Here is a 111,085-nt window from a genome sequence, read left to right as displayed (position 1 = left end):
CGACCCGCCGCTCGGGCGTGCCGGGCGCGGCCAGGACGAAGGAACGGAAGGCACGGGCGAGCCCGGTCAGACTGATCGCCATCAGCGGCGCCCCGCAGCCGTCCGTGCCGACGGCGGCCACCTGCTCACCGGCCGTCTCCTCCACCACCGTGCGGATGAGCCGCTGGAGCGGATGGTCGGCGTCGAGGTACGACTCCAGCGGCCAGTTCCGCAGTGCGGCTGCCGCCAGCATCGCCGTGTGCTTGCCGGAGCAGTTCATGGCCACCCGGTCGCGGGGTGCGCCCGCTGCCAGGTAGGTCTCCTGCTCCTCCTGGTCCAGGGGCAGGGACGGCGGGCACTGCAGGTGTTCAGGGCTCAGTCCGTGTTCGTCGAGCATCGTGCGCACCAGGTCGCGGTGGAAGCCCTCACCGGAGTGGCTCGCGGCCGCCAGCGCCAGCCGCTCGTCCGCGAGGTCCAGGCCGGCCCGCAGCACACCCGCCGCCTGCATCGGCTTGTTGGAGGAGCGTGGGAAGACGGGCGACGTCACGTCGCCCAGCGCCAGTTCCACCGAGCCGTCCGCGGCGAGCAGCACCAGGCTGCCCCGGTGCCGCCCCTCGACGAATCCCGAACGAACGACCTCGGCGAGCACCGGGGTGGCGACGGTGACGGCTGCAGTGGCCATTTCGGGCTGGGGCATCGGCGGCGACCTTCCGTACGAGGCTGGGGCCGACCTGCCCGACCGCCCCCGGGATCGCCGGAACCGCCGGTCATATGAGCAGGTGGTCCACCTGGGTTTGCGCGTCACAGTACCGCCGGGCGCACTCGGCGCCGGGGCCGCATCCTGCATGTCGACGCGTATCACCTCACCCGGCCGGAATGCGAAGAGCGGGACCCCCGTGGTGCACGAAGAGAATCCCGCTCAGGAGCGCGGCACGTCAGTGCTTGAAGATGTCCTTCGTCTTCTCCTTCGCCTGGCGCGCATCGCCCTTCGACTTCTCCAGCTGCCCCTCGGCCGCCAGCCCCTCATTGCCGACCGTGCGGCCGACCGCGGCCTTGGTCTTGCCCTTGGCCTGTTCCATCTTGGCCTTGGCCTTCTGGTTTCCGGCCATCGCTCTTCACTCCTAACCGAATGCGGCGTCGTTGTCCGCCCACTGCGGGTACCCGTGTGCGGCGGGAAAACGCCCCCGGACCGTAGCGCGGTGGCCGACCGCCCTGTCGGTTTCTCCGGCGCACGCGTGGGCAGTCGCCGGGTTGTCCTGCTGAGGTACCACCGCCACCTGCCCGCAGCGGCCACCGGGAGGAGCCGGCCGAGGGCGCTCTCGCTGTTCACCCGATGACGGTGTGTGACCAGCTACCGGAACAGGTGATGAGCGTGACCCGTGTTCGGCACCCCCATGACGACGCCCCCGACACCATGGCGGAGTTCCGCCTGCTGAGAACCCTTCCGCAGGGAGCCCGGCGGGACGGGCTGCGGGACGAGGTGGTGAGGGCCTGGCTGCCGATGGCCCACCGCATCGCCACGCGCTACCGCGACCGGGGCGAATCCCTCGAGGACCTGCGCCAGGTCGCCGCGCTCGCCCTGGTGAAGGCGGTGGACGGGTTCGACCCGGATCGGGGAGGGGCGTTCGCGAGCTGCGCGGTACCGACGATCACGGGTGAGTTGCGCAGGCATTTCAGGGACCACACGTGGGTACTGCGGGTACCGCGCCGCACCCAGGAGCTGCGCCGGCGGGTCAACCTGGTCTGTCAGGACCTCGCCCGGTCGGGCGGTGAGTTCTCGGCCGCCGACATCGCCGCGCGTACCCACCTGGGGACGGACGAGGTACGTGAGGGCACGCGTACGCCGTGCTGTCACTGGACGTCGAGCCGGCAGCGGGCGGAGCCGGCGGTGGAAGGACGCTCGCGGACACGCTCGGAGGACCGGACCCCGGCCTGCAGACCGTGGTAGACCGGGAGTCGGTACGTCCGTTGCTCGGAGCGCTGTCCGAGCGGGACCGGCGCATCCTGTATCTGCGGTTCTTCCGAGGGATGACGCAGCAACGCATCGCCGCGGAGTACGGGGTCTCGCAGATGCACATCTCCCGCGTCCTGAACCGCATCTGCTCACAGCTGCGGGAGCAGGCCATGGCCGACGCGGCCTGACCACCCAGGTGGGTCGACGTCTTGGGGACTACGGAGGGAACGTGGTGGAGCACCGCACGGAGTCCGTTGCACGGGGTCGCCATGAGACCGAGGAGGAGAGGGCGGACCGGCGCTGGAGCGAGCTGCTCCAGGAACTGCGAGTGGCTCAGACCGGCGTCCAGATTCTCTTCGGCTTCCTGCTCACCGTGGTCTTCCAAGTCCGCTTCACGACTCTCTCGGACGCCGACCGGACCATCTATCTGGTGACGGTGGTGTTCGGAGCGGCCGCGACCGGCGCTCTCATCGGGCCGGTCGCGGTGCATCGCAGCCTGGCCGGGCAGCATCTCAAGCCGCAGACCGTGGACTGGGCCGCACGGCTGGCCATGACGGGTCTGATCCTGCTGTTGTGCACGATGGCGAGTGCCCTGTTGCTGATCCTTCGGGTGGCACGCCTCGGCGAGGTGGCGGGCTGGATCGTCACGGCCATGTTGCTGTGGTTCGTGCTGTGCTGGTTCGGCATCCCCCTATGGGCCCGGATTCGGGCCACCGCCGCCAAGGACGCGGGAGAGCCGGCCGCCCACGACAGGGGCGGCGACAGCCGATGAGGGTGTGCCCTCGCCGGGGCCGGGCGCCTCGGTGATGTCCAGGAACACATGCTCGGCCTGGGGCCACTCGCCGCTGATCCGCCTCTTGATCCGGACACAGACCAGCTCGACCTCCTCGCTCTCGAGCCCCGGCGCGAGATCGACGCGCGCGGCGACGAGGACGGAGTCCAGCCCCAGTCGCATCGTCAGCAGTGCCGCGACCCTGTCGATCTCGTCCTGCGACCCGAGGAAGTCGGCGATCCCGTCACGCAGTTCCGTGTCGACCGCCTGGCCGATCAGCTGGTCCCGTGTCTCCCGGGCCAACCGATAGGCCACGCACACCAGGAGAAGGCCGATCCCCACGGATGCGCCCGCCTCCCAAGCCACCTGGCCGGTCGCCAGGTGGAGCGAGATACCGCCCGCCGCGAGAAGCACACCGGCCACGGCCGTCGCGTCCTCCGCGATCACCGTGCGCAGAGCCGGGTCGGCCGCGCCCTCCCGGTGCCGACGCGCCTGGTACAGGGCGCGGACCAGGGAACCACCGTCGGCGAGCAGTGCCACCCCGAGCACTGCGAGCCCCGCCAGGTAGCCCTGCAACGACTCCTGTCGGTCCATTCGCAGTGCCTGGACACCCTGGTACACCGAGAAGCAGCCACCCATGACGAAGATCCCCACCGCGGCCAGCAGCGCCCAGAAGTAGCGCTCCTTGCCGTAGCCGAACGGATGCCGGTCGTCGGCGGGGCGCCTGCTGCGGCGTACCGCGACGAGCAGGAACACCTCGTTCAGGCTGTCCGCGACCGAGTGCGCCGCCTCCGAGAGCAGCGCAGGGGATCCGGCGAAGAGCCCGGCCGCCGTTTTGGCCGCGGCGATCACCAGGTTGGCTGCGAGAGCGACCAGGACGGTGACCCGAGTGCGTACGTCCCGGGCCGTGGAGCCCCGATCGCGCTGCCCGTCCGTACGCGTCACCAGCGCTGCCCTCCAGCCTGCCGTGCGGTCTTCGCGTGCCGCGTCGCTCCGGGTACGCGACGGCGAGAGTGCGCAGGGCCCGCCCTGCGCACCGCCGAGGATCCGGCACCGGCAGCCGGAGCCCGGCGTCGGCCTCTCACCGGCGACTGCCCCGGTGACCGCCGTTCATGCGGGGCAGCGGAGGCCTCGATCGCAGGCCGGGCCGAGTAAAATTCGGAAAGGTACGAGCGCCTTGTCCGGGACGCCCGCCTGACGGCGGAACGGAGGTCGCCTTGACCCTTTCTGCGGGGTCGGCCGGAGCGTCCGCCGACTGGGCCGATTCCGGATTCACCGGCCTGGCCGCGGAGATCGAGCGGCTCCGGGCCGACCACGCGCGCCGCCATCTGACCGATCTGGCCACCGGCGTTCTCGCCGCCCAGCTCGGGGTCTCCATCGCGGACGCGGCCGCGCACCTCGACGCTCTGGCCCGGGCGACCGGACTCTCTCCGGGCGATCTCGCCGCGGACGTCGTGAACTCGGTCGCGGCGCCGGGCGACCAGCCGTACGCCCCGAATCCGGTCACGCCGCTCCAGGCCCGGGAGCAGCGCCGTACCGCCGCGGCCGCCGAGGCGACGGACAGCGTCGGGGACGCGGCCCGGACGCTGCTGGAGGGCGCCCTCGACCCGCTCGGGGCGGACAGCCTGTGGCTGTGGCGGTCGGCCGCCTCCGGCAGCCTGAGCCTCGCCGGACACGCCGGGGCCGGGGCCTCGGAGGCCGCGGCCTGGCGCTGGATCTCGCCGGCCTGTCCCGAGCCGTTTCGCACCGCCCTCGACGGCAGCGCTCCCCTGTGGCTGGAGAGCGGTCCGGCCGCAGGCTGCCCGCTGCCCGGAGTACGGGCGGACGCTGCCCGGGCGCTGCTGCCGCTGCGGCGTAAAGGGGAGATGATCGGCCTGGCGCTGGTCGGCTGGCCGGGTCCCACACCACTCGACACCTCGCTACGGCGCGCTGTCACGGACTTGATGGGCATGGCGATCACCGTCCTGGACCACCCGGACAGCCCCATGCCGGACGTGCCCGTACTGGTCGACATCCTCGACGCGCTCACCCGGCCGGCGGCCCTGCTGCAGACGAGCGACGTGACCGGGGCCGTGATCGTCGAACACCTCAACGGAGAGGCCGTCGCCGCCCTCGGGGGTGTGCTCTCGGCAGGCGACAGGCATCTGTCGCGTGTCTTCCCGATGACCCACCAGGCGCTCGGCCGACTGGTGCGGCGGACGCGGCGCAGCCGCCGTCCGCAGCGGGCCGTACGGCTGCCGGCGACCGCCCGCACGGCGCCGCACGGATCGCCCGCACCGCTGCTGGATGTCCGGGTCCTGCCCGCCGGGGACGCCCGGTACGTACTCCTGTGGAACACCGCGACCGACTCCCGCCTCGCGACCGGCCGCGCCGTATCCCGGCTGCAGAGCGTCGCCACCTTCCAGGACAGCCTGACCGGCGGCGAGACCGTGTGGTCCGAGCAGGCCTACGACATGTTCGGGATGGAACGGGAGGACGCCCCGGTGCCCCTGCTGGCGCTGCGGGGACGGATCCACCAGGAGGACGACGGCGTCCTCACGGAACTGCTGCGATCACTCATGGACGGCAGGACAGGCGCGCAGTCCGTGCTGCGCATCGTGCGTCCGGACGGATCCGTGCGGCATGTGCGGGTGGCGGCGGAGCCGCTGCTCGACGGGGAGACGGTCACCGGTTTCGTCGGTGTGTACCAGGACGAGTCGGTGATCCATCGCACGGAACTCGCTCTCAGCGCGACGTTCGACAGCCTGACCGTGGTCCGCGACCAGGCGGAGCTGCGGCACCGCCTGGCTCTCCAGCTCCAGCAGGCCATCGTCCCCGAGACCCCCGCCCTCCAGGAACTGCCTGGAGGCCTGGTGGTCGCCGCCCGATACCGTCCGGCGGCGGAGGAGTACCAGGTCGGCGGCGACTGGTACGACGTGCTGCCGCTGCCGGACGGCAAGCTGCTGGTGGCCGTCGGTGACATCGCCGGGCACGGAATCGACTCCGTCACCGGCATGGTCGCGCTGCGCAACGCCCAGCGGGCGCTCGCCTTCACCGGCGGGCCGCCCGGGCAGCTGATGAGATGGCTCAACGAGGTCACGCTGCGCACCGGCGACGGGACCACGGCGACAGCCGTGTGCGCCCTGTACGACCCGGACGAGCGGCACCTCGTCTGGTCGAGCGCCGGGCACCTCCCTCTCCTGCTGCTCCGGGACGGTCACGCGCGGCTGTTGGAGACCCCTGAGGACATCCTTCTCGGAGCGGTCACGTCGTTCCGCTATCAGGAGCGCCGCACCGCACTGCGGCCGGGAGACACGCTGCTGCTGTACACGGACGGGCTGATCGAGCGGCGGCACGACGGGCTGGGCCTGGGGCTCGCCCGCCTTGTCGCCGCGGTGGACGAACTCGCCACCGGCGGGCAGCTGGGGCCGCTGGTCGACGGACTTCTCGGTCTGGCCATGGGGGACACGGACGACGACACGTGCATCGTCGCCGTCGGGGTGCGGTGACTCACGAACCGGAGGGAGGACGTGCCCCGTCCCGCTGGTGAGCTGTGCGGGCCGGGGACCGGACGGGCCCGGGAACCCTCACTTCGCCAGTCGGTGATGGATCATGGTGAGCAGCTCCGTCTCGTCGATGGGCTTGGCCAGATAGCCGTCGGCGCCGGCCGCCAGGGCGCTGGCCCGATCACCGGGCATCGCCTTCGCGGTGACCACGATGATCGGGAGGTGCGCGCGGTCCGGGAGCCTGCGGATCTTCTCGATCGCCTCGTACCCGTCCATCCCGGCCATCATGACGTCCATCAGCACGAGCTCGAGGTCGCTGCGTTCGGTCAGAAGCTCTATGGCCCGGCGTCCGCCGTCGGCCGTCACCACCCGCAGCCCGTCGGACTTCAGGACCTCCGTGAGCGCGAAGACGTTGCGGTGGTCGTCGTCCACGACCAGCACGGCCGCACCGGACCCTGCCGCGGAGACGTCAGGAGCGGATGGCTCCGGGATCGTGTGCTCCCGGGGCTGAGCATCCTCGCCCGTGGCAGGCGCGGAAGGTGCGGGTGGCTCCGTGCGCACGGGGAGGTACAACGTGAAGCGGCTGCCTCGACCCGGTGTGCTCTCGACCTCGATGACGCCGCCGATGAGCGTGGCGACCTCCCGGCTGATGGAGAGGCCGAGTCCGGTACCGCCGTAGCGGCGCGCGGTGGTGCCGTCGCCCTGCTGGAAGGCCTCGAAGATGTGCCGGAGGCGTTCGGCCGGGATGCCGATCCCGGTGTCGGTGACGCGGAAGGCGAGTACTGGTGCGGCACCGCCCAGACCGGTCGGCGTCTCGGCGGCGTCGGCGGCTTCGACGCTCAGCGTGACGCTTCCTTCGTCGGTGAACTTCAGCGCGTTGGAGAGCAGGTTGCTCAGCACCTGACGGAGCCGCGCCTCGTCCGTGGTGAGGGACTCGGGCACCTCGCGCGCCACGGAGACGGTGAAATCGAGCCCACGTTCGTTCGCGACAGGACCGAACGCCGCCGTCAGGTGCTCCAGAAGATGCGACAGGAGGAAGGGCTCGTGCCGGACGTCCATCTTGCCCGCTTCCACCTTGGACAGATCCAGGATGTCGTTGATCAGCTGGAGCAGATCGGAACCGGCCGAGTGAATGACCTCCGCGTAGTTGACCTGTTTCTTCGTCAGGTTGCCCTCGGGGTTCTGGGCGAGGAGACGGGCCAGGGTGAGCAGACTGTTCAGCGGTGTCCGCAGCTCGTGACTCATGTTGGCCAGGAACTCGGACTTGTACATCGAGGTACGGGACAACTGCTGGGCGCGTTCCTCCAGTTCCTGCCGGGCCTGCTCGATGACCCGGTTCTTCGACTCGATGTCCTCGTTGCGTTCGGCGAGCAGGGCTGCCTGCTCCTGCAGTTCCGCGTTGGACTGTTGGAGCTCCTGCTGCCGGGCCTGCAACTCCTCTGTCTTGGAACGGAGTTCGTCGGCGAGATTCCTCGACTGGGCGAGCAGCGCGTCGGTGCGCAGATTGGCCACCAGCGAGCTGAGCACGGCTCCGGCGCTCACGACGAACCGGCCGAGGAAGTCGCGGTGCAGGTCGGTGAAGCTGTGCAGGGCGGCGAGTTCGACGGCGCCGAGCACCAGGTCCTCGACCACGATGGGCAGCACGACGAGCTCCGTGGGTTCCGCCGATCCGACGGCGGAGGAGATGGTCGCGTACCCCGGGGGCACCGTGGCGACGAAGAGGGCCCGCCGGTCGCGGGCGGCCTGGCCCACCAGGCCCTGGCCGACGCGGAAGCGGCGGGGCGTACCCGGCTCGGGCGGCTCGGCGAGCCCGTACGCGGCAGCCATGACCAGCTCGGGTCCGTGCTCGCCCTCGTCGACGACGAAGAGGGCACCGTACTGGGCCGAGACCAGCGGCGGCACTTCCGTCATGATCAGCTGGGCTATCTCGGGCACGCTGCGGGTGCCCTGGAGCAGCCCGGTGATCCGTGCCAGGTTCGTCTGCAGCCAGTCCTGCTCCTGGTTGGCCCGCGTCGTCGCGCGCAGCGACTCGACCATGGCGTTGATGTTGTCGCGCAGTTCGCCCACCTCGCCGGGGGCGTCGGCGGTGATGGAGCGGGTGAGATCCCCCTCGGCCACGGCACTCGTGACCTCCGCGATGGCCCGGACCTGACGGGTCAGGTTACCGGCGAGTTCGTTGACGTTGTCGGTGAGGTCCTTCCAGGTCCCGGACACCCCGTGGACCGTGGCCTGACCGCCGAGCTTCCCCTCCGTTCCCACTTCGCGTGCCACGCGTGTGACCTCGGCGGCGAACGACGACAGCCGGTCCACCATGGTGTTGATCGTGGTCTTGAGTTCGAGGATCTCGCCGCGTGCGGCGACGTCGATGCGGCTGGTCAGGTCGCCCTGTGCGACGGACGTGGTGACCTGGGCGATGTTACGAACCTGGTTGGTCAGGTTGTCGGCCATGAAGTTGACGTTGTCGGTGAGGTCCTTCCAGGTCCCGGACACCCCGCGGACCGTGGCCTGACCGCCCAGCTTGCCGTCCGTCCCGACCTCACGCGCCACGCGGGTGACCTCCTCCGCGAACGACGACAGCCGGTCGACCATGGTGTTGATCGTCTCCTTGAGCTCAAGGATCTCGCCGCGTGCGTCCACCCGGATCTTCTGGGTGAGATCGCCGCGGGCGACCGCGGTCGCCACATGCGCGATGGACCGCACCTGCAGAGTGAGGTTGTCCGCCATCGCGTTGACGCCGGTGGTGAGCTCGTGCCAGGCCCCGCTCGTCCGCGGTTCGTGCACGCGGCTGCCGAGCACCCCCTCGTCGCCCACTTGCCCGGCGACGCGAGTGACCTCGGAAGTGAGCAGGGAAAGCCGGTCGACCATGTCGTTGTAGACCACGGCGATGTCGCCGAGGGTTCCGGCGGCGTCCTCGGGGAGCTGGACGGAGAGATCTCCGTCCCGTACCGCGGTGAGACCGGCGAGCAGCCGACGCAGGCCGTCCTCGTCCGAGCCTGCGGCGGCCGGGGCCGCGCCGAGGCGTGCTGCTCTGCGCTTCGCCATGAGAGCACCTCGTACGAGCGGGCGTCGCGTGGACGGACTGGCCCAAGGCCTGGCTCTGCGGTGCCCACGCACCGCGTTTCCACTCTAGGACCGGTCCGGAGCTGCGGCTTCCGGGACGATGTCCACCTCGAACCACACGGTCTTGCCGCCGTGGGAGCCGGGCACGCAGCCCCAGTGCGCCGCGAGCCGCTGGACCAGATACAGCCCGTGCCCCGAGGTGCGGAAGGCGCTGTGCCGGCCATGCGGATGAGGAGCCACCGGGCTGGTGTCGCTGATCTGCACCCACAGTGCCCGATCGGTTGCCGTGAGCTGCAGCTCGGACGGGGCGCCCCCGTGTGTGCAGGCGTTCGTGACCACCTCCGACACCAGCAGCACGGCGTCGTCGGCGGCTTTGCGGCCGGGCCGGCCGGCGGATCCGAACCACTTGACCAGCGCCCGCTGGGTCAGGGCACGGCAATGGGCGACCACTCCGGGTTCCGCCGGGAGTTCGTAGCGCAACGAGCGGTCGCCGGTCCGCGGCTCCGTGGACCTGGCCATGCGCTGCGGCTTTCCGGTACATACCGCATCAAACCATCACATAGGGGAAGAATGACTGTAGGACGCTCGATCGACGGACCCCACCGCGGTCACCGCGGTGCAGGCCCGCCGCCACCGTCGAAGGAGCCTCATGTCCACCGTCCAGACTTCCGCAACCTCCGCCCATGACACTGGTGCTGTCATGCGTCGCGAAGCCCTTGCCGGACTGCCGGAGATCACGCGGCCCACCGAGGTCTCGACGGATGACGCGCGGTCCCTCTCCGTGGCCCTGTTCGTGCGCCTGCGTGCACTGGAGGAGGGCACGCCCGAGTACTCCTACGTGCGCAACACCCTCGTCGAACTGAACCTCAGTCTCGTCAAGTTCGCCGCCCGGCGGTTCAGGGACCACGTCGACTCGGCCGAGGACATCATCCAGGTCGGCACGATCGGCCTGATCAAGGCGATCAACCGTTTCGACGTCGACCGTGACGTCGAGTTCTCGGCGTTCGCGCTGCCGACGATCGTCGGCGAGATGAAGCGGTTCTTCCGTGACACGACCTGGGCCGTGCGGGTTCCCCGACGGCTCCAGGAAATGCGGATCGAGCTGGCGAAGTCCGCCGACCGACTGGAGCAGCGGCTCGGGCACCGGCCCAGCCGTGGCGAACTCGCCGCCCAGATGCAGGTGACCGAGGAGTGTGTGGCCGAGGGCGAACGCGCTGCCAACGGCTATGCCGCCCGCTCCCTGGACGCGCCGGTCGAGGAGGACGACGCCGACGCGCTGCGTCTCGTCACGCGCCATCTGGCCACGTCGGAGCCGTCGTACGAACTCGTCGAGGACTTCGAGTCGCTGAAGCCGCTGATCGCGCGCCTGGGTGAACGGGATCGCCTCGTGCTGTCGTTGCGCTTCGGCGAGGAGCTCACCCAGGCGGAGATCGGGGAGCGCCTCGGCCTGTCGCAGATGCACATCTCGCGCCTGCTCAAGCGGATCCTGGGCGAACTCAGAGCGGGCTTGATCGACGACGAGCCGACCGCGCCCGATGAGACTTCTGTTCAGGCGGGCGGGTGACCTCCACCCATACGACCTTTCCGTATGCGCGATCAGGCTTGGCCTCGGATCCCCACGAACGGGCCAGCCGGTCGAAGATCATCAGGCCGTGCCCGCCGGGAAGCGCGGGTGACCGCGGGGTCTGAGCGTGTGGATGCTCGGGGCTCGCGTCGGACACCTCGATGCGCAGCCGTTCGCCGCCGTGCCGGAGGACCAGTTCCTCCGGGCCTCCGGCGTGCAGGCACGCGTTGGTGACCACCTCCGACACCAGCAGCAGTACGTCCTCGACCTGTTCGCGTGCCTCCGGCGTGGCGGCCGGCAGCCAGCCCCAGTCGGCCAACGCCGCAGCGGTGAAGTCACGGCAGCGGGTCACCGCGCCGCTCGTGCCGCGCAGGGCGAGTCGTCTGACCTGCTCGTGGCCGGCGCCTGTCGTCGTCATGATCCCTCCGTCGGCTCCGACCGCGGCGGCGTCACGTGCCTGCCTGGCTGTCCGTGAGTGCCGTCTCGACATCCTGGAACACCCGGAAGACGTTGTGGGCGCCGGTGATCTCGAACATGCGGTCCACCGGCGGGCGCAGCCCCGCGATGTCCAGGCGTCCTCCGTGGTTCTGCATGCGCAGCCGGGCCTTGAGCAGGACGTTCAGCCCGGTCGAGTCGCAGAACAGCAGCCCGGAGCAGTCGGCGATGATCCGCCGTGCCCCGATTCCCTCTTCCAAGGCCTCCTTCAGGGGCCCTGCCGAGTCGTGGTCCACCTCCCCGGTCAGGACCAGTACAACCGTGTCCGTCCGGGCCTCGGGCCGTATCTCCACGACGAGCCGACGGTCCTGGCCTGTGCCCCTCGCGGGATGGTTCGTTGCCCGCTCTTCAGCGTCCACGGCAACGCACGCCTCCTCCCTGCACCCAGGAACGGGCAGGATTCCCTGCAGCAGGATGCCCCTGTATGGGGCCTATGCCCACATTGTCACGCGATATCCACCTTGCCTTACGCCCATCAGCCGTGCAGCGACGGCAGGACCTCGGTGCGGTCTCGGGCCTTCGCGGTGAGGCGCACGGTGTGGGGTACCCGGCATCCGAGCGCGCGGTGACCGCGCCCTGTCTCGACAGCGGTGCCGCATCCGCCCGATGACGGGAATCGACGACAACGGGGAAGGAGAGTCGACCGGTCATGCGTATCGCGTTTCTGACAGCGCCCGAGGGCGTCGAACAGGTGGAGCTCAACGAGCCCTGGCAGGCGGCATGGGAGGCCGGGCACGAACCGGTGCTGGTGTCGACCGAATCCGGTGAGGTCCAGGCCTTCCACCACCTCGACAGGGCGGACAGGTTCACGGTGGACGAGGTCGTCCGTGATGTGGTCGCGGATTCCTTCGGCGGCCTGGTCCTGCCCGGCGGGGTCGCCAATCCGGACTTCCTGCGGACGGACGACAAGGCCGTGGCTTTCGTGAGGGAGTTCTTCGAGCTGGGGCGCCCGGTCGCCGCGATCTGTCACGCGCCCTGGATCCTCGTCGAGGCGGACGTGGTGCGGGGGCGTGAACTGACCTCGTGGCCGAGCCTGCGCACGGACATCCGCAACGCGGGCGGCACCTGGGTGGACAAGCAGGTGAAAATCTGCGACCACGGGCCCAACAAGCTGGTCACCAGCCGCAAGCCGGACGATCTGAAGGCCTTCTGTGCAGCGATTCTGGACGTGTTCGCCGAGGAGATGACGGCGCGCTGAGCGCGCGCGATTACACCCACTGCCGTACCGACTTCACCCGATTGCCCTGGTGGGCTGCCTCGGCACCCGTGGCGACCGGACTCGCAGTCGTCGCCCTGTGTGCATGCCCGGCGGCACCGGCTTCAGCGGTTGGCGGCGTGGGCGGCGCGAAACCAGCCGTCGTGCTGGCGCACGGCGCCTTCGCCGACGGTTCGAGCTGGAACGGAGCGGTGAGCCGGCTGCAGCAGGCGGGGTATCCGGTCATCGCTCCCGCCAACCCGCTGCGCCCACTGGCCTGTGACGCCGAGTACATCCACAGCGTCCTGAAGCCACCGGCCGTACAGCGCTTCATGGCCCAGCGCGCCCACGCGCACACCGTCGAGGTCAATGCGTCCCACGCCGCCTCGGTCTCCCAGCCGGGCGCGGTCGCCCGCCTGACCGAACAGGCGGCCCAGGCCACCGTCACCACGGCGACGACCGCCACCGGACCTGCGGGCCCGACGCTCGCGCAGACCGGTTCCGGGCGGCCGATCGCACAGGCCGTCACCCTCGGAGGCACGGCCGCTGCGTCGGTGGCCGCCGGCTCTGCCGTCGCACTCCTCGTCCGCCGCCGGCGAGCGGCACCGGAGCAGGGTCGCTGAGCCTGGCCCCTGTCAGGCGGCAGCGGAGTCGCTCCGCACGGTGCCGCGAGCACCCCGCCGCGAGGGGTACTCGGTCGGAGAGTCCCTAGCCCCACCCGGTGACCGAGCGCGGGCGGGCGCGCCCCGAGAGGTGAGAGCCGATGACCTTTCCGCATCCCGCTGACCGGGGCGGCGACCGGCGCCGGTGGTTCGAACGGTTCGCGGAGGGCGCATCGCTGTTCACCAGCTCCCCGCTGTTCTTCCTGCTGTGCCTGGCACTGGTCGCATGGGTGGTGATCGTGCATGCCCTTGGGATGGGCACGGCGTGGCAGGTGCTCGCCGGGGACTCGATGACGGCCGTGACGCTGCTCCTGCTCGCCCTGCTGAAGAACTCGGAGCTACGGGCCGAGCGCCATCCAGCGCAAGCTGGACGCCATCGCCGCCGCCCTGCTCGAAGCGCAGGAGGGCTCGCCGGGCAAGGCGCACGAGGACCTCAGGGCTGCCATCCGTATGGAGGAGGGGATCTGACGAGAGGATCCGCAGGCAGGCATGTCGGAGCTGCCCGACGTCGAGGGCCTGGACGTACTGATCCTTTCGCCGAGCCGCTCAAGCCAGGGTGCGCTGTACGCACTCGGTGACGACGCCCTGAAGGCTGCCCGTCCGTTCCATGAGCACCCGCTGTTCGCGGGCGCCGGTGCCCCGGCTCAGCAATTCGCCGACGGTCCTTTCGACGCGGGCCGCGTCGCCGCTCTCGATCAGTGCATCCCCGGTGTGTTCCAGCAGCGAGCGCACCACGTCCGCGGCGGGCCGGGGCCGCATGGTCGCGGGATCGAGGAGATCCTGCCTCAGGCCCGTCCGGGCGGCTTGCCAGGCGGCCAGCCGCAGCAGGCTGACGCCGTGGTCGAGCGGTGGCCGGCCCGCCCGCCAGTCGCGCGCGGCGGTCTCCACCAAGGCCCGGACCAGTGTGGCGACAAGCACGGCGGTGTCCGCGCACAGGCACACATCCGCCACCCGGATCTCCACCGTCGGGAAGCGCGCGCTCAGACGGGCGTCGAAGTACGCCATCGCCTCGTCCAGGATGACGCCGGTGGCCACCATGTCCGCCACCAGCCGGTGGTACCGCTCGGCGGATCCGAACAGCTCGGCCGGCCCGGCCGACGGCCAGCGCCCCCAGACCCGGGAGCGATAGCTGTCGTAGCCGGTGTCGAGGCCCTGCCAGAACGGAGAGTTGGCGCTGACCGCGCAGAGCACGGGCAGCCAGGGCCGGATCCGGTCGAGAACGGCGACGCCCTCCTCGTCGGACTCCACCGACACATGCACATGACAGCCGCAGGCCAGTTGTCCACGGGTGCCGATCCCGTACCGGTCGGCCATCCACTGGTAGCGCTCGTTCACAGTGATCTTCGGGTTGAGCGGCAGCGGGGAGGTGGCGAGCGCGGCGACCGCGCACCCGATCTCGCCGGCGTGCCGTGCCGCCTCCTTGCGGCAGTGCACGATCTCGGCGGCGAGGTCCACCATCTCCGACTGGGGCCGCGTGGCGAACTCCAGCATCTGCCCGAACAGCTCCTTCTCGAAGACGGCCTGTGCGGGATCGTCCTCGGCGGCACGGGCAAGAACGGCGGCCGACACGGCCCTGGGCTCCCCGCTGTCGGGGTCGACCAGGAGGAGTTCCTCCTCCACTCCCACGGTACGCACCTGACGCCGCCCTCCTGCTGTGCGGGGCCGTCCGGTGACCGGAGCGGCCGCCGCAGCTGGTGTGCGTTGCTCACGCCACCTCAAGCTTGCCGCGTCGGGGGGCCGCGGGCGAGTCGTCGACCGCCGGGGTGCGCTCGGTTCCGTCGGGTTCCGCGTCTGTCAGTGCGCTGTCCAGTGCCTGACGGAGGTCGTCGGACAGCCGACCGGTCGCCACCCAGTCGACGAGGAGACCGGCGATCGTGGGCAGTCCGATGCCGGTACGCCGGGAGACCGCTGTGAGGACTTCGATGCCCTGGCCGGGGCGGAGCCCGCCGACGGCCATGACCACGCCGATCGCCTGGTCGATCACAGCGTGTGACACGACGGCTTCTTGCAGCTGGTGGATCTCCCAACGCAAACAGCTGATCTTGATGTGGAGATCTTTACAGGTCAGGAGGGTGCCGACTGCGGTGCGCTCCGTGTGGCCCTGATGCGAGTAGCCCATCGTGATCACGTCCTGGAACTGGCTCTCCGCCCCGGACTGCCGCCGCCGACGTGCCCGATGACGAGGAGGACAACCCGCTAGTACCCAGAAGAACGCGTGTACGTGCATCACGGGCCCGACTCCGAGGGTCGACGTCGGCGCGTGTTCGCACCGGGCTTCCCCCAGGTCACCGGCGTGGTCGTGCCCGCCCTTCACGCCCCCTTGCGCACGACCCGAGTCACCTCGCGCCCGATCTCCGGTGTGACGCGGCCGTCCGGGACGGGGATGCCGAGCGAGGTGGCGAGGCTCGCTCCATGGAGGTCGACCGCCGACTCCATCAGCTGAGCCAGGTTCGCGATGGCCGACCGGCCTCGGACAACGGCCGTGAAGAGCGTTCCGAGTCCAGCCAGCAACAGTGGCCACCAGACGGCTCCGGCGAGGATGTAGAGAACACCCCAACCAGCCACCGCAGCGGCCCTGTTGAACGCGTCCCTGCTCTCGTCCAGTACCGTACGGGCCTCCTCGGGCAGCACCAACCACAGCCGTGGCCAACCGTGTTCGAGATCGAGGCCGTACTCGATCCCGACGCGGGTGCTCAATGCCGCGACGCTGTCACCCATGCACGTAGGCCTCGTCGGAGGTGCCAGCGCGATGCGGTTGCGTCGGTACGCCAGTTGGGCCAGCACCTCGTCCGACTGCCCTTGGCGGTAAGCCTGTTCATACAGCTCCTGAGCGCGATCCCAGCGGCGACGGCGCCGGCCGGTCAGTGCCTGGCCGGTACGGCCGGGCACTGACCGAGCCACAGCCAGTGAACGGCCCTCCCCGCGCCCTGCGCCAGCAGCCCTGCCCATGCGGACAGCAGTACGGCGCCCACAGCGGCGGCTGCGAGCCGGCCGGCCGAGGCCCTGCCCTGCTGGACTGCCGTCACGAAGTGTTCGTCACCGGGCCACGAGCCGGAGTGCATCCGCCAGCCCACCACGACGGAGGCGACGAAGAGGGCCCCGGGCACGACGAGGAGGGAGACCCACTTGCCGGCCAACTGCTTGGCGAGCTCGTTGAGGAAGGAGTTCACCGAATGCGCCGCTCCGGCGCCGCCCGCGCCAACGGCTCCTCGAACAGGTGGCATTCGGGCGTCGCCACACCGGGCGCCCGTACCCAGTCCCGGTCGCAGCGCCCTGCGGGACAGACGAACAGCCCGTCGACCGGCACCCCCGGGTCCACCCCGGGCACCCCGACCACCGATCTGGCGCCGATCGCCGGAATTCCGAACTCTCGCCCCAGCTCGTTGAGTTGCGCCACCACGTCGCTCTCGGTCCGCATACGATGTGCCAGCTCCGTGACCTCGTCCGCGCGGCCCTGAGCCGAGGCGAGACGACGCAGGAGAGGGAGGGCCTCACACCATGCCGCGACATCCCCCCGACGTTCCATGCTGCCCCTTGTCACTCCTGGAGAAGACGCGTCAGCGTCGCCGCATGATGGTACGGGCGCAACACGCCGAACAGCCACCGCGGGGGAGCGATGGAGCAGATGGAGAACTCGCCACTCACCACAGTGCAGGCGCTGCTCGGACGCTTCGCGTCCACAGCCGATCCGCAGCAGGTGCTCGGACCCGAGGCCGACACGGCGGCCGGACTCCTCGCCGAGTCCCTCCACACGTCATGGAGCGACGAGGGTGCCCATGCCCTGGGCTGGTTCCACTGGTTCCGCTGTCTGGCCCGAGAGACCTACGACGGAGCGGATTTCCACCGCGCCCTGGAGCTCTTCCGGCCCCTGTGGGGGCGGATGCCGGAGGCGGTGCCGGACGCGATCGGCGCCGTACTCGCGCGGGAGTCGGCCACAGCGCGACGACTCGAAGAGGCCCTGCAGCTCGGCAACGAGGCAGCCGACCGCGCGGCCGCTTACCGAACCACCGGAGACCCGGCCGAGGCGGCCGAGGCGATCGGTTTGCTCCGACGCGGCATCGGCATCCTGCGGGAGACCGGAGCTCTGCCCGAGATGCTGCAGATCAACCTGGTGGAAGTCCTTCTGCAGCGGCATGCGAGAGGCGATGATCCAGGCTCGCTCGAAGAGGCCGTCGGCTGGGCCTCGCGCACGATCGAATCCCTCGCGTCGATCCCCGACGAACAGGCCGTAGCGCTGCTCGGACCGCTCGGGGGAAACCTGCTGCACGCCTACCGCGACGGCGCGGCCGGCCCCACGAGCCGCGATCCGCGGCTGCTCTCCCTGGCCGCGGCGGCATGGGACCGTGTCCAGGAGAAGGCCACGGACCAGGAGACACGGGTACAGGTCCGGATCCGACTGGCCTGGGCCCTCATCGAGGGCCACCTGCGCACCCCGTCCGCCGAATGGGCCCGACAGGCCGGAACCTGCATCGAGCGCGTGCCCGAGGAATACGGCCCGGCCGATCCCCGTGCGCGTCCCGTCCTCGACGCCCTCACCACCGTCGTACCGCTGCGCGTCGCGCAGGGAGAGCCCGCCCTGCTCCGCGCACGAGCCCTTGTGCTGCGCCGGCTCGTCGCGCACCCGGGGGTGAGCGACGATCAGCGGCGCGCGTACCAGGCGGACCTCGGTATGTGTCTGCGGATGACGCACTCCGCCACGGGCGAGGCCGCCGCGCTGGACGAGGCGGTGGTCGCTCTGGAGGCTGCGCTCTCCGGGGCGGACGGGTCCGGGCCGGACACCGTGAGCCGGATGGTCAGTCTCGCCAACGCCCTCAAGTCGCGCGCGCACGAAGGGCGGAGAGAGGACGCCGACCCCAGGACCGACCAGGGCGCGCGGCACGACATCGCGGCGGCAGAACAGTGGGCGCGCCGTGCCCGTGAGGCGGCACCGGAGGAAGCCGGAACGCTGTCCTGTCTCGGCAATGTGCTGCGGGTGAAGGCGCTCCGGCTGCGCGACGTGGAGGCCATGCGGGAGTCGGCGCGCCTGAACCACGCGGCCGCACGAGCGCTGGATCCGGCCGATCCGGCCTACGTGGCACAGCTGATGAACGCCGGGCTGTCCCACCAGGAGTCGGCCGCATCCACCGGAGACCTCTCCGACGCCGACAACGCGGTGACCGTGCTGCGGACGGCGGCCGAGCACCTCGGTGCCCGGCACCCCCAACGGGTCCCGGTGTACGTCGAGTTGGGCCACTCACTGACTCTGCTGGGCGAACTGGGCAAGGACAGGCAGGCCGTGGCGGAGGGCAGACGTCTGCTCGAATCGGTCGTCGGCGAACTCCCCGCCGACCATGCCGAGGTGCGCCGCGCGAACTCCGGCCTCATCGACTCCTACCGCGTGGAATTCCAGCTCACCCGGGAGGAAGCGGCGCTGGACAAGGCCCTCGAGCTGGCCCGGAGCCACCGGGAGGACCCCACGCTGAACGAAGACGAGCGCGGCCTCCTCCTCGGCAGATGTGCGAGTGCCCTCACCGCCGCCTACGACAGCACGCGGGACAGAAGGCTCCTCGACGAGCTGGTTCCCGTCTGCCGGGCCGCCGTACGGTTCGCCCGGCAGGGTTCCTTCGACCGGGCCCACTCCCTCCTGGAGCTGGGCGTCTCCCTGGTCTCGCTCTACGAGGTCTCACGGGACAGCTCCGCGCTGCTGGAGGCCATGGACGTACTCGAAGAGGCGGCGGCGGGCCCCGAAGCCTGGCGTACGACACCGGAGGCCATGGCGAGGCTGGCGGAAGCGAGACTGCTCCACACCCGGCAGTTCGCCCCCTTCATGGACATGGCCCGCAGGGCCCGGGAGAGCAGTCCCCGCATCTTCACGGACCTCTTCGCCCAGCCCTTCGCCGCGTACGAGCACGAACTCGACGCGGTCGTCGACCTCTGCCGGAAGTCCCTGGCACTGCGCGATCCGGGCCGTCCGGAGCGCTCGGTTTCACTGTCCTACCTGGCCGTGGTGCTTCTCGGCCGCGCACGAGACCGTACGTCGGCGCCGGACGTCCGGGAGGCCGTCGGCCTGCTGCGTGAGGCGATCCGGACAGGTCCCGCCGACCACCCGGACCGGCCGCTCTGGGGCACCAACCTGGCCAACGCTCTGCTCGACGTCCACCGCTACGAGGCGGATGCGTCGCTGCTGGACGAGGCCGAAGCCGTGACGCGCGAAGCCATGGCCGTCACGAGCCCGGACGACGTACAGCACGTACGAGCGCTGCTGGTGCTGTCCCATGTCCTGGCGCGACGCGACGGCGAGACAGGAGACTCGGCCGCGGACGTGCTCGAACTGAGGCGCCAGGTCTACCGAACCCCCCATTTCTCTCTTCCGGATCGCATCGAGGCCGCCAAGGCGGCCGGTGGCGTGGCCGCAGGTGTCGGCGACTGGGAAGGCGCGGTCGCACACTACGAATCCGCGGTGGACCTCCTGCCGCTTCTGGTCGGGCACCGGCTCGCACGCTCCGACCGTGAGCTGCTGCTCGCGGACGAGTTCCTGCTCGCTTCCCAGGCCGCGGCCTGCGCCCTGCAACTGGGCGATCCCGAGAAGGCACTGGACCTGCTCGAACGCGGGCGGGGCATCCTGCTCGGACAGCTCACCGAGACTCGCCGTGACCTGACGGACCTTCGTCGTCAAGCACCCGAACTGGCCGACGAGTTCAGCCGGCTCGGCGAGGCCATGACGTCCCTCGGCGCGAGCACCGCCCCTGCTTCGGACCATGCGCCCGGTACCACCAGGGACGAGCACCGGCTGACGGTCCGCGCCTGGGAGCGGGTCCGCGACAACATCCGTGGCCTGCCCGGATTCGAGAGCTTTCTGCGACCTGGAGCACCTGACCTCGGCGCACTGACCGAGTCCGGCCCGGTGGTGGTCGTGAACCTCGCAACTCTGCGCAGCGACGCGATCGTCCTTGCCGAGGGCACGGCGAGGTGTGTGCCGTTGCCCCGGGCCGACCTGAGGTCCGTGGCGGACCGGTTCATGGCCTTCAGCTCGGCGGTCCGCGCGCTGCACGACCCGCACGAGCCTGCCGAGCACCGCTGGGAGGCAGGCACCGTCGTCCTCGACACACTCGCCTGGCTGTGGGAGGCGATCGCCGAACCGGTCGTCGAGAACCTGGGTCTCGGAGGCGGCGGTGACCACCTTCCGCGGCTGTGGTGGTGCCCGACCGGCATCCTGAGCTTCCTGCCCCTGCACGCTGCCGGGCGGTACACCGGCGATGCGCCCCGGGGAATCGCCGACCACGTGATGTCGTCGTACACGACAACACTCAACGCGCTGCGCCCGAAGACCGCCGAGCACGACAGCTCCAGCCGCTCCCGCGTGGGCCGTGACCCCCGCCTGCTGGTGGTCGCCACTCCGGAAGCACCCGGAGCAGCACCTCTGCGGCACGCCGCAGCGGATGCGCAGGCACTGGCCGAGCTGTTTCCCCGGACCACGGTCCTGACCGGCGACGCCGCTGCGAAGCAGGCCGTGCTCCGCGAGCTCACGCAGCACTCCTGGGCCCACTTCGCCTGCCACACGCAGGCCGACATTCTCGGCCGGACCGCCAACAGGCTCGTGCTGCAGGACGGTTCACTGTCGCTGCCGGACATCACGGCGCTCTCCCTCGACGCAGAGCTGGTCTTCCTCGCCTCGTGCGGATCCGCTGCCGGTTCCTACCACCTCGCCGACGAAGCCCAGCATGTCGCCTCGTCCTTCCAGCTAGCGGGCTTCACCCATGTGATCGCCACCCTGTGGGAGGTCGCCGACGGCGATGCCACCGAGTTCACCACGCGCCTGTACTCCCTCCTGGCGGAGGGCGTCCCGCCGGCCGAGGCGATACACCGAGTGACCCGCGACCTGCGCGAGCGCTATCCACGCAGCCCATGGCTTTGGGCCCCCTATGTACACATGGGGCCCTGACCGGGCAAGAAGTTCACGCGCATACGCGACCCCTGACCGGAGCGACAAGCTCATGCGCAGATGAGCCCCCGTCCGGGCAATACGACAGCCGGCCGAACCGTCCGACCGGAGTCAGTCGGTCTCCCGATCCAGGACACGCCGGGCGGCCTCGGCTTCCGCAGCCGGCGGGGAGAGTTCGTCGAGCGTGTCGAGCTCGTCGTCCGACTCGAGTTCCCGCTCCCAGGCCCCCGCGAGCTGCTCCTGCTCCGCTCGCGGCTTGGCGCCGACGGCCTCCCGGTGCTCCGGGTCCAGGGCCGCCAGGAATCGTTCGACCGAGTCCGTCGGCATACCGTGCTCCTTGTCGCCGGGAAGGGGATACACACCCCGCTCAGCATGACCAACCGCACTCACCGCGGCCCCCCGACACGGCCTGGGACCACCCTGATGGCCCCGCACGCACTGATCGACGTTCCAGTGAAACGGCAGGGGCTCATCGCAGAAGACGCAGGCGAAGTCGTCCTCACGCACGATGTTGACCTGTCGACATGAGACGCATCGACGGAACACGACCCCGTGAGTGAACCCGCCGGAGTGAGGAAGACCGGCTCGGTCCAAGGCATCCGCAACGGCCGTCCACGAGCTGACGTCGGGGCAGTACCCGGTCGACTGGTTGCTGACCTCGTCGACCACCCACCGCCCGGACTCCTCGCGGAAGCTCATCTCACCGGCGCTCAGTACTGTCCCTCCGCCCGCGCAGACCACATGCTCGCTGCGGCGCGGAGCCAGTCGGAGCACGCCTTCGGCGTCGACCACGAAGGTGAACGGCTCAGTGAACTCCGCCGCGCCGCGGGCCGACACCCACAGCGCGAAGTCCGCTGCCGTGCGGATGCTCGCGCCCTCCCCGCCCGGCCGGACGAGACCCTTCAGATCGCTGGGCCCGAGATAGCGATATCCCCGTCCGCACGTTCGCATGCCGGCCAACCTGGACCGACACCACGACCGGGACATGGGAATTGCTTCCCGATGGGCTTCACGAGACGAACGCCGACGGAGCTTCGCTCTCCCGGGCGGCGTCCAGGTGCCAGTGGACCGGCAACGACTTCGGAATCGACAAGAACGTCTTCGGGATCGTGCTGGAGGTACCTGACGGCGAACTCGGCGACGGACCGATCGGCGTGTGGGCACGGGTCAGTCTGCGGCAGAACGGCCGGCTCGTCTCCGTCGACCGTGGGGCCCACCCCTCCCTGACCGCGTACTTCAACGCCGAGGAAGCCAAGGAGAAGTACAACGAGGGTGAGCCCGCCGACGACTGGGACACCTACCTGGAGCCGTGGAGCGCAGTCCTGGCCCACACCGGCGGCTACAGCGCGGAGGAGGCCGAGAAGACGCTGCGCACCGTCCTGCCGGACGTGCTCCGCTACGACCGCGGCAAGCCGGCCGCCTATCCCAACGGCCGCAAGCTCACCGACGACGTGACCTCAGCACGGCTGGCCATGGTCTCCGGCGGCAAGATCACGGACGATCACATCGGCCCGCACACCGACCTGCTGCCGGAGTTCCCCTACCTCGGCCACCCGCATCCGGTCTCCTGATCAGGTCGGTAGGGGAGGAGCGTGTCTGCAGGGGGCTCAACTCCCTTTCGACATTGGAGAAGCTGGTTCCCGCAGCGCGCGTTCGGCAGCGCTCGGAGCCGTCAGGGCGAGCCGGCGGTGGATGCGGCGGAGCATCATGCGGGCCATGAAGGGGTGGACGCGTCCGACCACCGCCCAGTACAGCCTGCCGCGCCAGTTGTGGATCCGCACGACCGTACTGAGCGTGACCTGACGGTCGTCGACGTGGATCGAGGCGCGGAAGTCGAGGTGCCCGGCATCCTCGCCCAGGAGCACTTCGCCACCTTCGCGGCCCACCACCGGGAAGGAGGCGCCGCGCAGCACGTCCCGCCAGGCCTCGGGGTCCAGCGGCATGCCGGGACGCATCGTCATGCGCCAGGCATCGGTGTAGTCGGTCCGCTCGAAGGCGGCACGGACCAGCCGGGCGCCGGCCGGCAGCGGGCCGCCGGTTGCCCTTTCCCACGTCAACCGGTGGAGCAGCCTGACCCACGGCGTCCAGCGGACAGGGTCCGGCACCGCCCCGGCGGCGGAGCGCTCGATGTTGTCGAGGAGTTCTTCGATCACCGTGTCGTGCATCCAGCGCACCGCCAGGGCCCAGCCCAGCACCATCGGGCCACGGCGTTGCAGCTCCAGGGTGTGCCGCACGCGGCAGCGGTCCCGCCCCATCGGCTCGATGACGAACTCGTGGTGGCCGCTCATGGGCGGGTTGAAGTCGAAGCGGGCGCGGCGGCCGGGCTCGTAGGCGCAGACGCGGTAGCGGACGAAGCCGTGGCCGCCGTCCGCGCCGACGCCCAAGGGGCGGTCGAAGCGCATCGGGGACCACGCCGGCGCGGGCCAGAGCGGATCGTGGGGCGAGGAGAGCCGTTCGAGGAGCGCCCCGACCGTCCGGGCGGGTGCCTCGATGGTGCGCTCATGGACATTGCGGATCGTGCGGAACCTGCGCATAACGCGCCTCCATACGCTGCCGTATGTTGCTGACCATACGGTAGCGTATGGACATGGTGCAGCAGCGTGCGGAGGGGCCCCGTGCGGGCGGACGGAAGCGACTGACCGCGCAGGCCTGGGCGGACGCGGCCCTTTCAGCGATGGGCGAAGGCGGTCTTGCGGCGGTCGCCGTCGAACCGCTCGCCGCGCGCCTCGGCACCACCAAGGGCAGTTTCTACTGGCACTTCGCCAACCGTGAGGCGCTGATCGAGGCCGCCCTCGACCGCTGGGAGCAGAAGTCCACCGAGGACGTCATCGCCGGGCTGGCGTCCGAGGCGGATCCGGCCGTGCGGCTGCGCAGACTGTTCGTGGAGGCGTCCGAACTCGCCGCCGAAGACCCGCTGGAGGTCTCGCTGCCGGCCTCGGCCGGGCATCCGCGAGTCGCCGCCGTACTGCGCCGGGTGACGGAGCGCCGGGTGGGCTACCTGGCCGGGCTCTTCACCGAGTTGGGCTTCGCTCCGGGCGATGCGCACCGTCGCGCACTGCTGGCGTACACCGGCTACCTCGGGCACACACAGCTGGCGCACGCCGTGCCGGAGACGCTTCCGGCCGGCGCGGAGGGCGAGCGCTACATGGACTCGGTGCTCGACACGCTGATGGCGGCTGCTCCGGAGTCCTGAAGCGTGTCGTAGGGATCAGGCGCCGGTGACGACCCGCATGAAGACGACCGGTTCGGCGCCGTCGTTGCGGTAGGCGTACTCCTGGTCGCTGGCGATGACGGCACTCTGCCCGGGCGCCACCACGTGGGGCCCGGTCTCCAGGGTCAGCGTGAGGCGGCCGGCGAGGACGTGGTGGATCTCCTGCGCCCCGCGCCGGTCGGGTTCGGCGTCGTAGTGGCCCCCGGGGGCCAGGGTCCAGCGCCACAGTTCGGCCCGTGGGTCCTGAGTCGCCGCGAGGAGCAGCGCGTGGCTGCCGTCGGGGTCCTGCCACACCAGCGTTCCCTCGACCTGCTCGTCCGCCGTGCCACCCTCCGGCAGGGCCAGGGCGGCGAAGTCCGTGTCCAGCGCGCGTGCGACGCGGTCGACGGTGGCGAGGCTCGGATTGGCCTGGCCCAGCTCGACATCGGTGAGCATCCTCCGGCTGAGCCCGCCGGCCTCGGCCAGCTGCTGCACACTCCAGCCGCGCTGCTTGCGCAGCGCCCGGATGCGCCCGCCGATACGGGCGGCGAACTCCTGCGTGGCACTGCTGCCGGCGGTGACCTCACTGCTCATGGTGAGCACTATAGTGCACAAAGAGCTTGCCCAGATCGCAGCATGAGCAATATATTGCTCAACATGCGAGTGATCACCACTCCCCATGTCTCCGAGCGGGCCGTGCTGGCCGCGCTGCGCGAGGCGTTCGGGGATCTTTCCCGGAGCGAGGCGGCCGGACCCGGCCAGTTCGTCGTCGACCTGCCCGACGGCGGCGACGTCATCCACTACCCGGCCGTGTTGCCCGGCGCCGGGGTGTACGCGGTCAAGGTCTCCCCGTACCTGCCGCAGGCGGCCGGCCCTGCCGTGGTAACCGCCTGGACGATGCTGGTGAGCCTGTCCTCCGGGCAGCCGGTCGCGCTGCTCGACGCCTCGGATCTGACCGTGGAGCGCACCGCGGCCACGACCGTGCTCGCCGCCGACCACCTGCTTCCGCCGGACGCCCGCACCGCGGCCGTCATCGGGTACGGCCGCGTCGGCCGGGCGCACGCCCGCTACCTGCGCCATGTCCGACCCGGCATGACCGTTCGCGCGTACTCACCGACGCGGCCCGAGCGCGTGGAGGACGGCGTCGAGGCCGTCGCCGGCATCAGGGAGGCACTGGCGGGCGCGGACCTCGTGATGCTGTGCACCTCGGCAGCCGACGCCGTGGTCGACCCCCGCACCCTGGCCCCGGGCGTCGTCGTCACCTCGATCTCGACCAACGCTCCCGGAGCGCGCGAGATCCCGCCCGAGGCGGTACCGGAGCTCGAGGTGTACGTGGACGCGCACACCACCCTCGATGTGGCCACCGAGCTGGTGCGGGCCGCCGCATCCGGCTGGGACCCCACCGAGGTGCGCGGTGACCTGGCCGACCTGGTCGCCGACAAGGCCCGGCTTCCCAGCGGACGGCGCCCGGTGTATTTCCGGTCCGTGGGGCTGGGCATCGAGGACGCGGCTGTCGCCCGGGCCGCCTACGAGTACGACAACGAGACGACCATCGAGGGACGGTCCTGATGAAGATCCGCGAGTTCGAAGTCGAGCGCTGGATGAACGACCACGAGGAGACCTGCCGGTACAACCTGGCCGAGACCTGCGTCCGTTCGCTCACCACCGGCGAGCTGCTGGCACTGTCCGGCCGGCGCGAGGACGTACTGGCCGAGCTGGACGCCACCCCGCTCACCTACGGCCCGATCCCGGGCAGCCCGCGGCTGCGCGGTCTGGTCGCCGGCCTGTACGCGGCCCAGGGACCGGACAACGTGCTGATCACCCACGGGGCGATCGGCGCCAACGCCCTCGTGCACGCCACGCTCGTCGAGCCGCGCGACCACGTCGTGGCCGTGGTCCCCACCTACCAGCAGCACTACTCCATCCCGGACAGCTACGGCGCCCGCGTCGACCACCTGCCGCTGCGCGAGGAGAACGGCTGGCTGCCCGATCTCGACGAACTCGACCGCCTGGTCACTTCGGAGACCAAGCTCATCGCCGTCAACAACCCCAACAACCCGACCGGCGCCCTCATCGACGAGGCCGGCCTGGCCCGCATCGCCGAAATCGCCGCCCGCGCCGGGGCGTGGGTGCTGTGCGACGAGGTCTACCGGGGCGTGGACCAGGCCGGCGACGGATTCACCGCCTCGATCGCCGACCTGTACGAACGCGGCATCTCCACCGGCAGCATGTCCAAGCCCTACTCCCTGGCCGGTCTGCGCCTCGGCTGGATCGTCGGCCCCGCCGGACTGCTCACCGGCGTCGCCACGCACCGGGACTACACCACGATCAGCGTCGGACGGATAGACGATCTGCTCGCCTGCGTCGCCCTCGAGAACAAGGACGCGATCCTGGCCCGCTCCCACCGGATCACCCGCACCAACCTCGCCGTCCTGGACGAGTGGATCACCGGCCGCGACGACATCGGCTATGTCCGGCCCGCCTCGGGCACCACCGCACTCCTGCGCTACGACGCCCCGATCGGCTCCTACGACTTCTGCACCCGCCTGCTGGAGCGGACCGGCGTCATGTTCACCCCCGGCGCCGCGTTCGGCATCGAACGAACCGTGCGCATCGGCTTCGCCGACGACACGCAGACCCTGCGCACGGGCCTGCACCTCGTCGGCGGGTTCCTGGACCAACTCGCCCAGGAATAGCCACTCCCGCTCCGAGGGGACGTCAGATGCCAGGCCGGCCGCGGCCGATCCGGTCGGCGAGCCGAGGCCGTCGACCGTCGTGACCTCACACCACCGCGACAGCGTTATGGCCGGGCAGGCACGGCCGCGCGCTCTGGCCCGCGAAATCCCGCTTCCGAACCCCGGCAGGAATTCGTCGGCCTCGCGGCTCTGATCGCGATGCCCTGGGGTGCTGCTGTCGGGGCTCGGCCAGGCAGCGTCGCCGCTGGCTGCGGGACGGTGCCGGAGCCGGACGGCGAACGCTGTGGGCCAACCCTCCGCCATATGAGCAAGCGCTTAGTAGTATGGCGAGGGGTAGAACGCTCGACACGAGGGGACCGATATGCCGACGTCGCAAGCCGAGGCCTTCTACGAGCGGGAGGCCGCCGACCGGTTCCTCCCCACCGCGTACACAAGGGGGCCCTGGGACGTCGACTCCCAGCACGCCGGTCCGCCGGCCGCGCTGCTCGGTCTGGCCGTCGAGCAACGACCGGATGGCCGGCCCGACATGCGGGTCGCCAGGCTCACGTACGAGATCACGCGGCCTGTCCCGATACGGCCGCTGACCGTGACCACGCGCGTGCTGCGCGCCGGGCGCAGCGTCGAGCTCGTGGAGGTCGGTCTCACACCCGACGGCGGCCAGGAAGTGATGAAGGCGACGGCCCTGCTGATGAAGACGGCACCGGACTCGGTCCCGGAGGTGTCGCCGGGACGGCAGGTGCCCGGGCCTGAGGCCGTACCCTCGAAGGCCTTCTTCCCCGTCCCCTGGGACCAGGGCTATCACACCGCCATGGAAGTGCGCTTCGCCGCCGGTTCGTTCCTCGAGTCCGGCCCGGCCACGGCGTGGATGCGTATGCGGGTCCCCCTGGTCGCGGGAGAGGAGATCGCCCCGCTCAGCCGGGTGCTGACGGCAGCCGACTCGGGCAACGGCGTCAGCTCCGAGCTGGACTTCCGCCGCTACGTCTTCATCAACGCCGACCTCACCGTCAGCCTGCACCGCCACCCTGAGGGCGAGTGGGTCTGCCTGGACGCCCGGACGATGGTGGACGGCGCGGGCATCGGCCTCGCCGAGTCCGCCCTGCACGACGAGAAGGGCCCGCTCGGCCGCAGCACCCAGACCCTGTACGTGGCCGCGCGCGGCTGAGGCACCCGCCCTGGAGCGGCACCGCGGCCGGTGATCTGGTCTCCGTGCGGTCATCCTGGGTCTCGTCGTGTGTACCTGATCGTGCCCCGAAAGGACGTCACCGACCGGGAGAAGGACCCCCGTTACGCGGCCTGACCTGCAATCTGCCCGCGTTCGGAGTGCGTTCAGGATGCGTTCAGGATCTCTGTGCCACGGTCGTTGATCACGGCCGCCGCCGGCGGCCGGCTGATCTCACAGGGCGCTCGTCCCGAATTCGGGGGCGAGCGCCCTGTCGTTAGACCTGGCAGGAGAAGCTCAGTTGGAAAACAGTGAGGTCCTCACCGACCTCGACGTGGCGAGCACGTCGAGCACGACCAAGTCGGTGATGAAGAAACTGCCCGAGGTCACGCTGGCCTTCTGGATCATGAAGACCGCAGCGACGACCCTGGGCGAGACGGCGGGCGACCTCTTCGCGCAGACCCTGAAGCTGGGCTACTTCCTCACCACGATCGCGCTGTTCGTGATCTTCGTGGTGACACTGGTGATCCAGCTGCGTTCCAGCCGCTACAACCCGTTCTTCTACTGGACCGTGATCCTGTCGACCAGCATGGCCGGCACCACGATGTCCGACTTCATGAACCGCGACGCCAGCGCCAAGTTCCTCTCGAACGGCGCGACCAAGCTGGGCTGGGGCCCGCAGGGCCTCGGCCTCGGCTACCCCACCGGAGCGGCGATCCTGATCTCGATCCTCCTCGCGATCTTCCTCGCCTGGAAGCTGAGCGGGATGACCTTCCAGATCCGCGACATCGTCACCTTCAAGGGCGAGGCCCTGTTCTGGTCGGCGATCCTGGTGTCGAACACCCTCGGCACCTCGATGGGCGACTTCCTGTCCGACAGCTCCGGGCTCGGTTACGCGGGCGGCGCGCTGCTGGTGACCGGGGTGCTCGCGGTACTCGTGGCGCTGATGAAGGTGCCGGCCGTGTCGAACGTCCTGCTGTTCTGGATCGCCTTCGTCCTGACCCGCCCGCTGGGCGCCACCGCGGGCGACTTCCTCACCAAGCCGGTTGCCAAGGGCGGCCTGGACCTCGGCACGGCTGGCTCGTCCGCCGTCCTGCTCATCGTGCTGTTCGGCCTGATGGCGTATGCCCAGGTGCAGGAGCGCCAGACCGCTGCCGCGGCGGCGGGCGAGGACCGGGAGCCGGTCACCCCGCGGGGAGACTGACCGTAAATCTGGCCCCGGGCGTGTGTCCGGGGTCGTAGGAGACATCACCCCCGACGGCGCGGGCCAGGCGCCGCGCGAGCGGCAGCCCGAGGCCCGCGCCGTCGTGTCCGTCGCCCGTGTCGGCGCGTCGGCCCGGCTGGAACAGGTCGTCCACGAACGTCTCAGGCACGCCGGGGCCGTCGTCGACGACATCGATCCGCACGGAACCGGGCAGGCGCTGCGCGGACACGATCACGCTGGAGCGGGCGTAGCGGACGGCGTTGGCGATCAGCGGGCTGAGGATCCGTTCGAGGAGAGCGGGTGCGACCCCCGCCTCCACCTTTTGCGCGCCTGTTTCCACCGTGGCCTTCAGCCGGTCCGGTGGGCCGACGTGCTGGAGCAGGCGGTCGAGGACGGGCCCGACGTCCGTCGTCGCGGGGGCCGTCGCCGGGTTCAGGGCGTTCTCGCGGGCGTCGTCGAGGAGCGTGTCGCAGATCGTGCGCATGGACTGCGCGGCCTCGGCGATCACCTCATGGGCGGCGCGGGTCTGGGCGTCCGTGCGCGGGCGGGTTCGCCACCAGTCGAGTTCCATGATGATGCGGGTGAGCGGCGTGCGCAGTTCGTGGGACAGCTCTCCCGTCAGCTGCTGTTCGTGGCGCAGTACGGTGCGTATGCGATCGAGGAGGGCATCCAACGAGCCACCCAGGCGGGCAAGTTCGGCCGGGTGATCGTCCGCTCCGAAGCGGTCGTCGGAGCCCACGGCGCTCCACTGCGTGGCCTGGTCGGTCATCGTCCGCACCGGGCGCAGTGCCCGGCCGACGGACAGGCGCGTGAGTGCGTACGTGCAGGCGAGCATCACGGTGTCCAGGACGAGCGAGCCCAGCAGCACGGTCTCGGCCGAGCCGCGATACGGAGTCAGGTCCAGCGCGGTGACGACAGTGGCTACGGCGTTGCGGCCGTGGACCGGCTGGGAGCACATCCGGACGGGCCGGTGACCGTCGACCGTCTCGCAGACGTGCTTCGGCTCTGCGGCCAGCCGGCCGGCGGCCCGGGTCAGCGGGCTCCCGGTGGTGGCCGACGGCGGTTTCTCCAGCAGACGCGTGCCGGCGTAGATCCACACGTTCGCGTCGAGAAGGCGATCGTTGACGGTTTCCAGGACGTGCACCCGATGTCCGCTGGTGTCGACCGTAGTGGTCACCGCTGCCGCTCTGGTGCGCAGTTCGTCGTCCGCCTGGTGTTGCAGGTGCTCGTCCATCACGGCGTTGAACGCCACGGTCAGGACCGTCATCAGCAGGGCGGCGGTGGCCAGTGCGACGAGGGAGAGCCGGCCTCGCAGAGTGCGCGGAACGAAGCGGCGAAAGCAGCGGGAGACACGGTTCATGACAGCCGGTGTCCGACCCCGCGCGCCGTGTCGATCGTCAGCCGGCTGTTCGCCTCGCGCAGTTTGCGGCGCAAGCGGCTCAGGTACTGGTCCAGGGTGTTGTCGCTGACCTGCGCGCCTTCGGGCCAGCCGGCCCGCACCAGGTCCCGACGGCGCACGAGGCTCCCGTCCGCGGCGACGAGCGTGGCCAGCAGCCGGAACTCCGTGGGGGAGAGGTCGACACGCGTACCGTGCACGATCGCACTGTGATCCACCGCGTCCAGGACCAGATCACCGGTTGCGGCGGAGGACCGCGGGGCGGCCCGCCGGACCCCCGCACGCAGCCTGGCGGCGAGCTCGGCGAGATGGAAGGGCTTGGGCAGGTAGTCGTCGCCCCCGGCGGAGAAGCCGGACAGGCGGTCGGTGAGCCGGTGGCGGGCGGTCAGGAAGATCACGGGAGCGAGGAAGCCGTTGGCGCGCATCGCCTGGCACACGTCACGCCCGTCCGAGTCGGGCAGGCCGACATCCAGTACGGCCGCCGCTATGTCCGAGGTCGCCAACCGCAGGGCGGTGGCGCCGTCGGCGGCGAGGACCGGCTCGAACTCCTCTTCCTGCAGGCCTCGCCGCAGCACGTCCCGCAGGGCGTGATCGTCCTCGACAACCAGGATCTTGGGTCGCGTGATCCTCATACGGGACGAGCCCTTTCCGAGCGGCCCAGCCGGCGTGAGCACATGGACGGTGGCAGGTGACTACAGCAGAGTAGACGGTCTACGTAACTGTAGACGAACCTCGGCCGGGGAAGGTTCCCGAGTGCCGGGAGCCACGTGGAGGCCATCCGCGGTCACGCAGTCGGCCGCCGCGGGAACGGTCGCCGTGACTTTCTTCGGTGATCTCATCCGGACCTTGCCCAGACCCCGACCGCACGGCCTTCCGAGCCCCCTCCCGTGCCTTGCCCGGTCAGGCGTGGAACGCCTCGAACTTCACGTCGGGCCCGCACACGTTGAACGTGGCTGCCGAGCCGTTGCCGCTGACGACCTCGACCGTGCGGCCGACATCCTTGGGCAGAGCGATCTCCACCTTCGAAGCCTGGACCCCGCACACCTCGCGGGCCGACTGGCTGCCCTCGAAGTTCAGGTCGGCGTAGAGCACGTCGGCGGTGGCCGTGGCACCCGGGGCCAGGTCGACTGCGTCGGTTCCGGCCGCGGAGTTGTCGGTCTCGATCGGGTCGCTCTTGCCCTGGTCGTCCTTGGCGACCAGGCTCGAGGCGCCGACGATCGTGCACGGCTTGCCGGACGTGTTGGTGATCTTCACCGTGGCGGCCGCGGGCTCGGACTCGGTCGCATGCTTGGTGGCCGCCACGAAGGTCACTTTGGTCGTCTTCGCGGTGCAGGCGACGATCGTGCCGCCCTTGCCGCCGGACGTGCCCTTGCCTGCAGAAGTGCTGGAACCGGCCGTGCCGCTCGACGTGCTCTTGCCGCCGCCGGTACCCGCGGTGTCGCCCTGGGGCTTGCCCGGCGTACTCGTGGCCGTGGTGGTGCCGGTGCCGGACGGGCTGTCGGCGGCCTTGCTGTCGTCTCCCTGGCAGGCTGTGAGGGCCAGCCCGACGACGAGCATGGTGGCGGCGGCGACTGCGGTACGAACTCGCATGGAGATCACTCCTGAATGACTGTTCAGTAGATGCATGCCAGGAGACGCGATCGACGTCGCACGCCGTTCCGTGCCGGTACATGACAAGGGTCACAGGCCTGGAGCGGTCGGCCCGGCAACCGGCCGGCAGGTCTTCCCGTCGGGCGCCGCCCGGCCCGCACCCACCGCCGAGGGGACACACGGCCGACTCCGTGCAGGTCAGGTGTGCGCGATGTGCTCAAGTCCCCGGTGCCGCCTTGCGTATGACCAGGTCACCGCGGTCATGAGGGCCGGGACGGCGAACAGCGGGGCGTAGACGAGGCCCCAGACGGTCTGTGCCGCACCGCCCGACATGTACGTCCGGCTCTCGACCGTACAGGCGACCACGAGTTGCCACAGCCCCACCAGGACCAGGACGGCCGAGGCGGTCCAGGCCAGTGCGGAGAGGGTCCGGGGCCGCAGCGGCCGCCACCGGTCGCTCACGAGGAGCAGCGGGAACAGGGCGACCAGTTCGGTGAGTAGGGAGAGGCCGACGACGTACGCGATACCCCAACCCGGGATGTCGAAGACCTCCCGCAGGACTTGGTCGCTGTATCCGACGTAGATGCCGGATGCCATGGCGATGCGCCACAGACCTGACGGGACGGCGCACAGGGCGACGGCGTGCGCGGCACGACGGGCCCATACAGGTGCGGGGGCGGGGAGAGGAGCGGACTCTGTCGTCATGACGAACATGCTGGCCGCGGACACGGCAGCCGCGCCTCGTCCGCTGTGGCAGACCGTCTCCCCCGCGCGGCGGAGGGCGAACCCGCTGGGAGAGGACCTGAGTACGGGTGCGCATGCGACCCTGCCCGTCCCGGCCTACGTCCGCCGCCACGCCACCACGCCCGACAGGTCGAGCATGGTCACGACCGTCTCCAGAGGACTCGCTCCGTAGCCGCTCACGATCAGCGGACCGGACGGATTGGACGCGGCCACGGACCAGAGCCGGCCCGGCACGGTGATCCGTGAGGAGAGGCTCATGCGGCCGCATCCTGCCGTACGCCTCCACGTGTGTCAGTCCGCCAAGTGGCGTGCTCCGGATCGGAGTTGGTGGGCTAGTGTCCTGGTTCTCAGCGATCCTTCGAAGGAGAGTCATGTCCTTTCCCGGGCTTCCCCGACCGGCGCCTGGTGAAGTGCTGTTGATCTCCACGTGCTACGAGGACGGCAAGGCCCTGTGGGGCGGATTGCTCAACGAGGTCGGGGGCCACCGGGAAGGCGACGTACTCGTCCTCGGGGCCAGTGGGGTCCGGCTCCGGCCGGCCGAAGACCGCGGATGGGACGACCTGCACGGCGGCAACGTACCGGCGCTCGTCCGCGGCGGCGGTCTCGTACCGCCGGTCGTGGTCCTGGCGGACATCCCGGTGGTGTACGGCGGGGGCGGGCCGTTGCTGGTGGACCTGGCAGCGATACCCGGGCGCGGTGTCCGGGTCCCGTCGGCCCGGCTCGGCGAGATCCTTGCCGCTCTGCTGGGTGGCGCCCTCGCGTTCGACGACCTGGTGCGCGACATGGACAAGTACGGTGTGTACCAAGGCGACGGTGGCCGGCCGGCTTTCCCCGCGCCTACGCTGCCGCCGGGCCGGTCCTTCCCCGCACTGCCCTCCACCGCCGCGGCCCTGCTGGTCCGAACCTCCTTCGACGACGAGCACGGCTGGCGGGCCCTGCTCGACGAGTTGGGCGGGGCCGACGAGGAGGGGTGGATCGGCACGGATCCGGACCCGGACGAGATCGACGTGGAGCACTACCCGTTGGGGGCGCTGGTCGTCGACGACCGCGCCTTCGCGGACCTCCTGCCGGGTCAGGTACCGGCGCTGATCCCGCCCGGGGAGCACACAACACTGGTCGCGCTCGCCGACGCCAGGACCTTTGCCGAGCCCGGCCGACCGCTGACCGTCGTCGATCTGTACGACACCCCGGGGCAGCCCGCCGTACTGCCATGCGGCATGGTCGGATCGATGGCTTGCAACCTGGAGATCGGCAACATGGACTTCCACGAGTTCGTCGCCGAGGAGCGCATGGAGCCGTGGTGGGAGGGGTGATCGCGGAGCGCGTGGCCGGATCATGTGACCACTAGGCTGCGACGATGGAACGGATGACCGACGTGCCGGACAGTCTCGCCCGCCCTGCGGATCCGGCCCAGGCGAACGACTACGACAGCTTTGCCGAGGCGTACTCGAAAGCGAGTACGCGTGCAGCACTCAGCTGTCACCGGGAATCGCTCTCAGGATGGTGCGCGTCCAGTCGGCAGGGGTCGGGGTGGTCAGGCAGGCGGCCAGGCGGTCGGTATGGAGGCGACGCTGCTCGGGGCTCATCGTGAGGGCCCGGTGCAGGGTGTCGACCAGGTTCTGCGGTGTGCCCGGGTCGGTGAGAAGGGCGGCCCTGCCCAGGTGTTCGGCGGCACCGGCGCGTCGGGACAGCACGAGGACGCCGGTGCGTCCTGCCGCCGCCTGGCATGCGATGTATTCCTGCGCGGTGAGGTTCATTCCGTCGGCCAGGGACGTCACCCAGAACACGTCCGCCGCAAGGTAGTTGTCCACGATGTGCGGGAAGGGCAGTGACCGGGGCACGTATTCAACGGGTTGCCAGACAGAGGAGCCCCAACGGGAGTTCAGACCGTTGATCGCCTCCTCCAGTTCGATACGGGTCCTCTCGTAGACCTGGATGCCCGGCTCGGGGGGTGGGCAGATCAGCCGGAAGCGCACGTGACCGTGCAGCGCCGGCACCTGATCCAGCAGAGCCGCCAAGGCGTGAATCTTGAGCACGGGTGCCTTCGCGTAGTCCAGCCGCTCGACGGAGAGGACCAGTTGCCCGCCGCTTCGCGGAGGACACCGCTCCGACCGTGTACGGGCTTGGGCTTCCACAGCCTGACGGTCGATGCCGAGCGGATGCACCCCGGTTCGTGGCGGGCACGGGGCGTCCTTCATCAGCTGCTCGAAGTTGTCGGCACAGGCGGCGGTGTGGAAGCCGGCCCAGTCCAGCTGCGCCAGCGAGGCGCGCAGTTGGTCGGCCGTGGGCAGCCGGTCGAAGGTGTCCGGCTCGGGAAAGGGGGTGTGGTGGAAGATGCCGATGTTCACGTCGGGGCGGCGGGGCTTGAGCAGGCCGGGGACGAGCCACAGGTTGTAGTCGTGCAGCCAGACGGTCGCCCCGCGCGCGGCGTGGGCGTCGATGTGCTCGGCGAAGGCGGCGTTGACCTCCTCGAAGTCGGTCCAGTGACGCGCATCGTGACGGATCAGCCGGGGTTCGGAGACCAGGGCCGGCCACAGCGTCTCCTTGCACGCGCCGTGGAAGTATCCCGCCCAGGTCTCGGACCTCACGGGAAGCAGAGCCAGTGGGAGCGGGGTCGGCGGGGCCGGACAGGCGCAGTGGGTGTTCGGGCCGGCGGCCGGGGCGGTGTCCTGTTCGGTGACCAGGGCGGCCGCCCACACGGCGTCCTGGTCGCAGCAACGGGGGTCCAGGGCGGAGGTGAGCGTGGGAAGGATCCCGTTGGGGCTGGCCGGGGCCTGCCACCTGCCGCCGCTCCAACGCATGGGCGGACGATGGTAGCCGACCACCACCCGCGAGGGCCGGTCGATCCAGCCGAGGCGTTCCATGGCCGACAGGATGGCCGCCGCACCGTCGAGTGCCGGGCGGTGCACGCGTGCGTCGAGTGGCACGCGGGCGCCCAGCCCGCGTTCGGCGTTCCCCATGATCACGCCGTGTGCGCCGAGGCCGAACAGCGAGAGGTCGTTCAGGGAGTCGCCGGCAACGAGCAGGGCGGAGGCGGGCCAGCCGAGCGTACGGCCGAGTTCCCGCACGGCTGCTCCCTTGCTCGCGTTCGCGGGCAGCACATCGAAGTAGCGCTCCGCGGAGTACGTCCACGAACAGCCCAGCTCCGCCACCGCCGCCTTGAGGTCTGCGGTGAGATGCTCAGGGGCCAGGTAGAAGGAGCATCGTCCCTCCTGGACGACTCCGTCCTGGTGGACCAGCCCGTCGAAGCCCCGTAACGCGGACAGCACCCGGTGCGCACCGGGCCATCCGGCGCGCAGCCGAGCCTCCAGAGCGTCGACATGGCTCAGGTCGGCGGCGTCGATGACGCTGGACCCGACATCGGCGACGATCCATCGTGGCGCCGGCACGAGCGGATCGCTCTCCAGCCTCGAGCGGACGGAATGCAACGAGCGGCCGGTGGCGAAGACCACGGTGATGCACGGGTGCAGCCCCAGGAGGTGACACAGTCTTCTGCGTGCGCGGTCATCACCTCCGAGGAGGGTTCCGTCGAGGTCGGTCACCAGCACACGGTCGGTGCGGCGGTGCGTGTTGTGCGGCCTGTGCGGGACGTTTTCCATCGCCTCTCCTGGCAATTCTCCTGGGTGGTGACGCAGAGTGCGTGATCAACAACACATAGTGTTACCTTCTGTCGGAAACCGCCCGCCGGTGACGCCCTGCCGAGGGCCGGATGACATGAGGTTCGCGCCTCCGGCACATCGATCCGGCGAAAGCCACCCGGCCGATCAGCCCCGGAGGCGCCATGGACGAAACCGATCCCGCAGTCGCCGAGCTGGTGTCCTCCGCACGCGACGTGCGCGCGGAACTGGTCACCCATCTGCTCCACAGCGACGATGCGCACGCGGCCCGGCTCGGACGAGCCATCCAGGAAATCCAGAGGGGCAGCCCCGGCTCCTCGCCGACGAATCCGTCCGACGCGGGCTGCGTCATCGACCCGATCACTCACGACCCGGGCTGGTGAGGACCGCCCGCTCGGGCGGAGGCCCCGGTCCAACAGGCCATAGGCGAGAGCCGAGAGCCGAGAGGTCAGAGGTCAGAGGTCAGAGGTCAGAGGTCAGAGCAGTATCTGCCGACGTGGCGGTCTCATGCGGAAGCCTTGACCTCAGCCACGCTGAACCACCCCGGCCGCACTTCGGCCAACAGGGGCTTCAGCGACTCCACCGCGGACCACAGATCATGCTCCGTGAGGTCAAGAGGCTCAGGCAGACTCCGCCCATAGCGGCGCAGCCGCCAAAGGTCGAAGACCGGTGCTCCGTCTGCCGTGAAGTCCACATCGATCTCGGAGCCTTCCCGGCTGATGAAGCGGCAGCCCGCTCCGTGGACCTTGTAGGAGCAGGTGCCGAGCTCACCGCTCCGGCTGATCTGGCGCGAACGGACCATGCCGAGGACGTCCGCAAGCCGCTCGAGCGAGGGGAATGCCGCCCTCATCGCCTCGTCGGCTGAGCTGAGGGCCTCGACGTAACCAATCACCAGGTCACGCGCCGTGGTCGCGTGTGCCCCTCCCATACCGCGCCCCCCTGCGTCCGTGTACCAGGGGATTGTTCCAGGTGGACTTCCGGCGTCGGAGTCGGCGGCATTCCGAGACGATCAGTCGCCGACGGCGCCGGGCGCCAGAGCCGGGGCGGGGAACGCGTGGCGGACTTCGCTGCCGGACCACCGCACGCCGACGGCGAAGACCGCCGCAGCCTCCAGCAGCGCTGCCCGCTCCAGCCCGCCGCACGGCAGCGGGGTGCAGCCCATCGACGTGATCAACTCCCACGTCAGAGCCGCGGCGGCCGGGGCGTCCGGGCAGAAGGGCACCGCCGGCGGAGCACCCTCGAAAGCCGGTTGCGGCAGGGTCCAGATGGTCATGCTCGACCTGGGCCCGGCCCCCGTCGGGCCTGGGCGACCCGCTGCGGCGCGAGGCCGCCCGCACCGAGCTGCAGGAGATCCACCTGCGGGCCGCCTTCACCCACCAGGGCAACCCCGCCGCACGCTGAGCCCGGCCCACGGCGCTGGTTCTCGTGACCGTCACGGACCTCAAGATCTGCGCTCATCGACAAGATCCCAAAAAAGATCCGGACCACGATGTCGAGAACCCGTGCCTGGCTCCGTCCCCGTGGTGAACGCGACCACAATGGGTCGTACGAGCACCGAGGAGAGACACACCATGGCCAAGTACCTGCTGCTCAAGCACTACCGAGGCGCCCCGACCGCGGTCAACGACGTGCCCATGGACCAGTGGACGCCGGACGAGATCTCGGCGCACATGCAGTACATGCAGGACTTCGCGGCCCGGCTGGAGAAGACCGGCGAGTTCGTCGACGGTCAGGCACTCGCCCCCGAGGGCACCTGGGTCCGGTACGACGGTGAAGGGCGCCCGCCGGTCACCGACGGCCCGTTCGCCGAGACCAAGGACCTCATCGCCGGCTGGATGGTGATCGACGTCGACTGCCACGAGCGCGCCGTCGAGCTGGCCGGGGAACTGTCGGCCGCCCCCGGGGCGGGCGGGAAGCCGATCCACGAGTGGCTCGAGGTACGCCCGTTCCTGGCCGCGCCCCCCACCATCACGGAGTGACCTCTCCGATGAACGAGGCCGCGCTCAGGAGCCTCACGCCGAGCGTGATCGGAATCCTCGTCCGCCGCGGAGCCGACTTCGCGGCGGCCGAGGACGCCGTACAGGATGCGCTGGTCGAGGCGCTCCGCGTCTGGCCGGCCGACCCGCCGCGGGACCCGAAGGGCTGGCTGGTCACCGCTGCCTGGCGCAAGTTTCTCGACGCGACCCGGTCGGACGCCGCCCGGCGCCGGCGTGAGGACCTCGTCGACGAGGAACCGACGCCAGGTCCCGCGCCCGCGGTGGACGACACGCTCCACCTCTACTTCCTGTGCGCACACCCGTCGCTGACTCCGGCGTCCGCGGTCGCGCTGACACTGCGCGCCGTCGGCGGGCTGACCACCCGCCAGATCGCCCAGGCCTACCTGGTGCCCGAGGCGACCATGGCACAGCGCATCAGCCGGGCCAAGCGCACCGTCTCCGGCGTCCGCTTCGACCAGCCCGGCGACGTCGCCACCGTGCTGCGCGTCCTCTACCTGGTCTTCAACGAGGGCTACTCCGGCGACGTCGACCTCGCCGCCGAGGCCATCCGGCTCACCCGGCAGCTCGCAGCCACGATCGACCACCCCGAGGTGGCCGGGCTGCTCGCCCTCATGCTGCTCCACCAGGCCAGGCGCGCCGCCCGCACCGCGCCCGACGGCAGCCTGGTACCGCTGGCCGAGCAGGACCGCGGCCGGTGGGACACCCAGCAGATCGCCGAAGGCATCCAGATCCTGCAGGCCGCCCTCGCCCGCGACCGGCTGGGCGAGTACCAGGCCCAGGCCGCCATCGCCGCCCTCCACGCCGACGCGCCCGCCGCCGTGGAGACCGACTGGGTGCAGATCGTCGAGTGGTACGACGAACTCGCCCGCCTGACCGACAGCCCCGTCGTCCGGCTCAACCGTGCCGTCGCCGTCGGCGAGGCCGACGGACCGCGGGCGGGCCTGGCCGCGCTCGCGGCGCTGGACGCATCACTGCCCCGCTACACGGCGGTGGCGGCCTACCTCCACGAGCGCGACGGCGACCTGACGGCGGCGGCACGCCTGTACGCCGAGGCGGCCCGGAAGGCCCCCAACCTCACCGAACGCGACCACCTGACGCGCCAGGCCGCCCGGCTCAACTCCCACCGCTCACACTGACAGCCGACGCCGGGACTCCCGGCACTCGGCGTGGCTTGCACGGTCAGAAGCCGGGCGCGGAGCCGACGAAGAACCACAGGGCGGATGTGTACCACAGCAGTGCGATGGCGATGACCAAGGCGCCGCCGACGGCCGGAAGTGCCCAACCGGGCAGTCGGCGGCTGCGCACCACGAGCACCTTGGCGACGAACATGCCATACAGGACGCAGCCCGCGATGGAATGAACGGCCACACGGCTGCTCGTGAAGTCAACTCCGTAGGCGGTGATGCACTGGTAGGCGATAGGCAGCGACAGCAGGAAGGCAAGGAGGCCGATGAGCCGGTGTGTGGGCTGCACCCGGTGCGGCGCGGCGCCCGCTCCCGGTAGGCGCCGGTACATCCACAGCCCGAGCAGCAGTTGGACGACCGCGAGTGCCATCAGAGCGGAACCCAGACGCGCCTTGAGATCGATGACGCCGACACCGTGCTGCCCGAACAGGCCCTTGGTGTAGTCGGGTGTGTGCGTGCGGCCGAACACATACACCCCCACCGCGACCGCGACCGGCAGCAAAGCAAGCAGAAAACCCCCCGCCGTTCGTGCGGGGCGCCGCTTCTGCGCGCCCGTGTGCCCGGTCATCAGTCCCCAATCGAATGGTGTCGGACAGCGCATCCGTGCAACCGCGGGAAACGACCCCGGCGGACCTCTTCTCCCAGTTGGCCCCGGGTCCTCGGGTCCTGTCCACTCCAATTGCTCTGCCCGGGCAGTCGCTGCTCCATCGGTGAGGTCCCCGTTCAGGTCAGTACATGCGGAAGGGGGTCACCGTCGCCCGCCGCACTCCCAGTCGTGGACTTCTACGGCCGCGTACCGGTCCGCGGTCAAGGCGGCACGCGCCGTGTCCGGGTCCGGGGACCGGACCAGCGCCGCCGTACCCAGCCAGACGGTGGCGTCGTCGGAGAGCAGCGGCCCGAATGCGATCAGGTCGTCCCGGTCGGGCGGCACGGCGAGCTCAACGGCTTGCTCCGGACCGAGGCCGAGCACCAGATACCGGTTGCCACCGGACCGGCCGCCGGGGAAATCCCACATGGTGCGGCCCAGCATGTTGCGCCAGCGACGCAGGAGCACGTCCCGGTACGCGCCCGCCTGGTAGTTGGGCTCGTCGAAGGCGAACGCGCGGGCAGCGGCGGGATCGGGCAGGTCGATGATGTGCACGCTACCGGTGGGCGTCTCGCCGCCGTCGGCGAAGGTCGGGCCGCGAGCGATCATCTCCGCCGCGTACCGGTCCATGTAGGACCAGTGCTCCTCCAGCAACTCGTCGCGCAACGCCGCGGAACCGGCCCGATCACGGTGGTAGCAGAAGAACTCCATGACCACAGACCCTTCCCCAACCCAGGGCAGCATCTCAACTGGCTTGCGGCCAACTGGTCACCGTCACGCGTCCTGGCACGGGGCCACCACTCCCCGGTTCGACCCGGTCTGCCCCTCGTCCCATGGGATAGTCGTGCGGGAGCTGGGGCTCGACCCTGAGTGTCGCGAAGCCGCGGAGGCTGACTGTGCATTCCTTGACCTTCGTCATCGGTACGGGTCGCAGCGGCTCGACCGCGCTGTCACGCATCCTCAACAGCCACCCGGACGTACTGAGCCTCAACGAGTTCATGGCCTCCGTAGGCGATGCCGCCTTCCCCGAAGGGAGGCTGACCGGTGAGGAGTTCTGGCAGTCGCTCTTCCGGCCCGCCCCGCACTTCGACCGGATGATCCGTAGCGGGCTGCCGCTCCCTGAATTCCTCTACACGCGCCGCCCCGGGAAGTACGCGGCCGAGACCACCGGTATCCCCGCGCTCTCGCTCATGGTGTTGCCGCACCTCACCGACGACCCGGACGGGCTCCTCGACGAGCTCAACGCAGCGGTGGTCCAGTGGCCCGAGGGCACCGCCGCCGACCATCATCGCGCTCTGTTCGGCCTGCTCTGCGCACGGTTCGGACGAACGGCCGTGGTGGAGCGCTCCGGCTACTCGACGGGCTGGGCAGCGGGGCTACGGGCCACGTTCCCGGACGCGAGGTTCGTGCACATGTTCAGAGACGGACCGGACTGCGCCCTGTCCATGAGCCGTCATCCCGGATTCCGCACGATCTCCCTGCTCCGCGAGATCAAGACACGAGCAGGCGTCGAGAGTCTCGCCGACCTGAGAGACGAGGACGTGCGCGCGCTGCCCGCGGACCTGTCGCCGCTGCTCGGCGAGCGCTTCGATCCTGCCCTCGTACGCGACCGGGACATCCCCCTGCGGACGTTCGGCACCCTGTGGTCCGAACTCGTCGCCGAGGGGACGGAGTTCCTCAGCCGCCTCCCTGCCGACCAGCGCACCACACTTGCCTACGAGCACCTCCTCGACGACCCCGCCGCAGAGCTGACCCGACTGGCCGAGTTCGTCGGTGTCGAACCCCTCCCGCAGTGGCTGCTCACCGGATCCGAACTCCTCGACCACAGCCGACGCGGCTCCGCCCGCAAACTGCCGGCCGTTGAACTCGACGAACTCAGGGAGGCTTGCGCCCCGGGTACCCGCGTTCTGGCGGGGTGACCGAGCCGGTGACAATCCGGGTCGGCGGCCTGCTCCGTTCGCCGGCGTCGGCAGCGTACGGGTGCGTTGCGCCTGTACCGCACCTGGCATGATCAACGGGTGATCAGTGAACCTGCGCAGTCCAGCCCCACGAAGTACGTCCTGTTCGATGTCGACGGCACGTTGATCGACGCGGTGAGCAACCAGCGCCGGGTGTGGGGAACTTGGGCGGAACGGTACGGGCTGGATGCGGACGAGGTGTACCAGGTGGCCCTGCGTACACGGCCGTTGGAGACGTTCGCCCAGGTCGCTGCGGACCGGGATCCGTACGAGTGCCTGGCCGCACTCCACGAGCTGGAGGACGAGGACGTCCGCTCCGGCGTCTATACGGCGTTCGACGGTGCGTCGGAGCTGCTGCACGGCCTGCCAGCGGGGTCCTGGGCGCTGGTGACCTCGAACTACGAGCACCGCGTGCGCGGCCGTTTCCTGCGGACGGGCCTGCCGCTGCCGGGCCTGATCGTGGACGCGGCCGCTGTCGAGGAGGGCAAGCCCTCTCCGGTGCCGTACCTGCGTGCCGCAGAGCAGCTCGGCGCCGAGCCGGGAGACTGCCTGGTCATCGAGGACGCCCCGTCCGGCGTGCGGTCCGGGCTGGGCGCAGGGATGACGGTGTGGGGCGTGAACGCCGCTGCCGCGGTGGAAGGCGTGCACCGCCACTTCGCCGTTCTGAGCGAGGCAGTCCCGCACATCCTGGCCTTCGTGTCCGGCGCGCACGGGAACGTCGCGGCCTGAGTCAGTCCCTCGATACCGAGCAGGTCACTTCACGGGTGCGCCCACGGGGCCGCCCGTGGACTCCCGCACCACAAGACGTGGCAGCAGCACCTCGGACTCGGTGTCCTCACCGGCGAGGCGGCGCACCAGCAGGTTCACCGCCCGGCGTCCCTGTTCGGCCATGGGGGAGTGCACGCTGGTCAGCGGTACGGGGAGTTCCCCGGCCAGAGGCGTGTCGTTGAAACCGGCCAGTGCAAGGTCCCGGCCGAGCTGCAGGCCCGGATCACGGGCTGCGCCTGCCGCTCCGATGTCGGCGAAGTCGTTCACGGCGAAGAGGGCGGTGGGCCGGTCCTCCGGCGTGGCGAGCAGAGCGAGTGCTGCCTGACGGCCGCCGGCCGTGTCGAAGGCCGAGTGCACGATGCGCCGGGCGGGCAACGGCAGCCCCGCTTCACGGTAGCGCTCGACGAATCCCTCGGTCCGGTCCGCTCCCGTGCTCGCGAAGGGCTGTCCGGCGATGACCCCGACGGACCGATGGGACGGCTGCCTGTTCCCGACCGGGCAGCACGGGCAGGCCGAGGGAGGCCGGCAGATGCTCGGCGACCAGCCTGCCGCCCAGTCGGTCGTCACAAGTCGCGGAGGTGTGCCCGGCGTTGGTGCGGCGGTCGACGAGTACGAAGGGCGTGCCGCGCAGGCCGGGCAGGCCGAGGGAGGCCCCGTTTCCGCTCGTGGAGGAGATGGCCACGTTCGTGGCGGCGCGGAGACATGCTCCCAGAGGCAACGACTCGCGGGGATGATGGCCGCGGACCACACCGTCGCCGGTCTCGAATCCTGGCCGCAGGCACGGGACCACCACTAACTGATCGTTTCAGAATGAGGTTCGCAGGCGGCGGAGGCATATGAAGCTGCAGGCCAGTTCGAGCAGGCCCTGGTGGAGATCGGCGCGTCGTTCGTATCGGGTACGGAGCCGTTTGAACTGGTGCAGCCAGGCGAAGGCACGCTCGACCACCCAGCGCACCTTGCCCAGTCCGGACCCGTGGGCGACGCCGCGTCGTGCGATCAGCGGCTTGATGCCGCGTTTCCGTAGTAGGCGGCGGTACTTGTCGAAGTCGTAGCCCCGGTCCGCGTACAGACGCCGGGGCTTGCGGCGGGGACGTCCCCGCCGATCCCGAATCGGCGGAACGGCGTCCAGCAGCGGCAGGAGCTGGGTGACGTCATGCCGGTTCCCACCGGTCAGCGTGACGGCGAGCGGGGTTCCGTGGCGGTCCACGATCGGTTGGTGCCTGGAGCCGGAACGGGCGCGGTCGACGGGCGAGGGACCGACGTGATCCCCCCTTTGAGGGCCCGGACGTGCGACCCGTCCACGGAGCAGTCGTCCAAGTCCAGCAGGTCGGCGCGCCGAAGCTCGGCCAGCAGGGCGGCGTGCAGGCGTGGCCAGACGCCGGCCTCGGTCCAGTCCCGCAGCCGACGCCAGGCCGTCACTCCGGAGCAGCCCACGGTCTCTGCGGGGACATCGCGCCACGCGACACCGGTCCGCAGCACGTACATGACGCCGGCGAGTGCTGCCCGGTCGGGAACAGGCAGCCGACCGGGGTAGCGGCGGCGCCGTGCGGGAGCGGGCGGCAGCAGCGGGGCCACTCGCTCCCACAGGTCGTCAGGAACAAGATCAGCACGCACTGCGGACACCCTGCCGACCAAGATCGCCGAGCACAATACCCGCGACTCAACTCACTGAAGCGATCAGTAAGGGGCCCAGGGCCTCGCACCCGGCTGCTTCCTGCCGCCCGCTTTGGATCACTCTCGGACGATGTGCCCATCTCGCAACCCGAGAGCGCATCAGGCTCGCACCAACCCCCTTGGCACCGGCGGCAGAACGCCGATTTCCTGGCCTTGGGGGATGGCCCGTCTGTAGTGCGGTAGACCTACAACACACGCAGGGCCTGGTCAACGTCACGCTCACGCCTGGCGAGCGCATGCAACACGGTTTGGTCGCCGTGCCGGTCCCGGGCGGCGGCAACGAGTACATCCACCGCGATGGCGAGCGCAGCATCGGGCACTCGGCATGGCGCATCGACGCTGAGCGCGAGGTCATCGAGGTGAACCGCCAGCTCGACACAGCGGGTCTGCAGGTATCCGTCGAGCAACATCTCCTCTCCCGGCCGGTGAAGGACAGCCACCCGCCGATCGGCCGACTCCATGCCCAGCCGCTGCGACAGCCGCACCCACGCTGCCCGGGCCTGCTCAGCCACAACAGCGGGGCCGGCTGCGGCAGTTTCTTCGCTGCGGGCACGGACCCCGACGTTCAGCGCAGAGTCCGGCAACGACGTATCTGCGAGCCGCGCGTAGTACCGAACCGGTGACACCGGCTCCGCGCCGACTACCTGACCGTCGAGGAACCACTCGACCTGGAGGACGCTCCGCGCAAGGTGGCCGGCCAACCCACCCACTGACATCCCGGGGAGCACGGACTCGGTTTCCCAGCATCGGGCTACCTGCTCTGTGGCCAGCAGGTGCACCGCCTTCTCGGCCGCCTGCAGGTATGTCTTCCGGATTTCATCAGTCATTCGGTCATCGTCGCAACATCCTCATCACAGCCGCTGACAGGTCCACGTTGTGGATCGACCCGCCGCCTCGGCCGCCTGGGGAGCTCGCCCACGTGTGGGGTGTGGTGGCGCGGGAGCGGGCGGGCCCCATCGGCTTGCATCGAAGTCCACCGGGTTCCCCCGGGGGCCACGGGCCCGTGTCAGGCCGCGGTCTCTTGGTGGGTCCTGGCGGCCGCCAGGACCGCCGCTCGCTCGACCGATTCGGCGGAGGCGGCCAGCAGCGGCAGCCGGACGGCCGGGCTGGGGATACGGCCCTGGGCGTGCAACACCCCCTTGATCACAGTCGGGTTCGGCTCGGCGAAGAGCGCGACGGACAGCCGGGCCAGCTCGGCTCCCAGCCTGCGGGCCGGTCCGGTGGCATCGCGTTGCCACAGCGAGATGAGCTCGGCGTAGTCAGCGGTGCGGACATTGGCCGACGCCAGGATGCCGCCGCGGGCGCCCGCCGCGAGCAGCGGCGAGATGACGGCGTCATCGCCGCCGAGCACCGCGAAGCCCGGGGTCGACGAACCGAGCAGTTCCATCGCGGCTGCGTCGATCACACCGGTTGCGTACTTGACCCCGACGACCTGCGGTAGGTGCCTGACCGCGTTCAGCGTGCTGGTGCTGAGGGGCTGACCGGTGCGGTACGGAATGTCGTAGACGACCAGCGGCAGACCCCCGTATTCGGCGAGTGCCGTGAAGTGCGCTAGCGTTCCCGCCTCGCCGGGCCGGGTGTAGGGCGGCGTGGGAACCAGCGCCGCGGCGACGTCACCGCTCTGAACGAGCTCCCGCAGTGTCGTAATGGCGGCGGCGGTGTCGTTCGTGCCGACGCCGACGATCAGCGGAGCTCCGTGTGCCCGGCAGGCGGCCGAGCAGATACGGACCACGGCCTGCTTCTCCTCGGTGGTCAGCGTGGCCGCCTCCGCAGTGGTGCCCAGGGCAACGAGTCCGTGAGCGCCGCCGGCCGACAGCGCCTCGTCGGCGAGGCGGGCGAGCGCGTCCGGGGCGAGGCGCAGGTCGTCGGTGAACGGGGTCACCAAGGGGACAAACAGGCCGGTGAGGTTCGCTTCGGGCTTCATACGCCCAGCCTGACCGACACAAACCCAATAGATCCAGTTCATGTTTCTTCGCTTATACGTAAGCTCACCTTATGCTCGACGTCCGACGTCTCCACCTGCTGCGCGAACTGGACCGACGCGGCACCATCGCGGCCGTCGCCGAGGCGCTGACCTTCACCGCCTCGGCCGTCTCCCAGCAGCTGAGCGTGCTTGAGCGCGAGGCGGGCGTACCCCTGCTGGAACGAAGTGGCAGACGGGTGGTGCTCACCCCTGCGGGCCGCACCCTCGTCACCCACGCCGACGCCGTCCTCGAACGCCTCGAACTGGCGGTCTCCGAGCTGGCCGGGGCACGCGAGGGCGTCGGCGGGCCGCTGCGGATCGGGACGTTTCCCTCTGGCGGCCCCGCGATCGTGCCCGCCACGCTGGCCGAACTGGCCCAGCGGCATCCCGCGCTGGAACCGATGGTGCAGGAGATCGACTCGGCGCGGGTCTCCGACGGCTTACGCGCCGGCGAACTCGACGTGGCCCTCGTCCACGACTACGACTTCGTGCCCGCGTCCCCGGACACCACGGTCGACCAGGTGCCCCTGTTGGAGGAGCCGATGTACCTGGCCACGGGCGCCGCCACCGACACGGATCCCGCAAGAGGTCCCGCCGCCCGCGGTGACACGCTGGCGGAGCTGCTCGGACCGTGGGCCATGACCCCATGGATCACGGCCCGGGACGGCACGACCGGCCACGCGATGGCTGTACGCGCCTGTCAGGCGGCCGGTTTCCAGCCGCGCATCCGGCATCAGGTCAACGATTTCCGTACGGTCCTGGCACTGGCCGCCATCGGGCAAGGCGCCGGATTCGTACCGGAGATGGCCACCGCACACGCCCCCGAGGACGTGGTCCTGACCCGGCTGCCCCTCTTCCGCCGCTCGAAGGTCGCCTTCCGCGCGGGCGGCGGCACCCACCCGGCGATCGCAGCATTCGTGGCGGCGGCGCGAACAGCGGTGGGCGCCACGGGCCGTGCCTCCTTACTGACCGCTTCAGTGAGTTGAGTCGCGGGTCTTGTGCTCGGCGATCTTGGTCGGCAGGGTGTCCGCAGTGCGTGCTGATCTTGTTCCTGACGACCTGTGGGAGCGAGTGGCCCCGCTGCTGCCGCCCGCTCCCGCACGGCGCCGCCGCTACCCCGGTCGGCTGCCTGTTCCCGACCGGGCAGCACTCGCCGGCGTCCTGTACGTGCTGTTCGAACGATGCGCCGATCTCCACCAGGGCCTGCTCGAACTGACTGCAGCCTCATACGCCTCCGCCGCCTGTGAATCTCATTCCGAAACGATCAGTAAGTTGACGTTGTGACAGAAGTGACGGGGGATCTGCAGGATGCCGATGCGGAGTTCGACGGTCCGGGGCTGTGGCGGCAGCGGGATTTCATGCTGCTGTGGAGTGGCCAGACGGTCAGTGAGATGGGATCGGCGGTCACCCAGGTCGCGTTGCCGCTGCTCGCGGTCGTCGCGCTCAGAGCGAGCACCTTCCAGGTCGGGCTGCTGACCGCCGCCACCACGGCAGCGTTCGCGCTGATCGCGCTGCCCGCGGGGGCGCTCGTGGACCGGCGCTCCAAACGATCCATCATGATCGTCTGCAATGTCCTTCGCCTGCTGATCATCGGCTCGGTACCGCTGGCGGCCGCCCTCGGCACCGTGACGATGGCGCAGCTCTACGTCGTCGCCGTGGCAGCCGGCGTGTGCACGGTGTTCTTCGACGTCTCGTACCAGAGTTATGTGCCGTCGCTGATCCGCGCAGATCTCCAGATGGACGCCAACGGCAAGCTGGGGACCACCCAGGCGTTCGCCGAGCTCGGGGGACCCAGCCTCGGCGGGGGGCTGGTCGCCGCCTTCGGCGCCGCGGGGGCGATGACGGCCGACGCGATCTCCTACACGGTCTCGGTCCTCTCGATATCCGCGATCAGGACGCGCGAGGAGCCGCCGCCCGCACGCCGCGAGGGCCAGACGCTGCGGAGCCAGATCGCCGAGGGACTCGGTTTCGTCGTCGGGCACAAGATATTGCGGAGGGTAGTGGCCTGCACGGGCACCGCGAACCTGTTCTCCGGCATGACGTCGGCGCTGGCGATGGTCTTCCTCATCCGGGTGCTGCACATGCGTCCCGCACTGACCGGGCTGATCATGGCGGGCTCGGCCATCGGCGGGATCGCCGGGGGAGTGTTCGCCGGCCGGCTCGCCAAGAAGATCGGCTCGGCGCGGATCATCTGGGTGTCGATGGTGGTGTTCAGCGCGCCGCAGGTCGTCGCGGCGGCTGCCTCGCGAGGCTTGGGGGTGCTGCTGTTCCCGCTGGGCTGGGGCATTTCGGGTTTCGCCGCGATGGTGTACAACGTCGCGCAGCTCAGCTACCGGCAATCGGTGACACCGCCGGAGCTGATGGGCCGGATGAACGCGGCCGTGCGCTGGGTCGTGTGGGGCACGCTGCCGTTCGGCAGCATTCTCGGCGGGGTGCTCGGCACGCTGATCGGCGTGCGGCCCGCACTCTGGCTGGCCCTCGTCGGTACGTGGGCGGCCGGCTGGTTCGTCTTCTTCTCCCCGCTCCGCCACATGCGCGACGTTCCCGCTCGCAGTGTTGCGCGTTGACGGTGAGCGCGGCGGCCGCCGCGGAGGTTTCGAACCGACCTCCAGGGCCACGCCCGGACACTCCAACGTGCTGGAATGTCCACAGTCGGTGCAGAGGTCGTGAGCCGGGAGGACATGCCATGCGGATCACCGTGCTGACCGTGCCGGACTGCCCCCACGCGCCGGTGGCCGCCGAACGCCTCAGCCAGGCACTCGGCGGCCGCGACGCGGAGGTGGAACGGATCGAGGTCGAGGACCTGGAGCAGGCCACGCTTGTGGGGATGACCGGATCACCGACCGTGCTGATCGACGGCGTGGACCCCTTCGCCGTGCCGGGTGCTCCCGCGTCGCTGTCCTGCCGCCTCTACCGTGGGCCCAACGGCCGCATCGATGGGGCTCCGAGCCTCGCTGACCTGCGTCGGGCACTCGGCGACACGGTGCCGTGGACGACCGCACCTTAGGCGTGAGCGCCGACCCGCCGGCCGCAGGCCTCTCACGCGGCGGCGCTCGATGCGGTCGGCCGGCTCTTGACCAGGCTCGATCGCGAGAGGAGCCGTCGCTGGCCCTCCAACGGGGTCACGGAGACGATCCGGATGTCCCAGCAGCCACCTTGCCGGGTGAGTGAGACCGCGGACAGGGGCGGCACAGCGAGATGCCAGAAGGACCTCGCCGGTGCGGCGAGAGCGTGAACGAGCGCGGCCCTGATCACGGCTGCTTCGGTGATGGCCACTGTGTGACCGGTGTCGGGGGCCATGGTGCTCAGCCAGTGCGCGGTCCGGCGGCAGAGCTGGCGTACGGACTCGCCCTCGTGCGGCACGGCATCCGGGTCGGTGAGCCAGGAGGTGAATCCGTCGGGCTCGGTCGCGGCGATGTCGTCGACGGTGCGACCGCACCACCTGCCGACGTCGAGGTCGCGCAGCGCAGGTTCGGACACCGCCACCACGCCGAGGGTGTCGGCGATCTGCGAGCAACGGATCGAGGGCGCCCGGACGGCCGGCCCGTGGGGAGGGAGAGCTGGTTCCGCTGCGGCTGCCATACGCAGGCTGCGCTCACTCAGGGGACCGTCGCCGAGGAGCGGATCCCTGGTGGCGTCGCCGCCGGGCGCGCACAGAAACGTCAGGCGGATCGTCATATGACCGACCTCCTTCAGGCCCGGCAACTCCGGATGCTGTGAGACCAGGCGGCGGTTGTTTGAACGGTTGGGCCGACAACCCGGCCGGCGGAGCCAACGGGGCGGCGAAGCGGCCCCGAGCCACCTCCATCACCCAGCCCCAAGGGGCACCCACCGGTGACTCGGGACCGACAGGGGCCTCCGACATGACCGGGATCGCCGGGCCGTGTGCCAGATCGACACGGTCCAGCCGCCCTGCCGAAGGCGAACACGAGGCGGAGCGACCGGCCCGGCAGTGGAGGACACCGCCGATGCCACGTCGTGCCTCATGTGCTCCAGAGTCGGCGAACGCCTCCCGCTGCACCATCCGCCAGGTGTCCGGAAGCACCCCGCCGATCGACCGGTGCCGCCCCGCCACCCGACCGGACTCGGCATGGACCCGGCATCGGTCACCCCGTGGCACGTTGTTCAACGCGGAGATCGTTCGAACGAATGTTCACTCAAGTGGCTCGACGGGAAGTTCGAGGCAGAGCTCGTAGCCCCCTTGGGCCGTGGGGCCGGATGTCACGGTGCCGCCGAGGAGCTCGGCTCGTTGGGCCAGGCCGACCAGGCCGTGGTGGGCACTCGGCAGGGCGAACGCGCGTCGGGTGGGGGCGGTGTTGGAGACGGTGGCGTGGAGGGTGCCGTCCTTGTGGCGGATGCGGACGGTTGCCGTTGCGCCAGGGGCGTGCTTGCGGACGTTGGTCAGCGCTTCCTGGACGGTGCGGTAGACGGCGCGCTGCACCGGGGGCGCAAGCTCCTGGGGCAGGTCGGTCTCCAGCTTCGCTTCGATGCCACTGGCGTCGACCAGGCGCTGCAGGTCGGCGAGGGAAGGCTGCGGGGTGAGCTCCGTGGGACGGCTGCCCGAGGCTCTCAGGACACTGACCATGTGGCGCAGCTCGTCCAGGGTCTGCACGCTGAGGCGGCGGATCGTGGCGGCGGCCTCTCTGGTTTCGGCGTCCTGGCTGCCCACCTGGAGCGCTCCGGCCTGTACGGCGATGAGGCTGACCTGGTGGGAGACCACGTCGTGCATCTCCCTGGCGAGCTGGGCCCGCTCCTTCGCCAGAACCGTCTGGGCGGTCAGCAGCCGTTCCTGTTCACGGGCCTCCGAGATGTCGGCGAGCCGCAGTGAGAGTTCGCGTCGGGCCTGGACGAGCTGGCCCAGGAAGACGGGAGCCGCAGCTGTGGCCAGCGTGTAGCTGAGGTGGAACAGGTTGTTCGTCTGGCCCAGCTCCGCCGCGTCCATGGACGACCACGGCCAGGGCAGGAAGTCGATGAACGCGTACGTCAGCGCACAGCCGGCCAGCAGGACACGGTGGCGGCTGAGCGATGACAGCGTGTACAGCGCGGCCATGGGGGCGACCACCGCGTCGGTGACCAGGGCGGAGGGGAGTGTGAGGACGAAGGTCGTCAGGGGCAGACGGCGACGCAGGGCGAGGGCGAGAGCGCCGACCAGTGCGCAGGCTGTCCCCGGTGGATCCCCGAAGCCGACGTTGACCCAGGCGTCCGCCAGCGCGAACCCGACGAGTGCGATGTCGAACAGCAGAGCCGGCGGCCGTACGGGGCTCACAGAGCGCCCTCGTCCCGCTCTGCGGTGAGCAGTCCGGCGCGCTCGGCGATCAGGGCCGCCTGGACGCGGCTGCTGACCTCCAGTTTGCCGAGCACGTTGGTGACATGGCCCTTGACGGTGCCCGTGCTCAGGTGCAGCCTCTCGCCGATGTCCGTGTTGGCGAGTCCTTCGGCCATCAGGACGAGCACGGCACGCTCGCGTTCGGTCAGCCGGCCGGTGAGGCGGACGGCGGCGGGCTCGCGCATGCCGCGGTCGAGGTAGCCGTCCACGACCCTCCGGGTGACCTGGGACGACAGAACGGTCCCGCCCCCCGCCAGTGTGCGCACAAAGCGCGGAAGCTCCTCCGGGTCGGTGTCCTTGAGCAGGAATCCGGCGGCGCCCGAGCGCAGCGCCGTGGCCACGTACTCGTCGGCGTCGAAGGTGGTGAGCATGGCGACCACCGGGGCGTGCGGCATGCGGCTGACCTCGGCCAGGATGGTGAGCCCGTCCACGTCCGGCATCCGGATGTCGAGCAGGACGACGTCGGGCTGCAGCTCCCGCACCGTGCGCACAGCCTCGCCGCCGGGTACCGCCGCGACGACCTCGATGTCGTTCGTGGTGTTGAGAATGTGCGTGAAACCCGTACGGATCAAGGCTTCGTCATCGACCACCAGTACCCGGATCACGTGCGCTCCGCTCGTCGCATGCCACCGTTCGATACGTACCCCCGCGGGAGCCCGGTCCAGCGACGGACACTGAATACCCGCCGGTTGGCGGCATGGCCCCAGCCGGTCGGCAGGTGGCGCCCGGGCCGGTCGGCAGGGGTGGTTCCGGCCGGGCAACAGGGTGCCTTCGGAAGGCTGCCGGGGTGGTTCGGGCGGCTCTCCGGGAACCCATCAGGCATGGCGCCGAAAGCACTCTCGGCCGAGCCCGCCGACGTGTCACCGCCGCTGGGGCTCGACCGGTTCCGCGTCCTCGCCGACAGGCCCTCGACGGGGCGGCTGATCGGTATCGACCTGGCTCGCGGACTCGCGGTCTTCGGCATGTACTCCGTCCACGTCGGACCCGATGTGACGGTCGGCGGCCCGGTGGGATTCCTGCTGGAGACAGCGCGTGGCCGCTCCTCGGCCCTCTTCGCGCTGCTCGCCGGCTTCTCGCTCGTCATCATCACCGGCCGCCCGGACCCCCGGACCGGGCGTGCGGGCCGTCAGGCAGTGGCCAGGGTCGTGATCCGTGCCGTGGTCCTGCTGGCGCTCGGCTACGCGCTGACCGCCCTGGACACCGACGTCGACGTGATCCTCAGCCTCTACGGGCTGCTCTTCCTGGCCGTCCTCCCGCTGCACCGGTTGCGGGCAGGAGCGCTCGCTCTCGTCGCTGCCGCGAGTGCGCTGATCATGCCCCAGGTCCTGTACGTGATCAGAACATCCATCGAGGACGGGAACTGGGCGGACACCGTCACGGCCCACGACCCCCTCGCCCGGATCACCGGCACGGACGGCATCGTCGAACTTCTGTTCACCGGTGCGTATCCGGTGCTCACCTGGATCCCTTTCCTGGTGGCGGGCATGGCAGCAGCCCGGCTGGACCTCGGTCGCCCCGGTATCAAGGCCCGGCTCGCAGTCGTCGGCGGGGTACTGGCCGTGCTGGGTTACGGCGGATCCTGGCTCGCCCTGCGCCTGGTCCCCGGCGCCCGGGCCGCCATCGCCTCCGCCACGGGCGGCGGCTCGGCTTCGTCCGCCTGGTGGTCCGACACCGTCGGCGAGCCCGAGGGGCACACCCCGCTCGCCTGGCTGCTGGTGGCCGCACCGCACAGCCAGACGACCTTCTCCGTCGTCGGCAACACCGGAGTCGCCCTCGCCGTGGTCGCCGTGTGCCTGACCGTCGCCGACCGGATGCCGCGCCTCACACGCCTGGCCGCACCCGTTGCCGCGGTCGGCATGACAGCGCTGACCCTGTACGTCCTGCACATCGTCGCGCTGTGGTTCTTCGACGACATCTGGTACGTGCCGGCGGTCGCCGGCGACACCCTGTCCGCCCTGCCCGTGCTGCTCGGCTTCATCGCAACCGCCATGCTCCTGGCGACCGTATGGACCCGACTGTTGCGGCGCGGCCCCCTGGAACAGCTCCTCCATGTCGCCACTCGGGCGGCACAAGCCGTCAGATAGAGCCGGTCGCGAGAGCGGGACTGTGGTGCTTCATGGCTGCTGGGAGCGGAGAGCGGCGGCTCGGCGCAGGGCGTCCCGGCATGCCCGGATGGCGGGGTGCTGGGTCCGGCCCCGGCGTACGACGGTGAAGACGCGGCGTGTGCGCTGGCCGCGGGGCAGGTGCCGGAGCGGGACGGTCGGGGCTTTGCCGCTCCAGACCAGGTCGGGGAGGAAGGCGGCGGCGTGGTGCTGCTCGACGAGGCGGACGTGCAGGAGAAGGTCGGTGGTCTCGAACCGCACGTCGGGTTCGAAGCCGGCATCGCGGCACAGGGACATGGCCCAGTGCCGCGCGGCCGTGCCTTCGGGTTCCATCACCCACGGGTGGTCCGCCAGGGAGCGCAGCGCCGCCATCGGGCCGTCGGTCTCCGTGCCGTCGGCCGGGCTCGGCAGCGCGAGGTGCAGGCTGTCGTCGAGCAGGTCTTCCTGCTGGAGTTCGGCAGGCCGCGGGCTGGGGTTGCCGGGGTACTCCTCGGCGATGATCAGGTCGAAGTCGCGGGCCCGCAGGGCGGGCAGGGCCTTCTCCGGCTCCATGTGGGTGACGTGGACGCGCAGGCGGGGGTGGCGTTCGCGCAGCAGGCCGAGTGCGGTCGGGACCAGGGTGAGTGCCGCGGTCTGGAACGAGGCGATGCGCAGGGTGCCGTTCAGATCGGTCAGGGAGGCGGCGATGTCCGCCTCCGCCCGCTCGAGGCGCTGGAGGAGCGCTTCGGTGTGGGCGACGAGGATCTCGGCCTGCTCGGTCAGCCGTACGCGCCGCCCGACCGGTTCCAGCAGCGGTACGCCGACTTCGGCTTCCAGCTGCGAGAGCTGCTGGGAGACGGAGGAGGGGGCGTACGAGAGGGCCTGCGCGACGGCTGCGAGGGTGCCGCGGTGCTTGAGTTCGCGCAGCAGGCGCAGCCGGTGCAGATCGAACATGAGCAGCCGCTCTCCTCGCCGACGCGGGCCCGACGGCTGAATGGTCGGTTTCTCCGACGAGTATAGGTCGAAAACATTCGCTGGACCGATCGTAGGAGGGCAGTGGACCCTGGTCGTGTGTTTGAGAACGATCTCCCCTCCCGTACGTTGCCGTGGTCTGTTCGGCCCGGTGCCCGAGCCTGGCGGTGTGCACCCGCGCCCGCCGAGGTCCGGAGCTTCCACCTCTCGCTGCCCGACTACACGCCCACCCCGTTGACCGAAATTCCATCGCTGGCGGTGGAGTTGGAAGTCGGCCGGGTCTTCGTCAAGGACGAGTCGGCCCGACTGGGGCTGCCCGCCTTCAAGGCGCTGGGCGCGTCCTGGGCGATCCACCGCGCCCTTGCCGAGCGGGTCGCGAGCGGGGAGCCGGGCCCGGTCACCCTGGTGACCGCCACCGACGGCAATCACGGCCGGGCCGTGGCCCGCATGGCACGCCGCCTGGGGCAGCACGCCCACGTCTTCGTACCGCAGGGTGTGCATCCGCAGGCCGTGGCGGCCATCGTCGCCGAGCAGGCGAAGGTCACCGAGGTCCCGGGGCCGTACGACGAAGCCGTACGCCTGGCGGCCGAGGAGGCTGCCGCCCCGGACGCGGTCCTGGTCCAGGACACCGCCTGGCCGGGCTACGAGCAGATCCCCGGGTGGATCGTCGAGGGCTACTCCACCCTCTGCGCCGAGACGGACGAGCAGCTGACGGCCCAAGGGGTCACCGAGGGGCCCGACCTCGTCTCCGTACCGGTGGGCGTGGGGTCTTTGGCCCAGGCCGTGATCGCGCACTACCGCAGCCGCCCGTCCGAGCGCGCCTCGGCGCTGCTGTCGGTGGAACCCGAGTCAGCGGCCTGCGTCCTGGAGAGCCTCACCCGCGGCGCACCCGTCAGCGTGACGACGGGGGACACCACCATGGCCGGGCTGAACTGCGGCACCCCGTCCAGCATCGCCTGGCCCTACCTGCGCGGCGGGCTGGACGCGGCCGTCGCCGTCGCCGATGCCGACAGCGCCCGCGCGGCCGGTGATCTCGCCGCTCTGGGCGTCTCCTCGGGGCCTTGCGGGGCCGCGTCGCTCGCCGGTCTGCGTGCGGTGCTCACCGGCGCGGACGCCGAGGAACGCCGTACGGCACTGGGGCTCGGGCCGTCCTCGGTGGTCGTGCTGCTGAGTACCGAGGGCGCCGCTGCCAACCCGCACTCCACCGCCGGCCACTGAACGCCCAGCGCCCGAAAGAGGACGTTCCGCGGCGCGCAGGCGCGACGGCAACGGTGCCACACCGCCGTCTCCCGGCTGGGCAGCTGCGTGCTCCTGCTGCCCAAGGCCGCCGTCCGGCCACCCCACCCCAGCTCACTGAACGCGACACCCTCCGGGAGACAGGCCATGACGAACCCCGCCCCCCACACGATCTCCGTCGACGCCGACCGGCTGTGGCAGTCCCTGATGGACCTCGCCGAGATCGGCGCCTACGACGACGAACGCACCGGCCTGCGCGGCGTCGACCGCCTTGCCCTCACCGACGCGGACGCGGACGGCCGCCGCCAGGTCATCGCCTGGATGGAACAGGCCGGACTGGCCGTACGTGTCGACCGGATGGGCAACATCTACGGCCGCCGCGAGGGCACCGACCCCACCGCGTCCCCGGTCCTGACGGGCTCGCACATCGACAGCGTCGCCACCGCCGGCGCCTTCGACGGCTGCCTCGGCGTCCTGGGTGGTATCGAGGTCGTCCGCACCCTGAACGAACGCGGCATCACCACCCGCCGCTCGATCGAGGTCGGCGTCTTCACCGAGGAGGAAGGCGTCCGCTTCGGCACCGACATGCTCGGCAGCGCGGTCGCTGCCGGCCGCCTCACCCTGGAGTACGCCCACGCCCTGACCGACCGGGACGGCCGCACCCTCGGTGGAGAACTCGCCCGCACCGGCTTCGACGGTCCCACCGACGTAGGCCTCGCCCCGCCGCACGCCTATGTCGAGTGCCACATCGAACAGGGCCCCGTCCTCGCCGAGAACGACGTCGAGATCGGCGTCGTCACCGGCGTACAGGGCATCTCCTGGCAGGAGATCACCATCCACGGCCGCGCCGCCCATGCCGGCACCACCCCCACCCACCTGCGCGCCGACGCCGGTCTCGCCGCGGCCCAGATCATCGTGCACCTGCGGTCCATGGTCGACTCCGGCTCCTACGGCGACCTGCGCGCCACCGTGGGCCACCTGGTCGTCCACCCCGACCTGACCAACATCGTCCCGGCCCGCGCCGAGCTGACCGTCGACCTGCGCAACCCCGACGACGCCCGGATGGGTCGTGCCGAGGAGGCCCTCGCTGCGTTCCTGCGCGAACTCGAGAACAGCCGGCCGGGCCTCACGCTGACCACCCGGCGGATGGCCAGGACCGCCCACGTCCCCTTCGACGAAGGTGTGCAGAAGGTCATTGCACAGGCCGCCGACGACCACGGCCTGGAGCACATCTCCCTGCTCTCCGGCGCCGGCCACGACGCTCAGGAGATCGCGGCGCTCTGCCCCACCGCCATGATCTTCGTGCGCGGAGAGTACGACGGCATCAGCCACAACCCCCGCGAGTACTCCACCCCGGAGGCGTGCGCCCACGGCGTCGACGTACTGGCGACCACCCTCCTGCGCCTGGCCGGCCAGGACTGACCCCCGACGGCAGCCCACAACAGCGATCGCCCGGCGATCACCGCCACCCCCGTCCGGTACTCACCACCCCGCCCTGGCTCCCAGGGCGCCGGCAGAACTTCGGGAGGCCTCCATGCTCACCGGGACACCCTCGGCCCCAGCACCTCGCGAACCCCTCGACCCGGACCCGGTCCGCCTCCTGGCCCGGCTGGTCTCCATCGACTCCGTCAACCCGGACCTCGTACCGGGCGGCGCGGGTGAGACCGTCATCGCCGGCTTCTGCAGCGAGTGGCTGGCCGCCCGAGGATTCGAGGTACACCGCCTGGAGAAGCGCCCGGGCCGCCCCTCGCTCGTCGCGATCGCCCGCGGTACCGGCGGCGGCCGCTCCCTCATGCTCAACGGCCACCTCGACACGGTCGGCCTCGCCGACCACGACGGCGACCCGCTCGACCCGCAGGTCCGCGACGGCAGGATGTACGGTCGCGGCACCTTCGACATGAAGGGCGGCATCGCGGCCATGATGGTCGCCGCCGCCCGCGCCACCGCCCACGGCCCCCTGCGCGGCGATGTCGTCCTCGCCTGTGTCGCCGACGAGGAACACGGCAGCTCGGGCACCGAGGAGGTGCTGGAGGCCTTCTCGGCCGACGCGGCGATCGTCACCGAACCGAGCCATCTCGAAGTCACCCTCGCCCACAAGGGCTTCGCCTGGTTCGAGGCGGAGATCGAAGGCCGCGCGGCCCACGGCTCGCGGCCCGAGCTCGGCATCGACGCCATCGCCAAGGCCGGGCACTTCCTCGTGGCCCTGGAGGAACTGGGCAGGCGCCTCGCCGAGGGTCCGGGCCACCCCCTCCTGGGTACCGGCACCGTGCACGCCTCCGTCATCCACGGCGGCGCGGAGCCCTCCACCTACCCGGCGCACTGCCGTATCACCCTGGAGCGCCGCACGGTTCCGGGCGAGAGCGCCGACACCGTCCAGGCGGAGCTGACCGCCGTGCTCGACCGTCTGGCCGCCACGGTCCCCGACTTCCGCTACCGGCTGACCCGCGGCCTGCACCGCGAACCCTTCGAGGCCGACCCCGGCGCCCCGATCGTGCGCACCCTCACCCACCACGCCGAGCACGTACTCGGCCACCGGCTCGCGGTGCGCGCCGAACCCTACTGGACAGACTGCGCTCTACTGGACCGGGCGGGCATCCCCTGCCTGCTCTTCGGTGTTGACGGCGCGGGCGCCCACGCGGCCACCGAATACGTCGACCTCGCCTCGCTGGACCGTCTCACCGACATCCTCGCCGCCACCATCGCCGACTTCTGCGCCTGAGGTTCAGGGCCGGGGGTGGGAGGAGCCGTACGCCCCCGCGTCGGCGTTCACGTCGACGCCGAGCGGGAGATCGGGAGCGCCACCGCGGATCCTGTAGTCAGACGTGTGTCACCGCGGGAATGAGCGCTCACGTAAGGCTGTTGTGGTCTCCCGACGGTAGATGATCAATGACGGGGGCAAGTCATGGCGCACGACGATGGCAGGGTGCACGGAACCGTGGCGGCGGGGTTCGAAGCCGTACGGGAGGAATTCGCCGCGGTGCTCGGCGAGATGCGCGACGCGCCCGAGGCGCAGCTCGTGGTGCACGTCGACGGCCGCCGGGTGGCCGACCTGTGGGCCGGTCCCGGTACGACGGCGGACACGCTGACCGGCCTCTACTCCATCACCAAGGGTGCCGCCCACCTCGTGGTCGCGCTCCTGGTCCAGGACGGCGTCCTCGACCTGGACCGCGAAGTGGCCTCGTACTGGCCGGAGTTCGGGGCGGAGGGCAAGGAACGGCTCACCTTGCGCGAGCTGCTCGCACACCGTGCCGGCGTCGTCGGCGTCGACGGCGGTTTCACCGTCGGTGAGTTGGCCGACGACCGGCAGATGGCCGCGCGACTCGCCGGCCAACGGCCGTTCTGGGAGCCCGGAACGGCGTACGGCTACCACGGTTTCGTGATCGGCGCCCTGACCGGCGAGGTGGTGCGGCGGGTGACCGGCCGCTCGATTCAGGAGATCTACGAGACGCGGATCCGGGCGCCGTACGGGCTCGACTTCCACCTCGGCCTGCCGGAAGCGCTCGAATCACGTTATGCCGAGGTGCTGCCGCTGCTGCCGACGCCGGAAGAGGCAGAGCGACTCGCGGCCAACGCCGCGGCCCCGGACAGCGTCAGGGGCATCGCGTTCAACCAGAACGGGAACGCGCCGACCGACCTGGTGGCCTTCGCGAACTCCCGAGAGGTGCGCGCGCTCGGGCCCACCTCGTCCGGCGGGGTCGGCACCGCACGGGGTGTGGCGGGGATGTACGCCGCGGCGATCACCGAGGTGGACGGCCGGGTGCCGCTGCTGAAGCCGGAGACCATCACCGAGTTCGCCCGGGTCCGCTATCGCGGAACCGATCTGGTCACGGGGAACGAGGACGTCTTCGGTCTGGGCTTCGAGGAGCTGAGTGGCCGCTATCGCGTCCTCGGCCCCGACGCGTTCGGACACAGCGGGGCGACAGGCTCACTCGCCCTCGCCGACCCGGACAGCGGCGTGGCCTACGCGTACACGCGCCGCCGCTTCGGTATGCCGTCGGGATTCGGCGCGGGCCCGGAGAACTACCGGCTCGTCGAGTCTGCGGTACGGGCCGCCGACGGGCTCTAGGTCCGCCGGCCACCCCACCGCCGCGCCCGCGCATCAGTCCGAGGCGCTACTCACCGGGTCCAGAACGGCGCGAGCGCTCCCTGCCGGAACGGCGCCGGACTCACGCTGAGGTCGCCGGCGAAGGGGCGGTCGAGGACGAAGACCAGGAGCAGACTGAACCCGATGAGAGCGGCGACGGAGGCGACGAAGAGGATCTGGATCCGCAGCTTGCGCATGCCGTACAGGAAGGTCAGCGGGAGCAGGACGACGGCGCCGCCGAACGCCAGGATCTGCAGCAGTGGGGGCAGTTGCTGTTCGGCCATGGTCAGCCGGGCACGGCGCTGGGAGGCGACGTCGTTGACGTGGTCCACGGCCTGCTCGTAGAAGACCTCTTCGCGAGTGGCTTTCGGTTCGTACGTCTGCAGCACGTCGTACACGGACTGGAGCTTGCCGGCGGTGGCCTCGTAGCTCGGTTTCCCCGCGCGCATCCGAGGCCACTGCTGCTCCACCACCGCGTGGACGTAGCCGCCCAGCGCGGCGTCGAGGCGGGTGCGGACCGGGGGCGGGAAAGCAGCGGCATCGCGGGCGACGAGCGAGACATCGGTGGCCTCGGTGGCGACGATGGTCTCCGTGCTCTCCAGCTGCGTCCAGAGGGTGACGATGACAAAGGCCAGGATGATCCCGTAGATCGCGCCGAACATCCCCAGCGTCACTCCGACCATGTCGTTGTGCTCGCCCTTGGCCAGCGACGGGTACCTGCGGCGGAGCAGCACACTGCCGGCGACGGCCAGGACCACGGTCCCGCCGACGGTCACCACAGCCAGGGTGAAGGTGCTGAAATGATTGAGCAGCCAGAGCAACATGTGCGCGGAGTCTAGGGACATGAGGCTCCCCCTCCTCCCTCCTGGCGCCTCCGGCCCACGGGCGCGAACACGGCCAGGGAACGGCACGTCCGCGCTCTGCCAAGCCCACGATCCGATTCAGGCCACGCGTCCTACGCCCCCCGGAATCCACACGATCGAGCGTAGGGGAGATCGTCCTGTCAACGTCCCGGGCGGCCCAACTGTTCGACGGTGATCGTCACTTCGCTGCCCGGGGCGGCCAGGATCCACGCCTTGCCCGTGGTCCTGCGCAGCGTGACCGCATCGCCGTCGGTGGTGACGCGCCAGGTGCCCGGGGGCAGGGACAGTTCTGTCAGCCGGGAGCCGTGGCGAGCCGCGGTGTAGGTCAGCCGGTACACGGCATCGGCAGAGTTGTACGACGCGGAGCGGATCGTGCCTGCCACCGCCTCCGCGTACGGTTCGGCGGTCAGCTCCTTGTTGGCGCGGAAGGCGCCCGACTCGTCGACGGCGCAGTACCCGCCGCCGTAGCACCAGACATAGCCCGCCCAGCCGGAACTGTAGCGGCGGAGCGAGTCCATCGCGTCTTGGTAGAAGCGCCTCATGTTCGGCAGGGAGCTGTTGAGCGGACCCCATTCCCCGACGACGATCGGGACCTTGTACTGCTTGGGGTACTCGGTGACGGCCTGCTCGTAGGACTCGATCCAGCCTGCGCCGGGATCGTAGTCGCCGCCCGCCTCCATGGCGGCGTTGTAGAAGTGCGGCGCATAGACCACCTTGGGATCGTCGATACGTCCGAGGCCGGTCGGTACGCCCTCGCCCACGATCGGGGTGGGTTCGACGAAGACCCAGGAATCCTTGTCGGCCGAACGCACCGAGTCGGCCAGGCGGTTGTACATGGGGGTGAGCTGATCGTGCTCGATCCGGCGGGCTGCCGTCGGCAGGTCTTCCCCCTGGCGCAGCTCTCCCATGGGTTCGTTGATGAGGTCGTAGCCGAGGAGCGCCGGGTGGTGGGCGAAGCGTTCTGCGAGGACCCGCCACGCCCGGGCCTGGGCGCGTTGGAGGTCCTGGTCCTGGTAGAGGTGGGTGAACGCGCGCTGGACGGCGGGCTCGAAGTACTCGGCGAACCAGTCGTCCGGGTGGGCGGTGAAGGGAAGTCCATCGGTCCTGGTGGCCCACTCGGGGATGCCGCGGTGGCCGAATGCGGGTCCGAAGACGTCCTGGTGGGCATCGATCAAGACCTTCATGTCATGCCGGGCGGCCCAGTCCAGGATGCGCTCGATCTTCCGCAGGTACGTCTCGCTGTAGTGGCCGCGCCGTGGTTCCAGGTCGTCCCAGAAGACCAGCAGCCGGGCGAAGTCGAAGCCCTTGGCCCGCATGTCGCGGAAGTGGTTCTCGGTGATGGCGGACAGGGCTCTTTCGCCCCGGTTCGTCTTGTCCTCGACGTTCCAGCCGCGCAGGCTGAGGACACGTCCGTGCCGGTCCGTGAGTGCGGGTATGCCGTCCGCGGCCTGCCGGGGGTGGGTGTTTGTGGGGGCGAGCAGCGTGGCGACAACCGCGCCCGCCGTCAGGGTCGTTCGCAGCACCACGGGAGACCTCCGGGCCGTCGGGTTCGAGGTGCCGCGCATCCCATCAGTGGGCGTGGGATGTTTCAAGTGGTCGTACGAGACACGTGACGAGCGTGCAGCGCGTTTCACGCAACGAATCGGCAGCGGGGCGGTGGCCCGTCCACTCCGACGTCCGCCGTTCTCACCTCTCGTCCGGAGCCTGCAGCGGGACCGGGCCCGTCGGCCGCGCCCCAGACCGGTGGGGATGCGACGGCGACCAGGCACTGCGAGTGGTGCAGCGGGGCGTATTGCGCGATGCTGGGGCGCGGTGATGCTGGAGGCATGCGGCTGAACCACTTCCTCCGGTACGCCCCCTGAAGGACCATGCCATGCCTGACCCTCCGCACATCGTGAGCGATGTGATGACCCGTCCCGTGGTGGCCGTCGGGCGCGATGTGCGGTTCAAGGAGATCGTGCGGGTCATGGAGCAGCGGCAGGTCAGTGCCGTGCCGGTCGTCGCAGGTCAGGGGCGTGTGGTCGGTGTCGTCTCGGAAGCCGACCTGCTACCCAAGGAGGAGTTCCGGGATGACGGACTCACCCGGAGTGATCGGATCCGCCGCCGGTCAGCCCTGGCCAAGGCCGAGGCGCTGACGGCTGAGCGGCTCATGAGTACGCCCGCTGTCACGGTCCGCCCCGACTTCACATTGGCCCAGGCGGCCCGGATCATGGCGAAGGAGCACGTCAAGCGGCTTCCCGTGGTCGATGACGAGGATCGGCTTTCGGGCATTGTCAGCCGAGGCGACCTGTTGAGGGTCTTCCTGCGGCCGGACGAGGACATCGAGGAGGAAGTCCGCCGCACCGTGGTGTCGTACCTGTTCCCCGCAGTGGGTCACGCGATCCACGTGTCCGTGCGGGACGGGGTCGTCACGCTCCGCGGGCGTGTTCCCGACACCTCGCTCATCTGGGTCGCCGAGCGCCTCGTCCGTGCTCTGGAGGGCGTGGTGGGCGTCGAGGCGCGGCTCGTCGGCGAGGGGTGTCGCCGAGGACAGGACACAGACCACAGGTAAGGAGCGGCAGGCACGCCGGGCCCCGTTTCTACTGGTCGGCCGGAGCGATCCGACGGCCCGTGAGGCTCGTAGGGCGGATCGACACCCACATCTCGCGTTCACCGCCCGCCCATGGCGTGGTCCGGGCACGCTGGACGAGCCTGTGCACGGCCTCCGGCTCGGTCACGGGGCTCGCACGGCCGACGGCGAGCACGCTCCAGCCCTGGCTCAGAGCCTCGTCCACGTGGTCGACCTCGAAGGCGACGTCCGTTTCCAAGGCTGCTGCGGCCACGGAGTCGGGCGCCGTCCGGAAGACGATGGCTTCATCGATGACGTCGTAGTTGACCGGCACGACCGCCGGGCGGCCGTCGGGCGCCGACACCGCGACGCGCCCGATGCCGTGCGTGGAGAGCAGAGTGCGGCATTCGTCCGGGCTGAGGTCCCGCAGCTGAGGGTCCAGGAGTGCGCGACCCCGGCCTGGCGGGAGATCCACGCCGCCGCCGAGCAGTGTGGTGGCCGAAGTACCCAGCGCGTCGGCCAGCCTGATGAGAGCCGGCATCGTGGGGTCGGCGGGTTGTTCCTCCAGGTATGACAGGTAGCGGGGCGACATTCTCGCGCGGCGGGCCGCTTCCTCCAGGCTGAGCCCCCGTCTGCGGCGTGTGGTGCCCACGCGCCGGCCGATGTCGCCTGGATTGGGTGTCCCGGTAGGAGAGGCGACCGCGGACACGGGCTCCGTCTCTGCCGTGGCCGGCAGTGCCTCATGCGCGGTCCCGGGCCCTCCGTGCTCGAGATGGCGGATGTGCGCGTCGGGTCCGGGGAACACGAGCGTCACGTCGTCCGTGTCCGACCAGCGCACGTCGTACGGAGGGGTTCCGTCCGAGTGGCGGAGTCCGACGATCTCGCCGTCGCGCTTGGCGCCGCCAGTCGTAGGACTTTCGATGACGAGTTGGTCGCCGAGGTGAGCTCGCATGATCGCCGCCCTCCGCTCGGAATGGTGCTGTATTCCAACCTGCCACGCGGTACACGCCGTCGCATGGCCGGCGCAGTCGCCGGAGGTTTCACATGGACCGTCCAGTCGGCCGACGAGTGCTCAGCCGACGCGCATCCATCCCTTGGATGTCGCGTTCCGCGGTCTCCAGCAGCTGGTGGGCGAGGTCGACCATGGCCCTGCCCGCCGCCAGTTCGTCGCCGATCTCCGGCACGTTCGTGTCCGCCGGATGACGGTGCGCGGTTCCGTTGCCGGTGAGTGCCGTGGTACCGGTGTCCAGCACCACGTGCGCCTTGGTCGTTCCGTCGTCGTCCTCGAACAGATGGAGGCGAACGTTCCACTCAGCCGTGTGCGGCATGGCCTTCCTCCTCGTCCCGGCCTGTCGGTCAGCGGTGGAAGCGCCCGGACCACAGCGGTTCCACCAGGTCCCACCGGGCCTCCCACTGTGCGTGTCTTCTCCGGTCCGGCGCCAGGCGCGTGGCCGACCGCGGTCATGGGCGGACTGGCGACGGTCCCGTCCCGGTCCACCCACACCCGCACGACGGCGTCTTTGCGCGTGCCCGGTTCCACGAGGACGGTTCCTGTCCGCACGATGTCGTTCCGCTCGGTCCAGCGGACAGGCGCCGGTCGTCTCGACGCGGGGCGGGGGACGCGGGGGGCGAACCGTGTGGGCTCATGATGCCGCCTCCAGCACGTTGCTGGTCCGGTTCCCCCGCCTCGTCCAGCATCGGACGGCGGTCGGCTTCGGTCACCGGCCCTGTCTCCCTCGTGCGGGATTCCACACCTCCACAGGTCCACATGCGTCTCGGAGGGGATCGGGGTGATCCTCGAATGAGAGAACACACCGCGATCGGCATCCAGGCAGGGTCCGGGTCAGCCACCGGATCGGACGTCTACCCGTCATTTCCAGTTTCTCGCGAGACGGAGGCTGCCGCCATGCAACAAGTTGTCACCGTGGGCCTCGACGGTTCACCCGAGAGCCTCGCCGCTGCCCGCTGGGCCGCCGACGAGGCCGAGAAGCGCAGACTCACCCTGCGCCTGCTGCACGCGTGGCCGCTGCTGGCGCCGGAACCGGCGAGCTTTCCCGCGGAGGTCGATCAGAACTACTGGGCGAAGCGCCTCGTCCACACCGCGCGAGCGGAGCTCCAGGCGCGCCACCCAGGCCTGTCCGTCGTCGGGAATCTGGTTGCCGACGACGCTCAGAGCGCCTTGCTCCAAGCCGCGTCGGAGTCGGAGATGACGGTGCTGGGCTCGCGTGGTCTGGAGCCCGTCGAGAGCTACTTCCTGGGTGACATCAGCATGCCCGTCGTGGCACGGGCGGAGCGGCCGGTGGTGCTGGTCCGTGCCGATTCCCGGGAGCAAGGAGTGCCCCCGGCACCCGCGAGCCGTGTGGTCGTGGCCCTGAAACTGCACGGATCCTCCGACCCCCTGCTCGACTTCGCCTTCCACACGGCTGCGGCCAGGGGCGTTCCCCTCCTGGCCGTCCACGGCCGCAGTGTGCCGCTCCATGCACGGGTGCCCTGGGGTGTGGACCACGAGGTCACCGAGGAGATCACTCGGGATGCGTACAGACACCTGAGCGAGGCCCTCCACCTGTGGCGGGGGAAGTACCCGCGGGTGGATGTGGCCGAGAGCGTCCGTCTGGCAAGCCCTGCCAAGGCCGTCGTTCAGGCCGCCGAGGGCGCAGCGCTGCTGGTCGTGGGTCGTCGCCTGCATCGACATGGTCTGGGGCCGCACCTGGGTGCCGTGGCGCAGGCCGCCGTTCATCACGGGCGCTGCCCCGTCGCCGTCGTCCCTCATGACTGAGCCCGGCCGCGCGCGTCCGGTGCCTCGGGCCACCGATACGGTCCCGCTCCGGTCCGGTGCCGGGCACGGTGGCGAGCCGCTGCCACGCGCTGGGGTGTTCGAGACCCACACCGCGATCGTGTTCTTCGCCTGCGACCGCGCCTACAAGATCAAGAAACCGGTCGATCTGGAGTTCTTGGACTACACCACGGTGGCGGCTCGCCGGGCCGCCTGCGAGCGCGAAGTCGCTCTCAACCGCCGCTTCGCCCCCGACGTCTACCTGGGGCTGGGCGAGTTCAGCAGCCCGGACGCGGAGGCGCCCGAACCCCTCGTGGTGATGCGCCGCATGCCGGCGGACCGTCGCCTCTCCCACCTGGTGCGTGAAGGAGCCGCCGTCGACGACGTCCTCCGGGCCGTCGCCCGACACCTTGCCGCCTGGCACGCTGACGCGCCCCGTGGCAGCGAAGTGAACGAACAGGGCACGCGGGATGCTCTCTCGTCCCGTTGGGAGGCCGGCTTCGCGCAGCTCCGCGCGCTGGCCGCCGAGGGTTTCGGCCCGGACCAGGTGACCGAGGTCGAGCGGCTGGTCCGCCGCTACCTCGCCGGCCGCAAGCGGCTCTTCGACTCCCGTATCGAGCAGGGTCGAGTGGTCGACGGCCATGGCGACCTGCTCGCCGAGGACATCTTCTGCCTCGACGACGGCCCCCGTGTCCTGGACTGCCTGGAGTTCGACGACCGTCTCCGCTACGTCGACGGCCTGGACGACGCCGCCTTCCTCGCCATGGACCTGGAACAGCTCGGCGCCCCGGAGGCAGCCGCGTACTTCCTGGCCCAGTACGGCGAGTACTCCGGCGATCCCGCGCCCTCTTCTCTGAGGCACCACTACGTCGCCTACAGGGCGTTCGTCCGCGCCAAGGTCTCCCTGATCCAGGCCCGGCAGGGCGCGCCCGGCGCGGAGGCGGCGTCGCGGCGGCTGACCTCGACGGCACTGCGCCACCTGCGCACCTCTGCCGTCTCGCTCACCCTGGTCGGTGGTCTGCCCGGCAGCGGGAAGTCAACCCTCTCCGGGGCGCTGGCCGATCGGCTGGGGGTCACCCTGCTCAGCAGCGACCGCCTCCGCAAGGAGCTGGCCGGCATCCCCGTGGAACAGTCCGCTGCGGCCGCCTACGGCGAGGGCCTCTACACGCCGGAGTGGACGGCCAAGACGTACGCCGCCCTTCTCGACCGCGCAGCCGCACTGATGTCCTCGGGCGAGTCCGTCGTCCTGGACGCCACGTGGTCCGATGCGGCGCAGCGCGAGGCGGCCCTGCGCCTGGCCGAACGCACCAGTGCCGACCTGGTGGCCCTGCACTGCCACGCGCCGGGTGATGTGCCGATCGCCCGCCTGACCACGCGCGCCGTCGGCCCGTCCGACGCCGGCCCCGACATCGCCGCCGCCATGGCGGCCAGTGAACCACCATGGCCCGAGGCGGTCGCGGTCGACACCAGCGGCCCCTTGGAGTCCGCCGTCGCCCAGGCACTCACTGCCGTACGCCCGTGGGGCGTCGGCCAGGCCCCGGTCTTTCGGCGCCCCTACATGGAGCCGGACTGAGGTTGCCGGGGGGCCTCGTCGCACCGCTCTGCTCACCTCGAAGGATCGTCGTGTCACCCGTCCGTCTCTCTGCTGGTCACTCACTCCGTCGGTGAGGTTTCACGACGCCGGGCCGGTCCGGTCCCGCGACCTGTCGACCAGGAGCCGTGCAGTGCCGGCCAGCGTGGTCAGTTCGGGGTAGTCCTCCTCGTCAATACGGATTCCCGTGTGTTCGCAGAGCAGTTCCACCAGACTGAGGAAGTCGAGCGAATCGAGTTCGAGCACGTCACGGAACTTGTCGTGCGGTTGGACCCGTGTGAAGTCCGCGTCGGGGATGATCCGCGTGATGGACTCCTTGACCACCGACATGGCTTCCGCCTCGTCCAGGGGCTTCATCTGACTCACCACTCCTCTGGTTTCTGCAGCAGTCGGTCGACCTTCGTCAGGTAGCGCGCCCCCACGGCACCGTCCGTGGCCCGGTGGTCGCCTGCCAGGGTCGCGGTCACCACCAGGCGTACACCGAGCATGCCGCCCGTGGCCCAGGGCCGCTGGACGACTGCGCCGAAGCCGACCAGGGCCACCTGGGGCGGATGGATGACACCGAACACGGTCTCCACACCCTGGTCGCCCAGGTTGGTGACGGTCAGGGTGGCTCCGGACATCTCACTGCCGCGCAGCCGGCCCCGTCGAGCGCGCTGGACGAGGTCCTTGAGCCTGGCCATGAGCGCTTCGGGTGACAGTGTGTCGGCACCGTGGACGACCGGCGCGAGCAGTCCGCCCTGCCGGAGCGACACCGCGATCCCCAGGTTGACCCCGGGCCCGGGGACGAACGCGTCGTCCTGCCAATAGCCGTTGAGGCCGGGCACCTCACGTGCTGCTACGGCGGCGGCCTTCAACAGGAGGGCTGCGGGAACGAGCCGGTCGGCGGGCGTACGGCCGTGATTGACCCGGCTCAGCCAGTCCTCGGCCGCCGTGAGGTCGATCGTGGTGGACAGGTAGTAGTGCGGGATCTCCCGCTTGGAGCGGGTCATGAGGTCGGCGATGACACGTCGCATGGTGTCCGTACGGTGTCCCGCTCCGCTGTCGGTCGGCACAGCCGTGCGCCCACGCTGCTCGGCGTCCCGTCCGCGCGTGGTCGCCCGCTCCGGCTCGTGCCGTCGTACACACATGGCGGTCTGTACGTCCGCCGCGCGCACGGCTCCGCCGTCCCCGGTGCCCCGGACCGTTGTCAGGTCGATGCCGAGATCCCGGGCGAGCCGCCGGGCGTACGGGGTGGCGCGCACTCTCGGCACCAGGGTGGGCGAAGCCACGAGGGCGGCCGACGCGTGCTCCACGTCGGCACGGGTGACCCGTCCGCCGAGTCCGGAGCCGTGCACGACGGTCAGGTCGATACCCCGCTGCAGCGCGAGGTGCCGTACCAGGGGTCCCGTTCCGACGGCTGACGTGGTTTCGGCAGGCGGTTTCGCCGCCAGTTGTTCGGGTCCGGCGGATGTGTCCACGGGCTGCCTGGCAGGCTTGTTCCTGGAGCCCGTGCCCCCAGGCGCGCCCGGCCGCATGCCGGGCGTGCCCTCACCCTGGATCACTGCGAGCGGCGCCCCGACCGGCACCCGGGTCCCCGGCTTCACGAGGAGTCGTCCCACGGTCCCGGACTCGAAGCACTCGATCTCGATGGCCGCTTTGTCGGTTTCCACGACGGCGACGACATCGCCCTTGTGCACCTGGTCCCCGGGATCCACGAGCCATTCCTGCAAGAGGCCCTCGTCCATGTCCGCGCCGAGCGAGGGCATGGTGAACTCGGCCATGTCAGCTCGACCTCCCGGTGTCCGAACCTGGTTCGTCCGAACCGCCCGGCACGGGCTCGCCGACCGCACGGCGTGCGGCGGCGACGATTCCGGCGGGCTGCGGCAGCGCGGCCTCCTCAAGCCGACGGGCGTAGGGCATGGGGACCTCGGCGCTGCACACCCGTTCGACGGGGGCGTCGAGGTCGTAGAAGTGCTGTTCGGTGAGGCGCGCGGAGATCTCCGCGGCGAGACTGCCGGTGCGCCACCCCTCGTCGACGACGACGGCCCGGTGCGTGCGGGCGACCGAGTCGCCGATGGTCGCGTCGTCCAGGGGACGCAGGGTACGCAGGTCCAGGACCTCCGCGCTGATGCCGATGCCCGCCAGGTCCTCGGCTGCGGCCAGCGCCTTGGGCAGTGAGCCGCCGTAGGTGATCACCGAGACGTCCGTCCCGGGTTGGCGAACGGCGGCGTGGTCGATGTCCACCGGGCCCGTCCCGGTGGGCAGTGTGCCTGAGGCGTTGTACAGGCTGCCGTGCTCGAAGATCAGCACCGGATCGGGGTCGGCCAGCGCAGGGGCGAGCATGTGGCGGGCGTCCGTGATGGTCGCGGGGGCGAGCACGCGCAGGCCCGGGATGTGCGCGTACCAGCCCTCCAGGCTGTGCGAGTGCTGGGCCGCCAGCTGCCGTCCGGCACCCGTGGTCATCCGGATGACGATCGGGACCGGTAGCTGACCGCCCGACATGTGCAGCAAGGTCGCCGCGTTGTTGAGGATCTGGTCCAGGGCCAGCAGGCTGAAGTTGACCGTCATGATCTCGACGACCGGCCGCATGCCCGCCAGGGCCGCGCCGATGCCGGCGCCGACGAAGGCGGACTCCGACAGCGGCGTGTCGCGGATTCGCTCGGGCCCGAACTCCTCCAGCAGGCCGAGGCTGACGCCGAAGCAGCCGCCGTAGCGGCCCACGTCCTCACCCATCAGGAACACTCGCTGATCCGTGCGCAGCGCCTCGCGCAGGGCCTCGCGCATCGCCTCCCGATAGGTCGTCTTCCGGGCGGAGGGCGGGGCGGGTCCGGCGGTACGGGAGTGGGTCGCGGTCATGGCCGGCTCACCCCCACCGGACTGGTGACGTAGTTCAGCAGATCCTCGACAGGCTCTTCGGGAGCTCGCTCGGCGGTTTCGACGGCCTGGTCGATCTCGGCAGAAAGACGGTCCTCCAGGGAGGCGCGGGCCTTGTCGGACAGCTCCTTCGCATCCCGCATCTGCCGGGCGAGGCCTTCGACGGGGTCGCGCTCCTTCCAGTGTTCGATCTCTGCCTTGTCCCGGTATCGGTCGGAGTCGTACATGGAATGGGCGCGGAAGCGGTAGGTGCGCATCTCCAGGAAGTGCGGCCCGGTGCCGCCACGAACCCCTTCGGCCGCCCGCCGGGCAGCATCCTCGACGGCGAAGACGTCCATGCCGTCGACGGCCCAGGAGACCATGCCGTAGCCGGCGGCACGCAGTGCCAGGTCGGTCTGGGCCTGGTGGCGGGCCAAGGCCGTGCCCATCGCGTAAAGGTTGTTCTCGCAGACCAGCAGCAGAGGCAGCTGCCAGAGGGCGGCGAGGTTGGCCGTCTCGTGGAACTCGCCCTCGGCGAAGGCGCCGTCACCGAAGAAGCAGCAGGTGACCCGGTTGCGGCCGGTCATGCGGTCGGCGAGGGCGAGGCCGGCCGCGAGAGGCAGCCCACCGCCGACGATCGCATTGCCGCCGTAGAAGCGGCGGCCGACGTCGAAGAGGTGCATGGAGCCACCCCGGCCACGGCTGCATCCGGTGGACTTGCCGAACATCTCCGCCATGATCGCCTCGGCCGGGACCCCACGCGCGAGCGCATGGCCGTGTTCGCGGTACGTCGACACGACCGCGTCCTCGTCCGTGAGAGCCTCGTTGACACCTACGGCCACGGCTTCCTCGCCGATGTAGAGGTGCATGAAACCGCGGATGCGGGCCGCGCTGTACAGCTCCACGCAGCGTTCCTCGAACCGGCGGACGCGCAGCATCGCCTCCAGCAGGGCCAGGCGGTGCGCCGCCTGATGGGCCGGCCGGGGACCGGACCGGGGTCTGCGTGGGGCACGGGTGGTGCTCATGTGGATGCCTCCGATGTGTCCTGGGAGGAGCCGACCCGTTCCAGGGTGGAGATGTCGCCCTCGGGCAGGCCGAGTTCACGCGCTCGCAGCAGCCGGCGCATGACCTTTCCGCTGCGGGTGTGGGGCAGGTGCTGGTCGAAGGCGATCTCACGTGGTGCCACGGCCGGGCCGAGCCGGCGCCTGGCGAAGGCCAGCAGCTCCTGCCGGGTCCGCGTGGTCGCCTCGAAGCCCGGCCGCAGCGTGACGAACGCCTTCACGATGCTCCCGGCGATGGGATCGGGCCGGCCGATCACCCCGGCCTCGGCGACCGCCGGGTGCTCCATCAGGGCGCTCTCGACCTCGAACGGCCCGATGAGGTGCCCCGCCGACTTGATCACGTCATCGGCGCGCCCGACGAACCAGTACCAGCCTTCCGCGTCGCGTCGTACGAGGTCGCCGGTGAGGTACCAGTCCTCCGCGAAAGCCGCCGCGGTGCGCGGCTCGTCGTGCAGATAGCCGCGGAACATGGACGGCCAGCCGATCCTGAGCGCCAGTTCGCCCTCCACACCCGGCTCCTCCAGGACGGTGACGCGGCCCTCGACCCGCTCCGCCCGGCCGTCCTCCCCGCGTCGCAACACCGCTGCCTCCACGCCGGGGAGCGGACGCCCCATCGACCCTGGGTGGATTTCACAGGCGGCGAAGTTCGCGATCATGATGGCCCCGGTCTCGGTCTGCCACCAGTTGTCGTGCACGGGCAGTCCGAGGACGTCCCTGCCCCAGAGCACGGCTTCCGGATTGAGCGGCTCACCGACGGACGCGATGAACCGCAGTGTGCTCAGGTCGAACGAGCGGGGCAGATCGTACGGCCCTGAGCGCGGCGTCGTCCGCATCAGCATCCGAAGTGCCGTCGGCGCCGTGTACCAGACACTGACCCGCTGGTCGGAGAGGATCCGGTACCACCGGCGGGCGTCGAAGTCGCCCTCGTCGACCACGACCGTGACCCCGTGCATCAGCGGCGCGACGACCCCGTAGGACATGCCGGTGACCCAGCCCGGATCAGCCGTGCACCAGAACACGTCGTCTTCGTGCAGATCGAGCGCGTACAGCGCGGTCGTGTAATGGGCCACGGCAGCCTCGTGCACGTGCACGGCGCCTTTGGGGGTACCTGTGGTGCCACTGGTGAAGTGCAGCAGGGCCATGTCGTGGGGAGAGGTCGGCGGAATGGTGAAGCTGTCGGCCGCCTCGTTCATCAGCGCGCCGAGGGAGACGGTGCCGGGCAGCTCCTCCGCGCCCTCGCCGACGATCAGCACGTGCTGCAGGGAGGCGAGTCTCTCGCGTTGCCCGGCGACCTTCCTGCGGTACAGCTCCGCCGTGGTGACCAGTACCTGCGTGTCGCTCAGCGTCAGGCGCATGGCGACCGGTTCCGGTCCGAACGCGGAAAACAGTGGGCACAGGACACTGGTGTTCTTGAGCGTGCCGAGAACCACGGTGTACAGCTCGGGACATCGGCCGAGCAGCGTCGCCACCCGGTCACCGTGACCGATGCCGAGGGTCCGGAGCACGTTGGCGAACCTTGCGGTCGATCGGGCCAGCTCCCCGTACGTCACGCAGGTCACGGAGTCGTCCCGCCCGACACAGCGCAGTGCGACGGCCGCGGCGTGGTCCGAAGCAGCGTGCCGGTCCACGGCCTCGTGCGCGATATTCAGTCCCCGTCCGCCGGGCAGCCCCTGCAGGTGGGCGCGCGCCTGAGACCAGGCGAAGCTCGCACACACCTTCTCGTAGTCGCCCAGATTCGGCTCGACGCGAGGCGGAGCGTCCTTCCGGACCGTTTCCCGGCGCATGGCGGCCACCTTTCTGCCGGCCCTCTTCGACCATCTGTCGGGGCCACTTCGCATGCACTGGGCCGAACGGCCCCCGCGGGCGGCCGTCGAGCCCTACGAGGCCCCGGACAGTGGGTGGACCTCGGCCCGACCGAGCGGGACCGAAAAACCCGGGACTGTGGCCCACATGGCCCTACTTGTGTGGTGCAGGGCCGGAAATGCTGCGTTCGTGGACCTTGTGGGGCATCGGCGATGCTCCACCTGTCCGAGGTGCCGAAGGAGTAGGGCCATGACTGCGGACCTCGACCTGAACGCCTCGCCGCCTCCCGCGTCCAGCGGGCTGGTGATGGGCAAGGACGGCATGGTCGCGCTGGTGGAGGTGTTGTCCCGGCGCGGCTTCACCGTGGCCGGCCCCACCGTGCGGGACGGTGCGATCGTCCTGGCGGAGCTGGAGTCGGCGGACGAGCTGCCGTACGGGTGGGGCGTGGAACTCGAGGCCGGGACGTATCGGCTGCGGGAGCGGACCGACGGTGCCGCATTCGCGAACGCGGCGGGCCCCCAGTCGTGGAAGCAGTTCCTGCACCCGGCGAAGGTGCGGCAGTGGCGTGCCGACCGCGTGGGCGAGGAGACGGTGTTCACGGCCGAGGAGACCTCGCCGCCGCGGTACGCCTTCCTCGGTGTCCGTCCCTGTGACGCGCGGGCCATCGCGGTCCAGGACCGGGTGCTCACCGGAGGTGCCCACCGAGACCCCGAATACCTGGGGCGACGTGCGGGAGCGCTGCTCATCGCAGTCGAGTGCACGGAGCCCGGCGGCACCTGTTTCTGCGTCTCGATGGGCACGGGACCCGCCGCGCCTCCCGGCTGCGACCTGGTGATCACCGAGGTGGTCGATGACGAAGGCCACCGCTTCTGGATCCGCGGCGGCAGCCGGGAAGGCGACGAGATCCTGGCCGAACTGCCCGTCCGCCGTGCCGACCCCGCCACCTGTGCGGCGGCTCGCGCAGGCGTCGCCGCCGCTGCGGACCGGATGGGCCGGTCCATGCCCGAGGCCGACCTGCGGGAGCTGATGGCCGGCACGCTCGACGCCCCCCGTTGGGACGATGTCGCCGGGCGCTGCCTGACGTGCGGTAACTGCACCATGGTGTGTCCCACCTGTTTCTGCACCACGACCGAGGACGTCACCGATCTCACCGGTGACCACGCGGAGCGCTGGCGGCTGTGGGACTCCTGCTTCGACCTGGACTTCTCCCAACTGCACGGTGGCCCCGTCCGTACCTCCCCGCGCAGTCGCTACCGGCAGTGGATGACCCACAAGCTCGGCACCTGGTACGACCAGTTCGGCTCGTCCGGCTGTGTGGGCTGCGGCCGCTGCATCGTGTGGTGCCCGGTCGGTATCGACATCACCGAGGAGGCCGCCGCCCTGCACGACTGGACGCGGTCCGGACCCTCGGGAGAAGCCTCATGACCGGGCTGCCACCACCTTTGGACCTCCTCCCGCCCGCTCGGCGCGAGCGGTTGCTGGCCGTCGGGTTCGACGTGACGTTCCCGCCCGGAACGCGCCTGTTCGACGAGGGCGGGCATGCCGACCGTTTCTGGCTGCTGCGCGGTGGCGAGGTCGCCCTCGACATCTGCATCCCCGGCAGACGGCCGGAGGCCCTCGTGGAGACGCTCGGAGCGGGTCAGCTGCTGGGCTGGTCCTGGATCTGCCCGCCGTATCGTTGGCACCTCGGTGCACGGACGGTGACCGCCGTGGAGGCCACGGAGTTCCCCGCATCCGACGTTCTCGCCCTCTGCGCTGCCGACCCGGAACTCGGATACGCCCTGATGCGCCGCTTCACCGAGGTGGTCGCCGAGCGGCTGCAGGCCACCCGTATCAGGCTGCTGGACCTCTACGCACCCCACGGGAGTGGCCCGCCGTGAGCACCGTGACCCCGCCGCTGCCGTACCGGGTGGCCGAGATCCTGGCGGAGACCTCCGACGTCCGTTCGCTGGAACTGGTTCCCGTCGGCAGGCAACTCCCGCCCTTCTCACCTGGCCAGTTCGCGATGATCTACGCGTTCGGCGTCGGTGAGGTGCCGATCTCGGTGAGCGCCCTGCGCGGCCCCCACGAGGGACTCGTGCACACCGTCCGTGCGGTGGGCGCGGTCTCCGCCGCTCTGTACGAGCTGCGCCCGGGGGACATCGTCGGGCTGCGCGGGCCGTTCGGCACCGGCTGGGATCTGGACGCGGCAGCCGGCCAGGACGTGCTGGTGATCGCCGGGGGCATCGGGCTCGCACCGCTGCGACCGGTGGTCCACGCGGTCCTGGACCAGGCGGCCGTGTACGGTCGGCTCGGGGTCCTGGTGGGCAGCCGTACCCCCGGCGACCTGATCTACCGCGAGGACATCGAGCGCTGGCGCGGCGGGGCCGCGGTGGGAGTGACCGTCGACCGCCCCGGGCCGGGCTGGCACGGCCCGGTCGGGGTCGTCACCGCCCTCCTCGACGCGTTCGCCCTCCGGCCGGACCGGACCCACGCACTGGTGTGCGGGCCCGAGGTGATGATGCGCCACACCGCGCGCGCTCTGATGGGCCGAGGCCTCGCCACGCACCGCGTTCAGGTGTCGCTGGAACGCAACATGCGCTGCGCCACCGGCCATTGCGGTCACTGCCAGCTCGGCCCGCTACTGCTGTGCAGGGACGGACCGGTGGTCCGCTACGACCGCGTGGAGCGCCTGCTGGCAGTACGGGAGCTGTGAGATGGAAACCGACCGAGGGCCGGCCGACGCCCACCCCCTGCCCACGCTCGCCGTCTGGAAGTTCGCCTCGTGCGACGGCTGCCAGCTGACCCTCCTCGACTGCGAGGACGAGCTGCTCGGCCTCACCGAGCAGGTACGGATCGAGCACTTCCTGGAGATGTCCGGCGCCGAGGGCCCCGGTGGGGAGCGCGCGGGTCCGGCCGGACGGGGTCCGTACGACCTCTCCCTGGTGGAGGGCTCGATCACCACGGCCGAGGACGCCGAGCGCATCCAGCACATCCGGCGCATCTCCCGGCGCCTGGTGACGATCGGTGCCTGCGCCACCGCGGGCGGAATCCAGGCGCTGCGCAACTTCGGGGACGTCGACAAGTTCCGAGCCGCGGTCTACGCCCGCCCGGACTACATCGCCACGCTGGAGACCTCGACTCCGATCTCGGCACACGTACCGGTCGACTTCGAACTCCGGGGATGCCCCATCGACCGCCGTCAGCTTCTCGAAGTCATCACCGCCCACCTGGCCGGACGCAGGCCACAGATCCCGGCCCACAGTGTCTGCTTCGAGTGCAAGAGGCGTGGCACCACCTGCGTCACCGTGGCCCACGGCACCCCCTGCCTGGGCCCCGTCACGCACGCCGGGTGCGGTGCCATCTGCCCCGCCTACGGCCGCGGCTGCTACGGCTGTTTCGGGCCTACCGACCGGCCCAACCTGCGGTCCATGGTCGCGCAGCTGTGCCGCGACGGGATGAGCGAGGAGGACATCCTGCGTGTCTTCCACACCTTCAACGCGGCCGCGCCGGAGTATGCCCCCGTGGCCGATCTCGCGGCCGAGGAGCAGGACGCCCCTCGGGCAGGGACGGAAGACAACCCGGAAAGGCCCGCATGAGCCATCGCGGAACCCGTGTCCTGCGGCTGGACGCACTGGCCCGGGTGGAAGGCGAAGCCGCCCTGCACCTGCGTGTCCAGGAGGAGACGGTCACCGAGGTACGGCTGCGTGTCTACGAACCACCCCGGTTCTTCGAAGCCTTCCTGATCGGGCGCGCCCACACCGAGCCGCCGGACATCACCGCCCGCATCTGCGGCATCTGCCCGGTCGCCTATCAGATGAGCGCCTGCCGGGCGATTGAGAGCGCCTGCGGTGTCACCGTGGACGGGCAGCTCGCGGAGCTGCGCCGCCTGCTGTACTGCGGCGAGTGGATCGAGAGCCACACCCTGCACATTTACCTGCTGCACGCTCCCGACTTCCTCGGCCGGGCCGATGCCGTCGAACTCGCGCGCGACCAACGAGCCGCCGTCGAGCGCGGTCTGCGGGTCAAACAGACCGGCAACGCCATCCTCGAACTGCTCGGCGGACGCCCCATCCACCCGGTCAACGTCCGCGTCGGCGGCTTCTACCGCACACCGGCTCCCGAAGAACTGCGGCCATTGGCCGAACGGCTGCGGCAGGCCCGGGACGACGCGCTGGAGACCGTCCGCTGGGTGGCGGCGTTCGACTTCCCCGACGCGGCGAGCGACCATGACCTGCTCGCGCTGCGAGACCCGGGCCGCTACGCCGTGGACTCCGGCACACCGACGGTCATCGCCACCGCCGGCGGGACGCGGGCGCCGCGCGAGTTCCCCGTGTCCGGCCTCGAACGGCACGTCCACGAGGAGCAGGTGCCGCACAGCACCGCTCTGACCGCCGCGCTCGACGGCCGTCGCTACCTGACCGGCCCGCTGGCCCGCTACGCGGTCAACGGCCGGTGGCTCCACCCGGTGGCGGCCGAGGCCGCCAGGGACGCCGGGCTGGGCGATCCCGTGGCGGGGGACATCTGCCACAACCCCTTCCGAAGCATCGTGGTCCGCGCGGTGGAAGTGGTGCAGGCCGTCGAGGAAGCACTGAACATCATCCAGGAGTACGAACGACCGCCACGGCCGGCACTGGACGTCGCCCCGCGCAAGGCAGTGGGCACCGGAGCGACCGAAGCACCGCGCGGACTGCTGTACCACCGCTACGCCCTCGCCGAGAACGGCACGCTCACCGCGGCCCGCATCATCCCGCCCACAGCCCAGAACCAGACGGCCATCGAGGAGGACGTGCGCCGGGCCGTCCAGGCACGCCTGGACCGGCGCGGACCAGCCGCCGACGACGAGGAGCTCACCCGCTTGTGCGAGCGGGCCATCCGCAATCACGACCCCTGCATCTCCTGCGCCGCCCACTTCCTCGCCCTGACCGTGGAACGCGCATGAGCGGCCGGATCGTGGTGATCGGAGTGGGTAACCCGCTCCGCGGTGACGACGGAGCGGGGCCGGCGGTGGTGGAGGCCCTGCGAGGCCGTGTTCCCGACGACACCGTGCTGACGGTCAGCGACGGCGAGCCCGGCCGGATGCTCGAACTGTGGCGCGGCGCGGACACCGCGGTCGTGGTGGAAGCCCTACGCCCGAATGAGCCCAGGCCGGGCGAGCTGCACACCCTGACAGCGGCGGAGGCGGCCGGCCGGGCGCGTGGTACGGCGAGCACGCACGCCCTGGGCCTGGGGGAGTGTCTCGCCCTGGCGGAAGCCCTCGACCTGCTTCCGCGGAAGGTCGTCGTGCATGCCGTGGAGGTGGCCGACGTCGAACTCGGCACGGGACTGAGCGAACAGGTGCGGTCGGCCCTCCCCGAACTGGTCGAGCGCACCCGCATCTCCGTGCGACAGGCCCACGAAGGCAACGACCGGCGTCGGACGTCCGGCGGTGCGGTTGCACCGTGACGGACTGCGGCGGGGAGACGAGCGATGGGCCTATGGCCCCCGGTAGGGGCCGAAGGGCCCCTCGTGCCCCGGTGGGAGGGGGTGCGACGGTGAAGTCGGTCCCATGCGCTGCAAGCCTCGTGAAAGGCGGTGGGGACGATGACACCTCCTCTGGTCGTGGGCATCGACGGATCGGACTCAAGCCTGCTTGCCATCGACTGGGCCGTGGACGAAGCGGTCCGCCATGGTGTTCCGCTCAGGCTGGTCTACGCCTCCCTCTGGGCGCGTTACGAGGGTGCGCTGCCTTCCACCGGCCTGGGGCGCCCCTCCGAGCAGGTGCTGGCGGAGCACATCGTGGCTTCCGGAGCGGAGCGCGCCGAGCGGCGCAACTCGGATGTGAAGGTCACCACCGACGTCATCCCGGACGATGCCGTGGCCGCCCTCCTGCGCGAGGGCGACGGTGCGTCCGCGCTGGTGACGGGGTCGCGCGGCCGAGGTGAGTTCAAAGACCTGCTGCTTGGTTCGGTCGGGCTGGGCGTGGCGGGTCGGGCCCGTTGCCCGGTGATCGTCGTCCGAGGCGACCAGGCCGGGCTCGCCGGCACGCACGAGCGGATTCTGTTCGGGCTGGGGGACGGCGCCGACACGGCTGCCGAATCCGTGCGGTTCGCCTTCCGTGAGGCCGAGGTGCGCGGTTGCGTCCTGGACGTGGTCCGGGCCTGGCGCAGCCCCGCCCACCTGAGCCGTGGTCCCGAGGAAGCGACAGTCCCTCCCGAGCAGGAGGCCTCCGCACTGCTCGACGCGGTGCTGGCAGAGGCGAGCGCCGAGCATCCGCAGGTGCGTGTGCACCGTACGACGCTCGAGGGGGCGGCGGGCAAGATCCTCGTGCACCGGTCGGCAGCCGCCGACCTCGTGATCGTCGGGTCCCGGCCGAGGACGGGCCATGTCGGGCTCCAGCTCGGCCGCGTCAGCCACGCACTTCTGCACCAGGCCAAGTGCCCGGTCGCGATCGTGCCCCAGAGGCCGTGACTTGCCGCGGCGGGTGTGGCGTCGAACAGAATTCAGCCGAACAGGCTGTGCACCCGGATCGTCTCGACACGCCGCCATGTACCGCCAGGGAGGAGCAGCCAATCGCCGTCCGCGCCACGGGCGCTCCAACGGACCGAGCCGCCCGGCGCTCGTCCGCCTTCGACCCACCACGGCAATTGGGCAGTGCCTCCGGTGCGTTCAGCCACCCGCTTGGCTCGCTTGCGCTTGCTCATCGATCCCTTCCGTCCGCTGGGTCGCGGTCCTGATATGCCCAGCATCGCTTCCGAAACACTCCGTGCCGTGGGGCCGAACGGCACTGGCGAGGACCGTCGGGCCCCTACCGGGCCCCTCTGCGGCGCGGGAGGCTGGAACGGTATCGGAGGAGGCGGCGTAGCGGCGAAGGGACGACCGTTCGGACGGTGTGAGGAGCGTAGAAGAGGTGGGACGGATGGACACGGATGTCACCGAGCCGAGAGTCGTCGTCGGAGTCGACGGGTCGACGTCCTCGTACGCGGCCCTTCGGTGGGCTGTTCGCTACGCAGGACTGGTGGGCGGCACTGTGGACGCGGTCGCGGTATGGGAGCTGGCGGGTCTGTACGGCTGGTCGGCGCCCGCTGTGGACCTGGATGTCGACGAGGACGATGCCCGGCAGCGAATGCGGAACGAGTTGACCGATGTGCTGGGCGCGGACGCGACCGGGGCGGTCAGGACACATGTGGTGCACGGCAACCCCGCCGACGTCCTGCTGCGGGCTGCCGAGGGGGCAGAGGTCCTGGTGGTGGGCAGCCGGGGGAGGGGCGGGTTCGCCCGCGCCCTGCTCGGTTCCGTGGGCCAGCACGTGTCGCAGCACGCGAACTGCCCGGTTGTGATCGTGCGTCCCGAGGCAGCGTGACCTGAACCGGGGCCCGGTAGCCCCGGCCGTTCACTGGAAGGCCGCATGGATCTCCTGCTCGGTTGCCTCGTGCGAGACGAGCAGGAGTTCGTCCCCCGGCAGGAGCCGCACATCGGGGCCGGGCACCGTGGGACGTCCGTCGCGGACGACGGTGGCGACCACGGTGCCGGCCGGTAGCGCGATCTCGCCCAGATTCCGTCCCGCCGCCCGGGACTCCTCGGTGATCGCTGTCTCGATGACTTCGACGCCCGCCTTGCTCAGCCGCAGTAGCGCCACCGTGTCCGTGGCACCGGTGGCCTCCTCGATGAGCGAGATCAGCGGCGTGGCCGCGGGTACGGCCACGTCCACGCCCCACCGTGCGTCGAAGAGCCATGCGTTCTCCGCGTCGTTGACGCGCGCCGCCACTCGTCCTACGCCGAACTGTCGCTTGGCGAGCAGGCTGACGACGAGATTGTCCTCGTCCCGGCCAGTGGCGGCCACGACCAGGTCGCAGGTCGGCGCGCCCGCACGTGCCAGGAGTGCGGGCTCGCAGGCGTCTCCGGCCACCAGGTGCACGGACGACAGCCCCTCGAGTTCCGTGAGGCGGTCCTCGTCGTGCTCGACGAGGGTGACGTCGTTGCGTGCGGCGCAGAGCACCTGGGCGATCTGAGTGCCGAGGCGGCCCGCGCCCGCGATCAGGACCTTCACGTTCCCAGCTCCTTGTCGAGGAAGCCGCGCAGCCGGCCCAGTGCGGTCGCCGCCACGGCGAAGGTGACAAGGTCGCCGGGTTCGACGAGGACGCCGTGGGCGGGCAGCAGCGAGCGTCCGGCGCGGGTGATCTCCACGACGCGGATCTCCCCGTCGACGTCGAACTCGGTCAGCTGCCGTCCGGTGAGATAGTCCGGCAGCTGGGAGCGGATCAGGAGGGTCTCGCCGTTGCCGAAGGAGAGTTCCGGTGTGAGGTGGCGGTGCAGCAGCATCTGGTGGATGCGGCCGACGGCCCACCGGACACCGGAGATCGTCGGGATGCCCAGGTCCCGGTAGATGTCGGCGCGGCTCGGGTCGTGGATACGGGCGAGAACGACGGGGACCCGATAGGTCTCCTTGGCGGTACGGGCGCTCACGATGTTGCTGTTGTCCCCCGAGGTGACCGCGACGCACGCGTCCGCTCGTCCGATCCCGGCAGCTTCCAGCACGGAGCTGCTGAAGCCGTTGCCCACGTGGAAGGTGCCGGAGAAGCCCGGTGGCAGCAGCCTGCGTGCCTTGGGCTGCCGGTCGACGAGACGTACGTCGTGGCCTTCGGCCACAAGCTGCGCTGCCAGGGTGGAACCGACCCTGCCACAGCCCACGATCACCACTCTCATGACGTCCCTCCCTTCGAGGACCTCCGCCGGTGCCGCAGCACCCACTTACGGGCTTCCTCGGCGGCAAGCAACAATGCTCCGAACCCGGCGAGAACCGCCCAGTCGGCCGGGGCCAGCGGCGCGGTGTTGAAGATCTCCTGCAGCAGCGGCGCGTAACTGATGGCGGCCATCAGGGCGATGCCGGCGCAACCGGCGCCGATCAGCCAGGGGTTGGACAGCAGACCTGCCCGGAACACGCTCTGCCGGTCGGTGCGCACCGCGAGGGCGTTGAAGAACTGACTGACCACGATGCCGGCCTGGACCAGGGTGATCGCCTCCCGGTAGACGGGATCGTCCCTGGTGAAGTCCGCGTACGGGATACCGGAGGCGTGGATGTGCCAGAAGAAGACGGCACACACCCCGAGCGCCTGGATGCCACCGAGGAACAGGATCCGGCCCATGAGGCCGGTCGAGAAGAGCCGTTCCCGGCGCGGCCGCGGCGGGCTGTCCATGACGTCGGCCTCCATCGGCTCGGCACCCAGCGCGAGCGCGGGCAGTACGTCGGATCCCAGGTCGATGGCGAGGATCTGCACGGCCGTGATCGGCACCAGCGGGAACCCGGTGAAGGTCGCCGCCAGGATCGGCACCAGTTCGGCGATGTTGTGGCTGAACAGATAGATCAGGAACTTGCGGATGTTGCGGTACACGGAACGGCCCAGCCCCACCGCGGTGGTGATGGAGGCGAAGGAGTCGTCGAGCAGCACCATCACCGCTGCCTCGCGGGCGACGTCCGTGCCGGAGGCCCCCATGGCGACACCGATGTCCGCGTGTTTCAGGGCGGGCGCGTCGTTGGCGCCGTCCCCAGTGACGGCGACGACCTCACCGCGCCGCTGCAAGGCGGTGACCACACGCATCTTGTGCTCGGGACTGACCCGGCACAGCAACAGTTCGGCGGAGCCCGCCAGCAGCGCGTCCAGGCCGCTGTCGTCCAGTGTGTCCAGTTGCGCACCCGTCACCACGGGCGGGGCCGGTGACCGCACGATGCCGACGCGGCGGGCCACGGCCTCCGCGGTCAGGGGGTGGTCGCCGGTGACCATGACGATGCGGATCCCCGCCCGTCGGCACGCGTCCACCGCGTCCCGCACCTCCGGGCGCGGCGGGTCGTACATCCCGCTGAGTCCCAGCAGGGTCAGCCCCGATTCCACGTCGCCGAGCGCCGGCCGAGGGTGCGCCACCCGACGCCGGGCGACCGCCAGCACGCGCAGGCCCTGCCCGGCCATGTCGTCCGCGGCCGCGATCACCTCGGCGCGGGAGGCTTCCGTGAGCGTCGTCCGTGTGCCCTCCCGGTCGATGGCTTCGCAGCGGGCGAGCAGTTCCAGGGGCGCGCCCTTGACGTATGCGAGACACCTGTCGTCCTCACAGCGGTGCACGGTGCTCATCAGCTTGCGGACGGAGTCGAAGGGATACTCCGCCACCCGTGGTGTACGGGCCTCCTCCGCAGCCGGATCCAGACCCGCCTTCATGGCAGCCACCAGGAGTGCGCCCTCAGTGGTGTCGCCGAGCACCCGCCACCCGTCCCGGTCCGTGGGCGGCACCAGCCGGGCGTTGCTGCACAGAGCCGCCGCCCGCAGCAGCTCCCGCACGGATCCCGCCTCGGCGACATCACCGACAGGCGCGTATCCCACCCCCGTCACAGCGTGCGGCACGCCGTTCGCCCACAGCCGTACGACGGTCATCTCGGCCTGCGTGAGTGTCCCCGTCTTGTCGGTGCACACCACGCTGGTCGAGCCCAGCGCCTCCACGGCCAGCAGCTGCTTGACCAGGGCGTGCCGGCGGGCCATGCGGCGCACACCGATCGCCAGCGACACCGACAGCGTCGCCGGCAGACCCTCCGGAACTAGGGCGACCGTCACCCCCAGCGAGAAGACGAACGTGTCGACGAACGGCTGCCCGCTGGGCACGCGCACTGCGAACAGGACGGCCCCGGTCGCCAGGGCGACGCCCGCCACCCGGCGCGCCATCGCCGCGACCTGGCGCTGCAGTGGGGTCTGCTGCCGGGGCGCCGCTGCGGTGAGCCGGAAGATTCTCCCGAACTCGGTGGCCGCCCCGGTGGCGACACGACCGCCTTCCCCGTGCCCGCCACCACGTCGGTGCCCATGAACACGCAGTTGCGCGCTTCCAGCGGCGGCCCCACCGGCACCGGCCCGGCGACCCGCGCGACGGCGTCACTCTCCCCGGTGAGCGCCGCGTTGTTGACGGCGACGTCGTGCGCCTCGACCAGCCGGCAGTCGGCCGACACGGCGTCCCCGGCCTCCAGCAGCACGACATCACCGGGGACGAGATCCCCAGCCGGCAGTTCCTGTGGCTGCCCGTCCCGCAGCACCCGGCAGGTGTGCGGCACCATCGCCTGCAAGGACTCCGCCGTGCGCTCGGCGGAGTACTCCTGCGCGAATCCGATGCCCGCGTTCAGGAGGACCACGCCGAGGATCGCCAGGGCCAGCTGAAGCGTGGCCGGATCCCGGGGCTGCTCCAGCGCGTAGGCGAGGAAGGTGATCGCCGAGGAGACGAGCAGCACCACCGCGAAAAGATCGGTGAACTGCGCGACCAGTCGCCTCCACACCTGCCTGCGGCCCACACCGGGCAGCTCGTTGGGGCCGCGGCGGGCCCTCCGCGCGGCGGCCTCGGCCGGCGTGAGCCCGCAGGGGGCAGTGTCCAGGGCGGCGAACACGTCCGAGGCGGGCAGGGACGCGTTGTACGGGCAGGGCGCCCCCTGCCCGTGCCGGGACGGCGGGTCGCCGGCCGGGGCCGTGATGTCCGTGGGTGGGCCGCCGTCGCACAGCGCCGTCGTTCCGGGCACCCGATGCGACATCGGTCGCCGCTTGGCCGGTTCAGGGTTCATACCGGGCTCATACCGCCGAAGGCGGCCCCGGCGGCTCCCGGAGCACGCTCCAGGCGACCGGTCCGAGAAGGTCGGCCAGCCGACGGAAGACGTCCAGGAACAGGTCGTCGATCGTCAGCACCCCCGCCACCCGGCCCCCGTCGAGGACCGGAAGGCGGCGCACACCGGTGCGGCGGAACGTCCGGTAGGCCACTTGGAGGTCGTCGTTCGCGTCGACCGTGACCACCTCGGCCGACATCACCGTGTCCACCGGTGCTTCCCGCCCCAGGCCACCGCCCAGGCCGCGTACGGCGAGGTCGCGGTCGGTGACGATGCCCCGCAGCACTCCGTCCTCGACGACGAGGACGGAGCCGACGGCGGACTCGGTCATCCGCCGGGTCACCTCGAGCAGGGATGCACGGGGTGCGACGGACACCGGTGGCGCGGTCATGATCTCGGAGACCTTCATACGACCCCACCTGCCTCAGGCGAGGTCGAGCACGTCGGCCACCGGACGCCGCGGGCTCGCGGGGCCTTCGGGGCCGTAGCCGAGCCGGAGCACCATCTGCACGTGGGCCATGGCCGAGACGGGGTCGCGGACCACCCACCGGAGTTCCGGCCATTCCAAGGGCTGGGAGGTCATCGAGCCGACCAGCCCCTCCGTGGTGGCCTGGAGCAGAACACGCTCCAGTGCCTGGCCCGCGAGCAGCCAGTCGGCGGGTCCGTCGTGGGCCGTGCCCAGCACAGCGATGTTCGGGTTCTTCTCGAAGGATGCCCAGGCGCGCCCCGGCATCGGACGGCCGACGGCGAAGTCGCGCACAGGGGCTGTTGTGCCGTGCTGGCGGGGGCCGAACGCCTCCGCGGGGATGCCGTCGGGTGCGCCTACGACGTCCGATGGTTCCGTACGCGTCCACTGTGCCGTTTCATCGCGGATGCCCGGGTCCAGGGTCTGCCGGCCTTCAGCATCCTGCACCAGCTCCAGAATCGACCGCACATGCCAGGCACCGGGGAAGGCCAGCTGGGCGCCCTCGGCATCAGCCGCGTCGCACAGCCGCTCCGCCACGGCGGCCGGGATCCGCTCGTCGCAATAGGGGAAACGGCTGGAATGACGGCGGGAGATCGCCGGGTACAGCCGGGCGAGCGCCTCGTCGGGCGGCGTGGAGCCGCGCAGACCGAGCTCGGCGATCAGCTCCGCATCGTCCGGAGCAGGCAGCAACCGGACGACCGGCGCCAGCCCCTTCGCGGCGGCGGCCACACGCAGGTTGAGGAGCGCCGCGCCGCAGCCGAGATGCAGGCCCCGCCTGTCCGGATCGGTCTGTGGCAGGGCCCGCTCCAGGTCGGCGTACACGCGCAGGACGGCGCTGTCCCGCAGAAAGCGGAACCTCCAGGGCTGCGCGTTGTGCAGCGAGGGTGCCGCCGTGGCCTCCGCAACGAGCTCGGAGACGACGTTCACGTCCAAGGGTTGTGCAGTCACCGTGGCTTCCCTTCTCTGCAGGAGGCTCCGACCTCGGCCTCAAGTCGGCCTCGACGGAACGGCGATGACGGGGCAGCGGGCGTGGTGCAGCACTCCCTGGCTGACCGAGCCCAGCAGCATGCCGGTGAAACCTCCGTGACCCCGTGTTCCCACCACCAGGCCCAGCGCATGGGCGGAGGCTTCGGTGAGCACCTGCACGGGATGCCCGACGACCAGTTCGTGGTGCAGCTCCACCTCCGGGTAGCGGTCGTGGCGGCCGGCCACGGTCTCGGAGAGCAACCTGCGGGCCTCCTGCTGCGGGGCGTACTCGTCGAAGATCCTCAGCGGGCCCGGCTGCCAGACGTACAGGGCCCGCAGCTGGGCGCCGTGCAGGGACGCCATCTCGAATGCCACGTCGACCGCGGCGGCCGAGTGTTCGCTGCCGTCGACGCCGACGACGTAGTACCAGGGCTCCTGGGTGATGTGCTCGGGCTCGGGCACGACCACCACGGGGCAGTGTGCGTGGGCCATGACCGGAACGGCGACCGAGGCGGAGCCGAACACCTCCTGGGCCCGGCTCAGATGCCGCGATCCCAGCACGACGGCCGTGGCCTCACGGCTCTGCTCACGCAGCACCCACACGGGGTCGCCCTCCGCGAGCAAGGTGTCCACCTCGACCTGCGGGTGCCGCGCCCCGACGAAGTTCGCGGCTTCTTCGAGCACCTGCTTCCCGGCCTCGTGCAGCGACTCGTTCCATCCCTCCCAGGACGGCGGGACCTCCCGCCCCCGGTAGCCCCTGGTCGGTACGCCCTCGACATGGACCGGACGCAACGGCAGCCCGCGGCGGGCGGCCTCGTCCGCCGCCCAGGCCAGCGCCGTCCGCCGACCGGGATCTGGATCGACGCCCACCACGATCGGGCGGCGCTCACCGGGCCGTGACATGACGGCCTCCCGTCTTCAGCCCGTCGAGAGGCGACGATGCGTGCATAGACGTGCTCGCAGGGTACGGGGTGGGCGTCAGATGCCTGACGAAGGCGTCGGGCCCTGGGAAGTACAGGGTCACCCGGCTGTCCTCGGCCCACCGCACGTCGTACGGTGGGCTGCCGTCCGGATGGCGGAGCGCCACGACCTCGCCGTCGCGGGCCACGACCCCGGCTGTGGTGCCGCGTACGACGATCTCGTCGCCCACCTGGGCGCGCATCGAGGAGCCGGTCGCCTCGGGTCCGGCACCGGGCACGGCCCGGTCACTCGTCCTTGTCGGTGCGGGAGCGGACATCTCGCTCGCCTCCTCCCGGTGGTGGCGCGGAGCGGCGCCACCGATCTCATGGAAGCCCCGGGACGGTCCGGGATCCAGGGGCCATTGGTCCTCGCCTCGTCCCGGTCGGCCGCCCTGCCGGCGATCCGGCGGCCCCGTCCGATCGCCGCCCGGTGTGGTCCTCCCTTCGCGACCGGCCTTGTCGCGACCACAACGGAAGAAAGGGACCTATAGGGCCAAGGGTATGGGCTCTTCGGCCTCAGCGGCGCGGGACCGGGCGCGCTGGACTGGAGCTGTCGGCAGCCGAGAGCACAGCGAGGAGGTACCGCGATGGCCACCCTGACACGCAGGCAGAGGTTCCCGTTCCCGGAGATGCCGGACTGGTTCGAGACCATTCCCGGCAAATGGACGATCCCCACGCTCCGTATCGAGGACTACACGGAGGACGACCGCTACGTCATGCGCGCCGAACTTCCGGGCATGTCCCCCGAGGAGATCGACGTCGTCATAGGCGACGGGATCCTGACGGTCCAGGCCGAACGTACCGAACGGGACGTGGACAAGAACCACAGCGAGATCCGGTACGGCGCGATGAGCCGCAGCGTGACGCTGCCGCCGGGCGCCGACGAGGACGACGTCAAGGCCGACTACACCGACGGCATGCTCACCGTCAGCGTCGGCCTGGGCGCCGAGAAGGCAGAGGCCAAGCACGTCGAGATCAAGCACGGCGACTGACTTCGGTCGACGGCATGTGGCGGGCCCAGGCGTGGACCCGCCATCGCCGTGGCGCCCTCACCGGGCCCCGCGGGACGCGGCCCAGCGGCGTCGTACCGCTTCCTCGTGTTCGCTCTCCTCCAACGCCAGCTCGAGAGCCGTCAGTTCGCGTTGCAAGCGGGGGATCCAATGCCGGCGCAGGGCGCGAACCCGCTGTCGGGTTCGTTCGGCTTCGGCGGCGAGCAGGTCGGCGGCTGCCTGGTGAGCGGCGTACTCCGATGCGGCGCGTACCGCGGTCCGGTAGGCCGTCTCGGCTCGCGCGAGCGCGGTGTTGGGCGGTGTCGGCTCCGCAGGGGAGCGGGCGGGGGCCGTCCAGGACACCGCCGCGGGATGGCGTACGCCCATCAGCACGGCCCACTCGACGTCGACGTGCGCCCGGTCCGCGGGCACCGCCTGGGCCAGCGCCCGTTCGCCGCCGAGCAGCGCCCCGCGTACCAGCCAGGTGTCGGCCTGGGCCAGCTCTTCCCGCCACGCCGAGCCCGCATCCTCTGCGGCCCGTCGTTCCGCGCGCTCCCGGTCGAGCAGCAGCCGGAGTTTGCGTTCCAGCAGGTCAGCTCCGCGCAGCGCGGTGGCCAAGCTGCGGCGAAGCCGCAACCGTCCGGCCCGTCCCGGCGGCACCCGGCGCCGGTGCGTGCTCACGTCGGCTCCTCGCCCTGCTGCGGGGCGTGGCTGTCGAGCAGGTCCACCGGGATCATGCCGAGCTGGCTGCGCGGCAAGGTCAGCAGCACTTCCCAGGCCCGGTCGAGGGACTCGTCGAACGACCGGTTCTCGTTCCTTGCCTGAGTCAGGAACCGGTGCCGGAAGGCGTCCTCCAGGTTCAGATGGCGCAGATCGGTCGGGCTCAGGGCCGACCGTCCGATCAGGTCGGCGAGTTCCCGTACCTGCCGGGACCGGGCCAGCGCGGCGATCAACTGCGCGGCCACGGCCGGATGGTCCGCCCGGGTACGACCCGCTCCGGTGCCCTTGCGCATCAGACGCGACAGCGAGGCCAGCGGGTCGACGGGTGGATACGCGCCGGCCGCGTACACCTCGGCGGACAGCACGATCTGCCCCTCCGTGATGTAACCGGTGAGGTCCGGAACGGGGTGGGTGATGTCGCCCGCCGGCATGGTGAGCACCGGCAGCACGGTCACCGACCCCGGGCGGCCCCTGATCCTGCCGCAGCGTTCGTAGAGGGACGCGAGGTCGCTGTACAGGTAGCCCGGGTACGCCCGGCGGGCCGGGATCTCACCCCTCGCGGCGGACACTTCGCGCAGCGCCTCCGCATAGGACGTCATGTCCGTCATCACCACCAGGACGTGACGGCCCTCGGCGAACGCCAGGTGCTCGGCGACGGTCAGGGCCAGACGTGGGGTGAGCAACCGTTCGATCACCGGGTCGTCGGCCGTGTTGACGAGGAGGGCCAGTTCCCGTGCGGCGGAGCGGGCGGCAAGCCCGTCACGGACGAACGCCGCGTCGGCGTGTGTGAGTCCCATGCCGGCGAACACGACGGCGAAGGCCTCGCCGACGCACGTCGCCTGGGCCGCGATCTGTACCGCCAGCTCCAGATGCGGCAGCCCGGCTGCCGAGAACACCGGCAGCTTCTGCCCCCGCACCAGCGTGGTGAGCACGTCCACCGCGCCCACACCGGTGAGCACCGGCTCGTTCGGCGGTTCCCGGCGCACCGGGTTGATCGGCGCGCCGCCGACCGTCGCGTGCGATCGGCCCAGCACCGGCGGCCCCCCGTCGGCCGGTTCGCCCCGCCCGTTGCACACCCGCCCCAGCCATCCGGTGCCCACCGGGATCCGCAGCGGCGTGCCCGAGAAGGCGACGCGGGTGCCGGTCCGGTCCATGCCGGCCGTGTCCTCCAGCACCTGCACCACCGCGAGATCCCTGTCCACCTCCAGGACCAGCCCGTGCCGTCGTTCACCGGAGTCGAGGAGGATCGTGGCGAACTCGTCCCACCCGACACCGCTGACGCCCTCGACGACCACGAGCGGCCCGCGCAGTTCCCGTACGCCCGTGTACTCGATGCCGGGGAGGGCGCTCACGCGGCCTCCCCAAGCCGGGCCAGCACGGTGTCGCGGGCCGCTGCCACGGGAGCGGTCTCCTCCGGGCCGGCCGTTTCGCGCGCTCGCAGCAGCGGGGTGAAGTCGACCGCCTCGACGGCGTCCGCCTGGGCGCCGGTGTCCACCAGTTCCAGGCAGCGGTCGATCACCGTCAGCACGGCCTCCACGAGGGCGGCGGTCTTCTCGGGGGCGCTGTAGGCATCGGCCGGCGACAGGGCGTTCTGCTGGACCAGAGCTGCGCGCAGCAGCCGTCCCGCGAGCACGCTGATCCGCTCCTGGGACGGCAGAGCCGTGACACCGACCAAGTCGACCAGGTCGGCCAGCCTGTCCGCCTCGGCGAGCAGCAGTGCCACCCGTCCGCGCCGCGCGGCCCACTCGGCGTCGCCGGCCCGGGCATGGGCGGTGGCGAGCGCGGCGGCGTCCCGTGAGAAGGACTCCGCCCAGGACACGGCCGGATAGTGCCGTGCATAGGCGAGATCGCGGTCCAGGCTCCACAGGCAGCGCACGAAGCGTTCGGTGTGCGCGGTCACCGGCTCGGTGCGGTCACCGCCCGGCGGGGACACTGCGCCGATCACCGTGACGGAGCCGGTCGCGCCGCCGAGAGTGCGCACCGCTGCGGCCCGCTCGTAGAACGCGGCCAGTTGGGAGGCGAGTCCCGCCGGATAGCCTTCCTCGGCGGGAAGTTCGCCCATGCGGGAGGCGAACTCGCGCAGCGCCTCCGCCCAGCGGGAGGTCGAGTCGGCGATCAACACGACGGCCAGGCCCATGTCGCGGAAGTACTCCGCGACCGTCGCACCCGTGTGGACGCTCGCCTCGCGGGCCATCATCGGCATGTTGGAGGTGTTCGCGATCGTCACGGTCCGGTCCGCCAGACGGCCCCCGGTACGGGGATCGGTCAGCTCGGTCAGTTCCTCGATGACGTCCGCCATCTCGTTGCCGCGCTCACCGCAGCCGACGTAGACGATCACGTCGGCGTCGCACCACTTGGCGATCTGCTGCAACAGCATGGTCTTACCGGTGCCGAAGCCGCCCGGCACGGCGACAGTGCTGCCGCGGGCCACGGGGAAGAGGAGATCGACGGCCCTCTGCCCGGTGTTCAACGGCACGTCCGCCGGCAACCGTCGGGCGACCGGCCGTGGTCTGCGCACGGGCCAGGACTGCGCCATCCGTATTTCGTGCCCGCCCACCACCGCGAGCACGGCGTCGGCGGAGTGCTCACCCGGTGCCGCGACCCAGGTCACCTCGCCCGAGCAGTCCGGAGGCATCAGAAGCCGCAGCGGCACGCTCCCGCCGATCTCCCCGAGGACGTTCCCGGCAGCCGCCCTCGCTCCCTCGGTGACCCTTGGTGTGAACGACCAACCGCGAAGTTCCGGTGGTGAACTCGGTCCGCCTGCGCTGAGCAGGTCACCGGCACCGGCCAGGGGGCGCAGCAGACCGTCGTGCACGCCCCCGAGCAGGTCGGGGGCCAGGCGCACCGACAGCGGTCGGCCCTGGGGCTCCGCAGGATGCCCGGGGGCCAGTCCACCCGTGTACTCGTACGCCTGGACGGTGGCCGTGTCTCCGTGGATGGCGACCACTTCGCCCGGCAGTCGGGCGGAGCCGAGCACGACCAGGTCGTGCATGGCGACCGAGGGCGGGCAGGTGATGTCCACCAGGGGGCCGGCGACCCTGAGGATCACCGGGCGGGACGAGTCGTCTCGGGGGAGGGGCGCCGCAGTGGTGGTCACAGCGGCCTCCACAGCATCTCGGCCAGCGCACCGAGCCGTTCCAGGGCTCGGTCCGCGAGAGCGTCCGCCGACAGGTCGACCCGTCGGCCGGGCACCTCGGCGGTCACTCCGCCCCCTGCGGCAGTTCTGACCCGCGCCCGGGTCCCCAGCAGCGCCCGCGCCGCCGCGGCGAGTCGGGCCTGCGGTACGGCACCCTCCACCAGCGCTCGGCGCACGCCCGCGCGGACCGCTTCCCTGAGTTCGGCGTAGACCTCGCGGCGGGCCGCGAGTTCGACCGCCCAGGCGTCCTGCGCCGCTCGTACCCGCTCTCGGGCCGCCTCGGCATTACCGTCGGCCTCGCCGAGGTCCCGGGCCCGCGCGAGCACCTCGTCAGCGGTCCGGCGTGCTGCGCGCAGGGCTTCCTGCGCGTCGGCCCGCGCTCGTTCCCGGACGGCGTCGGCCGAGGCTCGTGCCGCGCGCAGCAACTCGGCGCGCACGGGATCCAGTGCGTCCACGGACGCGGTCATCAGGGCATCACCACGGTCAGCGGCAGGGAAGGGGCGGGTGCCATCGCGTCGGCCCCCAGCGCTTCCGCGGCCTCGGCCGTGAGGAGCACGAGGCCTACCGTGCTCGGGAGCGTCCGCCAGGCACGGCGGACGGCGTCCGGATCTTCCGCCACAAGTACGTCGACCCCGGCCAGGGCCAGTCCGCACACGCTGGTCCGTGTGCCGATGGCGGCCACGGTGCCCATCGTCATGCCTTTCCGATCAGCAGGATCGCGACCACCAGCCCGTACACGGCGATGCCCTCCGCCAGACCGACGATCACCATCGCACGGCCGAACATCTCCGGTCGCTCGCTCAGCGCGGCCAGAGCCGCCGCTCCCGTGTAGGCGACCGCGATCGCGGCCCCGATGGACGCTCCGGCCACCGCGATGGCGGCCCCGATCAGAGCGGATCCGTTCACGCCGCCGGACGTGGCGGCCTGTGCCGAGGCCTGCGCGGTGCCCGCGAGCGCCGTGCCGAGGACGGCACACGCGCCGGCCAGCAGGGCGAGGTTCGTGGCCAGAAGCCAGTGGAAGACGTGTCTGGCCCGGCGCCGCCGCAGCAGCCGGACGGCGCCGAGCACCGCGGCCAGGACCGGCAGGACGATCAGCCAGGTGAGCATGGGATCACCTTCGTAGTGCTGTCGGCAGGTTCCGCCGGGGGAACGTGCCACGGACGGAACGGGCGGCCCTCCGCCTCGAAGAGCCGGCAGAAGAGTTCGTAGAACTCCAGCCGCAGGGCCTGCACGCCGGCCACCAGGGCCTCAAGGCCGAACGAGAGGCCCGTGCCCACGGCGAACAGCACCACCGCACCCATGACTCCGGCGGCACCGCGCCCGGCCAGGCCCGTGGTGCCACGCCACACCAGGTCGGCGAGCGCGGCGTGCGTGAGACCGAAGGCCGCGAGCCGGGCGAACGACAGGGTGTTGGTGCCCGTGCGCACGACGACGTCGAACAGCCGGACAGCAGTCTCCGCGCACCCGGCGCCGCCGCCCGCCGTGGCCCGGAACAGGCCGAGGGCCACCAGCGTCAGCCCGACGACGGTGAGCGTGGCCCCGCCGACGGCCGCGGGCGGCCGGTGCAGGAGCAGGCCCGCCGCGCCGAGCGCGAGCCCCAGGTAGAAGAGCAGCCCGGCACAGCCGGACGCCGCGTACAGCGCTGTGACCCAGCCGCTCTCACGCACGCGGTTGACGGCGCCGGCGGTATGCGCGCCGGCGAGCAGTCCCGCCCCGAAGACCACGGCGGCGGCCAGCAGGCGGGCAGGACTGTCCAACGGGCTCAGCCACAGCACCGGCAACAGCCCGGTCGGACCGAAGAACTCCCCGTAGGCGGCGCCCGCGAGCACGGCGGCGACTCCGGCGCCCGCCAGGAACGGCCACAGCCGGTTGAGCCGGGCGAGCCGACGGGGCCGCCCGAGGCGTAGCGCGAGCGCACCGCACAACAGCAGCGCCCCGTGCCCCACGTCCCCGAACATGATCCCGAACATTGCGACATAGGCGAGGCCTGCCGGCCATGACGGGTCGAGGTCCGCATAGGCCGGAGTCCCGTACGTCGTCACCAGCGGCGTGAAGGAAACGGGCCCGCCCGGTCGCAGCAGTGTCGGCGGATCGGTGCCGCGAGGGGACGGCAACAGCACCAGTGCGCCGCCCGCGGCGGCCAGCCGGTCCGCTACCCGGGGCACCTCGGCGGCAGGGCACCACCCGGCCAGCGCGGCCACGTCCCCGCGCCGTACGGCGCCTTCCGCGCGCTCCTGCAACTGGGCTTCGCCCGCCAGGAGTTCGACGCTGCGGCGAGCTTCGAGGAGATCGAGGTCGGGCACGTCGGAGGCCAGGACGGCCGAGACGGTGTCCTCGGGCCCGTCCGCCGTTGCACGTCCCCGCAGCCGCTGCAGCCGCACCGCCGCCGTTCCCGGGGCCGTTTCCTCGGCGCGGTCCAGCTCGAGGCAGCCTTCCTCGGCGATCCGCACCAGCGCGTCCCGCAGGGCCACCTGCGGCACGATCACTGCCACACGGCGCATCCGGACCGGCGCCATCGCCTCAGGCCAGGGCATCGAACACCTCCGCGGGCCGTCCGCCGCGCGCCGCCGACTCCAGCGCCGCCCGTACCCGCCACGCGTCCACGGACAGCACCGCGACCGCGCCCACGACGACGCGCGGGCCGTACCGGCCGTCCCGCAGCATCAGCGCGCCGTCGTACTGCACCTTCCGCCACCAGCCCGCCTCGGCCCGCCACAGCCCTCCCGGCTCCGCCACCTCCTCCACGACCCAGCGTGCCGTCCCAGGGAGGCCCTCTCGGAACTCCTGGTACGAGGTGGCGGACGGCGCCCGCGCCCCGAGCACCCGGGCAGCGTCCCGCCGTACGGGCCTCGGCAGAGAGCGCTGGTGGACGAACAGTTCACGGGCGATCAGCAGGGCCGCGCGCCCCTCGGCCCAGCGGCGCGCGGGCGGCACGGCGACGGCGATGCGCCGAGCGGCGGCCATCCTCATGCCGGTGATCAGCGTCCAGGGCGTGTCGTCGCCGGGATCGCCCCATGGCGAGGCGGCGAGTGCCGCCCGCAGCTCCGCGGGTGTCCCGGCACGTTCCAAGCTCCGCCAAGCCGTCTCGAGAGCCCCGAGCCGGTAGGGCTCCGGGGCCCGCGAAGGGCGACCGTCCTGCGCGAGCAGCCGGGAGACCACGTTGGCGATCTCGAACCCCGCGGCGAGCGGAACGAGCAGACGGGCACCGCCCCGGGGCAGCCAGCCGGCCAGCACCCGCAGATGCCACAGCAGCGTGGCGGTCACCGCCCGCTGTGCCTCGGGCAGGCCGACCGCCGTTCGCACGAGGCGTGAGTACGGGGTCGCCGCCAGACGCTGCAGGGCGTCGCCGAGCGAGGCACAGGCCGCGATCTCCCGCGCCCCGTCGGCGCCCGGGTACCGGTTCACCAGAGCCCTGGCCCGGACCACCCCGGCCACCCAGCCCGCGCTCACGGTGGTTCGTCCGTCCTGACCGCCAGGCGCAGCGCGTCGGCCACCGCACGCTCCACCAGATCCGGCATGCGCCCCGCGGCACGCTCCCTGACCGCCGAAGCAGCGCGCTCTCCGGCGGCCCGAACGGCCTCAGCCTGATGCCGTGCCTCCCGGAGGAGGGTTTCCGCGGCCTGCCGGCGCATCCCGGGGGCCTGCTCCCGGGCGGCCGCCACGAGGCGTGCCGCCTCCCGTGCGGTGTCGCGCCGGACGGCTTCGGCCGCCTCGTCCGCGGCGGCCCGGATGCCTGCCGCCTCCTGCTGCACGTCCGTCAACCGCGTGAGCGTGGGCTCCAGTTCCGCGGCACGTTCTGCCGTACGGTCGGCGGGCACGCCGATGGCGGACGCTCCCGGCGTCCCCACTGGACGGAACCGCTCCAGGAAGTCCCGCAGGCTCATCGGCGGCCTCCTGCCGGTCGGCTGCTCTTTCAGTCTCACCGTTCCCGTTGCGCCCCGCACCGGATAGGGCCGTCACGCCGTTCGACCAGGGCCGTTCGGCTCTTGGCGACAGCGGACCGAGCGCGAGACTGGGACGGTAGGCAACCCGACGGAGTCCGGAGGCCGCCGTGAATGATCACGAGAACTTCTCCACGGAGGCCCAGGCTCGGCAGAACCTGCCCTCCCGCCCCTGGAGCCCCGGCGAGACGGACCGGCAGGACAGGCTGCTCCGCTATCTGGGAGCCGCGGCCACGGCTGCGGCCGAACGCGCTCGCTTCGCGGAGCAGGCCCCGGTAGGCGACACCTCCGGCCCGGCGCCGACGGCAGCCTCGGCCCCGGAACGACCTTCGCCGCCCGAAGCCCGGATCCCGCTGGTGCGGGACGTGATGGACGTACCCGCCGTCTCCCTGCGCGACGACCTGCCGTACCGCGACATCGCCCGTCTGCTCGCGCGCGAGCAGGTCGGCGCCGTCCCGGTCGTGGACGCCGACGACCACGTCATCGGCGTCGTGTCGGAGTCCGACCTGCTGGCGAAGGTGGCCTTCGAGGCCTCCGGCCACCGGCCCGGACGCGTCGGAAGGCTGCGCGAGCGTCGCATGCACAGCAAGGCCCGCGGCGAGACGGCAGCCGACCTGATGACAAGCCCCGCGATCACGGTGCTCCCGAGCGCGACCGTCGCCGAGGCCGCCTGGCAGGCCACACTGTCCCGGCTCAAGCGGCTCCCGGTCACCGATGGTGCGGGCCGGCTGGTCGGCGTCGTGCGCCGCAACGCGCTGCTCCAGGCCCTCATCAGGGACGACACAGGGATAAGGGCAGAGGTCGAGGCCAGGATCGATGCCTGCTGCCCGCAGGAAGACCGCGCCGCGGTGGAAGTGGCCGTCCATGACGGCATCGTGGAGCTGACGGGACGGGTGCCGACGGCGACCACGGCCCGGCTGGTGGCGGAGGTGGAAGACATCGCCGACGTCGTCGAGGTGAAGAACCTTCTCACCGGGTGAACGAGCCTGTGTTCACCCGGTGACGAGCACCCCCCTACGACCGGTGCGCGACCACCTAGCGCACGCTCATCCCCCGAGTGAGTTCGAACTCCACGTCCACAACCCCCTCGACGGCGCGCACCAGACGCGCGGCAACGGGGACCAGAGAGGTGTCGCGGACCTGGCCCGTCAGCGTGGCGACCCCGTCGTGTACAGCCACCTGAATGGCCGAGGACGTCAGCGGGAACAGGTACGACACGATCTCGTGCCGGATCTCCTCGGCGATGTCCTGGTCGTCGCGCAGGAAGACCTTGAGCAGGTCGGCGCGGCTGACTATGCCCTCCAGGAGTCCGGTCCCGTCGACCACGGGCAGCCGCTTGACCTTCTCGCGCGCCATGATCCGCGCGGCCTCGGCCAGGGTCGCGTTCGCGCCGACGGTGATCGCGGGCGAGGACATCAGGTCCCCCGCGGTGACCGCACCGGCCTTCGCCATGTCGGCGGGCAGGCGCAGCAGTGCGTAGGCCTCCTCGGGGCTGTCCCGGAGCTCCTCGGTGGGCAGCAGGTCGGCCTCCGAGACCACGCCGACGACCCGGCCCTCACCGTCGAGCACGGGCAGGGCGCTGACCCCCCGGTCCTGCATCATCCCCACGATCACTTTGAACGAGGCCCACCGGTCGACGGAGGCGACCGTGCGGGTCATGACAGCGCTGACGATGTGCGGGGTGCCGTACATGGAGACCCCCTGAGGTTCTCGGTGGGTGGTGCTGCTGCTTCCAGGGTGTGCCGTACGGGAAGGCTGGGGAAGAGGTCCCTCGGCCCCAGGACGGGCCGTTCGGGCCTCCCGTCGGGCGGGCGTCGCTCCAGTGGGCCGGTCGGCCCCGCTCAGGGACCTCCGGCCCCTGACCTCGGCCCGGCCGTCCCACCACGCTGGAATCGAGCCCTCACCCGGGAGGTGGAGACCATGTCCCGAACCGTCACCGTAGGACTCGACGGGTCGCCCGAGAGCCGGGCCGCGGCCGAGTGGGCGGCACGTGAAGCGATGCTGCGCGGCGTGTCGTTGAAGATCGTTCATGTCTGGGCGCGGACGCCCGCGCAGGTGCCTCAGGCGCCGTCGCCCGGACCGGAGACCGACCAGCACTGGATCGAGCGGATCCCGCGCGAGGCCGCCGAGGGCATGCGGCTGCTCCACCCCGGTCTCGAGGTGAGCAGCGAGCAGCTCACGGGGAATGTGGTCGACATGCTGTGCGAGGCGGCGCGCTCCGCCGAACTGCTGGTGCTCGGCTCGCGGGGCTTCGGAGCGATCGGCGGGTTCGTGGTCGGCTCGGTGAGTCTGTCCGTCGTCGCACGCGCCGAACGGCCGGTGGTCCTTGTACGGGCAGGTGAGCAGGCCGCGGACGAGCACAGGACGGACCAGGCGGGCGCGCCCTCCGCCGCAGCGCCCTTCCGACCCGTGGTGCTCGCCCTCGACACCGACGATCCGGACGACACGCTGCTGGAGTTCGCCTTCGACGCCGCCGCACGCCGGGAGGCGTCCCTGCGGGTCGTGCACGGCTGGCCCGAGCCGCCCACCTCCTTCTACCGCTTCCCCGGCGACGCCGAACTCTACGACTCTCTCGAACGCCGGCAGGCCGCCGCCCTCACCGAGGTCCTGCGTCCCTGGCGGCAGAAGTTCCCGGGCGTCGAGGTGGTCGAGGCGAGCCGGTGCGGCAGCGCCGCGCAGATCCTCGTCAACGCCGCGCGCGATGCGTCACTGGCTGTCGTCGGCCGACGCATCCGCACCAGCCACCTCGGTGCGCACATCGGCCACGTCACCCATGCCGCCCTGCACCACATCACCGCCCCCGTCGCCGTCGTGGCGCACGGTTGAACCGGTACGTCGCGGAGGAGCACCCATGAAGGCAGCACTCGTACCGGCCCTCGCCCAGCCGTCGCCACCCGCTGCCCCGGCGCTCGACGCCGCTCGGCCGAGCGGTGCCCCGAACGCGGTGTCTCCCCGGGCCTCGGTCAGCGGACCTCACCCCTGCCCGGGACGGTGAACAGGATGGACGTTCCGATCGTCGTCGGGGTCGACGGGTCCGAGCCGAGCCTGCGGGCCGTGGACTGGGCGGCGGACGAAGCCGCCCTGCGCGGCGCGGCGCTCAGGCTGGTGTACGCATCGCTGTGGGAGCGCAATGAAGGTGCCTCTCTCGCGCATGAGCGCAGCAAACCGTCGGAGGAGGTGATCGCGCAAGACATCGTGGACAGCGCCGAGCGGCGGGCCCACGACCGGCAGCCGGGTATCAAGGTGACCACCGACGTGTTCGCCGAGGAGCCGGAGTACGTGCTTGTGCGGGAGAGTCGAACGGCTCTGGCAGTGGTCATGGGCTGTCGTGGCCGCAGCGCCATGACCGAAGCACTCCTGGGCTCCGTCGGCGTCATGCTCGCGGGTCACGCTCACTGCCCGGTGATCGTGCTGCGCGGCAGCCACGACAACCAGGCCCGCTCGGGAGTGCGTGGCCGCATCGTCCTGGGTGTCGGTGAGAAGCCGGCGGGCTCGGCCGCTGTGCGGTTCGCCGTCGAAGAGGCTCTGCTGCGCCGCGTGCCACTGGAGGCGGTACGGGCCTGGCGCCGGCCCGCGCGCGCGACCCCTGGGCATCCGCTGATCATCGGCGAACCGGCACACCAGCAAGAGCAGGAGGCCGTGCAGGCGCTGACAGAGGCGCTGCGCGAGGCGCCGGCCGATCTGCAGGTACAAAGCCGTACGGTCGAGGCCCACGCCCGCGACGCCCTGCTGGCCGCCTCCCGCGAGGCCGACCTGCTCGTTGTCGGTGCCTGGCGTCGTCACGGCCACTTCGGCCTCCAGCTCGGGCGCGTCGCCCACGGGGTGCTGCATCACGCGGCATGCCCGGTGGCCGTCGTGCCGGAGCCCGGCTGACGTCGGCCCACGCTCCGCGGGCACCGCCTCGGGTCAGCTGAACTCGATCCGGATCTCCGGCGGTTGCCGCAACGTGTTGTGCACCGTGCAGTGATCGACCACCGCACGCAGCGCCTCGAGCCTGGCCCCGTTCAGCTGCGGCACCAGGACTCGCAGGCGCACGGAGGCGATACGGGCAGGCCGGTCGTCGGCCATGGTGAAGTCCGCCAGCACGCGGAGCTGTTCGCGGTCCAGGTGGTGGCGTTCGAAGAACCGTCCCGCGTAGTAGGCGACGCATGAGGCGAGCGACACGACAAGCACTTCGACGGGGGTCGGGCCACGGTCGTCACCGCTCGCCTCGACGGGCTGATCGGTGATGAGGGTGTGCCCGCGCACCGTGACTGCGAACGCGTGATTTTTGAGGTGTCTCACCTGCACGTGGGGCGGAGGCACCGGGCCGGAGAGCGGGTCGCTGGTGGTCATCAGGTCTCCTTCGGCTGTTCGGGTCGCCCGTGGTGCGGCCCTGCAGAGCCACGGACTGTGGCCGGCCAGGTGAGGGCACGGGTGATGTCGGCGATGGTGAGGATGCCGACGAGGCGGCCCTCGTCGAGGATCAGCGCACGGCGCACGGGGCTCGCCTCCAGACGTGGGAGCAGATCGAGCACGGGTTCCTCGGGGGCGGCCGTGACGACCTCGTCGAGGGGGCGCATCACTTCGCCGACCGACGTGTGCGCACGGGTGTCAGGCGGGGTCGCGTCGATGCGCCGAAGCGTCAGCACACCACTGACCGAGCCGTCGGCCGCCAGCACCGGGAACGCGGAGTGTCGGTAGTGGCCGAAGGGCCCCTCGGCAAGGAAGTCGGTGAGGGTTGCCGTGGTCGGCACGGTGACCGGGTCCGGCGTCATGGCCCGGCTCGCCGGCACACCGCGCAGGAGGCTGCGCATCTCGGCCTGGCGTGCCTCGGCGGTGGCCGCGGCAATGAGGAACCAGCCGATCAGCGCGGGCCACAGACCAGACAGATCATGTCCGTGCAGAACGGCCAGAAGACTGGTCACCACCATGAGCCAGCCCAGTGCCCGGCCCGCCGACGAGGCGCCTCGAGTTGCCCGCAGCCGGTCGCCCGTGCGGTGCCACAGGTACGCGCGCAGCAGCCGTCCTCCGTCGAGCGGCGCTGCGGGCAGCGCGTTGAAGACGGCCAGCAGAACATTGATCGCGGCCAGCCATGCGAACGCCTCGACCACCAGCCCGGACGCATGGAGCGCCTCCAGCCCTGCGGCGACGCCCGCGAGGAGGCCACCGACCAGCAGGCTCGTGAGCGGACCCACGCCGGCGATGCGCAGCTCCGCCGCCGGCGTCGGCGCCTCGTCGTGCAGGCGGGCGGCGCCGCCGAGCATCCACAGAGTGATCCCGTCCACCTGGACGCCGTTGCGGCGGGCGACCACGGCATGCGCCAGTTCGTGCGCCAGCAGGGAACCGAGGAAGACGACGGCGGTCAGCAGGGCGAGTCCCCAGTACACGGCGGCGGAGTACCCCGGGTGGGCGGCGGGGAACCGGCCGCGCGCGAGCGCGACCGCCACCAGGGCGACGATGACCAGGACACTCCAGTGCAGGCCGACCCGCACGCCGGCGATCCGGCCGAGGGACAGGGTCTCGTTCATGACATCTCTCCTCACCCTCCGGCTGGTGCCTCGTGCGCCGTCCGGGCGGACGGCGCACGATCTCCCTGCCGGGAGCAGGTCCGCGGCACCTTCATCGTCCGGCGGTGGTCGTGCCGCCGGGAGGGGCCGATCGGCTCGCAGGAGGGACGACCGGCCCGGGCGCTGCCGCACCGGGTCCGGCCGGGATCGGCACCGTTCGGCCGACGGTGAGGGCCGGACGGCCCAAGCGTGGCCGCATGCGCGCTGACCAAGCTGAACGTGCCGGGGCAATCCCGGCACCGCTCCGGAACCCGGCCCGTGCCCTCGCCGTAGGCGCCGGAACCCGGGTCCCACGGCAGACCGACGAGGGTGAGGAGCATCATGAAAGGCTTCGTCTTCCACGGTCCCGGCCAGGCTTCCTGGCAGGACGTCCCGGACCCGGCCGTCAAGGAACCCACCGACGCGATCGTGAAGGTCGGTGTCGTGACCATCTGCGGAACGGACCTGCACATCCTCAAGGGCGATGTGCCCGAGGTGCGCCCCGGCACGGTGCTCGGGCACGAAGCCGTCGGCGAGATCGTCGAGGTCGGCAGCGACGTACGCACCGTCCGGCCCGGAGACCGGGTGCTGATGTCCTGCATCACCTCCTGCGGCCGTTGCCGTTTCTGCCGTGACGGCAGCTACGGCCAGTGCCGGGGCGGCGGAGGCTGGATCCTCGGCCATCTGATCGACGGCACCCAGGCCGAGTACGTCCGCGTGCCCTTCGCCGACCTGTCCGTTCACCCGCTGCCCGGACCCCTCCGCAGCGAGGACGCCGTACTGCTCGCGGACATCTTCCCGACCTCCTACGAGGTCGGTGTCCTGAACGGGTGTGTACGCCCCGGCGACAGCGTCACCATCGTCGGAGCAGGCCCCATCGGGCTCGCCGCGATAGCCACGGCCCGGCTGTTCTCGCCCGAGCGGATCATCGCCGTGGACCTGACCCCGGGCCGGCTGGAGGCGGCCCACCGGCTCGGCGCGGACGCCGTGGCGGACGTCCGTGAGGCTCCCGCCCAGCTGGTCGCCGACCTCACCGACGGGCTCGGCGCGGACGTGGTCATCGAGGCGGTCGGTGTCCCGGAGAGCTTCGAGCTGTGCACGCGCATGGTGCGTCCCGGCGGACACGTGGCCAACGTGGGTGTGCACGGCAGGCCGGCCACGCTGCACCTCGAAGACCTGTGGATCAAGAACGTGACGATCACGACCGGGTTGGTGGACACCTACTCCACCCCCATGCTGCTGCGGATGGCCGCCGCCGGGCGCCTCCCCACCGGGCATCTGGTCACCCACGCCTTCCAGCTGGACCAGATGGAGGAGGCGTACGAGGTCTTCTCCAGGGCCGGCGAGACCGGCGCACTCAAGGTGGTGCTCGGTGGGGAGCAGCACGCAGAAGTAGCCGTGCCCGCGGCCTGACGAGAAGGGAGCGAGAGATCATGGCCGACCGGACGAAGCAGGCCCAGGCACTGGAGACTCCCGTCTCCGAACTCACCGGCGGCGCGGTGGACCTGCCACCGGGAACCGGACGGGCCGGGCCCGCACCGAGTTGACCCACCTGCGGCCCGGAGAGTGCCGGGCCCCGCCGGCGATGCACAGGGGGGCGGCTCGCGGTACCCACGGCCTCCGGTCCAGTGATCGTGCCTGCCAACCACAGTGTGGTGGACGGTGCGATCGTCTTTTGGACCGCGCGCGGCGCCGACCCACGGAACGTGCCCACCCCACGCCGTGGACCGGAGGCTCCCGCAGCCTGAGGGTGCGCATCGATCCGTTCACCGTGACCGGGCGCCGGATCACCGTGTGAGGTGTCGTCCTGCCGCACGGAGACGGAGTCAGCCGTCCTCCGGCGCCTCGCCCCACGCGACGAGGAGGATCCCCGTGATCAGGTCAGGACGGATACGTACCGCATGGTCCATGCCCGGTTCGACTGCCCAGGGTTCCAACAGCGCCCGAATGCGCACCAGTTCGCCGGGGTCTGTCACCAGCCGGGCATAGCCCGTGACCACCACACTCCAGCCAAGACGTGTGTCCGGGTCGATGGCGTCGGCCTCGTAGGCGACGACGACGCCGTTCTCGTTGGCCGCCTGGGCCTGGGAGGTGAGTGCCGATCCCTCGTGGGTGCGGATGACGATGTCGCCGCCGTCGAGGACGTGGTTGACCGGACGGGCCGTGGGCAGGGCCTGCCGGGTGAAGACGATCCTGCCCATGGACACGGTGCCGAGCAGCCGCAGCGCCTCGGTGCGATCGAGGTCGATGCGCCGGTGTGCCGGGCGGTCATGACGGTTCACGGCCGGCTTCTTCGCGGGTGTGTCGCACTCCTGCCTGCCGGTACCGGCGACTGGTCGGCTCCGGTGGAGTGAGACTGCAGGGCGGCCCGTCCTGCCTCCAGACGGGCCACCGGGACCCGGAACGGCGAGCAGGAGACGTAGTCCAGCCCGGCTGTGTGGAAGAAGTGGATGGACTCGGGATCGCCGCCGTGTTCTCCGCAGACTCCGGTCTGCAGGTCCGGGCGGGCGGCACGGCCCTCCTCGACGGCGATCCGGACCAGCCGGCCCACTCCCTCGCGATCGAGCGTCTCGAACGGCGACGCGGTGAACACGCCTTTGTCGAGATAGGCCGAGAAGAACGCGGCCTCCACGTCGTCGCGGGAGAAGCCCCAAGTGGTCTGGGTGAGGTCGTTGGTGCCGAAGGAGAAGAACTCGGCCTCCTCGGCGATCCGCCCCGCCGTGAGCGCGGCCCGGGGTAGCTCGATCATGGTGCCGACGGGGCAGTGGACGGGGATGCGGGTCTCCTCGGCGACCTCGGCCAGTACCCGCCTCACGTCCTCGCGGGTGAGCCGGAGTTCCTCCACAGCGCCGACGAGCGGCACCATGATCTCCGCCCGTGGGGATCCGCCGGCGCGGGTGCGCTCGACCACCGCCTCGGCGATCGCCCGCACCTGCGTCGTCACCAGTCCCGGTACCACCAGACCGAGCCGCACGCCGCGCAGGCCGAGCATCGGGTTCTCCTCGTGCATCCGGTTCACGGCGTCGAGCAGCTCCACGTCGTGCGCGTCCGGCTGTCCGCCACCGGCCTTGGTGGCGGCGATGCGGACGGCGAGGTCGGTGCGGTCGGGCAGGAACTCGTGCAGCGGCGGATCCAGGAGCCGGATGGTGACCGGCAGGCCGTCCATCGTTTCCAGGAGGGCCGTGAAGTCCCGCCGCTGGAGCGGGAGAAGAGCCGCCAGGGCACGGTCGCGCTCGGCATCCGTGCAGGCCAGGATCATCTGTTCGACCAACGTGCGCCGCTCGCCGAGGAACATGTGCTCGGTGCGGCACAGTCCGATGCCCTGCGCGCCGAACCGCAGGGCGCGGGCCGCGTCTTCGGGGGTGTCGGCGTTGGCCCGCACCTCCAACCGCCGCACCGAGTCGGCGTGGTCCAGGGCGCGGGCGACCGCGGCCACGGTGCTGTCCTGCTGCTCGCCGGTCTCCAGATAGCGCATCGTCGCGGAGGCGACCAGCGGAACCGCACCCGCGTACACATCACCGGTCGAGCCGTCGACCGAGATGACAGTGCCCTCCTCGACGACGGTGCCGGTCCGGGTGGTGAAGCGGCGCGCCTCGGTGGCGACGGTGATGTCCTGCGCACCACACACACAGACCTTGCCCATCCCACGGGCGACCACCGCTGCATGGCTGGTCTTGCCGCCCCGCCCGGTCAGTACCGCCTGCGCGGCGACCATGCCGGGCAGGTCGTCGGGGGTGGTCTCCTCGCGGACGAGCACAACCTGTTCTCCGGCCGCGGTCCTGCGCACGGCCTCCGCGGAGTCGAATACGGCCGCGCCCACCGCGGCACCCGGCGAGGCAGGTACGCCATGGGCAAGCGTGTCACCGGTCGCGCCGGTGTCGAAGCGGGGGAACATCAGCCGCGCCAGTCCGTCGCCGCTGACCCGGGCCAGGGCCTCGTCGGCCGTGATCAACCCCTCCTCGGCCAGTTCGGCGGCGATGGCGAAAGTGGCCTCGGCGGTGCGCTTGCCCACCCGGGTCTGCAGCATCCACAGGCTGCCGCGCTCGATGGTGAACTCTATGTCGCACAGGTCCCGGTAGTGGCGTTCCAAGGTCTGGGCGTGATCACGCAGTTGCCGGTACGAACGCGGGTCCAGCCGTTCCAACTCGGCGAGTACCACGGCGTCCCGCACGCCCGACACGACGTCCTCGCCCTGTGCGATCGGCAGGTAGTCGCCGTACAGGCCGGGACGACCGTTCGCCGGATCGCGGGTGAAGGCGACACCGCTGCCGGAGTCCGGGCCGAGGTTGCCGAACACCATGCGCTGTACGGTGACCGCCGTGCCCAGGTCGTCCGGGATGTGCTCGCGCCGCCGGTAGAGGCGGGCGCGTGACCCGTTCCAGGACCGGAACACGGCAAGGACTGCCTGCTGCAGCTGCTGGGCGGGAGACTGCGGGAACTCGCGTCCCGTCTCGTCCCGGATCAGGTGCTTGTACGTCTCCACGAGGCAGGCGAGGTCGCTCGCGTCGAGACCGAGGTCGTCGGGGGCCTCGCGGGCCTCCTTCAGCAGGGTCATGGCCTCGTCGAACAGGGCCGGATCGACCCGCATCACCGTGCTGCCGTACATCTGGACGAGCCGGCGGTAGGAGTCCCAGGCGAAGCGCTCGTTGCCGGACACCTTGGCCAGGCCGAGCACGGAGGCGTCGTTCAGGCCGATGTCGAGGACGGTCTCCATCATGCCGGGCATGGAGAACCGCGCCCCGGACCGGACGGACACCAGCAATGGGTCGTCCGCCTGCCCGAGCAGCCGCCCGGTGGCCGTCTCCAGTGCCGAAAGGTGCCGGGAGAGCTCCGCCGACATGCCCTCCGGCTCTTCGCCGCCGGCGAGGAAGGCGCGGCAGGCCTCAGTGGTGACGATGAAGCCCGGCGGCACCGGCAGACCCAGCCGGGCCATCTCGGCCAGATTCGCACCTTTGCCGCCGAGCAGGCCGGCCAGGTCGCGGCCGCCGTCCTGGAAGTCGTAGACGTAGCGGACCATGACGCCTCTCCTCGGCTCTGCGGTCTCCTACGTCTCCAGGGTCGGACGGGACAGAGCCGCCGAGGCAGGTGCTCTCAGACCCCTGGGGTGGGCCGATCGGCCCACCCCAGGCAGGCCTGCTCGGCAAGCCCCGCTGCTGACACGGAAGCCGCCGGGGTCATCCTCGACATCCCGGGCTCGTCCGTCGGGCAGCACCGCGGTGCCGCCCGGCCGTCGCTCCGGAGAGCAAGCCGGCGACACCACGACACGCCACCGGCAAGAACGCGAGCGACGAGGGCCACGCAGGCCACTACTCACCGGCCCCGGTGAGCCGGCAGTCCACGCCCACCACGCCCTCGACGCCCCGCACGAGACGTACGGCGAGAGGAATCCGGCCGGCGTCCGGCACTCGTCCGGTCAGCGTGGCGACGCCCTCGGTGACCATGATGTGCACGGGCTCGACCGGATCCGGGAAGAGGATGTCGACCACGTCGCGCCGGATGTCGTCGGCGAGGTCCTTGTCCGGGCGCAGGAACACCTTGAGCAGGTCGCCGCGGCTGACAACGCCTTCGAGCAGCCCCTCTGCGTTCACCACGGGGAGCCGCTTGACGTTGCGCAGGGCCATGATGCGGGCCGCTTCGGCGAGCGTGGCGTCGGCGTGGACCGTGACGGCCGGGGCGCTCATCAGCTCCTCGGCCCGGACCCCGCCGGCCTTGGCCATGTCGGACAGCCGACGCAGCTGGGTGAAGCGGTCCGGATCGCTGTCCCGGAACTCCTCCTTGGGCAGCAGATCGGCCTCGGACACGACCCCGATCACCCGGCCGTCGCCCTCCAGCACGGGAAGAGCACTGACCTTCCACTGATCCATGCGCTCGACGATCTCCTTGAACAGAGCCTCGCGGCCCACGGCGACGACGGCATGCGTCATCACGTCACTCACTCGGTGCGGGCTGCTGCGCATGCTGTCCTCCTCGCGGGGCCGGGCGGTCATGCCAGGCCGCCGCTGCCGTAGGGGGCGTAGAGGTCGAGCAGCCGGACGCGGGAGGCATGCAGCCGCTGGGCCACCACGCGTCCGATCCAGACCGCGATCGCCCGCCCGAACTCGGGATCGGCGGCGCACATGTCCCGGACCGCCTCGGCGTCGAACTCCCACGCCCGCACCGGGCTCGTCGTCTGCGCGCCCAAGTGCCAGACGTACGGCGGGAAGTGCCAGGACCAGCCGACCAGTTCGCCGTGACCGAGCGAATCGATGACGGCGGGACGACGGCCGGGCACACGCAGGTCGAGCGCGACGGTCCCGGTCCGCACGATCCAGAAGCGGTCCGCGCGCCGGCCCTCCTCGAACAGGTGGGTACCGGCCTCGAAGGAGACCTCGCGGGCGAGGCACATCAGCCGCTCGCGGTGCTCGGGCTCCAGAGCCGTGGTCAAGGTGGTGGCGGAGGTCATCGCACCGGCTCCCTTCATGCTCCCTGCTTCCAGGGTGGGCGAGTCCGTGCCCGTCCGCCACGGGCCGCTCGGATCCGACGAGGGCCTTTCGGCCCATGGGGCCCGGTATCCGACGACCCGCAGGCCGGACGCACCGCGTCGGGGCGAGCGACACGGTGGGCGTCCCGACCGGCATCGCGATCGTCGCCGTCGGCGACGCGCCCCGGCAGGACCAAGGTGTCGGCAGAGCGGCGCTGTCCCGCCTGCGCGAGGGCGCACTGGACCGTCCGGTCCCAAACCGGCGACATACGCGAGGAGCCGAGACGATGACCACCGCGACTCTGGGGCCCGCGGCCCGGCCACTCGGCGGGCAGCAGCCCGCGCCGGTCTCGTTCCCCGGGGGTGCGGGCACGGCCACCGGCAGCAAGTTGTTCCGCGCTCCGCAGAGCATGTACTCGACCACTGAACGAAGACGCAGCAGGACCCAGCGGCCCGCGCGGGGTCAGGAGCCGTCCTTTGCTCCTGTCGCCGTCTTCGAGTAGGCGTCGTGCCAGGCGGCCTTTGCGCCGGAGTCGCCGATCCGGTAGACGTCCACGACCGCCCCCGTTGCGACGGCGAGCGAGAGCACGCCCACGACGATGCGTACGGGGAGGGCGGACCAGCCCCGGCCGCCGCGCTGCCCGGGCTCCGAAGGAGCGCGCCGCCCCGCCCACCAGACGACCGCTGCGAGCGCGAACAGGCCCAGGGCCCAGGGCAGCAGCCCGTCGCCCAGCTCGGTGTGCCGGCGTACCAGCGCGTCGTCGTCCACGTGCCGTTCGAGCCACTCGCCGGCGTGGGTGGTCAACGGCACACTGAGCAGAGCGATCAGCGCAAGGAGCGGCAGCAGCGGACCCAACCGCCGGGCGGCGCGCGGCCACAGCGCGGCTGTGACCAGGGCCAACGCGGTCAGGGGTATCAACACGACGACCACATGCACCAGCAGGACGTGGGCAGGCAGACCGTTGACCAGATTCATCGATGCGCTCCTGAGGGGTGGGGCCCGTCACCCTGGCACAGCGACCTCTCAGTTACCTCTCAGGCACGTATCCAAGGGGCGGCAGGTCGCACCCGGCCCTGCAACTCGCGGTGCGCTCCGGGCGGCCCACCCGGGCCGATCGCCCCGACGGATCTCACTGGGCCAGTGAGAAGTAGCTCTCCTCCTCCTGTGTGAAGTGCAGGCGCAGGACGGTGTGCAGTCCGTACAGGCAAGAGCGCAGGTCGTCGAGCTGGCCGGGGGAGAGGCCACCCTCGGCGCGGGCCAGCCGCAGGTGGGTGGCGATGCGGCGGGAGAGGCGTTCGATCTCGCTGTGGGCCCGGCTCATGGTGACCGTTGCCTCCGGGCCGCCGAGAGCCGGGGCGAGGGCTGGGTAGAGCTCGTGCTCCTCGGCGTACTCATGGGGCAGCAGCCGTTCGGTGAGCAGCCGGTCCGCCTCCTCGACCGCCGCCAGAGCCTGCGGCCCGGCACGGTCGGAGAGGTGATCGGCGGCACCGCGCACCGCTTCGAGCACGTCCTGAAGGTCGTCGTGCTCCGACGCGAAGCGGTGGATGAGTGCCTCGGCAGCGGGTGTCAGCGCAGGTCGCGTGGCCTGGCCGACGCGCAGGGCCCGCAGGGCGTTGAGGATGACGGCGACGTCGATGGCCTCCTGGAGCAGGGCACCGGCGGCGGGCGGCAGCAGGCCGAACGCGGCAGCGGCCATCGCGGCCAGGGACATCGCCATGCCGCCCAGAGCACTCTGCACGGCGATCCGCCGCGCTCGTACGGCGATGAAAACGGCGTCGGCGAGCCGGTCCACACGGTCGGTGGTCAGCACGATGTCGGCCGCCTCCGAGGAGGCGGTGGAGCCGCGGGCACCCATCGCCACACCGACGTCCGCGGCGGCCAGGGCTGGGGCGTCGTTCACGCCGTCGCCCACCATGACGGTGATCGCGCGCTCCCGTTCGGCCCGTACGACGGCGACCTTGCCGGCCGGGTCGAGCCCGGCACGGACGTCGTCCAGGCCGAGGACGGCGCCCACCTCACGGGCCGGCTCCGCCCGGTCGCCCGTGAGCATCAGCAGCCGCTCGATGCCCGCTGCCCGCAGGTGGCGCAGGGTGCGGGGGGCGTCGTGGCGCAGGGGATCCCGCAGGAGCACGGCACCCGCCGGACACCCGTCGACGGCCAGCCAGGCCACGGCAGCACCGTCGAGGAGCGCCCGGTTGTCCGCCGCTCTCGCCCAGGACGGCCGGGCGCCGGACGCGTCGATGCGGCCGACGGACACCCGGTGTCCGTCCACGATGCCCGCAGCACCCCGGCCGGGCTTCTCGTCGACATCGGACGGGACCGACAGGACCAGCTTGCGGTCGTGCGCGGTGT

The 111,085-nt window shown here is 71.1% G+C and carries 111 protein-coding genes and 3 pseudogenes (2 of these 114 cut by a window edge); 44 read left to right on the top strand and 70 right to left on the bottom strand.

Translation table 11 applies throughout. The annotated features are described in order from the left end of the window. Together AC07DS_RS15600 and AC07DS_RS15595 are read right to left on the bottom strand one after the other, a co-directional pair. Window positions 1-676, bottom strand: the 5' portion of a protein-coding gene (locus tag AC07DS_RS15600; RefSeq protein WP_479145586.1) for an asparaginase. It extends 302 nt beyond the left edge of the window; only the first 676 of its 978 coding nucleotides appear in the window; its start codon is at window positions 674-676; its stop codon lies beyond the left edge, outside the window. A 238-nt stretch (window positions 677-914) separates the two neighbouring features. After that, on the bottom strand, window positions 915-1,088 hold the full coding sequence (locus AC07DS_RS15595; RefSeq protein WP_479145584.1) for a CsbD family protein: 174 nt from the start codon (window positions 1,086-1,088) through the stop codon (window positions 915-917). Window positions 1,089-1,345: 257 nt separating this feature from the next. On the opposite strand from AC07DS_RS15595, the pseudogene AC07DS_RS15590 reads away from it, so the two are divergent. Both AC07DS_RS15590 and AC07DS_RS15585 read left to right on the top strand, forming a co-directional pair. Then, a pseudogene (locus AC07DS_RS15590) lies at window positions 1,346-2,121 on the top strand (sigma-70 family RNA polymerase sigma factor). Between the two features lie 44 nt (window positions 2,122-2,165). Continuing rightward, a complete protein-coding gene (locus AC07DS_RS15585) occupies window positions 2,166-2,705 on the top strand; it encodes a DUF6328 family protein (RefSeq protein WP_479145583.1) in 540 nt (179 codons plus the stop codon). On the opposite strand, the gene AC07DS_RS15580 is transcribed toward AC07DS_RS15585, so the two are convergent. Next, the gene (locus tag AC07DS_RS15580; RefSeq protein WP_479145581.1) at window positions 2,625-3,650 is read right to left on the bottom strand and encodes a cation diffusion facilitator family transporter; all 1,026 of its coding nucleotides are present in this window, start codon (window positions 3,648-3,650) and stop codon (window positions 2,625-2,627) included. The two genes, AC07DS_RS15585 and AC07DS_RS15580, sit on opposite strands and share 81 nt — an antisense overlap. Window positions 3,651-3,922: 272 nt before the next feature. Here AC07DS_RS15580 and AC07DS_RS15575 point away from each other — a divergent pair, with 272 nt between their 5' ends. Beyond that, window positions 3,923-6,193, top strand: a complete 2,271-nt coding sequence (locus tag AC07DS_RS15575) for a SpoIIE family protein phosphatase (RefSeq protein ID WP_479145580.1) — start codon at window positions 3,923-3,925, stop codon at window positions 6,191-6,193. 78 nt (window positions 6,194-6,271) lie between these two features. On the opposite strand, the gene AC07DS_RS15570 is transcribed toward AC07DS_RS15575, so the two are convergent. Further along, entirely contained in the window at window positions 6,272-9,232 is a 2,961-nt protein-coding gene (locus AC07DS_RS15570; protein WP_479145578.1) for a HAMP domain-containing protein, read from the bottom strand. Window positions 9,233-9,316: 84 nt separating this feature from the next. Next, a complete protein-coding gene (locus AC07DS_RS15565; RefSeq protein ID WP_479145576.1) occupies window positions 9,317-9,769 on the bottom strand; it encodes an ATP-binding protein in 453 nt (150 codons plus the stop codon). 181 nt (window positions 9,770-9,950) lie between these two features. On the opposite strand from AC07DS_RS15565, the gene AC07DS_RS15560 reads away from it, so the two are divergent. Beyond that, window positions 9,951-10,814: a SigB/SigF/SigG family RNA polymerase sigma factor gene (locus AC07DS_RS15560; protein ID WP_479145574.1), complete on the top strand. Its 864-nt coding sequence runs from the start codon at window positions 9,951-9,953 to the stop codon at window positions 10,812-10,814. On the opposite strand, the gene AC07DS_RS15555 is transcribed toward AC07DS_RS15560, so the two are convergent. Together AC07DS_RS15555 and AC07DS_RS15550 are read right to left on the bottom strand one after the other, a co-directional pair. Continuing rightward, a complete protein-coding gene (locus tag AC07DS_RS15555; protein ID WP_479145572.1) occupies window positions 10,747-11,232 on the bottom strand; it encodes an ATP-binding protein in 486 nt (161 codons plus the stop codon). The two genes, AC07DS_RS15560 and AC07DS_RS15555, sit on opposite strands and share 68 nt — an antisense overlap. 31 nt (window positions 11,233-11,263) lie before the next feature. Further along, on the bottom strand, window positions 11,264-11,668 hold the full coding sequence (locus AC07DS_RS15550; protein ID WP_479145571.1) for an STAS domain-containing protein: 405 nt from the start codon (window positions 11,666-11,668) through the stop codon (window positions 11,264-11,266). Window positions 11,669-11,958: 290 nt separating this feature from the next. Between AC07DS_RS15550 and AC07DS_RS15545 the strand changes: the two genes are divergently transcribed. Together AC07DS_RS15545 and AC07DS_RS15540 are read left to right on the top strand one after the other, a co-directional pair. Beyond that, window positions 11,959-12,507 carry a type 1 glutamine amidotransferase domain-containing protein gene (locus AC07DS_RS15545; RefSeq protein WP_479145569.1) on the top strand — a complete coding sequence of 183 codons (549 nt, stop codon included), beginning with the start codon at window positions 11,959-11,961 and terminating at the stop codon, window positions 12,505-12,507. A gap of 137 nt (window positions 12,508-12,644) precedes the next feature. Continuing rightward, on the top strand, window positions 12,645-13,127 hold the full coding sequence (locus AC07DS_RS15540) for a lipase family protein (RefSeq protein ID WP_479145567.1): 483 nt from the start codon (window positions 12,645-12,647) through the stop codon (window positions 13,125-13,127). 585 nt (window positions 13,128-13,712) lie between these two features. On the opposite strand, the gene AC07DS_RS15535 is transcribed toward AC07DS_RS15540, so the two are convergent. From AC07DS_RS15535 to AC07DS_RS15515, 5 genes are all read right to left on the bottom strand, one after another. Continuing rightward, on the bottom strand, window positions 13,713-14,801 hold the full coding sequence (locus AC07DS_RS15535; protein WP_479145566.1) for a glutamate--cysteine ligase 2: 1,089 nt from the start codon (window positions 14,799-14,801) through the stop codon (window positions 13,713-13,715). A gap of 70 nt (window positions 14,802-14,871) precedes the next feature. Next, window positions 14,872-15,198 carry an ANTAR domain-containing protein gene (locus tag AC07DS_RS15530; RefSeq protein ID WP_479145815.1) on the bottom strand — a complete coding sequence of 109 codons (327 nt, stop codon included), beginning with the start codon at window positions 15,196-15,198 and terminating at the stop codon, window positions 14,872-14,874. Window positions 15,199-15,476: 278 nt separating this feature from the next. Beyond that, the gene (locus tag AC07DS_RS15525) at window positions 15,477-15,863 is read right to left on the bottom strand and encodes a hypothetical protein (RefSeq protein WP_479145564.1); all 387 of its coding nucleotides are present in this window, start codon (window positions 15,861-15,863) and stop codon (window positions 15,477-15,479) included. A 164-nt stretch (window positions 15,864-16,027) separates the two neighbouring features. Then, window positions 16,028-16,336 (bottom strand): hypothetical protein, encoded by a 309-nt coding sequence (locus AC07DS_RS15520; protein WP_479145563.1) that lies wholly within the window; start codon window positions 16,334-16,336, stop codon window positions 16,028-16,030. Further along, complete coding sequence (locus tag AC07DS_RS15515; protein ID WP_479145561.1) at window positions 16,333-16,584, bottom strand: hypothetical protein; 252 nt, start codon at window positions 16,582-16,584, stop codon at window positions 16,333-16,335. Before AC07DS_RS15515 ends, AC07DS_RS15520 begins: the two co-directional genes overlap by 4 nt. 207 nt (window positions 16,585-16,791) lie before the next feature. Between AC07DS_RS15515 and AC07DS_RS15510 the strand changes: the two genes are divergently transcribed. Further along, on the top strand, window positions 16,792-21,087 hold the full coding sequence (locus AC07DS_RS15510) for a CHAT domain-containing protein (RefSeq protein ID WP_479145559.1): 4,296 nt from the start codon (window positions 16,792-16,794) through the stop codon (window positions 21,085-21,087). Window positions 21,088-21,198: 111 nt separating this feature from the next. On the opposite strand, the gene AC07DS_RS15505 is transcribed toward AC07DS_RS15510, so the two are convergent. Next, window positions 21,199-21,414: a hypothetical protein gene (locus tag AC07DS_RS15505; protein ID WP_479145814.1), complete on the bottom strand. Its 216-nt coding sequence runs from the start codon at window positions 21,412-21,414 to the stop codon at window positions 21,199-21,201. A gap of 114 nt (window positions 21,415-21,528) precedes the next feature. Further along, window positions 21,529-22,038 (bottom strand): annotated as a pseudogene (locus AC07DS_RS15500) (hypothetical protein); the annotation flags it as partial. A 41-nt stretch (window positions 22,039-22,079) separates the two neighbouring features. Here AC07DS_RS15500 and AC07DS_RS15495 point away from each other — a divergent pair. Beyond that, the gene (locus AC07DS_RS15495) at window positions 22,080-22,658 is read left to right on the top strand and encodes a DUF4331 family protein (RefSeq protein ID WP_479145557.1); all 579 of its coding nucleotides are present in this window, start codon (window positions 22,080-22,082) and stop codon (window positions 22,656-22,658) included. A gap of 36 nt (window positions 22,659-22,694) precedes the next feature. Here the strand turns inward: AC07DS_RS15495 and AC07DS_RS15490 are convergent, their stop codons facing one another. Next, window positions 22,695-23,621, bottom strand: coding sequence for a DUF2867 domain-containing protein (locus tag AC07DS_RS15490; protein ID WP_479145555.1), 927 nt, complete (start codon window positions 23,619-23,621; stop codon window positions 22,695-22,697). Between the two features lie 47 nt (window positions 23,622-23,668). On the opposite strand from AC07DS_RS15490, the gene AC07DS_RS15485 reads away from it, so the two are divergent. Continuing rightward, the gene (locus AC07DS_RS15485) at window positions 23,669-24,280 is read left to right on the top strand and encodes a TetR/AcrR family transcriptional regulator (RefSeq protein WP_479145553.1); all 612 of its coding nucleotides are present in this window, start codon (window positions 23,669-23,671) and stop codon (window positions 24,278-24,280) included. Between the two features lie 15 nt (window positions 24,281-24,295). Here the strand turns inward: AC07DS_RS15485 and AC07DS_RS15480 are convergent, their stop codons facing one another. Then, a complete protein-coding gene (locus AC07DS_RS15480) occupies window positions 24,296-24,871 on the bottom strand; it encodes a helix-turn-helix domain-containing protein (protein ID WP_479145552.1) in 576 nt (191 codons plus the stop codon). A 63-nt stretch (window positions 24,872-24,934) separates the two neighbouring features. On the opposite strand from AC07DS_RS15480, the gene AC07DS_RS15475 reads away from it, so the two are divergent. The 4 genes from AC07DS_RS15475 to AC07DS_RS15460 all read left to right on the top strand — a co-directional run bounded on the left by AC07DS_RS15475 (window position 24,935) and on the right by AC07DS_RS15460 (window position 29,336). Next, a complete protein-coding gene (locus AC07DS_RS15475; RefSeq protein ID WP_479145550.1) occupies window positions 24,935-25,846 on the top strand; it encodes an ornithine cyclodeaminase family protein in 912 nt (303 codons plus the stop codon). Beyond that, on the top strand, window positions 25,846-26,973 hold the full coding sequence (locus AC07DS_RS15470) for an aminotransferase (RefSeq protein ID WP_479145548.1): 1,128 nt from the start codon (window positions 25,846-25,848) through the stop codon (window positions 26,971-26,973). The genes AC07DS_RS15475 and AC07DS_RS15470 overlap by 1 nt, the downstream gene beginning before the upstream one ends. 361 nt (window positions 26,974-27,334) lie before the next feature. Then, window positions 27,335-28,135, top strand: a complete 801-nt coding sequence (locus AC07DS_RS15465; RefSeq protein ID WP_479145547.1) for a thioesterase family protein — start codon at window positions 27,335-27,337, stop codon at window positions 28,133-28,135. A gap of 298 nt (window positions 28,136-28,433) precedes the next feature. Further along, window positions 28,434-29,336 (top strand): COG4705 family protein, encoded by a 903-nt coding sequence (locus AC07DS_RS15460; protein ID WP_479145545.1) that lies wholly within the window; start codon window positions 28,434-28,436, stop codon window positions 29,334-29,336. Here the strand turns inward: AC07DS_RS15460 and AC07DS_RS15455 are convergent. The 5 genes from AC07DS_RS15455 to AC07DS_RS15435 all read right to left on the bottom strand — a co-directional run bounded on the left by AC07DS_RS15455 (window position 29,317) and on the right by AC07DS_RS15435 (window position 33,324). Further along, complete coding sequence (locus tag AC07DS_RS15455) at window positions 29,317-30,696, bottom strand: sensor histidine kinase (RefSeq protein ID WP_479145543.1); 1,380 nt, start codon at window positions 30,694-30,696, stop codon at window positions 29,317-29,319. The genes AC07DS_RS15460 and AC07DS_RS15455 overlap by 20 nt on opposite strands. Beyond that, complete coding sequence (locus AC07DS_RS15450; RefSeq protein ID WP_479145541.1) at window positions 30,693-31,364, bottom strand: response regulator transcription factor; 672 nt, start codon at window positions 31,362-31,364, stop codon at window positions 30,693-30,695. Before AC07DS_RS15450 ends, AC07DS_RS15455 begins: the two co-directional genes overlap by 4 nt. A 268-nt stretch (window positions 31,365-31,632) precedes the next feature. Further along, window positions 31,633-32,322: a DUF4232 domain-containing protein gene (locus AC07DS_RS15445; RefSeq protein ID WP_479145540.1), complete on the bottom strand. Its 690-nt coding sequence runs from the start codon at window positions 32,320-32,322 to the stop codon at window positions 31,633-31,635. Window positions 32,323-32,520: 198 nt separating this feature from the next. Next, complete coding sequence (locus AC07DS_RS15440; RefSeq protein ID WP_479145812.1) at window positions 32,521-33,036, bottom strand: hypothetical protein; 516 nt, start codon at window positions 33,034-33,036, stop codon at window positions 32,521-32,523. A 126-nt stretch (window positions 33,037-33,162) separates the two neighbouring features. Beyond that, window positions 33,163-33,324: a hypothetical protein gene (locus AC07DS_RS15435; protein ID WP_479145538.1), complete on the bottom strand. Its 162-nt coding sequence runs from the start codon at window positions 33,322-33,324 to the stop codon at window positions 33,163-33,165. Window positions 33,325-33,476: 152 nt separating this feature from the next. Between AC07DS_RS15435 and AC07DS_RS15430 the strand changes: the two genes are divergently transcribed. Beyond that, the gene (locus AC07DS_RS15430) at window positions 33,477-34,379 is read left to right on the top strand and encodes a DUF6924 domain-containing protein (RefSeq protein ID WP_479145810.1); all 903 of its coding nucleotides are present in this window, start codon (window positions 33,477-33,479) and stop codon (window positions 34,377-34,379) included. Window positions 34,380-34,538: 159 nt separating this feature from the next. On the opposite strand, the gene AC07DS_RS15425 is transcribed toward AC07DS_RS15430, so the two are convergent. Beyond that, a complete protein-coding gene (locus AC07DS_RS15425; RefSeq protein WP_479145537.1) occupies window positions 34,539-36,665 on the bottom strand; it encodes a trehalose-6-phosphate synthase in 2,127 nt (708 codons plus the stop codon). Between the two features lie 182 nt (window positions 36,666-36,847). Between AC07DS_RS15425 and AC07DS_RS15420 the strand changes: the two genes are divergently transcribed. Then, window positions 36,848-37,066, top strand: a complete 219-nt coding sequence (locus AC07DS_RS15420; RefSeq protein WP_479145536.1) for a hypothetical protein — start codon at window positions 36,848-36,850, stop codon at window positions 37,064-37,066. Window positions 37,067-37,188: 122 nt separating this feature from the next. Here AC07DS_RS15420 and AC07DS_RS15415 read toward each other — a convergent pair whose 3' ends face one another. Beyond that, the gene (locus tag AC07DS_RS15415) at window positions 37,189-37,611 is read right to left on the bottom strand and encodes a DUF6896 domain-containing protein (protein WP_479145534.1); all 423 of its coding nucleotides are present in this window, start codon (window positions 37,609-37,611) and stop codon (window positions 37,189-37,191) included. 81 nt (window positions 37,612-37,692) lie between these two features. Continuing rightward, entirely contained in the window at window positions 37,693-37,956 is a 264-nt protein-coding gene (locus tag AC07DS_RS15410) for a hypothetical protein (RefSeq protein ID WP_479145533.1), read from the bottom strand. Between the two features lie 298 nt (window positions 37,957-38,254). Between AC07DS_RS15410 and AC07DS_RS15405 the strand changes: the two genes are divergently transcribed. Beyond that, a complete protein-coding gene (locus AC07DS_RS15405; RefSeq protein WP_479145532.1) occupies window positions 38,255-38,662 on the top strand; it encodes a YciI family protein in 408 nt (135 codons plus the stop codon). A gap of 8 nt (window positions 38,663-38,670) precedes the next feature. After that, the gene (locus AC07DS_RS15400) at window positions 38,671-39,816 is read left to right on the top strand and encodes an RNA polymerase sigma factor (protein WP_479145808.1); all 1,146 of its coding nucleotides are present in this window, start codon (window positions 38,671-38,673) and stop codon (window positions 39,814-39,816) included. A gap of 43 nt (window positions 39,817-39,859) precedes the next feature. Here AC07DS_RS15400 and AC07DS_RS15395 read toward each other — a convergent pair whose 3' ends face one another. Next, window positions 39,860-40,432, bottom strand: coding sequence for a DUF6529 family protein (locus AC07DS_RS15395; protein WP_479145531.1), 573 nt, complete (start codon window positions 40,430-40,432; stop codon window positions 39,860-39,862). A gap of 180 nt (window positions 40,433-40,612) precedes the next feature. After that, window positions 40,613-41,161, bottom strand: a complete 549-nt coding sequence (locus AC07DS_RS15390; protein WP_479145529.1) for a YciI family protein — start codon at window positions 41,159-41,161, stop codon at window positions 40,613-40,615. Window positions 41,162-41,346: 185 nt separating this feature from the next. Between AC07DS_RS15390 and AC07DS_RS15385 the strand changes: the two genes are divergently transcribed. Both AC07DS_RS15385 and AC07DS_RS15380 read left to right on the top strand, forming a co-directional pair. Then, complete coding sequence (locus AC07DS_RS15385) at window positions 41,347-42,369, top strand: sulfotransferase family protein (protein ID WP_479145527.1); 1,023 nt, start codon at window positions 41,347-41,349, stop codon at window positions 42,367-42,369. Window positions 42,370-42,468: 99 nt separating this feature from the next. Beyond that, complete coding sequence (locus AC07DS_RS15380) at window positions 42,469-43,137, top strand: HAD family hydrolase (protein WP_479145526.1); 669 nt, start codon at window positions 42,469-42,471, stop codon at window positions 43,135-43,137. A 24-nt stretch (window positions 43,138-43,161) separates the two neighbouring features. Here AC07DS_RS15380 and AC07DS_RS15375 read toward each other — a convergent pair whose 3' ends face one another. From AC07DS_RS15375 to AC07DS_RS15360, 4 genes are all read right to left on the bottom strand, one after another. After that, window positions 43,162-43,743: a substrate-binding domain-containing protein gene (locus tag AC07DS_RS15375; protein ID WP_479145525.1), complete on the bottom strand. Its 582-nt coding sequence runs from the start codon at window positions 43,741-43,743 to the stop codon at window positions 43,162-43,164. A gap of 238 nt (window positions 43,744-43,981) precedes the next feature. After that, a protein-coding gene (locus AC07DS_RS15370) for an IS5 family transposase (protein ID WP_479145524.1) occupies window positions 43,982-44,790 on the bottom strand; the annotation gives its coding sequence in 2 pieces (ribosomal slippage) (window positions 43,982-44,451 and window positions 44,451-44,790; 810 coding nt in all). A 245-nt stretch (window positions 44,791-45,035) separates the two neighbouring features. Continuing rightward, entirely contained in the window at window positions 45,036-45,677 is a 642-nt protein-coding gene (locus tag AC07DS_RS15365; protein ID WP_479145523.1) for a maleylpyruvate isomerase N-terminal domain-containing protein, read from the bottom strand. 179 nt (window positions 45,678-45,856) lie between these two features. Further along, window positions 45,857-46,774 (bottom strand): dihydrodipicolinate synthase family protein, encoded by a 918-nt coding sequence (locus tag AC07DS_RS15360; RefSeq protein ID WP_479145522.1) that lies wholly within the window; start codon window positions 46,772-46,774, stop codon window positions 45,857-45,859. Between the two features lie 71 nt (window positions 46,775-46,845). On the opposite strand from AC07DS_RS15360, the gene AC07DS_RS15355 reads away from it, so the two are divergent. The 4 genes and pseudogenes from AC07DS_RS15355 to AC07DS_RS15340 all read left to right on the top strand — a co-directional run bounded on the left by AC07DS_RS15355 (window position 46,846) and on the right by AC07DS_RS15340 (window position 49,820). Beyond that, window positions 46,846-47,799, top strand: a complete 954-nt coding sequence (locus tag AC07DS_RS15355; RefSeq protein ID WP_479145521.1) for a LysR family transcriptional regulator — start codon at window positions 46,846-46,848, stop codon at window positions 47,797-47,799. 46 nt (window positions 47,800-47,845) lie between these two features. After that, window positions 47,846-47,986: pseudogene (locus AC07DS_RS15350) on the top strand (IS5/IS1182 family transposase); the annotation flags it as partial. 107 nt (window positions 47,987-48,093) lie between these two features. Next, window positions 48,094-49,380, top strand: coding sequence for an MFS transporter (locus AC07DS_RS15345; RefSeq protein ID WP_479145520.1), 1,287 nt, complete (start codon window positions 48,094-48,096; stop codon window positions 49,378-49,380). A 119-nt stretch (window positions 49,381-49,499) separates the two neighbouring features. Next, window positions 49,500-49,820 (top strand): hypothetical protein, encoded by a 321-nt coding sequence (locus AC07DS_RS15340; protein ID WP_479145519.1) that lies wholly within the window; start codon window positions 49,500-49,502, stop codon window positions 49,818-49,820. A gap of 32 nt (window positions 49,821-49,852) precedes the next feature. On the opposite strand, the gene AC07DS_RS15335 is transcribed toward AC07DS_RS15340, so the two are convergent. The 3 genes from AC07DS_RS15335 to AC07DS_RS15325 form a co-directional block, all read right to left on the bottom strand. Beyond that, a complete protein-coding gene (locus AC07DS_RS15335; RefSeq protein WP_479145518.1) occupies window positions 49,853-50,491 on the bottom strand; it encodes a histidine phosphatase family protein in 639 nt (212 codons plus the stop codon). 475 nt (window positions 50,492-50,966) lie between these two features. After that, window positions 50,967-52,079, bottom strand: coding sequence for a sensor histidine kinase (locus AC07DS_RS15330; protein WP_479145517.1), 1,113 nt, complete (start codon window positions 52,077-52,079; stop codon window positions 50,967-50,969). Then, window positions 52,076-52,744: a response regulator gene (locus AC07DS_RS15325; protein ID WP_479145516.1), complete on the bottom strand. Its 669-nt coding sequence runs from the start codon at window positions 52,742-52,744 to the stop codon at window positions 52,076-52,078. The genes AC07DS_RS15330 and AC07DS_RS15325 overlap by 4 nt, the downstream gene beginning before the upstream one ends. 216 nt (window positions 52,745-52,960) lie before the next feature. Between AC07DS_RS15325 and AC07DS_RS15320 the strand changes: the two genes are divergently transcribed. Then, on the top strand, window positions 52,961-54,223 hold the full coding sequence (locus AC07DS_RS15320) for a DUF418 domain-containing protein (protein WP_479145515.1): 1,263 nt from the start codon (window positions 52,961-52,963) through the stop codon (window positions 54,221-54,223). Between the two features lie 30 nt (window positions 54,224-54,253). On the opposite strand, the gene AC07DS_RS15315 is transcribed toward AC07DS_RS15320, so the two are convergent. After that, window positions 54,254-55,174 carry a LysR substrate-binding domain-containing protein gene (locus AC07DS_RS15315; RefSeq protein WP_479145514.1) on the bottom strand — a complete coding sequence of 307 codons (921 nt, stop codon included), beginning with the start codon at window positions 55,172-55,174 and terminating at the stop codon, window positions 54,254-54,256. Window positions 55,175-55,291: 117 nt separating this feature from the next. Here AC07DS_RS15315 and AC07DS_RS15310 point away from each other — a divergent pair, with 117 nt between their 5' ends. From AC07DS_RS15310 to AC07DS_RS15295, 4 genes are all read left to right on the top strand, one after another. Beyond that, entirely contained in the window at window positions 55,292-56,410 is a 1,119-nt protein-coding gene (locus AC07DS_RS15310) for a diaminopropionate ammonia-lyase (RefSeq protein WP_479145512.1), read from the top strand. Window positions 56,411-56,575: 165 nt separating this feature from the next. After that, window positions 56,576-57,850 carry an allantoate amidohydrolase gene (locus AC07DS_RS15305; RefSeq protein WP_479145510.1) on the top strand — a complete coding sequence of 425 codons (1,275 nt, stop codon included), beginning with the start codon at window positions 56,576-56,578 and terminating at the stop codon, window positions 57,848-57,850. Window positions 57,851-57,962: 112 nt separating this feature from the next. Beyond that, window positions 57,963-59,147: an ArgE/DapE family deacylase gene (locus AC07DS_RS15300; RefSeq protein WP_479145508.1), complete on the top strand. Its 1,185-nt coding sequence runs from the start codon at window positions 57,963-57,965 to the stop codon at window positions 59,145-59,147. 183 nt (window positions 59,148-59,330) lie between these two features. Continuing rightward, entirely contained in the window at window positions 59,331-60,494 is a 1,164-nt protein-coding gene (locus tag AC07DS_RS15295) for a serine hydrolase domain-containing protein (protein WP_479145506.1), read from the top strand. Between the two features lie 50 nt (window positions 60,495-60,544). Here AC07DS_RS15295 and AC07DS_RS15290 read toward each other — a convergent pair whose 3' ends face one another. Then, window positions 60,545-61,336 (bottom strand): bestrophin-like domain, encoded by a 792-nt coding sequence (locus AC07DS_RS15290; protein ID WP_479145807.1) that lies wholly within the window; start codon window positions 61,334-61,336, stop codon window positions 60,545-60,547. 179 nt (window positions 61,337-61,515) lie between these two features. Next, the gene (locus tag AC07DS_RS15285) at window positions 61,516-62,940 is read right to left on the bottom strand and encodes a cellulase family glycosylhydrolase (RefSeq protein WP_479145504.1); all 1,425 of its coding nucleotides are present in this window, start codon (window positions 62,938-62,940) and stop codon (window positions 61,516-61,518) included. 308 nt (window positions 62,941-63,248) lie between these two features. Between AC07DS_RS15285 and AC07DS_RS15280 the strand changes: the two genes are divergently transcribed. Next, window positions 63,249-63,926 carry a CBS domain-containing protein gene (locus AC07DS_RS15280; protein ID WP_479145502.1) on the top strand — a complete coding sequence of 226 codons (678 nt, stop codon included), beginning with the start codon at window positions 63,249-63,251 and terminating at the stop codon, window positions 63,924-63,926. 28 nt (window positions 63,927-63,954) lie between these two features. On the opposite strand, the gene AC07DS_RS15275 is transcribed toward AC07DS_RS15280, so the two are convergent. After that, a complete protein-coding gene (locus AC07DS_RS15275) occupies window positions 63,955-64,875 on the bottom strand; it encodes a pyridoxamine 5'-phosphate oxidase family protein (RefSeq protein WP_479145500.1) in 921 nt (306 codons plus the stop codon). 88 nt (window positions 64,876-64,963) lie between these two features. Continuing rightward, window positions 64,964-65,251, bottom strand: a complete 288-nt coding sequence (locus AC07DS_RS15270; RefSeq protein WP_479145498.1) for a DUF1876 domain-containing protein — start codon at window positions 65,249-65,251, stop codon at window positions 64,964-64,966. A gap of 578 nt (window positions 65,252-65,829) precedes the next feature. Here AC07DS_RS15270 and AC07DS_RS15265 point away from each other — a divergent pair. Together AC07DS_RS15265 and AC07DS_RS15260 are read left to right on the top strand one after the other, a co-directional pair. Continuing rightward, window positions 65,830-66,699 carry a universal stress protein gene (locus tag AC07DS_RS15265; protein WP_479145496.1) on the top strand — a complete coding sequence of 290 codons (870 nt, stop codon included), beginning with the start codon at window positions 65,830-65,832 and terminating at the stop codon, window positions 66,697-66,699. Between the two features lie 94 nt (window positions 66,700-66,793). Beyond that, window positions 66,794-68,269 carry a bifunctional aminoglycoside phosphotransferase/ATP-binding protein gene (locus AC07DS_RS15260; RefSeq protein ID WP_479145494.1) on the top strand — a complete coding sequence of 492 codons (1,476 nt, stop codon included), beginning with the start codon at window positions 66,794-66,796 and terminating at the stop codon, window positions 68,267-68,269. Window positions 68,270-68,368: 99 nt separating this feature from the next. Here the strand turns inward: AC07DS_RS15260 and AC07DS_RS15255 are convergent, their stop codons facing one another. Genes AC07DS_RS15255 through acsA form a run of 5 tightly spaced genes read right to left on the bottom strand, consistent with a single transcriptional unit; the run spans window position 68,369 to window position 73,967 of the window. After that, entirely contained in the window at window positions 68,369-68,644 is a 276-nt protein-coding gene (locus AC07DS_RS15255; protein ID WP_479145805.1) for an acyl carrier protein, read from the bottom strand. A 5-nt stretch (window positions 68,645-68,649) separates the two neighbouring features. Further along, window positions 68,650-70,050 carry a dihydrolipoamide acetyltransferase family protein gene (locus AC07DS_RS15250; protein ID WP_479145492.1) on the bottom strand — a complete coding sequence of 467 codons (1,401 nt, stop codon included), beginning with the start codon at window positions 70,048-70,050 and terminating at the stop codon, window positions 68,650-68,652. 1 nt (window position 70,051) lies between these two features. Then, the gene (locus AC07DS_RS15245; protein ID WP_479145490.1) at window positions 70,052-71,125 is read right to left on the bottom strand and encodes an alpha-ketoacid dehydrogenase subunit beta; all 1,074 of its coding nucleotides are present in this window, start codon (window positions 71,123-71,125) and stop codon (window positions 70,052-70,054) included. After that, window positions 71,122-72,147, bottom strand: coding sequence for a pyruvate dehydrogenase (acetyl-transferring) E1 component subunit alpha (gene pdhA, locus AC07DS_RS15240; RefSeq protein ID WP_479145488.1), 1,026 nt, complete (start codon window positions 72,145-72,147; stop codon window positions 71,122-71,124). The genes AC07DS_RS15245 and pdhA overlap by 4 nt, the downstream gene beginning before the upstream one ends. Beyond that, window positions 72,144-73,967 carry an acetate--CoA ligase gene (gene acsA / locus AC07DS_RS15235; RefSeq protein WP_479145486.1) on the bottom strand — a complete coding sequence of 608 codons (1,824 nt, stop codon included), beginning with the start codon at window positions 73,965-73,967 and terminating at the stop codon, window positions 72,144-72,146. Before acsA ends, pdhA begins: the two co-directional genes overlap by 4 nt. 268 nt (window positions 73,968-74,235) lie before the next feature. Here acsA and AC07DS_RS15230 point away from each other — a divergent pair, with 268 nt between their 5' ends. The 7 genes from AC07DS_RS15230 (at window position 74,236) to AC07DS_RS15200 (ending at window position 80,415) form a co-directional block, all read left to right on the top strand. Beyond that, window positions 74,236-75,411, top strand: coding sequence for a 4Fe-4S dicluster domain-containing protein (locus tag AC07DS_RS15230; protein ID WP_479145485.1), 1,176 nt, complete (start codon window positions 74,236-74,238; stop codon window positions 75,409-75,411). Next, window positions 75,408-75,866, top strand: coding sequence for a Crp/Fnr family transcriptional regulator (locus tag AC07DS_RS15225; protein ID WP_479145483.1), 459 nt, complete (start codon window positions 75,408-75,410; stop codon window positions 75,864-75,866). Before AC07DS_RS15230 ends, AC07DS_RS15225 begins: the two co-directional genes overlap by 4 nt. Next, window positions 75,863-76,681 carry an FAD/NAD(P)-binding protein gene (locus AC07DS_RS15220; RefSeq protein WP_479145481.1) on the top strand — a complete coding sequence of 273 codons (819 nt, stop codon included), beginning with the start codon at window positions 75,863-75,865 and terminating at the stop codon, window positions 76,679-76,681. Before AC07DS_RS15225 ends, AC07DS_RS15220 begins: the two co-directional genes overlap by 4 nt. A gap of 1 nt (window position 76,682) precedes the next feature. Further along, entirely contained in the window at window positions 76,683-77,564 is an 882-nt protein-coding gene (locus tag AC07DS_RS15215) for an NADH-quinone oxidoreductase subunit B family protein (protein WP_479145480.1), read from the top strand. Next, window positions 77,561-78,907, top strand: a complete 1,347-nt coding sequence (locus AC07DS_RS15210) for a Ni/Fe hydrogenase subunit alpha (protein WP_479145478.1) — start codon at window positions 77,561-77,563, stop codon at window positions 78,905-78,907. Before AC07DS_RS15215 ends, AC07DS_RS15210 begins: the two co-directional genes overlap by 4 nt. After that, the gene (locus AC07DS_RS15205) at window positions 78,904-79,410 is read left to right on the top strand and encodes a hydrogenase maturation protease (RefSeq protein ID WP_479145476.1); all 507 of its coding nucleotides are present in this window, start codon (window positions 78,904-78,906) and stop codon (window positions 79,408-79,410) included. Before AC07DS_RS15210 ends, AC07DS_RS15205 begins: the two co-directional genes overlap by 4 nt. Window positions 79,411-79,548: 138 nt before the next feature. Next, the gene (locus AC07DS_RS15200) at window positions 79,549-80,415 is read left to right on the top strand and encodes a universal stress protein (RefSeq protein WP_479145474.1); all 867 of its coding nucleotides are present in this window, start codon (window positions 79,549-79,551) and stop codon (window positions 80,413-80,415) included. Between the two features lie 32 nt (window positions 80,416-80,447). On the opposite strand, the gene AC07DS_RS15195 is transcribed toward AC07DS_RS15200, so the two are convergent. Further along, a complete protein-coding gene (locus AC07DS_RS15195) occupies window positions 80,448-80,648 on the bottom strand; it encodes a hypothetical protein (RefSeq protein ID WP_479145472.1) in 201 nt (66 codons plus the stop codon). 215 nt (window positions 80,649-80,863) lie between these two features. On the opposite strand from AC07DS_RS15195, the gene AC07DS_RS15190 reads away from it, so the two are divergent. After that, window positions 80,864-81,307, top strand: coding sequence for a universal stress protein (locus tag AC07DS_RS15190; protein WP_479145470.1), 444 nt, complete (start codon window positions 80,864-80,866; stop codon window positions 81,305-81,307). Window positions 81,308-81,337: 30 nt separating this feature from the next. Here the strand turns inward: AC07DS_RS15190 and AC07DS_RS15185 are convergent, their stop codons facing one another. The 8 genes from AC07DS_RS15185 to AC07DS_RS15150 are packed head-to-tail and all read right to left on the bottom strand — an operon-like array spanning window position 81,338 to window position 88,236. Further along, on the bottom strand, window positions 81,338-81,994 hold the full coding sequence (locus AC07DS_RS15185) for a potassium channel family protein (RefSeq protein WP_479145468.1): 657 nt from the start codon (window positions 81,992-81,994) through the stop codon (window positions 81,338-81,340). Continuing rightward, window positions 81,991-82,650 (bottom strand): potassium channel family protein, encoded by a 660-nt coding sequence (locus tag AC07DS_RS15180; protein ID WP_479145467.1) that lies wholly within the window; start codon window positions 82,648-82,650, stop codon window positions 81,991-81,993. The genes AC07DS_RS15185 and AC07DS_RS15180 overlap by 4 nt, the downstream gene beginning before the upstream one ends. Then, window positions 82,647-84,650, bottom strand: coding sequence for a cation-translocating P-type ATPase (locus tag AC07DS_RS15175; RefSeq protein ID WP_479145465.1), 2,004 nt, complete (start codon window positions 84,648-84,650; stop codon window positions 82,647-82,649). Before AC07DS_RS15175 ends, AC07DS_RS15180 begins: the two co-directional genes overlap by 4 nt. Beyond that, window positions 84,539-85,528, bottom strand: a complete 990-nt coding sequence (locus AC07DS_RS15170) for a P-type ATPase actuator domain-containing protein (RefSeq protein ID WP_479145463.1) — start codon at window positions 85,526-85,528, stop codon at window positions 84,539-84,541. The genes AC07DS_RS15175 and AC07DS_RS15170 overlap by 112 nt, the downstream gene beginning before the upstream one ends. A 7-nt stretch (window positions 85,529-85,535) precedes the next feature. Then, window positions 85,536-85,976 carry a CBS domain-containing protein gene (locus AC07DS_RS15165; protein WP_479145461.1) on the bottom strand — a complete coding sequence of 147 codons (441 nt, stop codon included), beginning with the start codon at window positions 85,974-85,976 and terminating at the stop codon, window positions 85,536-85,538. 15 nt (window positions 85,977-85,991) lie between these two features. Further along, the gene (locus tag AC07DS_RS15160; protein WP_479145459.1) at window positions 85,992-86,981 is read right to left on the bottom strand and encodes an Acg family FMN-binding oxidoreductase; all 990 of its coding nucleotides are present in this window, start codon (window positions 86,979-86,981) and stop codon (window positions 85,992-85,994) included. A 39-nt stretch (window positions 86,982-87,020) separates the two neighbouring features. Beyond that, complete coding sequence (locus AC07DS_RS15155; protein ID WP_479145457.1) at window positions 87,021-87,902, bottom strand: universal stress protein; 882 nt, start codon at window positions 87,900-87,902, stop codon at window positions 87,021-87,023. Continuing rightward, window positions 87,886-88,236, bottom strand: coding sequence for a DUF1918 domain-containing protein (locus tag AC07DS_RS15150; RefSeq protein WP_479145455.1), 351 nt, complete (start codon window positions 88,234-88,236; stop codon window positions 87,886-87,888). The genes AC07DS_RS15155 and AC07DS_RS15150 overlap by 17 nt, the downstream gene beginning before the upstream one ends. A gap of 309 nt (window positions 88,237-88,545) precedes the next feature. Between AC07DS_RS15150 and AC07DS_RS15145 the strand changes: the two genes are divergently transcribed. Continuing rightward, on the top strand, window positions 88,546-88,950 hold the full coding sequence (locus tag AC07DS_RS15145; protein WP_479145453.1) for an Hsp20/alpha crystallin family protein: 405 nt from the start codon (window positions 88,546-88,548) through the stop codon (window positions 88,948-88,950). A gap of 57 nt (window positions 88,951-89,007) precedes the next feature. Here the strand turns inward: AC07DS_RS15145 and AC07DS_RS15140 are convergent, their stop codons facing one another. From AC07DS_RS15140 to AC07DS_RS15100, 9 genes are read right to left on the bottom strand one after another with little or no spacing between them, the layout of a single operon-like run. After that, window positions 89,008-89,628 carry a V-type ATP synthase subunit D gene (locus AC07DS_RS15140; RefSeq protein ID WP_479145451.1) on the bottom strand — a complete coding sequence of 207 codons (621 nt, stop codon included), beginning with the start codon at window positions 89,626-89,628 and terminating at the stop codon, window positions 89,008-89,010. After that, window positions 89,625-91,019: a V-type ATP synthase subunit B gene (locus AC07DS_RS15135; protein ID WP_479145449.1), complete on the bottom strand. Its 1,395-nt coding sequence runs from the start codon at window positions 91,017-91,019 to the stop codon at window positions 89,625-89,627. The genes AC07DS_RS15140 and AC07DS_RS15135 overlap by 4 nt, the downstream gene beginning before the upstream one ends. Then, entirely contained in the window at window positions 91,016-92,764 is a 1,749-nt protein-coding gene (locus AC07DS_RS15130; protein WP_479145447.1) for a V-type ATP synthase subunit A, read from the bottom strand. The genes AC07DS_RS15135 and AC07DS_RS15130 overlap by 4 nt, the downstream gene beginning before the upstream one ends. Further along, on the bottom strand, window positions 92,761-93,270 hold the full coding sequence (locus AC07DS_RS15125; RefSeq protein ID WP_479145446.1) for a V-type ATP synthase subunit E family protein: 510 nt from the start codon (window positions 93,268-93,270) through the stop codon (window positions 92,761-92,763). The genes AC07DS_RS15130 and AC07DS_RS15125 overlap by 4 nt, the downstream gene beginning before the upstream one ends. Further along, complete coding sequence (locus AC07DS_RS15120) at window positions 93,270-93,500, bottom strand: V-type ATP synthase subunit F (RefSeq protein ID WP_479145444.1); 231 nt, start codon at window positions 93,498-93,500, stop codon at window positions 93,270-93,272. Before AC07DS_RS15120 ends, AC07DS_RS15125 begins: the two co-directional genes overlap by 1 nt. Beyond that, entirely contained in the window at window positions 93,497-93,910 is a 414-nt protein-coding gene (locus AC07DS_RS15115) for an ATP synthase subunit C (protein WP_479145442.1), read from the bottom strand. The genes AC07DS_RS15120 and AC07DS_RS15115 overlap by 4 nt, the downstream gene beginning before the upstream one ends. Continuing rightward, window positions 93,895-95,337: a V-type ATPase 116kDa subunit family protein gene (locus AC07DS_RS15110; RefSeq protein ID WP_479145440.1), complete on the bottom strand. Its 1,443-nt coding sequence runs from the start codon at window positions 95,335-95,337 to the stop codon at window positions 93,895-93,897. Before AC07DS_RS15110 ends, AC07DS_RS15115 begins: the two co-directional genes overlap by 16 nt. Beyond that, window positions 95,324-96,253 carry a hypothetical protein gene (locus AC07DS_RS15105; RefSeq protein WP_479145438.1) on the bottom strand — a complete coding sequence of 310 codons (930 nt, stop codon included), beginning with the start codon at window positions 96,251-96,253 and terminating at the stop codon, window positions 95,324-95,326. Before AC07DS_RS15105 ends, AC07DS_RS15110 begins: the two co-directional genes overlap by 14 nt. Then, entirely contained in the window at window positions 96,250-96,687 is a 438-nt protein-coding gene (locus AC07DS_RS15100; protein ID WP_479145436.1) for a hypothetical protein, read from the bottom strand. The genes AC07DS_RS15105 and AC07DS_RS15100 overlap by 4 nt, the downstream gene beginning before the upstream one ends. Window positions 96,688-96,854: 167 nt before the next feature. On the opposite strand from AC07DS_RS15100, the gene AC07DS_RS15095 reads away from it, so the two are divergent. Then, window positions 96,855-97,724 carry a CBS domain-containing protein gene (locus tag AC07DS_RS15095; protein ID WP_479145435.1) on the top strand — a complete coding sequence of 290 codons (870 nt, stop codon included), beginning with the start codon at window positions 96,855-96,857 and terminating at the stop codon, window positions 97,722-97,724. A gap of 55 nt (window positions 97,725-97,779) precedes the next feature. Here AC07DS_RS15095 and AC07DS_RS15090 read toward each other — a convergent pair whose 3' ends face one another. Continuing rightward, on the bottom strand, window positions 97,780-98,436 hold the full coding sequence (locus AC07DS_RS15090) for a CBS domain-containing protein (protein ID WP_479145433.1): 657 nt from the start codon (window positions 98,434-98,436) through the stop codon (window positions 97,780-97,782). A 228-nt stretch (window positions 98,437-98,664) separates the two neighbouring features. Between AC07DS_RS15090 and AC07DS_RS15085 the strand changes: the two genes are divergently transcribed. Further along, on the top strand, window positions 98,665-99,570 hold the full coding sequence (locus AC07DS_RS15085) for a universal stress protein (RefSeq protein ID WP_479145431.1): 906 nt from the start codon (window positions 98,665-98,667) through the stop codon (window positions 99,568-99,570). A 174-nt stretch (window positions 99,571-99,744) separates the two neighbouring features. Beyond that, on the top strand, window positions 99,745-100,617 hold the full coding sequence (locus AC07DS_RS15080) for a universal stress protein (protein ID WP_479145429.1): 873 nt from the start codon (window positions 99,745-99,747) through the stop codon (window positions 100,615-100,617). Window positions 100,618-100,650: 33 nt separating this feature from the next. Here the strand turns inward: AC07DS_RS15080 and AC07DS_RS15075 are convergent, their stop codons facing one another. Continuing rightward, a complete protein-coding gene (locus AC07DS_RS15075; RefSeq protein ID WP_479145427.1) occupies window positions 100,651-101,079 on the bottom strand; it encodes an OsmC family protein in 429 nt (142 codons plus the stop codon). Then, on the bottom strand, window positions 101,079-102,254 hold the full coding sequence (locus tag AC07DS_RS15070; protein ID WP_479145425.1) for a site-2 protease family protein: 1,176 nt from the start codon (window positions 102,252-102,254) through the stop codon (window positions 101,079-101,081). Before AC07DS_RS15070 ends, AC07DS_RS15075 begins: the two co-directional genes overlap by 1 nt. A gap of 360 nt (window positions 102,255-102,614) precedes the next feature. Between AC07DS_RS15070 and AC07DS_RS15065 the strand changes: the two genes are divergently transcribed. Beyond that, window positions 102,615-103,685 carry a zinc-dependent alcohol dehydrogenase family protein gene (locus AC07DS_RS15065; RefSeq protein WP_479145423.1) on the top strand — a complete coding sequence of 357 codons (1,071 nt, stop codon included), beginning with the start codon at window positions 102,615-102,617 and terminating at the stop codon, window positions 103,683-103,685. Between the two features lie 413 nt (window positions 103,686-104,098). Here the strand turns inward: AC07DS_RS15065 and AC07DS_RS15060 are convergent, their stop codons facing one another. The 6 genes from AC07DS_RS15060 to AC07DS_RS15035 all read right to left on the bottom strand — a co-directional run. After that, window positions 104,099-104,554, bottom strand: a complete 456-nt coding sequence (locus AC07DS_RS15060) for a pyridoxamine 5'-phosphate oxidase family protein (RefSeq protein ID WP_479145422.1) — start codon at window positions 104,552-104,554, stop codon at window positions 104,099-104,101. Further along, a complete protein-coding gene (ppdK, locus tag AC07DS_RS15055; protein ID WP_479145420.1) occupies window positions 104,551-107,289 on the bottom strand; it encodes a pyruvate, phosphate dikinase in 2,739 nt (912 codons plus the stop codon). Before ppdK ends, AC07DS_RS15060 begins: the two co-directional genes overlap by 4 nt. 289 nt (window positions 107,290-107,578) lie before the next feature. Continuing rightward, window positions 107,579-108,229, bottom strand: a complete 651-nt coding sequence (locus AC07DS_RS15050; RefSeq protein ID WP_479145418.1) for a CBS domain-containing protein — start codon at window positions 108,227-108,229, stop codon at window positions 107,579-107,581. A 26-nt stretch (window positions 108,230-108,255) separates the two neighbouring features. Then, window positions 108,256-108,714: a Crp/Fnr family transcriptional regulator gene (locus AC07DS_RS15045; protein WP_479145416.1), complete on the bottom strand. Its 459-nt coding sequence runs from the start codon at window positions 108,712-108,714 to the stop codon at window positions 108,256-108,258. A gap of 481 nt (window positions 108,715-109,195) precedes the next feature. Continuing rightward, on the bottom strand, window positions 109,196-109,708 hold the full coding sequence (locus AC07DS_RS15040; RefSeq protein ID WP_479145414.1) for a DUF2231 domain-containing protein: 513 nt from the start codon (window positions 109,706-109,708) through the stop codon (window positions 109,196-109,198). Between the two features lie 154 nt (window positions 109,709-109,862). Beyond that, window positions 109,863-111,085: the 3' portion of a heavy metal translocating P-type ATPase gene (locus AC07DS_RS15035; RefSeq protein WP_479145412.1), read on the bottom strand. The gene runs 1,108 nt beyond the window's last position; 1,223 of the gene's 2,331 nt are visible here — the last part of the coding sequence; the start codon falls outside the window, past its right edge; the stop codon is at window positions 109,863-109,865.

The organism is Streptomyces sp. NPDC044064 (assembly GCF_056434245.1).
This window is presented reverse-complemented; position numbering and strand designations above follow the sequence as displayed.

Coding starts and splice junctions, on each gene's coding strand:
- AC07DS_RS15040 (WP_479145414.1), bottom strand. CDS start 109,708: ATGAATCTGGTCAACGGTCTGCCTGCCCACGTCCTGCTGGTGCATGTG.
- AC07DS_RS15565 (WP_479145576.1), bottom strand. CDS start 9,769: ATGGCCAGGTCCACGGAGCCGCGGACCGGCGACCGCTCGTTGCGCTAC.
- AC07DS_RS15415 (WP_479145534.1), bottom strand. CDS start 37,611: ATGGGAGGGGCACACGCGACCACGGCGCGTGACCTGGTGATTGGTTAC.
- AC07DS_RS15255 (WP_479145805.1), bottom strand. CDS start 68,644: ATGAAGCCCCTGGACGAGGCGGAAGCCATGTCGGTGGTCAAGGAGTCC.
- AC07DS_RS15490 (WP_479145555.1), bottom strand. CDS start 23,621: ATGCGCAGGTTCCGCACGATCCGCAATGTCCATGAGCGCACCATCGAG.
- AC07DS_RS15400 (WP_479145808.1), top strand. CDS start 38,671: ATGAACGAGGCCGCGCTCAGGAGCCTCACGCCGAGCGTGATCGGAATC.
- AC07DS_RS15050 (WP_479145418.1), bottom strand. CDS start 108,229: ATGCGCAGCAGCCCGCACCGAGTGAGTGACGTGATGACGCATGCCGTC.
- AC07DS_RS15405 (WP_479145532.1), top strand. CDS start 38,255: ATGGCCAAGTACCTGCTGCTCAAGCACTACCGAGGCGCCCCGACCGCG.
- AC07DS_RS15110 (WP_479145440.1), bottom strand. CDS start 95,337: ATGCCCTGGCCTGAGGCGATGGCGCCGGTCCGGATGCGCCGTGTGGCA.
- AC07DS_RS15305 (WP_479145510.1), top strand. CDS start 56,576: ATGACGAACCCCGCCCCCCACACGATCTCCGTCGACGCCGACCGGCTG.
- AC07DS_RS15170 (WP_479145463.1), bottom strand. CDS start 85,528: ATGAACCCTGAACCGGCCAAGCGGCGACCGATGTCGCATCGGGTGCCC.
- AC07DS_RS15300 (WP_479145508.1), top strand. CDS start 57,963: ATGCTCACCGGGACACCCTCGGCCCCAGCACCTCGCGAACCCCTCGAC.
- AC07DS_RS15480 (WP_479145552.1), bottom strand. CDS start 24,871: ATGAGCAGTGAGGTCACCGCCGGCAGCAGTGCCACGCAGGAGTTCGCC.
- AC07DS_RS15125 (WP_479145446.1), bottom strand. CDS start 93,270: ATGACCGCGTCCGTGGACGCACTGGATCCCGTGCGCGCCGAGTTGCTG.
- AC07DS_RS15225 (WP_479145483.1), top strand. CDS start 75,408: ATGACCGGGCTGCCACCACCTTTGGACCTCCTCCCGCCCGCTCGGCGC.
- AC07DS_RS15560 (WP_479145574.1), top strand. CDS start 9,951: ATGCGTCGCGAAGCCCTTGCCGGACTGCCGGAGATCACGCGGCCCACC.
- AC07DS_RS15115 (WP_479145442.1), bottom strand. CDS start 93,910: ATGCTCACCTGGCTGATCGTCCTGCCGGTCCTGGCCGCGGTGCTCGGC.
- AC07DS_RS15230 (WP_479145485.1), top strand. CDS start 74,236: ATGACTGCGGACCTCGACCTGAACGCCTCGCCGCCTCCCGCGTCCAGC.
- AC07DS_RS15285 (WP_479145504.1), bottom strand. CDS start 62,940: ATGCGCGGCACCTCGAACCCGACGGCCCGGAGGTCTCCCGTGGTGCTG.
- AC07DS_RS15165 (WP_479145461.1), bottom strand. CDS start 85,976: ATGAAGGTCTCCGAGATCATGACCGCGCCACCGGTGTCCGTCGCACCC.
- AC07DS_RS15395 (WP_479145531.1), bottom strand. CDS start 40,432: ATGACCGGGCACACGGGCGCGCAGAAGCGGCGCCCCGCACGAACGGCG.
- AC07DS_RS15425 (WP_479145537.1), bottom strand. CDS start 36,665: ATGGAAAACGTCCCGCACAGGCCGCACAACACGCACCGCCGCACCGAC.
- AC07DS_RS15445 (WP_479145540.1), bottom strand. CDS start 32,322: ATGCGAGTTCGTACCGCAGTCGCCGCCGCCACCATGCTCGTCGTCGGG.
- AC07DS_RS15175 (WP_479145465.1), bottom strand. CDS start 84,650: ATGGCGCGCCGGGTGGCGGGCGTCGCCCTGGCGACCGGGGCCGTCCTG.
- AC07DS_RS15270 (WP_479145498.1), bottom strand. CDS start 65,251: ATGCCGCACACGGCTGAGTGGAACGTTCGCCTCCATCTGTTCGAGGAC.
- AC07DS_RS15100 (WP_479145436.1), bottom strand. CDS start 96,687: ATGAGCCTGCGGGACTTCCTGGAGCGGTTCCGTCCAGTGGGGACGCCG.
- AC07DS_RS15250 (WP_479145492.1), bottom strand. CDS start 70,050: ATGGCCGAGTTCACCATGCCCTCGCTCGGCGCGGACATGGACGAGGGC.
- AC07DS_RS15555 (WP_479145572.1), bottom strand. CDS start 11,232: ATGACGACGACAGGCGCCGGCCACGAGCAGGTCAGACGACTCGCCCTG.
- AC07DS_RS15045 (WP_479145416.1), bottom strand. CDS start 108,714: ATGACCTCCGCCACCACCTTGACCACGGCTCTGGAGCCCGAGCACCGC.
- AC07DS_RS15440 (WP_479145812.1), bottom strand. CDS start 33,036: ATGTTCGTCATGACGACAGAGTCCGCTCCTCTCCCCGCCCCCGCACCT.
- pdhA (WP_479145488.1), bottom strand. CDS start 72,147: ATGAGCACCACCCGTGCCCCACGCAGACCCCGGTCCGGTCCCCGGCCG.
- AC07DS_RS15070 (WP_479145425.1), bottom strand. CDS start 102,254: ATGAACGAGACCCTGTCCCTCGGCCGGATCGCCGGCGTGCGGGTCGGC.
- AC07DS_RS15155 (WP_479145457.1), bottom strand. CDS start 87,902: ATGTCACGGCCCGGTGAGCGCCGCCCGATCGTGGTGGGCGTCGATCCA.
- AC07DS_RS15455 (WP_479145543.1), bottom strand. CDS start 30,696: ATGAACCGTGTCTCCCGCTGCTTTCGCCGCTTCGTTCCGCGCACTCTG.
- AC07DS_RS15080 (WP_479145429.1), top strand. CDS start 99,745: ATGGACGTTCCGATCGTCGTCGGGGTCGACGGGTCCGAGCCGAGCCTG.
- AC07DS_RS15570 (WP_479145578.1), bottom strand. CDS start 9,232: ATGGCGAAGCGCAGAGCAGCACGCCTCGGCGCGGCCCCGGCCGCCGCA.
- AC07DS_RS15195 (WP_479145472.1), bottom strand. CDS start 80,648: ATGAGCAAGCGCAAGCGAGCCAAGCGGGTGGCTGAACGCACCGGAGGC.
- acsA (WP_479145486.1), bottom strand. CDS start 73,967: ATGCGCCGGGAAACGGTCCGGAAGGACGCTCCGCCTCGCGTCGAGCCG.
- AC07DS_RS15360 (WP_479145522.1), bottom strand. CDS start 46,774: ATGAAGCCCGAAGCGAACCTCACCGGCCTGTTTGTCCCCTTGGTGACC.
- AC07DS_RS15545 (WP_479145569.1), top strand. CDS start 11,959: ATGCGTATCGCGTTTCTGACAGCGCCCGAGGGCGTCGAACAGGTGGAG.
- AC07DS_RS15510 (WP_479145559.1), top strand. CDS start 16,792: ATGGAGAACTCGCCACTCACCACAGTGCAGGCGCTGCTCGGACGCTTC.
- AC07DS_RS15200 (WP_479145474.1), top strand. CDS start 79,549: ATGACACCTCCTCTGGTCGTGGGCATCGACGGATCGGACTCAAGCCTG.
- AC07DS_RS15320 (WP_479145515.1), top strand. CDS start 52,961: ATGGCGCCGAAAGCACTCTCGGCCGAGCCCGCCGACGTGTCACCGCCG.
- AC07DS_RS15465 (WP_479145547.1), top strand. CDS start 27,335: ATGCCGACGTCGCAAGCCGAGGCCTTCTACGAGCGGGAGGCCGCCGAC.
- AC07DS_RS15205 (WP_479145476.1), top strand. CDS start 78,904: ATGAGCGGCCGGATCGTGGTGATCGGAGTGGGTAACCCGCTCCGCGGT.
- AC07DS_RS15120 (WP_479145444.1), bottom strand. CDS start 93,500: ATGACGATGGGCACCGTGGCCGCCATCGGCACACGGACCAGCGTGTGC.
- AC07DS_RS15210 (WP_479145478.1), top strand. CDS start 77,561: ATGAGCCATCGCGGAACCCGTGTCCTGCGGCTGGACGCACTGGCCCGG.
- AC07DS_RS15485 (WP_479145553.1), top strand. CDS start 23,669: ATGGACATGGTGCAGCAGCGTGCGGAGGGGCCCCGTGCGGGCGGACGG.
- AC07DS_RS15150 (WP_479145455.1), bottom strand. CDS start 88,236: ATGTCCGCTCCCGCACCGACAAGGACGAGTGACCGGGCCGTGCCCGGT.
- AC07DS_RS15505 (WP_479145814.1), bottom strand. CDS start 21,414: ATGCCGACGGACTCGGTCGAACGATTCCTGGCGGCCCTGGACCCGGAG.
- AC07DS_RS15515 (WP_479145561.1), bottom strand. CDS start 16,584: ATGCGGACCGAGAGCGACGTGGTGGCGCAACTCAACGAGCTGGGGCGA.
- AC07DS_RS15090 (WP_479145433.1), bottom strand. CDS start 98,436: ATGTACGGCACCCCGCACATCGTCAGCGCTGTCATGACCCGCACGGTC.
- AC07DS_RS15390 (WP_479145529.1), bottom strand. CDS start 41,161: ATGGAGTTCTTCTGCTACCACCGTGATCGGGCCGGTTCCGCGGCGTTG.
- AC07DS_RS15365 (WP_479145523.1), bottom strand. CDS start 45,677: ATGACTGATGAAATCCGGAAGACATACCTGCAGGCGGCCGAGAAGGCG.
- AC07DS_RS15355 (WP_479145521.1), top strand. CDS start 46,846: ATGCTCGACGTCCGACGTCTCCACCTGCTGCGCGAACTGGACCGACGC.
- AC07DS_RS15290 (WP_479145807.1), bottom strand. CDS start 61,336: ATGTTGCTCTGGCTGCTCAATCATTTCAGCACCTTCACCCTGGCTGTG.
- AC07DS_RS15075 (WP_479145427.1), bottom strand. CDS start 101,079: ATGACCACCAGCGACCCGCTCTCCGGCCCGGTGCCTCCGCCCCACGTG.
- AC07DS_RS15335 (WP_479145518.1), bottom strand. CDS start 50,491: ATGACGATCCGCCTGACGTTTCTGTGCGCGCCCGGCGGCGACGCCACC.
- AC07DS_RS15340 (WP_479145519.1), top strand. CDS start 49,500: ATGCGGATCACCGTGCTGACCGTGCCGGACTGCCCCCACGCGCCGGTG.
- AC07DS_RS15595 (WP_479145584.1), bottom strand. CDS start 1,088: ATGGCCGGAAACCAGAAGGCCAAGGCCAAGATGGAACAGGCCAAGGGC.
- AC07DS_RS15275 (WP_479145500.1), bottom strand. CDS start 64,875: ATGCGAGCTCACCTCGGCGACCAACTCGTCATCGAAAGTCCTACGACT.
- ppdK (WP_479145420.1), bottom strand. CDS start 107,289: ATGGTCCGCTACGTCTACGACTTCCAGGACGGCGGCCGCGACCTGGCC.
- AC07DS_RS15085 (WP_479145431.1), top strand. CDS start 98,665: ATGTCCCGAACCGTCACCGTAGGACTCGACGGGTCGCCCGAGAGCCGG.
- AC07DS_RS15065 (WP_479145423.1), top strand. CDS start 102,615: ATGAAAGGCTTCGTCTTCCACGGTCCCGGCCAGGCTTCCTGGCAGGAC.
- AC07DS_RS15145 (WP_479145453.1), top strand. CDS start 88,546: ATGGCCACCCTGACACGCAGGCAGAGGTTCCCGTTCCCGGAGATGCCG.
- AC07DS_RS15435 (WP_479145538.1), bottom strand. CDS start 33,324: ATGAGCCTCTCCTCACGGATCACCGTGCCGGGCCGGCTCTGGTCCGTG.
- AC07DS_RS15245 (WP_479145490.1), bottom strand. CDS start 71,125: ATGACCGCGACCCACTCCCGTACCGCCGGACCCGCCCCGCCCTCCGCC.
- AC07DS_RS15265 (WP_479145496.1), top strand. CDS start 65,830: ATGCAACAAGTTGTCACCGTGGGCCTCGACGGTTCACCCGAGAGCCTC.
- AC07DS_RS15215 (WP_479145480.1), top strand. CDS start 76,683: ATGGAAACCGACCGAGGGCCGGCCGACGCCCACCCCCTGCCCACGCTC.
- AC07DS_RS15295 (WP_479145506.1), top strand. CDS start 59,331: ATGGCGCACGACGATGGCAGGGTGCACGGAACCGTGGCGGCGGGGTTC.
- AC07DS_RS15190 (WP_479145470.1), top strand. CDS start 80,864: ATGGACACGGATGTCACCGAGCCGAGAGTCGTCGTCGGAGTCGACGGG.
- AC07DS_RS15280 (WP_479145502.1), top strand. CDS start 63,249: ATGCCTGACCCTCCGCACATCGTGAGCGATGTGATGACCCGTCCCGTG.
- AC07DS_RS15475 (WP_479145550.1), top strand. CDS start 24,935: ATGCGAGTGATCACCACTCCCCATGTCTCCGAGCGGGCCGTGCTGGCC.
- AC07DS_RS15410 (WP_479145533.1), bottom strand. CDS start 37,956: ATGACCATCTGGACCCTGCCGCAACCGGCTTTCGAGGGTGCTCCGCCG.
- AC07DS_RS15470 (WP_479145548.1), top strand. CDS start 25,846: ATGAAGATCCGCGAGTTCGAAGTCGAGCGCTGGATGAACGACCACGAG.
- AC07DS_RS15180 (WP_479145467.1), bottom strand. CDS start 82,650: ATGAGAGTGGTGATCGTGGGCTGTGGCAGGGTCGGTTCCACCCTGGCA.
- AC07DS_RS15450 (WP_479145541.1), bottom strand. CDS start 31,364: ATGAGGATCACGCGACCCAAGATCCTGGTTGTCGAGGACGATCACGCC.
- AC07DS_RS15420 (WP_479145536.1), top strand. CDS start 36,848: ATGGACGAAACCGATCCCGCAGTCGCCGAGCTGGTGTCCTCCGCACGC.
- AC07DS_RS15315 (WP_479145514.1), bottom strand. CDS start 55,174: ATGTTCGATCTGCACCGGCTGCGCCTGCTGCGCGAACTCAAGCACCGC.